The 113523-nt window shown below is 70.1% G+C and carries 105 protein-coding genes and 1 pseudogene (2 of these 106 only partly in view); 64 read left to right on the top strand and 42 right to left on the bottom strand.

The features are described from left to right. Positions 1 to 131 carry the 5' end (the start) of a hypothetical protein gene (locus ABD999_RS08245; RefSeq protein ID WP_271275486.1) on the bottom strand. It extends 610 nt beyond the left edge of the window, so 131 of the gene's 741 nt are visible here — the first part of the coding sequence; it begins with the start codon at positions 129 to 131; its stop codon lies beyond the left edge, outside the window. Between the two features lie 185 nt (positions 132 to 316). Here ABD999_RS08245 and ABD999_RS08240 point away from each other — a divergent pair, with 185 nt between their 5' ends. Further along, a complete protein-coding gene (locus ABD999_RS08240) occupies positions 317 to 1189 on the top strand; it encodes a sugar kinase (RefSeq protein WP_271275485.1) in 873 nt (290 codons plus the stop codon). Here ABD999_RS08240 and ABD999_RS08235 read toward each other — a convergent pair whose 3' ends face one another. Further along, positions 1190 to 4132 carry a discoidin domain-containing protein gene (locus tag ABD999_RS08235; RefSeq protein WP_271275484.1) on the bottom strand — a complete coding sequence of 981 codons (2943 nt, stop codon included), beginning with the start codon at positions 4130 to 4132 and terminating at the stop codon, positions 1190 to 1192. 157 nt (positions 4133 to 4289) lie between these two features. On the opposite strand from ABD999_RS08235, the gene ABD999_RS08230 reads away from it, so the two are divergent. From ABD999_RS08230 to ABD999_RS08205, 6 genes are all read left to right on the top strand, one after another. Then, positions 4290 to 5279 carry a LacI family DNA-binding transcriptional regulator gene (locus tag ABD999_RS08230; RefSeq protein ID WP_219545634.1) on the top strand — a complete coding sequence of 330 codons (990 nt, stop codon included), beginning with the start codon at positions 4290 to 4292 and terminating at the stop codon, positions 5277 to 5279. A gap of 93 nt (positions 5280 to 5372) precedes the next feature. Further along, on the top strand, positions 5373 to 6713 hold the full coding sequence (locus ABD999_RS08225; protein ID WP_271275483.1) for an ABC transporter substrate-binding protein: 1341 nt from the start codon (positions 5373 to 5375) through the stop codon (positions 6711 to 6713). Between the two features lie 3 nt (positions 6714 to 6716). After that, a complete protein-coding gene (locus ABD999_RS08220) occupies positions 6717 to 7583 on the top strand; it encodes a carbohydrate ABC transporter permease (RefSeq protein ID WP_219545636.1) in 867 nt (288 codons plus the stop codon). Next, entirely contained in the window at positions 7580 to 8512 is a 933-nt protein-coding gene (locus tag ABD999_RS08215) for a carbohydrate ABC transporter permease (RefSeq protein WP_148033984.1), read from the top strand. Before ABD999_RS08220 ends, ABD999_RS08215 begins: the two co-directional genes overlap by 4 nt. Positions 8513 to 8514: 2 nt before the next feature. Continuing rightward, on the top strand, positions 8515 to 10026 hold the full coding sequence (locus ABD999_RS08210) for a glycoside hydrolase family 13 protein (RefSeq protein ID WP_271275482.1): 1512 nt from the start codon (positions 8515 to 8517) through the stop codon (positions 10024 to 10026). A gap of 24 nt (positions 10027 to 10050) precedes the next feature. Then, on the top strand, positions 10051 to 10578 hold the full coding sequence (locus tag ABD999_RS08205) for a carboxymuconolactone decarboxylase family protein (protein WP_271275481.1): 528 nt from the start codon (positions 10051 to 10053) through the stop codon (positions 10576 to 10578). Here ABD999_RS08205 and ABD999_RS08200 read toward each other — a convergent pair. Beyond that, positions 10575 to 10724: a hypothetical protein gene (locus ABD999_RS08200; RefSeq protein WP_271275480.1), complete on the bottom strand. Its 150-nt coding sequence runs from the start codon at positions 10722 to 10724 to the stop codon at positions 10575 to 10577. The genes ABD999_RS08205 and ABD999_RS08200 overlap by 4 nt on opposite strands. Positions 10725 to 10798: 74 nt before the next feature. Between ABD999_RS08200 and ABD999_RS08195 the strand changes: the two genes are divergently transcribed. Together ABD999_RS08195 and ABD999_RS08190 are read left to right on the top strand one after the other, a co-directional pair. Continuing rightward, complete coding sequence (locus ABD999_RS08195; protein WP_271275479.1) at positions 10799 to 11122, top strand: type II toxin-antitoxin system RelE/ParE family toxin; 324 nt, start codon at positions 10799 to 10801, stop codon at positions 11120 to 11122. A gap of 28 nt (positions 11123 to 11150) precedes the next feature. Beyond that, the gene (locus tag ABD999_RS08190) at positions 11151 to 12245 is read left to right on the top strand and encodes a HigA family addiction module antitoxin (RefSeq protein ID WP_271275478.1); all 1095 of its coding nucleotides are present in this window, start codon (positions 11151 to 11153) and stop codon (positions 12243 to 12245) included. Positions 12246 to 12358: 113 nt separating this feature from the next. On the opposite strand, the gene ABD999_RS08185 is transcribed toward ABD999_RS08190, so the two are convergent. Next, entirely contained in the window at positions 12359 to 12883 is a 525-nt protein-coding gene (locus ABD999_RS08185; RefSeq protein ID WP_148033981.1) for an NUDIX hydrolase, read from the bottom strand. A 119-nt stretch (positions 12884 to 13002) separates the two neighbouring features. Beyond that, positions 13003 to 14214, bottom strand: coding sequence for a hypothetical protein (locus ABD999_RS08180; RefSeq protein ID WP_271275477.1), 1212 nt, complete (start codon positions 14212 to 14214; stop codon positions 13003 to 13005). 124 nt (positions 14215 to 14338) lie between these two features. On the opposite strand from ABD999_RS08180, the gene ABD999_RS08175 reads away from it, so the two are divergent. Further along, on the top strand, positions 14339 to 14821 hold the full coding sequence (locus tag ABD999_RS08175; protein WP_148033979.1) for an FBP domain-containing protein: 483 nt from the start codon (positions 14339 to 14341) through the stop codon (positions 14819 to 14821). On the opposite strand, the gene ABD999_RS08170 is transcribed toward ABD999_RS08175, so the two are convergent. The 6 genes from ABD999_RS08170 to ABD999_RS08145 all read right to left on the bottom strand — a co-directional run bounded on the left by ABD999_RS08170 (position 14822) and on the right by ABD999_RS08145 (position 21599). After that, complete coding sequence (locus ABD999_RS08170) at positions 14822 to 16069, bottom strand: phospholipase D-like domain-containing protein (RefSeq protein WP_271275476.1); 1248 nt, start codon at positions 16067 to 16069, stop codon at positions 14822 to 14824. Between the two features lie 76 nt (positions 16070 to 16145). Continuing rightward, positions 16146 to 17141 (bottom strand): LacI family DNA-binding transcriptional regulator, encoded by a 996-nt coding sequence (locus tag ABD999_RS08165; RefSeq protein ID WP_271275475.1) that lies wholly within the window; start codon positions 17139 to 17141, stop codon positions 16146 to 16148. A 33-nt stretch (positions 17142 to 17174) separates the two neighbouring features. After that, on the bottom strand, positions 17175 to 18545 hold the full coding sequence (locus ABD999_RS08160) for a GH1 family beta-glucosidase (protein WP_271275474.1): 1371 nt from the start codon (positions 18543 to 18545) through the stop codon (positions 17175 to 17177). Further along, positions 18542 to 19345 (bottom strand): carbohydrate ABC transporter permease, encoded by an 804-nt coding sequence (locus ABD999_RS08155; RefSeq protein WP_148033975.1) that lies wholly within the window; start codon positions 19343 to 19345, stop codon positions 18542 to 18544. Before ABD999_RS08155 ends, ABD999_RS08160 begins: the two co-directional genes overlap by 4 nt. Beyond that, on the bottom strand, positions 19342 to 20298 hold the full coding sequence (locus ABD999_RS08150; protein WP_148033974.1) for a carbohydrate ABC transporter permease: 957 nt from the start codon (positions 20296 to 20298) through the stop codon (positions 19342 to 19344). Before ABD999_RS08150 ends, ABD999_RS08155 begins: the two co-directional genes overlap by 4 nt. Then, the gene (locus ABD999_RS08145) at positions 20295 to 21599 is read right to left on the bottom strand and encodes an ABC transporter substrate-binding protein (RefSeq protein ID WP_148033973.1); all 1305 of its coding nucleotides are present in this window, start codon (positions 21597 to 21599) and stop codon (positions 20295 to 20297) included. The genes ABD999_RS08150 and ABD999_RS08145 overlap by 4 nt, the downstream gene beginning before the upstream one ends. 184 nt (positions 21600 to 21783) lie before the next feature. On the opposite strand from ABD999_RS08145, the gene ABD999_RS08140 reads away from it, so the two are divergent. Continuing rightward, positions 21784 to 21930 carry a hypothetical protein gene (locus ABD999_RS08140; protein ID WP_271275473.1) on the top strand — a complete coding sequence of 49 codons (147 nt, stop codon included), beginning with the start codon at positions 21784 to 21786 and terminating at the stop codon, positions 21928 to 21930. On the opposite strand, the gene ABD999_RS08135 is transcribed toward ABD999_RS08140, so the two are convergent. Continuing rightward, a complete protein-coding gene (locus ABD999_RS08135; RefSeq protein WP_148033972.1) occupies positions 21923 to 22810 on the bottom strand; it encodes a serine/threonine-protein kinase in 888 nt (295 codons plus the stop codon). The two genes, ABD999_RS08140 and ABD999_RS08135, sit on opposite strands and share 8 nt — an antisense overlap. 40 nt (positions 22811 to 22850) lie before the next feature. Then, on the bottom strand, positions 22851 to 24614 hold the full coding sequence (locus tag ABD999_RS08130) for an HsdM family class I SAM-dependent methyltransferase (protein ID WP_271275472.1): 1764 nt from the start codon (positions 24612 to 24614) through the stop codon (positions 22851 to 22853). Positions 24615 to 24689: 75 nt separating this feature from the next. On the opposite strand from ABD999_RS08130, the gene ABD999_RS08125 reads away from it, so the two are divergent. Together ABD999_RS08125 and ABD999_RS08120 are read left to right on the top strand one after the other, a co-directional pair. After that, positions 24690 to 25460 (top strand): PP2C family protein-serine/threonine phosphatase, encoded by a 771-nt coding sequence (locus tag ABD999_RS08125; RefSeq protein WP_148033970.1) that lies wholly within the window; start codon positions 24690 to 24692, stop codon positions 25458 to 25460. A 135-nt stretch (positions 25461 to 25595) separates the two neighbouring features. Further along, positions 25596 to 26414: a CHAP domain-containing protein gene (locus ABD999_RS08120; RefSeq protein WP_333485690.1), complete on the top strand. Its 819-nt coding sequence runs from the start codon at positions 25596 to 25598 to the stop codon at positions 26412 to 26414. A 2-nt stretch (positions 26415 to 26416) separates the two neighbouring features. On the opposite strand, the gene ABD999_RS08115 is transcribed toward ABD999_RS08120, so the two are convergent. Next, positions 26417 to 27460 carry a glucose 1-dehydrogenase gene (locus ABD999_RS08115; protein WP_271275471.1) on the bottom strand — a complete coding sequence of 348 codons (1044 nt, stop codon included), beginning with the start codon at positions 27458 to 27460 and terminating at the stop codon, positions 26417 to 26419. A gap of 87 nt (positions 27461 to 27547) precedes the next feature. Here ABD999_RS08115 and icmF point away from each other — a divergent pair, with 87 nt between their 5' ends. Next, entirely contained in the window at positions 27548 to 30745 is a 3198-nt protein-coding gene (icmF, locus tag ABD999_RS08110) for a fused isobutyryl-CoA mutase/GTPase IcmF (protein WP_271275470.1), read from the top strand. Here icmF and ABD999_RS08105 read toward each other — a convergent pair. Then, positions 30742 to 31515, bottom strand: a complete 774-nt coding sequence (locus ABD999_RS08105; protein WP_271275469.1) for an SAM-dependent methyltransferase — start codon at positions 31513 to 31515, stop codon at positions 30742 to 30744. The genes icmF and ABD999_RS08105 overlap by 4 nt on opposite strands. A gap of 100 nt (positions 31516 to 31615) precedes the next feature. Between ABD999_RS08105 and ABD999_RS08100 the strand changes: the two genes are divergently transcribed. After that, the gene (locus ABD999_RS08100) at positions 31616 to 32386 is read left to right on the top strand and encodes a helical backbone metal receptor (protein ID WP_378525229.1); all 771 of its coding nucleotides are present in this window, start codon (positions 31616 to 31618) and stop codon (positions 32384 to 32386) included. Here ABD999_RS08100 and ABD999_RS08095 read toward each other — a convergent pair. From ABD999_RS08095 to ABD999_RS08080, 4 genes are read right to left on the bottom strand one after another with little or no spacing between them, the layout of a single operon-like run. Beyond that, positions 32379 to 33536, bottom strand: coding sequence for an ROK family transcriptional regulator (locus ABD999_RS08095; protein ID WP_271275468.1), 1158 nt, complete (start codon positions 33534 to 33536; stop codon positions 32379 to 32381). The two genes, ABD999_RS08100 and ABD999_RS08095, sit on opposite strands and share 8 nt — an antisense overlap. A 4-nt stretch (positions 33537 to 33540) precedes the next feature. Then, positions 33541 to 34386, bottom strand: a complete 846-nt coding sequence (locus ABD999_RS08090) for a carbohydrate ABC transporter permease (protein WP_271275467.1) — start codon at positions 34384 to 34386, stop codon at positions 33541 to 33543. After that, the gene (locus ABD999_RS08085; protein WP_219545671.1) at positions 34373 to 35290 is read right to left on the bottom strand and encodes a carbohydrate ABC transporter permease; all 918 of its coding nucleotides are present in this window, start codon (positions 35288 to 35290) and stop codon (positions 34373 to 34375) included. Before ABD999_RS08085 ends, ABD999_RS08090 begins: the two co-directional genes overlap by 14 nt. After that, positions 35287 to 36654: an ABC transporter substrate-binding protein gene (locus ABD999_RS08080; protein ID WP_271275466.1), complete on the bottom strand. Its 1368-nt coding sequence runs from the start codon at positions 36652 to 36654 to the stop codon at positions 35287 to 35289. The genes ABD999_RS08085 and ABD999_RS08080 overlap by 4 nt, the downstream gene beginning before the upstream one ends. A 476-nt stretch (positions 36655 to 37130) precedes the next feature. On the opposite strand from ABD999_RS08080, the gene ABD999_RS08075 reads away from it, so the two are divergent. The 3 genes and pseudogenes from ABD999_RS08075 to ABD999_RS43870 all read left to right on the top strand — a co-directional run. Continuing rightward, a complete protein-coding gene (locus tag ABD999_RS08075) occupies positions 37131 to 38165 on the top strand; it encodes a zinc-binding dehydrogenase (protein ID WP_148033962.1) in 1035 nt (344 codons plus the stop codon). Beyond that, complete coding sequence (locus tag ABD999_RS08070) at positions 38162 to 38947, top strand: sugar phosphate isomerase/epimerase family protein (protein WP_148033961.1); 786 nt, start codon at positions 38162 to 38164, stop codon at positions 38945 to 38947. The genes ABD999_RS08075 and ABD999_RS08070 overlap by 4 nt, the downstream gene beginning before the upstream one ends. Then, positions 38878 to 40122, top strand: a pseudogene (locus ABD999_RS43870) (MGH1-like glycoside hydrolase domain-containing protein); the annotation flags it as partial. The gene ABD999_RS08070 and the pseudogene ABD999_RS43870, both read left to right, overlap by 70 nt. Positions 40123 to 40131: 9 nt before the next feature. Here ABD999_RS43870 and ABD999_RS08065 read toward each other — a convergent pair. After that, entirely contained in the window at positions 40132 to 41244 is a 1113-nt protein-coding gene (locus ABD999_RS08065; RefSeq protein WP_271275465.1) for a zinc-binding dehydrogenase, read from the bottom strand. Then, positions 41237 to 42187 carry a Gfo/Idh/MocA family protein gene (locus tag ABD999_RS08060; RefSeq protein WP_271275464.1) on the bottom strand — a complete coding sequence of 317 codons (951 nt, stop codon included), beginning with the start codon at positions 42185 to 42187 and terminating at the stop codon, positions 41237 to 41239. Before ABD999_RS08060 ends, ABD999_RS08065 begins: the two co-directional genes overlap by 8 nt. A 105-nt stretch (positions 42188 to 42292) precedes the next feature. On the opposite strand from ABD999_RS08060, the gene ABD999_RS08055 reads away from it, so the two are divergent. Further along, positions 42293 to 43267, top strand: a complete 975-nt coding sequence (locus tag ABD999_RS08055) for a glucosyl-3-phosphoglycerate synthase (protein ID WP_271275463.1) — start codon at positions 42293 to 42295, stop codon at positions 43265 to 43267. After that, positions 43264 to 44397 carry a glycosyltransferase gene (locus ABD999_RS08050; RefSeq protein WP_148033957.1) on the top strand — a complete coding sequence of 378 codons (1134 nt, stop codon included), beginning with the start codon at positions 43264 to 43266 and terminating at the stop codon, positions 44395 to 44397. Before ABD999_RS08055 ends, ABD999_RS08050 begins: the two co-directional genes overlap by 4 nt. Here ABD999_RS08050 and ABD999_RS08045 read toward each other — a convergent pair. After that, a complete protein-coding gene (locus ABD999_RS08045; RefSeq protein WP_261808810.1) occupies positions 44369 to 45163 on the bottom strand; it encodes a universal stress protein in 795 nt (264 codons plus the stop codon). The genes ABD999_RS08050 and ABD999_RS08045 overlap by 29 nt on opposite strands. A 77-nt stretch (positions 45164 to 45240) precedes the next feature. Here ABD999_RS08045 and ABD999_RS08040 point away from each other — a divergent pair, with 77 nt between their 5' ends. The 3 genes from ABD999_RS08040 to ABD999_RS08030 all read left to right on the top strand — a co-directional run bounded on the left by ABD999_RS08040 (position 45241) and on the right by ABD999_RS08030 (position 47116). After that, entirely contained in the window at positions 45241 to 45549 is a 309-nt protein-coding gene (locus ABD999_RS08040; protein ID WP_271275462.1) for a hypothetical protein, read from the top strand. Between the two features lie 66 nt (positions 45550 to 45615). Continuing rightward, on the top strand, positions 45616 to 46182 hold the full coding sequence (locus tag ABD999_RS08035; RefSeq protein ID WP_271275461.1) for a phosphatase PAP2 family protein: 567 nt from the start codon (positions 45616 to 45618) through the stop codon (positions 46180 to 46182). Between the two features lie 4 nt (positions 46183 to 46186). Further along, positions 46187 to 47116, top strand: coding sequence for a threonine ammonia-lyase (locus ABD999_RS08030; protein ID WP_271275460.1), 930 nt, complete (start codon positions 46187 to 46189; stop codon positions 47114 to 47116). Here ABD999_RS08030 and ABD999_RS08025 read toward each other — a convergent pair. From ABD999_RS08025 to ABD999_RS08010, 4 genes are all read right to left on the bottom strand, one after another. Beyond that, on the bottom strand, positions 47095 to 47673 hold the full coding sequence (locus ABD999_RS08025) for a hypothetical protein (protein WP_261808809.1): 579 nt from the start codon (positions 47671 to 47673) through the stop codon (positions 47095 to 47097). The two genes, ABD999_RS08030 and ABD999_RS08025, sit on opposite strands and share 22 nt — an antisense overlap. Positions 47674 to 47769: 96 nt before the next feature. Next, on the bottom strand, positions 47770 to 48198 hold the full coding sequence (gene mscL / locus ABD999_RS08020; protein WP_148033954.1) for a large conductance mechanosensitive channel protein MscL: 429 nt from the start codon (positions 48196 to 48198) through the stop codon (positions 47770 to 47772). Positions 48199 to 48245: 47 nt separating this feature from the next. Continuing rightward, the gene (locus ABD999_RS08015) at positions 48246 to 48443 is read right to left on the bottom strand and encodes a DUF397 domain-containing protein (protein WP_271275459.1); all 198 of its coding nucleotides are present in this window, start codon (positions 48441 to 48443) and stop codon (positions 48246 to 48248) included. Positions 48444 to 48506: 63 nt separating this feature from the next. Beyond that, positions 48507 to 48725 (bottom strand): DUF397 domain-containing protein, encoded by a 219-nt coding sequence (locus tag ABD999_RS08010; RefSeq protein WP_271275458.1) that lies wholly within the window; start codon positions 48723 to 48725, stop codon positions 48507 to 48509. A 629-nt stretch (positions 48726 to 49354) separates the two neighbouring features. On the opposite strand from ABD999_RS08010, the gene ABD999_RS08005 reads away from it, so the two are divergent. Continuing rightward, a complete protein-coding gene (locus ABD999_RS08005; protein WP_271275457.1) occupies positions 49355 to 50203 on the top strand; it encodes a helix-turn-helix domain-containing protein in 849 nt (282 codons plus the stop codon). Between the two features lie 908 nt (positions 50204 to 51111). Here ABD999_RS08005 and ABD999_RS08000 read toward each other — a convergent pair. Next, positions 51112 to 52494 carry an IS1380 family transposase gene (locus tag ABD999_RS08000; protein WP_271275456.1) on the bottom strand — a complete coding sequence of 461 codons (1383 nt, stop codon included), beginning with the start codon at positions 52492 to 52494 and terminating at the stop codon, positions 51112 to 51114. 356 nt (positions 52495 to 52850) lie between these two features. On the opposite strand from ABD999_RS08000, the gene glgX reads away from it, so the two are divergent. The 5 genes from glgX (at position 52851) to ABD999_RS07975 (ending at position 60882) form a co-directional block, all read left to right on the top strand. Beyond that, positions 52851 to 54944: a glycogen debranching protein GlgX gene (gene glgX / locus ABD999_RS07995; protein ID WP_148033950.1), complete on the top strand. Its 2094-nt coding sequence runs from the start codon at positions 52851 to 52853 to the stop codon at positions 54942 to 54944. Continuing rightward, positions 54937 to 57105 carry a malto-oligosyltrehalose synthase gene (treY, locus tag ABD999_RS07990; protein ID WP_271275455.1) on the top strand — a complete coding sequence of 723 codons (2169 nt, stop codon included), beginning with the start codon at positions 54937 to 54939 and terminating at the stop codon, positions 57103 to 57105. The genes glgX and treY overlap by 8 nt, the downstream gene beginning before the upstream one ends. After that, complete coding sequence (gene treZ, locus ABD999_RS07985) at positions 57095 to 58807, top strand: malto-oligosyltrehalose trehalohydrolase (protein WP_271275454.1); 1713 nt, start codon at positions 57095 to 57097, stop codon at positions 58805 to 58807. Before treY ends, treZ begins: the two co-directional genes overlap by 11 nt. A 191-nt stretch (positions 58808 to 58998) precedes the next feature. After that, complete coding sequence (locus ABD999_RS07980) at positions 58999 to 59895, top strand: hypothetical protein (RefSeq protein WP_271275453.1); 897 nt, start codon at positions 58999 to 59001, stop codon at positions 59893 to 59895. Positions 59896 to 59943: 48 nt separating this feature from the next. Beyond that, positions 59944 to 60882, top strand: a complete 939-nt coding sequence (locus tag ABD999_RS07975; RefSeq protein ID WP_271275452.1) for a hypothetical protein — start codon at positions 59944 to 59946, stop codon at positions 60880 to 60882. 43 nt (positions 60883 to 60925) lie between these two features. Here ABD999_RS07975 and ABD999_RS07970 read toward each other — a convergent pair whose 3' ends face one another. The 8 genes from ABD999_RS07970 to ABD999_RS07935 form a co-directional block, all read right to left on the bottom strand. Beyond that, positions 60926 to 62527, bottom strand: a complete 1602-nt coding sequence (locus tag ABD999_RS07970) for an FAD-dependent monooxygenase (protein ID WP_271275451.1) — start codon at positions 62525 to 62527, stop codon at positions 60926 to 60928. Positions 62528 to 62607: 80 nt separating this feature from the next. Beyond that, positions 62608 to 62898, bottom strand: coding sequence for an MTH1187 family thiamine-binding protein (locus tag ABD999_RS07965; RefSeq protein WP_271275450.1), 291 nt, complete (start codon positions 62896 to 62898; stop codon positions 62608 to 62610). A 63-nt stretch (positions 62899 to 62961) separates the two neighbouring features. Next, the gene (locus tag ABD999_RS07960; protein WP_148033944.1) at positions 62962 to 63291 is read right to left on the bottom strand and encodes a hypothetical protein; all 330 of its coding nucleotides are present in this window, start codon (positions 63289 to 63291) and stop codon (positions 62962 to 62964) included. A gap of 9 nt (positions 63292 to 63300) precedes the next feature. Continuing rightward, the gene (locus ABD999_RS07955) at positions 63301 to 63978 is read right to left on the bottom strand and encodes a uracil-DNA glycosylase (protein ID WP_271275449.1); all 678 of its coding nucleotides are present in this window, start codon (positions 63976 to 63978) and stop codon (positions 63301 to 63303) included. Positions 63979 to 64086: 108 nt separating this feature from the next. Then, positions 64087 to 64986, bottom strand: coding sequence for a carbohydrate ABC transporter permease (locus ABD999_RS07950; RefSeq protein ID WP_148033942.1), 900 nt, complete (start codon positions 64984 to 64986; stop codon positions 64087 to 64089). Then, positions 64983 to 66368, bottom strand: coding sequence for an ABC transporter permease (locus ABD999_RS07945; RefSeq protein ID WP_148033941.1), 1386 nt, complete (start codon positions 66366 to 66368; stop codon positions 64983 to 64985). The genes ABD999_RS07950 and ABD999_RS07945 overlap by 4 nt, the downstream gene beginning before the upstream one ends. Before the next feature lie 6 nt (positions 66369 to 66374). Beyond that, positions 66375 to 67703: an ABC transporter substrate-binding protein gene (locus ABD999_RS07940; protein WP_148033940.1), complete on the bottom strand. Its 1329-nt coding sequence runs from the start codon at positions 67701 to 67703 to the stop codon at positions 66375 to 66377. 8 nt (positions 67704 to 67711) lie between these two features. Beyond that, positions 67712 to 68962 carry an ABC transporter substrate-binding protein gene (locus ABD999_RS07935; protein ID WP_271275448.1) on the bottom strand — a complete coding sequence of 417 codons (1251 nt, stop codon included), beginning with the start codon at positions 68960 to 68962 and terminating at the stop codon, positions 67712 to 67714. Positions 68963 to 69092: 130 nt separating this feature from the next. Between ABD999_RS07935 and ABD999_RS07930 the strand changes: the two genes are divergently transcribed. From ABD999_RS07930 to ABD999_RS07920, 3 genes are read left to right on the top strand one after another with little or no spacing between them, the layout of a single operon-like run. Beyond that, the gene (locus ABD999_RS07930) at positions 69093 to 69599 is read left to right on the top strand and encodes a PadR family transcriptional regulator (RefSeq protein ID WP_148033938.1); all 507 of its coding nucleotides are present in this window, start codon (positions 69093 to 69095) and stop codon (positions 69597 to 69599) included. Then, entirely contained in the window at positions 69596 to 70330 is a 735-nt protein-coding gene (locus ABD999_RS07925; protein ID WP_148033937.1) for an ABC transporter ATP-binding protein, read from the top strand. Before ABD999_RS07930 ends, ABD999_RS07925 begins: the two co-directional genes overlap by 4 nt. Beyond that, positions 70327 to 72603 (top strand): ABC transporter permease, encoded by a 2277-nt coding sequence (locus ABD999_RS07920; protein WP_271275447.1) that lies wholly within the window; start codon positions 70327 to 70329, stop codon positions 72601 to 72603. Before ABD999_RS07925 ends, ABD999_RS07920 begins: the two co-directional genes overlap by 4 nt. A 56-nt stretch (positions 72604 to 72659) precedes the next feature. On the opposite strand, the gene treS is transcribed toward ABD999_RS07920, so the two are convergent. After that, positions 72660 to 74360, bottom strand: coding sequence for a maltose alpha-D-glucosyltransferase (treS, locus tag ABD999_RS07915; RefSeq protein WP_271275446.1), 1701 nt, complete (start codon positions 74358 to 74360; stop codon positions 72660 to 72662). A 271-nt stretch (positions 74361 to 74631) separates the two neighbouring features. Next, positions 74632 to 76281 (bottom strand): asparagine synthetase B family protein, encoded by a 1650-nt coding sequence (locus ABD999_RS07910; protein WP_271275445.1) that lies wholly within the window; start codon positions 76279 to 76281, stop codon positions 74632 to 74634. Between the two features lie 70 nt (positions 76282 to 76351). Between ABD999_RS07910 and ABD999_RS07905 the strand changes: the two genes are divergently transcribed. The 6 genes from ABD999_RS07905 to ABD999_RS07880 all read left to right on the top strand — a co-directional run bounded on the left by ABD999_RS07905 (position 76352) and on the right by ABD999_RS07880 (position 84559). Beyond that, positions 76352 to 78193, top strand: coding sequence for a hypothetical protein (locus ABD999_RS07905; protein ID WP_271275444.1), 1842 nt, complete (start codon positions 76352 to 76354; stop codon positions 78191 to 78193). 22 nt (positions 78194 to 78215) lie between these two features. Then, entirely contained in the window at positions 78216 to 78836 is a 621-nt protein-coding gene (locus ABD999_RS07900; protein WP_271275443.1) for a DALR anticodon-binding domain-containing protein, read from the top strand. Between the two features lie 117 nt (positions 78837 to 78953). Then, positions 78954 to 80336 carry a diaminopimelate decarboxylase gene (gene lysA, locus ABD999_RS07895; protein WP_148033932.1) on the top strand — a complete coding sequence of 461 codons (1383 nt, stop codon included), beginning with the start codon at positions 78954 to 78956 and terminating at the stop codon, positions 80334 to 80336. Then, entirely contained in the window at positions 80333 to 81622 is a 1290-nt protein-coding gene (locus tag ABD999_RS07890) for a homoserine dehydrogenase (protein ID WP_271275442.1), read from the top strand. Before lysA ends, ABD999_RS07890 begins: the two co-directional genes overlap by 4 nt. 229 nt (positions 81623 to 81851) lie before the next feature. Next, positions 81852 to 82934: a glycosyltransferase family 2 protein gene (locus ABD999_RS07885; protein WP_271275441.1), complete on the top strand. Its 1083-nt coding sequence runs from the start codon at positions 81852 to 81854 to the stop codon at positions 82932 to 82934. After that, the gene (locus tag ABD999_RS07880) at positions 82931 to 84559 is read left to right on the top strand and encodes a glycosyltransferase family 2 protein (protein WP_271275440.1); all 1629 of its coding nucleotides are present in this window, start codon (positions 82931 to 82933) and stop codon (positions 84557 to 84559) included. Before ABD999_RS07885 ends, ABD999_RS07880 begins: the two co-directional genes overlap by 4 nt. Before the next feature lie 16 nt (positions 84560 to 84575). On the opposite strand, the gene ABD999_RS07875 is transcribed toward ABD999_RS07880, so the two are convergent. Continuing rightward, on the bottom strand, positions 84576 to 85958 hold the full coding sequence (locus tag ABD999_RS07875; RefSeq protein ID WP_271275439.1) for a glycosyltransferase family 2 protein: 1383 nt from the start codon (positions 85956 to 85958) through the stop codon (positions 84576 to 84578). Positions 85959 to 86209: 251 nt separating this feature from the next. On the opposite strand from ABD999_RS07875, the gene thrC reads away from it, so the two are divergent. From thrC to rho, 3 genes are all read left to right on the top strand, one after another. Then, positions 86210 to 87268, top strand: a complete 1059-nt coding sequence (gene thrC, locus ABD999_RS07870; protein WP_148033928.1) for a threonine synthase — start codon at positions 86210 to 86212, stop codon at positions 87266 to 87268. 138 nt (positions 87269 to 87406) lie between these two features. Beyond that, on the top strand, positions 87407 to 88312 hold the full coding sequence (thrB, locus tag ABD999_RS07865) for a homoserine kinase (RefSeq protein WP_219551283.1): 906 nt from the start codon (positions 87407 to 87409) through the stop codon (positions 88310 to 88312). A 457-nt stretch (positions 88313 to 88769) separates the two neighbouring features. Next, positions 88770 to 90761, top strand: coding sequence for a transcription termination factor Rho (gene rho / locus ABD999_RS07860; protein ID WP_271275438.1), 1992 nt, complete (start codon positions 88770 to 88772; stop codon positions 90759 to 90761). Between the two features lie 50 nt (positions 90762 to 90811). Here rho and ABD999_RS07855 read toward each other — a convergent pair whose 3' ends face one another. Next, positions 90812 to 91846, bottom strand: coding sequence for a hypothetical protein (locus tag ABD999_RS07855; RefSeq protein ID WP_271275437.1), 1035 nt, complete (start codon positions 91844 to 91846; stop codon positions 90812 to 90814). A 215-nt stretch (positions 91847 to 92061) separates the two neighbouring features. Between ABD999_RS07855 and rpmE the strand changes: the two genes are divergently transcribed. From rpmE to ABD999_RS07760, 19 genes are all read left to right on the top strand, one after another. Next, on the top strand, positions 92062 to 92280 hold the full coding sequence (gene rpmE / locus ABD999_RS07850; protein WP_148033924.1) for a 50S ribosomal protein L31: 219 nt from the start codon (positions 92062 to 92064) through the stop codon (positions 92278 to 92280). Positions 92281 to 92365: 85 nt separating this feature from the next. Continuing rightward, entirely contained in the window at positions 92366 to 93418 is a 1053-nt protein-coding gene (gene prfA, locus ABD999_RS07845) for a peptide chain release factor 1 (protein WP_148033923.1), read from the top strand. Continuing rightward, the gene (gene prmC / locus ABD999_RS07840) at positions 93415 to 94269 is read left to right on the top strand and encodes a peptide chain release factor N(5)-glutamine methyltransferase (RefSeq protein ID WP_219551045.1); all 855 of its coding nucleotides are present in this window, start codon (positions 93415 to 93417) and stop codon (positions 94267 to 94269) included. Before prfA ends, prmC begins: the two co-directional genes overlap by 4 nt. A 103-nt stretch (positions 94270 to 94372) precedes the next feature. Further along, entirely contained in the window at positions 94373 to 95020 is a 648-nt protein-coding gene (locus ABD999_RS07835; RefSeq protein WP_148033921.1) for an L-threonylcarbamoyladenylate synthase, read from the top strand. A gap of 87 nt (positions 95021 to 95107) precedes the next feature. Further along, entirely contained in the window at positions 95108 to 97195 is a 2088-nt protein-coding gene (locus ABD999_RS07830) for a hypothetical protein (protein WP_345482638.1), read from the top strand. Then, positions 97195 to 97569, top strand: a complete 375-nt coding sequence (locus tag ABD999_RS07825) for a hypothetical protein (RefSeq protein WP_148033919.1) — start codon at positions 97195 to 97197, stop codon at positions 97567 to 97569. Before ABD999_RS07830 ends, ABD999_RS07825 begins: the two co-directional genes overlap by 1 nt. A gap of 51 nt (positions 97570 to 97620) precedes the next feature. After that, a complete protein-coding gene (locus ABD999_RS07820; RefSeq protein WP_271280217.1) occupies positions 97621 to 98883 on the top strand; it encodes a serine hydroxymethyltransferase in 1263 nt (420 codons plus the stop codon). 60 nt (positions 98884 to 98943) lie between these two features. Beyond that, positions 98944 to 100230 (top strand): glycosyltransferase family 4 protein, encoded by a 1287-nt coding sequence (locus tag ABD999_RS07815; RefSeq protein ID WP_219551051.1) that lies wholly within the window; start codon positions 98944 to 98946, stop codon positions 100228 to 100230. 129 nt (positions 100231 to 100359) lie between these two features. Next, positions 100360 to 100779, top strand: coding sequence for a Cg1360 family ATP-synthase-associated protein (locus tag ABD999_RS07810; protein WP_148033917.1), 420 nt, complete (start codon positions 100360 to 100362; stop codon positions 100777 to 100779). Between the two features lie 67 nt (positions 100780 to 100846). Further along, positions 100847 to 101062 (top strand): AtpZ/AtpI family protein, encoded by a 216-nt coding sequence (locus tag ABD999_RS07805; protein WP_187281350.1) that lies wholly within the window; start codon positions 100847 to 100849, stop codon positions 101060 to 101062. A 67-nt stretch (positions 101063 to 101129) separates the two neighbouring features. Beyond that, entirely contained in the window at positions 101130 to 101927 is a 798-nt protein-coding gene (gene atpB, locus ABD999_RS07800; protein WP_271280216.1) for a F0F1 ATP synthase subunit A, read from the top strand. A gap of 70 nt (positions 101928 to 101997) precedes the next feature. Then, positions 101998 to 102228 (top strand): ATP synthase F0 subunit C, encoded by a 231-nt coding sequence (gene atpE / locus ABD999_RS07795; protein WP_148033915.1) that lies wholly within the window; start codon positions 101998 to 102000, stop codon positions 102226 to 102228. A gap of 35 nt (positions 102229 to 102263) precedes the next feature. After that, positions 102264 to 102821 (top strand): F0F1 ATP synthase subunit B, encoded by a 558-nt coding sequence (locus ABD999_RS07790; protein ID WP_148033914.1) that lies wholly within the window; start codon positions 102264 to 102266, stop codon positions 102819 to 102821. Beyond that, positions 102821 to 103630: a F0F1 ATP synthase subunit delta gene (locus ABD999_RS07785; RefSeq protein ID WP_271280215.1), complete on the top strand. Its 810-nt coding sequence runs from the start codon at positions 102821 to 102823 to the stop codon at positions 103628 to 103630. Before ABD999_RS07790 ends, ABD999_RS07785 begins: the two co-directional genes overlap by 1 nt. A gap of 23 nt (positions 103631 to 103653) precedes the next feature. Next, entirely contained in the window at positions 103654 to 105303 is a 1650-nt protein-coding gene (gene atpA, locus ABD999_RS07780; protein ID WP_271280214.1) for a F0F1 ATP synthase subunit alpha, read from the top strand. Between the two features lie 3 nt (positions 105304 to 105306). After that, positions 105307 to 106209 (top strand): F0F1 ATP synthase subunit gamma, encoded by a 903-nt coding sequence (locus ABD999_RS07775; protein WP_148033911.1) that lies wholly within the window; start codon positions 105307 to 105309, stop codon positions 106207 to 106209. A gap of 1 nt (position 106210) precedes the next feature. Then, positions 106211 to 107659, top strand: a complete 1449-nt coding sequence (gene atpD, locus ABD999_RS07770; protein WP_271279427.1) for a F0F1 ATP synthase subunit beta — start codon at positions 106211 to 106213, stop codon at positions 107657 to 107659. A 69-nt stretch (positions 107660 to 107728) separates the two neighbouring features. After that, positions 107729 to 108130: a F0F1 ATP synthase subunit epsilon gene (locus ABD999_RS07765; protein WP_148033909.1), complete on the top strand. Its 402-nt coding sequence runs from the start codon at positions 107729 to 107731 to the stop codon at positions 108128 to 108130. Positions 108131 to 108155: 25 nt separating this feature from the next. Continuing rightward, positions 108156 to 108533, top strand: a complete 378-nt coding sequence (locus ABD999_RS07760) for a DUF2550 domain-containing protein (RefSeq protein ID WP_148033908.1) — start codon at positions 108156 to 108158, stop codon at positions 108531 to 108533. A 4-nt stretch (positions 108534 to 108537) separates the two neighbouring features. Here ABD999_RS07760 and ABD999_RS07755 read toward each other — a convergent pair whose 3' ends face one another. Further along, positions 108538 to 109128: a cob(I)yrinic acid a,c-diamide adenosyltransferase gene (locus tag ABD999_RS07755; protein WP_271279426.1), complete on the bottom strand. Its 591-nt coding sequence runs from the start codon at positions 109126 to 109128 to the stop codon at positions 108538 to 108540. 126 nt (positions 109129 to 109254) lie between these two features. On the opposite strand from ABD999_RS07755, the gene ABD999_RS07750 reads away from it, so the two are divergent. Genes ABD999_RS07750 through ABD999_RS07735 form a run of 4 tightly spaced genes read left to right on the top strand, consistent with a single transcriptional unit; the run spans position 109255 to position 112776 of the window. Continuing rightward, a complete protein-coding gene (locus ABD999_RS07750) occupies positions 109255 to 110151 on the top strand; it encodes an ABC transporter ATP-binding protein (protein ID WP_271279425.1) in 897 nt (298 codons plus the stop codon). A gap of 5 nt (positions 110152 to 110156) precedes the next feature. Further along, positions 110157 to 111257 (top strand): ABC transporter permease, encoded by a 1101-nt coding sequence (locus tag ABD999_RS07745; protein ID WP_246641218.1) that lies wholly within the window; start codon positions 110157 to 110159, stop codon positions 111255 to 111257. Next, entirely contained in the window at positions 111257 to 112429 is a 1173-nt protein-coding gene (locus ABD999_RS07740; protein WP_271279424.1) for a sensor histidine kinase, read from the top strand. Before ABD999_RS07745 ends, ABD999_RS07740 begins: the two co-directional genes overlap by 1 nt. A 29-nt stretch (positions 112430 to 112458) precedes the next feature. Further along, positions 112459 to 112776, top strand: a complete 318-nt coding sequence (locus ABD999_RS07735; protein ID WP_148033903.1) for an STAS domain-containing protein — start codon at positions 112459 to 112461, stop codon at positions 112774 to 112776. Between the two features lie 63 nt (positions 112777 to 112839). Here the strand turns inward: ABD999_RS07735 and ABD999_RS07730 are convergent, their stop codons facing one another. Continuing rightward, on the bottom strand, positions 112840 to 113379 hold the full coding sequence (locus ABD999_RS07730; protein WP_271279423.1) for a TetR/AcrR family transcriptional regulator: 540 nt from the start codon (positions 113377 to 113379) through the stop codon (positions 112840 to 112842). Between the two features lie 143 nt (positions 113380 to 113522). After that, position 113523, bottom strand: partial view of an aldehyde dehydrogenase family protein gene (locus ABD999_RS07725; protein ID WP_271279422.1) — a 1-nt sliver only. It continues 1472 nt past the right edge of the window; just 1 of its 1473 coding nucleotides falls inside the window; its start codon lies off the right edge, out of view; only part of the stop codon is in view: it crosses the right edge, with 1 base visible at position 113523.

The raw sequence follows: 113523 nt of genomic DNA, 5'->3' as shown, positions 1-113523 counted from the left end.
GGGTTCGGCGAGACATCGAGGATCTCGACCTTAGGCGCCTTGGTAGTGGTGGCGGCGACGGCGCTGCCACCAGACATCAGCATGGTCCCGCCCGCGAGAGCGGCGACCAGGCCTACGGCGATCTTTCGCATGAGGGTGCTTCTCCCCGTAAATCTTGTGGCACCGGCCCGGGATGACCGGTTCCCTTTACTGCTTAGAGCCACACTAAGGGGCAAAGGTTCGCTAAAGTTACGGAAAAATTTTGATCACGGTGGTCACCTGCACTGATGGAAAAAAATCCGTTTTGAGGCCACCTGACCGACTAGGCTCGGAGCTCATGACCGACGTCTACACCCTCGGAGAGGCGCTCGGGGTGGTCTCCAGCGGCCGGGTCCGCCACGAGACCGAGGCCAGGCTGGACATCTGCGGCCCCGAGTTCACCCTGGCCGTGGCCTTGGCGCGGCTCGGTCACCGGTGCGCCTTCGCCGGCAAGGTCGGCTCCGACGAGCTGGGCGCCCGGGTGCTGACGGTGCTGCGCGGCGAGGGCGTCGACGTCACCGACACGCGCGTCACCGAAGGGGTGCCGACCGGGCTGCTGCTGCGCGACGCGCGGGTGGGCCGCGAGCCGCTCGTCACCCACTACCGCGCCGGCTCGGCGGGCTCGACGCTGTCACCCGGCAACGTGCCGATCGACCGGGTCGGCGCCGCGCGGATGCTGCACGTCACCGGCGTCACCGCGGCTCTGGGCAGGGATCCGCACGACGCCGTGCTGGCCGCCGTGAGCGCGGCCAAGAGCGCGGAGGTGCCGATCTCGTTCGCCGTCGAGTACCGCCCCGAGCTGTGGGCGTCGGTGCGCGAGGCGGAGGAGGTGCTCACCGAGCTGGCCTGCCAGTCGCACCTGCTCTTCGTCCGCCAGGACGAGCTGGACCTCATCAAGCCCGCGCTCACCCCCGAACGCGAGGTCGTGGTCGCCCGCGGCGCCAAGGGCGCGAGCGTGCGGGCCGACCGGATGCGCTACGACGCCCCCGGCCCGCAGACGCCGGTGGTCGACTATGGCGGGGCCGGGGACGCGTTCGTGGCCGGTTACCTCAGCGCGGCCCTGGACGGGCTGACCCCGCCGGAGCGCCTGCGGCGCGCGACGCAGCTGAGCGCCGCCGCCGCGTCCACCGCCAGCGACTGGCAGGGCCTGCCGGCCAGGGGCGAGCTGTAGCTACTCGATGTTCAGGGTGAACGTCGAGGTGGTGTTCTTGATGTTCTGCGCGTTGTCGGCGAAGCGCAGGCCGCGGAACGTGGCCGAGCCGACGGCCGGGCCCTGGCCCTGCTCCGGCAGCTCGTTGACCCAGATGCCGAAGCCCGACTTGGCGTCGTAGGCGTCGCCGCTCCTGCGCGCCCCGGTGATCGACACGTCCGTGAAGACGGTGTCGGTGACCGGGTTCACCGGCCGCGCGCCGTCGTACATGGTCTGGAACATGATCCCGCTGTACGTGGGATCGACGATGTCCAGATTGCTGACCCGGATGCCCTGGAACGTCTTCGACGCCGAGAACAGCCACATCGCCGGGAAGGTCTGCGCGCCCCAGAAGTGGCCGCCGGCCCGAACGAGCGAGATGTTCTCGAACCGGGTGGGCGGGTTCGCCCCGAAGCCGTGCATCGGGTAGCCGAAGTCGAGCGAGCTGATCGTGACGCCCGAGTAGACCAGCGTGTCGGCCACGTAGATGTCGCGGAAGGTGTTGCCGTACCCGCCGTAGACGGCCACGCCCGCGGCCCGCCAGGTGAGCAGCGAGGTCAGGTTCTCGTAGACGTTGCCGTGCTGTTCGCCCGCGTTGTTGTCGGTGGCGGAGAACAGGGCGAAGCTGTCGTCGCCGGTGGACCGGGTCTCCACGTGGGTGACGTGGTTGCCGGTGCTGCCGTTGGTCATGTTGAGCCCGTCGGCGAACACGTTCCTGATCCGCGAGTTCCTGATCGTCATGTCGTCCGTGTTCGAGCCCCAGTACATGCAGACCTGGTGCTCCACCCACAGGTTCTCGATCGTCATGTTCGCCACGTTCGTGAAGTCGAACACCTTGCCCGGCCCGTCGATGCGCGAGGTGTAGTTGCCGAAGTAGGCGAAGCCCGCGAACGTCGAGCCGTTGGCCGTCGCGTCCGCGCGGAAGCCGACGTCGGTGTTCGACTGCCCGGCCGGCGCGTGGAAGCGGGTGTACCAGGGCCCGGCGCCGACGATCCTGACGGCCTTCCCGTACACCTGGAACTTGCCCGTCGTCTGGTAGCTGCCCGGCGGCAGGTAGACGCCGGTGAGCGCGCTGTCCATGCGGGCCCGGTCGAGCGCGTTCTGCACGTCCTGGTGCCCGAACCCGGCCGGTACGGCGTACTTCGCCGGGTCGGGGTTGCCGATGGGGGAGACCTGCTCGAAGTCGACGAAGTCGATCGTGTAGGTGGAGGTGTTGGCCGCGTCCTTCTGCAGCCTGATCTTGCGGCCCGCCGGGACCGTGGTGTCCAGCATCAGGTTGGCCTCGTCGTAGACGTGCCGCGGCGGGCCGGAGCCGGGGTTGTTGTCCGGGCTCGCCTCGGGGCCGTACAGCCAGGCGAAGCGCGAGGTCAGGTTGATCGCCTTGTGGAAGGCGCCGTCGACGTACACGTTCAGCGTCGCGTCGAGGCCGCCGCCGCCCGGCGCGTCCGGGATCGAGAAGCGGGTGACGAGCGTGTTCGTGGCCGCCTTGGTGGTGAACTCGACGTAGGAGCCGGTGGCGGCGAGCGTCACCGCGCGGCGGCCGGACGCCTCCCCGGCCAGGTCGCCGATCGTCCTGTTCGGGCCGATCCGGGTGGCGCCGCCGCCGACGACCGCCTCCTCGGCCTCGTACGTGTCGTACGGCATGTTCGCGCCCCTGCCGATGGACAGCGGGTGCGTGCTGGTGTTGTTGTCCCGCTTGTCAGGCAGTTCCCTGGGGTCGTCGGCGAGCACCACGCGGACCGTGTGCCGGCCGTCGGCCGCGGTCCAGGTGCCGAGCGTGACAGGGGCGGTGGTGGCTCCCGGCGCGATGACGCCGCTGGCGGAGCCGGTCAGCGTGCGGACGGTCGCGCCCGAGCCGTCGAGCACGGCGAGCGTGATGCCGTGCGAGCCGGCGCCGGAGGCGATGGTGCCCTGGTTCCTGATGGCGACGGTGAAGGTGACGGTGTCGCCGGGATCCGGGTTGCCCGGGGTCCAGCCGACGTCGGCGACCAGGTCGGCGGTGTCAGGAAGCGGGACGGCCGTGCCGAACACCTGGAACTCGGCCACCTGCCCGCCGGGCGCGCCGGAGTTGGCGGTGATCCGCAGCCGCACGTCGGCGGCCCGCGCGGTGACCGGGATCGTCACGCTGTTGCCGGTGGCGGGGTCGAAGACGTACGCGGCGGGCGCGACGAGGCGGGAGAAGCCGGCGGCGCCCTGCGCGCGGCCGAGCACCTCGACGGTGCGGGTGCGCCTGGCCCAGACCGCGTCCGGGTTCAGCTTGAGCACCACCGAGGTGAGGTCGGCGTCGCCGCCGAGCGCGACGGTCAGCGTGTTCGGGTAGGTCTGGCCCTCCCAGTACGTCCTGACGTCACCGTCGTTGGCGTTGCCGGCCACGTACGTGTGGGTGTGCGAGGAGGCGGCGATCCCCTTGCCGACGGCCAGGTTCGTGCCCGGCTCCGGGTCGGGGCCGGGGCCGCCGCTCTCCCCGTACACCTCGAACTCGGCGAGCTGGGCGGCGGGCCAGCCGGTGTTCGCGGTGAACAGCAGCCGGACGTACCGGGCGCTGCCGCTCAGCGTGATCGTGGCGGACGGCGCGAAGCCGTACGTGGCCGACGGCTTGAGCGTGGTGAAGCCGGAGCCGTCCGCGCTGCCCTGGACGGTGAGCGTCTGGGTGCGGCTCGGCCAGCCGGCGGGCAGCTTGAGGGTGAGTCCGGTGAGCGTGGCGGCGGCGCCGAGGTCCACCTGGACCCACTGCGGGAACTGGCCGTTGGCCGACTCCCAGTAGGTGGCCTGGTCGCCGTCGGTGACGTTGGCGGCCCGGTAGACGTCGGTGAAGCCGCTCGCGGTGGCGGCCTTCCCGGCGGCCAGATTGGTGGCGGCGGCGGCCGGGGGCGGGGCGATGAGGAGTCCTAGGACGAGGGTCAGGGCGGCTAAGAGTGCGCGCATGGGGGGTGGCCCTTCGCAGGAGTACAGTTGGCCGCACCATAGGCTTTCCAGCAGATGTGAGCAATATCTCGACTGGATTGCGCAAGAAATGAATGCTGCTGTGATGCTCACGTAAGTACTTGCAATGGTTTGCGCTGACAGTCGTATAGTTTGCGTCATGACGCGACGACTCGCAGAGGTGGCCAAGAAGGTCGGGGTGAGCGAGGCGACCGTGAGCCGCGTGCTCAACGGCAAGCCGGGGGTGTCCGACGCGACCCGGGAGGCGGTGCTCACCGCCCTCGACGTGCTCGGCTACGAGCGCCCCACCCAGTTGCGCGGCGACCGTGCCCGGCTGGTCGGCCTGGTCCTCCCCGAGCTGCAGAACCCGATCTTCCCCGCGTTCGCCGAGGTCGTCGGCGGCGCCCTGGCCCAGCAGGGGTTCACCTCCGTGCTCTGCACCCGCACGGTCGGCGGCGTCTCCGAGGCCGACTACGTCGATCTGCTGCTCCAGCAGCAGGTCAGCGGCGTGGTGTTCGCCGGCGGCCTGTACGCGCAGGCCGACGCCGCGCACGGCCACTACGAGCTGCTGCACGAGCGCAAGCTGCCCACGGTCCTGGTCAACGCCGCCGTCGGCCACCTGGACTTCCCGCAGGTGTCGTGCGACGACGTGGTGGCGGCCGAGATCGCGCTGGGCCACCTGCGGGCCCTCGGCCACGAGCGGATCGGCATGGTGCTCGGCCCCAGGGACCACGTGCCCTCGCGGCGCAAGCTGGAGGCGTTCCAGGCCGGGGGCGGCGACGCGGACCTGGTCGAGCACACCATGTTCTCCCTGGAGGGCGGGCACGCGGCGGCCGCCCGGCTGGTCAGGCGCGGGGTCACCGCCGTCGTGTGCGCCAGCGACCTGCTCGCGCTCGGCACGATCAGGGCCGCCCGCCGCGCCGGGCTGAGCGTGCCGCGCGAGGTGTCGGTGGTCGGCTTCGACGACTCGGCGCTGATGAACTGCACCGAGCCGCCGCTCACGACGGTCCGCCAGCCGATCGACGCGATGGGCCGGGCCGTCGTCGACCTGCTGGTGGCCCAGATCGACAAGGCCGTCGTGCCTGCGGACGAGCTGCTGTTCGAGCCGGAGCTGGTGGTGCGCGCCTCCACGGCGCGAGTCCGTACGTGATGTAGTCGTTATCTTGCAATCTTCAGTCTGAATATTGCATAGATAAGTCGCTGATCCTATGGTGTGGGCAATTCGCATCAGAAGGGTCAGATCATGAAGAGATCCGCTGGGCTCTTAGTCGCATCCGCGCTGGGACTCGCCGCCTGCGGCTCCGGGCAGCAGGCTCCCCCGGCGGGCGGGGCCGACCAGGTCACCATCACCGTCGCCTGCCAGCCCGCCAAGTCCGCGCCCAAGGAGCGCCAGGCGTGGGACGACGACGTGGCCGCGTTCATGAAGGCGAACCCCGGCGTCACCGTCAAGAGCACCGACCAGCAACCCTGCTTCGACCCCAAGACGTTCGGCCCCAAGCTCGCCGGCGGCCAGATGGAGACCGTCTTCGTGGTCCCCGTCACCAACTACGACGACGTGATCAGGCAGGGCCAGGCCCTCGACATCACCGCGTACACCGGCGAGATCAAGAACTGGGACGACCTGCGCCAGGACGTGCGCGACCTGGTGACCAAGGACGGCAAGGTCTACGGCGTGCCCAACGTGCACTACGGCGTCGGCCTGGTCTACAACCGCAAGCTGTTCGCCGAGGCCGGCCTCGACCCCAACACGCCGCCTGCGACCTGGGCCGAGATCCGCGAGGCCGCCAAGAAGATCGCCGCGCTCGGCCCCGGCCACGTCGGCTACGGCGAGTATTCCGGCGGCAACACCGGCGGCTGGCACTTCACCCAGGCCATCTACGGCCGCGGCGGCAGCATCCTGACAGACGACGGCAAGAAGGCCGCCTTCAACTCGCCCGAGGGCAGGGCCGTCCTGCAGACGCTGCACGACATGCGCTGGGTCGACGACAGCATGGGCACCAAGCTCCTGGTCGGCTGGGAGTCGCTCATGGTGGCGATGGGCAGCGGCAAGGTCGGCATGATGCTCGGCGCCCCCGACGTGGTCACCGACGTGGTCGGCAAGTTCAAGGGCAGCGTCGCCGACTACGGCATCACCGGCTTCCCCGAGGCCAAGGCGTCGCTGAGCGGCGGCGAAGCGTTCATGGTCAACCCCAAGGCCACGCCCGAGGAGGCGAAGGCGGGCATGCGGTGGCTCGACTTCCGCTTCAACACCGTCGGCAAGGGCCGCTTCGACTTCGCCCGCGGCAAGGCCATCGGCAACCCGGTCGGCGTCCCCGACAACGCGGTCTACGGCGACTCGCCCACCGGCCAGGCCATCCAGGCCGACCGGGTGAAGAACGCCTCCCTGCCGGTCGAGAACTACGACCCGTACGTCAAGGCCTCCGCCGCCATCCCGCCGAAGGCCGAGCCGGTCCACGCCCAGGAGATCTACGCGATCCTCGACGTGGCCATGTCCGGCGTGCTGTCCGACAAGGACGCCGACATCGACAAGCTGCTCGCCGACGCCGAGACCAAGGTGAACGCCGTGCTGGCGGCCAAGGGCTGACCCATGGCTGTTCTGAGGCGCAACCTGACGGCCTACGGGTTCCTGTGCGCGGCGCTGTTCTGCTTCGCGGTGTTCGCCTGGTATCCGATGATCAGAGAGTTCATCCTGAGCTTCCAGGAGACGAACCTGATCGATCCGCCCACCTGGGTCGGGCTGGACAACTTCGAGTACGCCGTGGGATACCCGGGCTTCACCGAGGCCTGGATCGCCACCCTGCAGTTCACGTTCCTCGCGCTGGTGTGCGGCTTCGCCGTGCCGTTCGTCGTCGCGCTCGTGCTCAACGAGCTGCGCCACGCCCGGGCCTATCTCAGGTTCGTGGTCTACCTGCCGGTCATGCTGCCGCCGATCGTCGCGGTGCTGCTGTTCAGGTGGTTCTTCGATCCCGGGCCCGGGCTGTTCAACCAGCTGCTCGGGCTGGTCAACCTGCCCGGCCTGGCCTGGCTCGACTCCCCGGCCACCGCGCTGATCTCCCTGGTCATCGTCTCGACCTGGATGAACATGGGCAGCGCGACCCTGATCTACCTGGCGGCGCTGCAGAACATCCCGCCGGAGCTGTACGAGGCGGCCGAGCTGGACGGGGCCGGGATCCTCAAGCGGATCAGGCACGTCACGATCCCGCAGACCAGGCTGATCCTGCTGCTCATGCTGATGCTGCAGATCGTGGCCACCATGCAGGTCTTCATCGAGCCGTACATGCTCACCGGCGGCGGGCCCGCGGGCTCGACCGTCACCGTCGCCTACATGATGTTCCAGTTCGCCTTCACGAACCAGAACTACGGCGTGGCCGGCGCGCTCGGCATGATGCTCATGATCGTGCTGCTCGTCTTCGCCGCGTTCCAGCTCCGGCTCACCCGGGAGGACAAGGCATGATCTCCGTCGGCGCCCGGGCCGCCGCCGGCCGCAGGCGGGCGGCCCGCCGCCCGAAACCCATCCACACCGGGCAGTTCCGTACGATCATCTCCCCGCTCCAGCTCAACAGCCGATGGGGACGGCGCGTCTACTGGGCCGTGCTCGTCACGGTCGTGGTGACCTTCACGCTGGCCTTCGTCTTCCCGCTCTACTGGATGATCACCGGCGCCATGAAGACGGGCGAGGAGATCGCCCAGATGCCGCCGACGCTCTTCCCCGCCGACCCCACCCTCGACGCCTACGCCGAGGCGTGGAACCTGTTCGACCTCGGCACGCTGCTGTGGAACACCGCCTACTACTCGCTGGGCGGCTGGGTCTTCTGCATGCTCGTGGACGTGTCGGCGGCGTACGCGCTGTCGAGGCTGCGGCCGATGTTCGGCGGGGTGATCCTGGGCGCGATGCTGGCCACGCTGATGATCCCGGCCATGGTCGTGCTGATCCCGCTCTACGTCACTGTCGTCGACCTCGGATTGTTGAACAATCCCTGGGGGTTGTGGTTCCCCGCGGCCGCCAACGGGTTCAACATCTTCCTGCTCAAACGGTTCTTCGACTCGATCCCGCGCGAACTGATCGAGGCCGCGCGGATCGACGGCGCCGGCGCCTTCCGGGTGCTCTGGTCGGTGGTGCTGCCCGTGTCGCGGCCGATCCTCGGCGTGGTGTCGATCTTCACCATCGTCACCTCGTTCAAGGACTTCGTCTGGCCGCTGCTCGTCATGACCGACAGCGACAAGATGACGCTCAGCGTCGGCCTGTCGCAGACCGCCGGCATGGTCACGCAGAACGCCGTCATGGGCGGCCTGGTCGTCGCGAGCATCCCGACGATCATCGTCTTCTTCGTCTTCCAACGTCACATCATGGCGGGTCTCACCGCCGGATCTATCAAAGGGTGATCATGTCGAAAACGTGGTGGCGGGGGGCCGCGATCTACCAGGTCTACCTGCGCAGCTTCGCCGACGGCAACGGCGACGGCGTCGGCGACCTGGCCGGGCTCCGGTCCCGCCTGCCCTACCTGAAGGACCTCGGCGCCGACGCCATCTGGCTCAACCCGTGGTACCCGTCGCCGATGGCCGACGGCGGCTACGACGTGGCCGACTACCGCGGCATCGAGCCGGTGTTCGGCACACTCGCCGAGGCCGAGACGCTGATCGCCGAGGCGCACGAGCTGGACCTGAAGATCATCATCGACGTGGTGCCGAACCACAGCTCCACGGCCAGCGACTGGTTCCAGCAGGCCCTGGCCGACCCGGCCGCCCGCGACCGGTTCTGGTTCCGCGACGAGCCGGGCGACTGGCAGTCGATCTTCGGGGGTCCCGCCTGGACGCAGGTGCCTGACGGCCAGTGGTACCTCCACCTGTTCGCCCCGGAACAGCCCGACTTCAACTGGGACAACCCGGAGGTGCACCGGGAGTTCGAGGACGTGCTGCGGTTCTGGTTCGACCGCGGCGTGGACGGCGTCCGCATCGACTCGGCCGCCCTGCTCCACAAGTCCGACACCGCGTGGGAGGACCTCGACCCCGTCCACGACGTCTACCGCCGCTGGCGGACCATCGCGGACTCGTACGAGGACCGCGTGCTGATCGGCGAGCTGTGGCTGCCCGACCAGGAACGCTTCGCCCGCTACCTGCGGCCCGACGAGCTGCACACCGCCTTCAACTTCGACTTCCTGTCATGCCCCTGGGACCCGGAGGAGCTGCGCCGCGTCATCGACCTCACCCTCACCACGCACGCCACCGTCGGCGCCCCGCCCACCTGGGTCCTGTCCAACCACGACGTGACCCGCCCCGTCACCCGTTACGGCCGCGCCGACACCAGCTTCGCCCACGGCGGCGCCCTCCACGGCACCCCCTCCGACCCCGAACTGGGCTACCGCCGCGCCCGCGCCGCCGCCCTCCTGGCCATGGCCCTGCCCGGCGGCCTCTACGTCTACCAAGGAGAGGAGCTCGGCCTGCCCGAGGTCGAGGACCTGCCCGACGAGCTGCGCCAGGACCCCATGTACGCCCGGTCCGGCGGCACGAACCCCGGCCGCGACGGCTGCCGCGTCCCCCTGCCCTGGTCCGGCGACGAGCCGCCGTTCGGCTTCGGCGGGCCGTCGCCGTGGCTGCCGCAGCCGGAGAGCTGGCGCAAGCTCACGGCCGAGGCCCAGCTCGCCGACCTGGACTCCATGCTCAACCTGTACCGCACGGGGCTGCGCCTGCGCCGGGAGTGCTTCGGGGACGGGACCCTCGCCTGGCTCCCGTACGGGGACCGGGTCCTGGCCTTCACCCGCGACTCGGGCGTCACCTGCGTCGCCAACCTCGGCCCGGACCCCGTCCCGCTGCCGGACGGGGCGGTGCTCCTGGCGAGCGGCCGGCTGGAGGACCGCCTCCTGCCTCCGGACACCACCGCCTGGCTGCGCACCCCATGATCGGGGCGGGCTAGCATCGGTGCGGTGAAGCGCCTTCGCCCGATGCCGCCCGCCCAGCTCGACGCCGACGCCCGCGCCCTCTACGACCGCATCAACGCCGGCCCCCGCGGCGCCTCGATGCTCGACGACCAGGGCGCGCTGGTCGGCCCCTTCAACGCCATGCTCCTCAGCCCCGCCCTGGGGGACCCCCTCCAGGAGCTGGGCGCCGCCATCCGCTACCGCTCGTCCATGACGGACCGGTGCCGCGAGCTGGCCATCCTGATCGTCGCCGCCCACTGGTCCAGCACCTTCGAGCTCCAGGTCCACGAGAAGATCGCCACCGGCCTGGGCTTCACCGACGCCCAGCTCGCCGCTGTCCGTACGGGAGAGCCGCTTGCTCTGGAGGACCCGGAGGAGGCCGCCGTCCTCCGCGTCACCCGTGCCCTCGTGACGAACGGGGACCTGGGCGACGAGGAGTACACCCTCCTACCGGCGCCGGCCCTCTTCGAGCTGACCACGCTGACCGGCTACTACGCCACGCTGGCCCTCCAACTCCGCGTCTTCCGCGTCTAGCCGGCAAGCTGGCAGACCTCGACCACCCGCAGGCGCCCGCCCAGCTCCTTGGCCGTGGCGTTCCACCGTGCGGCGTCCACGGTCAGCACCGCTCGACCTGGCTTCACCCGCTTGGAACTCCAGCTGACGATCTCTCTGATGATCACGGAAAGTGATGTTAACGTGCCTCTCCGTGGAGGGTCTCGTTTACCAAGTTGGTTAATAATGGGGGTCGGCGCAGATGGAGGTGTTCTATGCGAGCAGTCGCTTGGAGCTCCTGTGCCTGTCCGCCCGGGACCTGGTCAGGGCCTATGGTCGTGAGGGGGCTCGCAAGGTGGGGCAACGTCTGCAGGCCCTGCGGGCTGCCGAGACCCTCGACGAACTCTTCACCATGCCAGGGCGGTGCCACCCCCTGCGAGGAACGTACGCCGACTGCTACGCCATGGATCTCCATCAGGGATGGCGGATGGTGTTCAGGCTCATGACGTCGGAGGAGAAGAAGGAACGGGGGATAGAGGAAGGGGCGGCAGCTCTGGTCATAGAGATCGTCGACTACCACGGCTGATCAACGCAGTTCGAGAGGAGCGTGAGGGATGGCGGCCATCGATTTTCACACGTCCGGCGTTCCCGATTACGCCGTGCCTCCAGGGGAGACGATCCGCGAGTTCCTTGACGATCTCGGTATGAGCCAGCGTGAGCTTGCGGCACGGCTCGGCCTGAGCCCGAAACACGTCAACCGACTCATTCAAGGGTTGGTGCCGCTGAGCAGCGATGTCGCTCAGCGGCTTGAATTGGTAACCGGCATGCCTGCTCGGTTGTGGAACCGTCTTGAGGCGGACTACCAGTCTGCGCAGCAGAGGCTGCGGCTTGAAGGCGAATTGGCGGCGGCGGTTCCTTGGGCGAGAAGCATGCCCGTTCGTGAGCTGGTCAGGCGAGGGATCCTTCCTGAGGAGCCCAAGGATGATATTTCCCGCGTGCAGCAATTGCTGGCCCTGTTCGGCGTTGCTCACCTGTCCACGTGGCAGGACCTCTACGAAAGCCCCGTCGCGTCCTTCCGCCGGACCAGATCGTTCGAGGCCATCCCGAGCGCGGTGGCCGTGTGGCTCCGTCTCGGAGAACTCGCTGCCCGTGATGTCGAGTGCCGGGAGTTCGACGCCGCAGGGCTTCGCGCTGCTCTGCCGCGGCTACGTCAGCTGACCACTCAGCCGCCCGACATCATTGCCCCGATCATGCGTGACATCTGTGCCCAGCATGGTGTGGCCGTTGTCTTCGTACGCGAAATCACCGGCGCGCGGGCCAGTGGAGCCACCTGCTGGCTTTCCCCGGGCAAGGCCATGCTCCTGCTCAGCCTCCGGTATCGGACGGACGACCATTTCTGGTTCACCTTCTTCCACGAGATGGGCCATATCGTCCTGCACGGGAAGAACGACATCTGGATCGAGGACAGCGTGTCGGCCGATGACCCGAAGGAAGCGGAAGCGGATCGATTCGCCTCTGATCTCTTGATCCCGCGAAAGCTTCTGTCCGAGCTGTCTTCTCTCAAGTCCCTTGGCTCGGTTGAGGCGTTCGCGCATGAACTGGGCATCGCGCCGGGGATCGTGGTCGGGCGCCTTCAGCACGACGGTTTCTGGCCTGCTAGCCAAGGCAACAGGCTGAAGAGAAGAGTGGATCTAGAGAGCGACTTTTAGGAGCATCGGCGCACCTTCGTGCCGGCGAAGGTGGGCTCGTCGACGACGGTGCTCGCCGAGTTCGATTACCCCGCGACAGCCGAAGATGATCCCGGACGACGATGCGGCAGCGCCTACAACTCGGTGAGCAGGTAGAGCAGTGCGTTCATGCTCGTCCCGCTCACGATGTCGCGCTTGTCGATCAGCCGCCGGATCTCGGAGAGCGGCACCCACTCGATGCGCTCGGCCTCCCACGGCTCGGTGGGCGGGCCGATGTGCCGGGCGGTGTCGGCACGGAAGATGTGGTGCTCGGAGTCGGAGATGCCGCTCGTCGGCTGGGTGTAGAGCAGCGGACGCAGCGGGCCGGGACGCCAGCCGGTCTCTTCCTCGACCTCGCGGGCGGCGGCCGCGATCGGCTCCTCGCCCTCGTCGACCTTGCCGATCGGGATCTCCCAGCCCCACGTGTCGGTGATGAACCGGTGCCGCCAGATCAGCAGCACCCGGCCCCGCCCGTCGGTGACGACCGCACCGGCCCCGGGCGCCGTACGGATGAGCCGGTGATCGAGGTGTCTGCCGTCCGGCAACTCCACATCGGCCACCCGGACGTCGATCCAGCGGTCAGAGTAGAGCGGTTCTTCCGAGTGGACCTGCCAGCGCATGCGGCTGCTCCCAGCGTGGACGGCTGCGTCGGCACCACGTTACAAGGACCGTCTCCCTGCGGAACTCGCCTCACGCCGGGGTCCGGGGAGCCCGGCTCCCCGCTGACCGTACGAAGGCCCTACCTGAGGGGATGGGCCCGGCGGCGGAGGAGCAGGCCGCCCGCGCCGGCGGCCAGGACGAGAGCGGACCCGGCCAGGACGAACATCCGCCCGTCGGGGCCCGCGTCGCCGCCGGCCCCGGTGGCGACCCCTTCACGGGGGGTGATCGACCTCCGGGGTTCCTCGGAGTCGTCCTCGGTGGGGGTCACGGTGACGACGGCCGTCTTGGTCGGGGTGGCGGAGGCGGAGGGCGAGGCGGACCCGTCGCCGACGGTCAGGGTGTAGGTCTTGAGCGAACCAGGGCTGGTCGGCTCGCACTCGATGAGGGGCTCCGTCGGCCGCGGCCCGAAGTTGACGGAGGCGGGTTTCACGGTCGCGGTGCCCGCCCGCCCCGAGGTCGTCTTCATGTCCACCGAGGCTGGCAGCGCGATCGGCTGACCGACGGCGACGCCGCTCAGCTCGCCGACGCCGGTGGCCGAGGTGAGCCCGGTCAGGCCGGAGATCGACGCGTACGCGTACATCTTGAGACCCGTCGTCGGCAGCCCGTTGGGCGCTTCCAGCTCGGCGCCGCTCTCGTACGTGCCCTTCCAGCCGATCGTGAACTGCTCGCCGACCTTGGGGTTGGCGGCCGGCAGCGTCAGGGCGGTCCTGATGCGGACGGTCTGGGGCGCGCCGGAGGTGGGGGTGCAGGTGTAGTCGACCACGTCACCGGTGCCGCCGCCTCCGTCCTGGCCGACCGTGACGGTCACGCTCTCGGTGCCGGTGGTGGTGCACGTCGTCACGTCGGTGGGGGTGACGGCCAGGGCGAGCTTGAGGCTGCCGGTCTCGGTGGAGGGCTTGATCGTCACCTGGCCGCCGGTGGTGGCGGTGATCTGTACGGTGCTCGTCACCTGGCCGGTGGGCACCGCGGTGGTGCCGGGCGTGACGCTCGCGCCGGTCTTCGCCAGGTCGGCGTGGGTGCCGCCGGTGACCGCGAGCTTGCCGTTGACCTGGACCTGGGTGGTGGCGGTCGGCGCGGTGCGCAGGGTCAGCGCGGGGATGGCCCACTTCGCCTCGAACGAGCCGCTCGCGGTGTCCGGCACGACGATCGGCACGCTCAGCGTGGTGTTGCTGAAGGGGCCTCCGGAGCAGGTGTACGCCACCGTCAACGTCTTGTCGGCCGCCTGCGCGGGTGCGGCGGCGGACAGGAGCACCAGGCCGATGGCCGATGCCACCACGGCGAGCTTCGGCACGATCCGTCTCCCTGTCGATGGGATGAAAGGACCGCACCACGATGGCATCCTTTGGTCACATCTGTATCGAGATCAGCATCCTTCGGCAAATAATCGCTTGCCTGGGCCTCCTAGCCTGGAATTCATGAGACCTCTCACCGAACCCCAGATTCGCACCTCGTTCGTCAACTGCACCAAGGGTGAGGCGTCCCGTCTGCACGTGCCGCGTGACCTGCCCGGCCAGCCCTGGGACGACCTGGACTTCCTCGGCTGGCGCGACCCGAAGGCCCCCGACCGCGCCTACCTGGTGGCCGAGCGCGACGGCGGCCCGGTCGGCGTCGCGCTCCGCCTCGTCACCGCCCGCCACGGCCACCAGCGCCGCAGCATGTGCTCGCTCTGCCTCACCACCCACACCGGCAGCGGCGTCGCCCTCGTCTCGGCCCGCAGGCGCCGCGGCGAGGCCGACTCGGTGGGCGCCTACGTGTGCGCCGACCTCGCGTGCCCGCTGTACGTGCGAGGCAGGCGCAAGCCGGAGTTCGGCGAGCGCCTGGAGGAGTCGCTGACCCTGGACGAGCAGGTCGACCGCATGACGGCCAACCTGCATGCCTTCCTGGACCGCGTGGCCTGATCAGGTGCGGTTCTTGCAGGTGTCGCGCACCTTGTAGAAGTACGACAGGTACTCGGTGTGCACGTCCCGCCCGGAGATCCTGATCTGGGCGTCGTCCGCGTTCTCCAGGTGGGTGAAGTTGGCGCTGCCGGTGTAGACGCGGGGCGTGATGTCGTCGTCGTAGAAGCCGTCGGTCATCATCAGCTTCAGGTGCGGCACGACCGAGCGGCCGCCGGCGGTGAAGCGGCAGGGGGTCACCTGGATGCGGCGGCCGTTGACGGTCTTGGCCAGCTCGGCGCCGATGGTGGCGTCGGCGTTGCCGGTGCCGTCGGCGCTCTTGTAGTAGACCAGGTCCACCCAGCAGTTCTCGCCCCGCAGCCGGACCAGCTCCTGGGCGATGGCCAGCCGGTGCTGGTTGAAGTGGGTCAGCACGAGCCTGATGTCGGTCTGGCGGTAGACCCCGTCGGTGTCCTGGTAGCGGCACTCGACGAGCTTGAGGATGTTGGCGATGGGGTCGCCGCTCGACCTGGCGCGCGGGAAGAACGTGGCCCGGTACTTCGAGCCGGTCGGGGTGGTCCAGTAGTAGGCGGGGTTGGGCGCCTGCCGCCGGCCTAGGCGCAGGTCGTCGAAGTACTTGTAGTAACCGTTGTAGACGGCGGCGTCGGTCAGGGTGAACGCGTCGTTGTAGGAGTTGTACAGATACCAGTCGGACAGGTTGGACGAGGTCTGGAAGACGACGTTCCCGTGCGTGGTCCCGTCCACCTCGATGCCGGAGAACAGCGCGAACTTGCTGTGCAGGTAGTCGCGGCCGATGCAGCCGCGGTCGACCGCCGACGGGTTGGGATACTCGCAGCCGATCACGTACGAGCCGGCGCTCTCGTTCGCGCCGAGCACGGCCTTGAGGCGGGCGGTGATCTCGTCGTTGGCCCCGTTCTCCATGTCGTCGAGGATGACCTTGACGCGGACGCCGCGCTGGTGCGCCTGGATGAGCGCGTCGGCCACCTCGGTGGAGCGCTGGCCGGGGGAGAACTGGTGGTTGACGAACCTGATCTCGCTGGCCGTCCTGGCGGCCCTGATCAGCCGGATGAGCTGGTCCATCACGGCCGACTGCTGGGCGCTGGGCGTGCCGGGCACGCCGGAGTCGGCGACCGGGTCGTTGAACACGGGCGCGTTCAGCACCGGCGGGCCGGTGACGTCGGCGGACGCGCTGCCGGCGGGTAACAGGGCCGCGGCCAGGCATAAGGCCACGAGCGTGGCGATTTTCTTCATGAAGAGCGCCTTTCTGCGTGACAGTTTTCGCTGCTCGACTGTCATACGCGGAAAGATCGCCTGTCAAGGGCCCCTGTCAGGTGGACTCGCGGATCACCAGCTCCGTCGGGAGGACGACCGGCTCGGCCGGGAGGCCCTCGAACAGGTCCAGCAGCAGCCGCACCATCGCCGCCGTCTGCTCGATGACCGGGTGGCGGATCGTGGTCAGCGGCGGCTCGGTGTACTTGGCCGCCTCGATGTCGTCGAAGCCCACCAGCGCCACGTCGTCGGGCACCCGCCGGCCCGCCTGCCGCAGCGACTGCAGGGCGCCCACCGCCATCAGGTCGTTGGCCACGAACACCGCGTCGAGCTGCGGGTCGTCGCCGAGGAGCTGCCGCATGGCGACCGCGCCGGATTCGCGGGTGAAGTCGCCCACGGCGACGATCGAGCGGCGGTCGGAGTCGCGCAGCACGTTGCGGTAGCCGGTGAGCCTGTCCTGCCCGCCGATCATGTCCTGCGGCCCCGCGATGGTGGCGATGCGCCTGCGCCCCTGCTCCACCAGATGGCGCACCGCGGCCTCGGCCCCGCCCACGTTGTCGTTGTCGGCGTACGGGATGTCGACCGGGACGGCGGGCCGGCCGTACGAGACGACCGGGACGCGCAGCCGGGACAGCGCGCTCGGCAGCGGGTCGGCGCCGTGCATGGAGATGAGCATGACCCCGTCGACGTGCCCGCCCGCGATGTAACGCTCCACCCGGGCGTGGCTCTTGGCCGACGAGGCCAGCATGAGCACGACCTGCTTGTTGACCGTCTCCAGCTCCAGGCTGGCCGAGCGGATCACCGTGGAGAACAGCGGGTCCTCCGAGAACACCCTGGTCGGCGGCTCGGAGACGACCAGGGCGATCGAGTCGGTGCGCTGGGTGACCAGGCTGCGCGCCGCCGAGTTGGGCACGTAGCCCAGCTCGTCGATGGCGCGCAGCACGGCGTCGCGGATCTGCGGGGCCACCGTCGTCTGGCCGTTGACGACACGGGACGCGGTGGCCCGCGAGACGCCCGCGCGGGCCGCGACCGCTTCCAGGGTGGGACGTCTCATGGCAACACCAAAAGGGAGGGCACGGAAGGAAATCTACAGGCGGTTCGCGGCGATCACATCGCGATACCACAGCGCGCTGTCCTTGAGGACCCTGACCTGCGTCGCGTAGTCCACGTGCACGATGCCGAACCTGCGCCGGTAGCCCTCCGCCCACTCGAAGTTGTCGAGCAGCGACCAGACGAGATACCCCCGGAGGTCGGCCCCCGCCTCGATGGCCCGGCCCACCTCGCGCAGGTGGCCGCGGAGGAAGGACACCCGGTCCGCGTCGTGGACCCTGCCGTCCTCCACCACGTCGTCGAAGGCCGCGCCGTTCTCGGTGACCATGAGGCCCACGTCCGGATAGTCCTTCGACAGCCGCACCAGCAGCCGCGACAGGCCGTCGGGCACGATCGGCCAGCCCATCGCGGTGACCGGCGCGTCGGCGGGGGCGAAGCGGATGTCCTCCGAACCCGGCCAGGCCGCGTCCGCCGGCAGCCCGGGCCCCGCCTCGACGACGCACGGGTTGTAGTAGTTGATCCCGATCAGGTCGATCGGCGCGTTGATCGCCTCCAGGTCGCCGTCCAGGATGTGGCCGGTGCCGCCGTTGCGCCCGGCGGCGGCCAGCACCTCCTTTGGGTAGCGGCCGTGGAGCGCGGGGTCCAGGAACTGCCGGGTCAGCAGCGCGTGGACCCGGTCGACGGCCGCCGCGTCGGCCTCGTCCGGCACCGCCTCGTGGTCGTTCACCTGGGCCGGGGTGAGCACGGGGGAGGAGTTGACGACCAGCATGATGCCGGCCGCGCCCGCCTCCCGCAGCCGGGCCGCCGCCAGGCCATGGCCCAGCAGCAGGTGGTGGGCCGAGCGCATGGCGGAGGCCGGGTCCTTGCGGCCGGGCGCGTGCACGCCGTTGCCGTAGCCGAGGAAGGCCGCCACCCACGGCTCGTTCAGCGTCGCCCAGTTCTGGACGCGGTCGCCCAGCCGGTCGTGCACGACGGCCGCGTACTCGGCGAAGCGGTAGGCGGTGTCGCGGTCCGCCCAGCCGCCCCGGTCCTCCAGCGCCTGCGGGAGGTCCCAGTGGTAGAGCGTGAGGTACGGGGAGATCCCGGCCTCCAGCAGCTCGTCCACGAGCCTGTCGTAGAAGGCCAGCCCGCGCGGGTTCGCCGGCCCGCGCCCGTCGGGCTGGATGCGCGGCCAGGCCACCGAGAACCGGTAAGCGGCCAGGCCCAGCTCGCGCATGAGGGCGACGTCGTCGCGGTATCGGTGGTAGTGGTCGCAGGCGACGTCGCCGGTGTCGCCGTCGGCCACGTTGCCGGGGGCGTGGGAGAAGGTGTCCCAGATCGACTGGCCTCGCCCGTCCTCCTTGACCGCCCCCTCGATCTGATAGGAAGCCGTAGCGGCACCCCAGACGAAGTTTTCCGGGAAAATCATCCCTTGACCGCTCCTTGCATGATTCCGCCGATGATTTGCTTGCCGAACAGGGCGAAGACGATGACGAGCGGCAGGGTCCCCACCGCCGTGCCCGCCAGGCCCAGTACGTAGTCGTTGACGTATCCGCTGGCCAGCGTCGACAGCGCCACCTGGACCGTCGGGTTGTCCGGGGTGAGCACGACGAGCGGCCAGAAGTAGTCGTTCCAGGCCGACATGAACGTCAGCATGCCCAGCACGGCCGCCGCGGGCCGGGCGGCGGGCAGCACGACGTGCCAGAACAGCCCCCAGGTCGTGCAGCCGTCGACCCGCCCCGCCTCCAGCAGCTCCGTCGGCAGCGCCCTGCTCAGGTACTGCGTCATGAAGAACACGCCGAAGGCGTTGACCAGTGCCGGCACGATCAGCGCGTAGTTGGTGCCGGTCCACTCCAGCTTGATCATGAGCATGTAGAGCGGGATGATGCCCAGCTGGGCCGGCACCATCATGGTCGCGACCGTGATCACGAGCATGATGTTCTTGCCCCTGAAGCGCAGCTTGGCGAAGGCGAACCCGGCCAGCGTCGAGAAGAACATCACCGCGATCGAGATCGACCCGGCCACGATGAACGAGTTGAGCAGCGCCAGCCCGAACGGCACCGTGTCGAAGACGCGGGCCACGTTGGCGAAGAAGTTGCCGCCGGGCAGCAGCGGCGGCGGCACCTGGGCCAGCGCCGAGTTGTGCCGGGAGGCCACCACCACGCTGTAGTAGAGCGGGAAAGCGGAGAAGAACGCCACCGCCGTCAGCGTCAGATAGCGCAGCTTCATATCACTCCGCCCTTCACGCGCCTGGTCACCAGGTAGTTGATGCCGGCGACGACCACGACGAACAGGAACATCACCCACGAGGCCGCCGAGGCGTAGCCGAAGTCGAACTTGGTGAACCCGTGCTCGTAGACGTAGAGCGCCAGCGTCTGGAACTGCCGGTCGGGCCCGCCCGTGACGAGGCCGCCCCCGCCGCCGCTGCTGGTGCCGAAGAGCAGCGGCTCGGCGATGACCTGCATGGCGCCGATGGTCGAGACGATGACCACGAAGATGATCGTCGGCCGGATCATCGGCACGGTGATCCTGACCAACTGCTTGAGGTTGCTCGCCCCGTCCAGGGTGGCGGCCTCGTACAGCTCGCGCGGCACGGCCTGCATGGCGGCCAGGAAGATGAGCGCGTTGTAGCCCGTCCACCGCCACATGATCATCACCGAGAGGGCGAGGTGCGAGGTCGCGGTGCCGGCGGCCCAGTCGATCTGGCCCACGCCGAACCACGACAGCACCCAGTTGATCAGGCCGAAGTCCCGCCCGAACAGCTGGCTGAAGATGACCACCACGGCCACGACGCTGGTGACGTTGGGCACCAGCAGCGAGACCCGGAAGAGGGTCTGGAAGCGCAGCCGCCTGTTCAGCAGGTGCGCCAGCCAGATGGCCAGCACGAGCTGCGGCGCGGTCGACAGGATGCCGATCGACAGGGTGTTGAAGGTGGCGTTCCAGAAGTAGTCGTCGGCCAGCAGCGTCCCGTAGTTCCGCATCCCGACGAAGGTCTGCTCCTCGTCCAGGAGCGTCCACTCGTGCAGGCTGACCCAGGCCGTGTAGGCGAGCGGGAACAGGCCGAACGCGGCGAACAGCAGGAAGAAGGGCGCCACGTAGGCGTACGGCGACACCCTCGTGTCGAGGGTGTGCCGCACACTTGTCCTACGCCTCCGCCCTACAGCGAGAGGGAGGGTGCTCATTTGATCTTCTTGACGTCCTCGAGAACCTGCGCCCACGCCTCGTCCGGGGTCTGCTTGCCCTGCTCGACCCGGCCCAGGCCGTTGCCGATGGCGACCCGTACGTCGGCCTCCTTCGGGCCGAGGTGCTGCGGCTTCAGCGCCTTGGCGGCCTCGGAGTAGATCTTGCCGATCGGGGCGTCACCGAAGAACGGCTTGGTGAACGACTGGATCGACGGGTCGTCGTACAGGGCGGGGATGGACGGGAAGGTGCCCTCCTCCTTGAAGACCTTGGCCTGGTTCTCCTTGGAGGTCAGGAAGTCGATCAGCTCGGCGGCCTCCTTCGGGTGCTTGCTCTGCGCGGGCACCATCAGGTGGGAGCCGCCGCTGTTGCCGGAGCCGCCGGGCACGGTGGCGATGTCCCACTTGCCGGAGGCGTCCTGGGCCTGCTCCTGGATGAACCCGGTCATCCAGGCCGGGCAGATGATGGTGGCGAACGAGCCCTTGGCGAAGCCGGTGTTCCACGGCGGCGAGAAGGCCGCGAGCTTGGCGGTCAGGCCCTCGGTGGTGATCTGGTTGGACAGGTCCCAGGCCTTCTTCACGTCCGGGTTGGAGTCCACGATGATCGTGTCCTGCGCGTCGTAGAGCCCGACGGGCGCCTGGTTCACCATGGCGCGGAAGATCTCACCGGGGGAGTCGACGAACTTGGCGCCCTCCACGTTCGCGGCGGCGAACTTCTTGCCGGTGGCGATGTAGTCGTCCCACGTCGGCCAGAGCTGCCCGACCTCCTCCCGGTCCTCGGGCAGCCCGGCCTTCTTGAACAGGTCCTTGCGGTAGCACATGGCCAGGCCGCCGACGTCGGTGCCGAGGCCGAGCAGCTGCCCGCCGTCCTTGCTGAGGCCCTGCTGCCACTTCCAGTCGAGGTACTCCGGCTGCCGCTTGTCGAGCCCGAACTGCTTGAGGTCGGTGAACTTCTGCGGCTGCGCGGTGAAGGTGCTGATGTAGCCCACCTCGACGCCCTCGATGTCGGCGGCGCCGGCGTTCGTGGCCAGCCGCTTGACGAGGTTGTTGTGGTGGTCGTTGAACTGGGTGACGTTCTCGACGATCTCGACGTTCGGGTGGGTCTTCTTGTACTCCTCGTAGAGCGGCTTGAAGCCGAAGTCGCCGAAGAGGTTGACGGTCAGCTTGATCTTCTCCGCGGGCGCGGCGTCGGCGCCTGCGGTGTCGCCGCCGCCACCCCCGCCGCCGCCACCGCACGCGGTGGCGAGGCCGAGCAGGGACGCGGTGATCAAGGGTACGGCGATGCGCCGGAAACGAGGAGCCATGGAGCCCTCCGGGACTGGGAGCCTTGGGGGGAAGTTGCAAGAGAGCGCTCTCCGAAAACTTTCGGCCAGATCACCGCGGGCTGTCAACGGCTGTTGGGTAACGATCCCTGTTATGAAGAGAGCGATCTCAGGACGGGGAAAGCCTTGCCGTGCGGGTGGTGGCGGGTCCTTCCAGCCCTGCTCGGTGACCAGGCTGAGGCCGGACCTCCTCGAACACCGCGATGCCCGGCGCGCGCCGGAGCCGCAGCCCGTACTCGCCCAGGGAGCGCTCTCTCAGCAGGTCGAGGGCGCGCAGGCGCACCGACTCGGCGCGGCCGCGGTCGTCAGCTGAGCACCCGGCCGACCATCCGCGCGTACATCCGCCCCGGGCTGGGAGAGGACGTGAGGAAGCCCGGCAGCATCGGCAGCGCCACCGCGAACGGTTCCAGCAACCGGTAGAGCTCGTCGGCGTCGGCGGGCCGGTCGCCCGGCTGCTTCTCCAGCAGCCGGGCCAGGAGGGCGCCCAGCCCGGCGGGAAGCCCGGGGATGGCCGGTGGCCGCTCCTTCACCTGCTTCTCGAACACCACGTAGTCGGTCGGCCCGGTGAACAGCTGCCTGCCCGTCAGCATCTCGTGCAGGACGCAGCCCAGGGAGTAGAGGTCGCTGCGGGGCTCGGCGACGCCGTGCTGGATCTGCTCCGGGGCCATGTAGGCGGGCGTGCCCAGGATCTGCCCGATCCGGGTGAAGGTCGTCACGTCGGCGTCCCGGAGCATCGCCAGGCCGAAGTCGAGCACCTTGACGCTGCCGTCGGGGCAGAGCATGAGGTTGGTCGGCTTGAGGTCGCGGTGACAGATCGACAGCGCGTGCGCGGCCGTCAGGACGGCGCAGGCCTGCGCGGCGATGGCGGCGGCCCACGGCACCGGCAGCGGCCCGTGCTCGCTCACCACGTCGGCCACCGTGACGCCCTCGATGAACTGCATCACCTGGTAGAGCCGCTGCTCGTGGGTGCCGAAGTCATAGAGGACGGGAGCGCCCGGGTGTTCGAGCCGGGCCAGGATGCGCGCCTCGCGGGTGAAGCGGAGCTCCAGCTCCTGATCGGGGCCGCTGGGCAGGCGCAGCAGCTTGACCGCGACCTTGCGATCGAGGTGGCGGTCGTGGCCCGCGTAGACGGCGCCCATGCCGCCCTGGCCGAGAGGAAGATCGTCGAGCACATAGCGGTCGCCGATGACCATATGCCCCCCTCCCGCGCCCTTCCGGGGAAAAACTACACCGTCAGGACTGTGGGTGCAGGTGGCCGTCGGTGAGCCCGTCGAGACCCAGCCGGATCAGCGTCTGGCCCAGCTCCGACGTCTCCCGCAGCGCGTCTTCGAGCACCGCGAGCTGCCGGAACGCCTCCCCGTACGGGCGCTGCTCCTTGAGCGAGAGCCGCGGCAGGCGGGTGCGCCGCACGTCGAACCTGCTGGAGCCGGTGGACGCGCGGCTCCCGGCCGCGCGCAGGAAGCCCGCCAGGAAGTCGGGGTCGAGCCTGCGGGCGTCGACGCGGTAGAGCGTCAGCTGCGGGCCGAGCACGCCGCCGCCGTCGGAGATCACCCGTACGGAGGAGTAGGAGGCGACCACGTCACCCGGCTGGATCGGGACCAGGCCCCGCTGGCTGATGGTGCGGCCGGACGGGGGAGCCCCGGCGGACAGGTCGTCGGCGGTCAGCACCGGGAGGTCGCCGTCGCCGACGGCCATCCTGGGCGGGGCCTGCGAGACCGCCACCAGGCCCTCCTTGATCAGGTCGCCGACCGTGGTGGCGGGCTGGTCGAGCGGCTGCTCCAGCACCTTGAGGTCGGGCGGCGTGGTCGCGGCCGCCAGGAACCGGTCGCGGGTCTCGGCGAACGCCCGGCCCACGTTCTCCCGCCGCTGGTGGCGGGCCGGGGTCATGTCGACCTCGTCGGCCAGCAGGTCGATGATGCGTACGGTCTGGCCGGAGCCGTCGCGCAGGTAGGCGCGCCAGGCCGGCTCCACGACGGACGGGTCGGCGGCGGCGTCGAGGATCAGCACGTCGGACGGCGGCCGCTCGCCCGCGGCCGGGCGGCGCAGCAGCCACAGGTCGCAGCCGGGCAGGGCCACCACGGCACGCAGCGCACCGGCGCGCAGCAGGTTGGCGCGGATGCGCCGGCCTGCTTTGCGGCTCGCGGCGGCGGGCGGCATGAGGATCGCGACCAGGCCGCCCGGCTTGACGTGGGTCAGGCAGTGTTGCACCCAGGCCAGCTCGGGCTCGCCGCGCGGCGGCAGGCCGTACTCCCACCGGGGGTCGCCGACCAGATCCTCGTAACCCCAGGCGCGCTCGTTGAACGGCGGGTCGCAGACGACCGCGTCGGCCTTCTCGCCGGCGAACGCGTCGTGCCGCATGGCGTCGCCGGACGTGATCGTGGCGTCGGCGTCGCGCAGGCGCAGCCGCGAGGCCGCGATCGCGGCGGAGCTCTCGCTCAGCTCCTGCCCGAGCAGCCGCCGCGTCACCGCCCCGCCCCCGCCGGCGGCGTGGAGCAGGAGGGTGCCGACGCCGCAGGCGGGGTCGAGGACGGTGGGGGCATCGCCGACGAGGGCGACCATCAGGCCGGCGATGTCGTCGCGGGTGACGGAGAGCTGCCGGGAGTGGGCCTCCAGATAGCGCTCGACGAGGAACTCGTAGGCCGTCAGCGCCCCGTGGCGCTCGGCCAGCTCCGACACCGGCTCCTCCTGCTCGGGCTCGAGTTCGCTGTCGCCCGAGGTCAGCAGGGCGCCGGCCTGGGCCACCACCTCGCCGAGTCGCAAATCTCCCGCGGTTTTCAGGCGTTGCCACGCACGGTCCGCCACCGACAACTGGTAGGACTTCCCGTAGCGGCGCAGCCACGCCTCCACTTGCGGCAGCGAGAAGAGGGGTTGACTGGCCGTGCCGCCTATGGGCAAGGGGAAGTCGTCGTGGCGGCGGCGCCAGTTGCTGACGGCGGCACGCCCGACACCGGCGAGCCGGGCGATGTCCCCGGCGTTCAGGGTCGGGTCGTGGCTCATGGGGCCACCATAGTTCAATGGAGTCTTCAGCGCATCTGCTTGTGAAGTCTTTCAACCAGTGATTTACTGCGGGGTATGAAGCACAACATCCGCTATGCCGCCGGATCAGATGTGGGCCGCCGCCGGGAGCAGAATGAGGATTCCGGATACGCGAGTGGCCGGTTGCTCGTGGTGGCTGACGGGATGGGCGGACACGCGGCCGGCGAGCTGGCGAGCGCGGCGGCGATCGCCGTCATGCGCGAGCTCGACGCCACGCTTCCCGAGACGGGGTGCGACCTGGAGTCGGCGCTCGACGGCGCGGTCCGCGAGGCCGGGCGCAGGCTTGTCGAGCTGGCCGAGATCGACCCCGCGCGCAGGGGCATGGGCACGACGGTGACCGCGATGTTGTTCGACGGCTTCCGGTTCTCGCTGGCCCACTTGGGTGATTCTCGCGGATACCTGCTTCGCGACGGCGCTCTTTACCAGATGACCAAGGACCACACGCTCGTCCAGTCGATGGTCGACGAGGGGCGTATCACCGAGGACCAGGCCGCGGTCCACCCGCGCCGCTCGATGGTGCTGCGCGTGCTGGGCAGCGAGGGCAGGGCTGACGCCGACCTGGCGCTGCGTGAGGCCGACCCCGACGATCGCTACCTCCTCTGCTCCGACGGGCTCACGACGGTGCTCGGGCCCGAGGTCCTGCACGAGGTGCTGACCACGGTGGCAGACCCGGCGGCGGCCGTCCAGCGGTTGATCGATCTGGCCAACGAGGGGGGCTCGCCCGACAACGTGACCGTCATCGTGGCCGACGTGGTCGCCCCCGGCGCGGGAGACGACCAGATCTACCGCGTGGGCGCGGGCGCGTAACACCACCGGTCCCACCTGCCTCTGGTCTCACTTGCGCACCACAACCGAAATATCGGCTCATAGCTTGACACTTTCCGGGTGTCACGCGCACATCCGAGATGCCGCGATTACAGTCCATCGTGATCTGCCACGCCTCTGGGGGGAGTCGAGCTGGACCCGATCGCGGATAAGTTACTCAAAACGGTCCGAAAGGAACTCGGGTACCGGGAGAAGGACGGCCAGCACACCAAGTTCGGCCACTGGTACGCCGAGCGCGTCCAGGACCCCCAGTACAAGGACGCGCCGTGGTGTGACATGTTCATCGCCTGGGCCGCCGACAAGGCCGGCATCGGTGAGTACGTCGGCCAGTTCGCCTGGACACCGTCCCATGCCGTCTGGTTCATCGAGCAGGGCGCCTGGACGAAGAAGCCCGAACCCGGGGCGCTGGTCTTCTTCGACTGGCGGGGCGGCAAGAGCTACAAGGGCGTCGACCACGTCGGCATCGTCGAACGGGTCGAAGGCGGCAAGATCCACACCATCGAGGCGAACGTCGACCGCGTGTGGCTCAAGCGCAAGGTCCGCGACACCGACAAGGTCGTGGGCTACGGCCTGCCGCGGGTCGTCCAGGCCAACGCCGAGCGGACGGAGATCCGGGAGACCGAGCACCCGTTCCCGTTACGCGAGCGGGCCGACAAGCCCGGGAGCAACCCGCTCGACCTGATCGGCACGCCGGTGGCCCTGCTGCTCCTCATCGTGGTCACCACCGTGGTGATCGCCTTCCGCCTCGCGGGCCGTCGCCGCGGCCATCATCGTCACGGTCCGTGGAACGAGCCATCGGCCCAGCCGGAGATCGAGCGGATCGGACCCCAGTACGTCATGCGGAGCCCGGTGCCCACCCAGCCCGGGCCGCCGCCGCGGGAGTCGGTGGGCGCGGGCGCGCCCCGTCGCCGTCGTCCCTACGACCCCCAGCCCTGACCTCAGGACTCCAGGGAGATGACGACCTTGACGTGGTCGCCCTTCTCGAAGGCCGCCTCGTACTCCTTCAGCGGGAGGCGGCGGGTGATGAGGGCGTCCAGCCAGGAACGGTCCGCTTCCTGAAGGGCCTTCGCGGCGTCCCGGTAGTGGCGCAGGTTGGCGTTGACGGTGCCGAAGACGACGTCGTTCTCCAGCACGATGTCGCGGTTGATCTGTCCCGCGTCCGCCCGCAGGTGCCGTCCGCCGCTGGAGACGCCGGTCAAGCAGACGATGCCGGCCGCCGCCGTGTTGAGCATGGACTCGAAGACGAGTGACCCGGAACCGGTCGCCTCGATGATGATGTCGGGCCGGTAGCCGCCGACCGCGTCCAGGCTGCTGCCCGAGTGGTAGGTGGCGCCCAGGCCGGTGACCAGCTCGGGCTTGAGCCCGCTCTCCGCCCGGTCCAGGACGTGCACCTCCAGGCCGCGCTGTTTGCTGAGCAGCGCCGCCAGCAGCCCGATGGGCCCGGCCCCGGTGACGAGCACCCTCTCCGGCTGGAACCAGGCCCGCGAGCCGATCCGCTCGATGTGCTCCCACGCCTTGGCCAGCACGGACGTGGGCTCGACCAGCACGCCGAGCACTCCCAGCGCCGGGTCCACCTTGACCGCGTAACCGGCCTCGACCGTCCACTGCTCGCTGCCGTAGCCGTCGCGTTCCTTGATGCCGCGCTCGGTGTACTCGCCGTTGCGGCACATGTCGAACTCGCCCCTGGCGCAGGCTCCGCAGGGCACCGGGTCGGGCCGGCGCACCACCCCCACCACCAGGTCGCCGGGGGAGAACGCGGACCCCTCCGGCGCCTCCAGCACCCGCCCCAGCGACTCGTGCCCGAGGATCATCGGCTCGTCTCCCGGGAAGCCGTACTCGCCCGAGACGAGCTCCCTGTCGGTCCCGCAGATGCCCAGCGCCAGGCCCTGGACAAGCAGCTCGCCCGGCTTCGGCCGGGGATCGGGAACCTCCGTGACGCCGAGCGTGCCCTGCTTGCCCGGCACCAAAGTCATCGCACGCATGAGGCACCCCTACCCAGGGAAGCCTGGGAAATAGTAGGACGTCCTAGTATCTTCATGACAGGGCCACTGACGAAGGAGTGAGCAGGCGTGCATGTACCCGTGCATCCCGTACGTTTCGTGACGGCGGCGGCGTTGTTCGACGGTCACGACGCGGCGATCAACATCATGCGGCGCATCCTCCAGACCCAGGGGGCCGAGGTCATCCATCTCGGGCACAACCGCTCGGTGGAGGAGATCGTCGACGCCGCGATCCAGGAGGACGTCCAGGGCGTGGCGATCAGCTCCTACCAGGGCGGCCACGTGGAGTTCTTCACCTACCTGGTGGACCTGCTGCGCGAGCGCGGCGCGGGCCACATCAGGGTGTACGGGGGCGGCGGCGGGGTGATCGTGCCCGAGGAGATCGAGCTGCTCCACTCCCGGGGCGTCGCGCGGGTCTTCTCGCCCGAGGACGGCCAGCGGCTGGGCCTGCCCGGGATGATCAACAAGTTGGTCGAGGAGTGCGACGTCGAGCTGGAGGGCGCGCCCTCGGTGGAGGCCGTGGTCTCCGGCGACCAGGCGGCGCTGGCCCGCGCGATCACCCTCATCGAGTCGGGACGGGCCCCGGCGGAGCTGGTCGAAGGACTGCGCGCGGCCCGCAGGAACGCCCCGGTGCTGGGCATCACGGGCACCGGCGGGTCGGGCAAGTCCTCGCTCACCGACGAGCTGGTCCGCCGGTTCCGGGTGGACAACGACGACAAGCTGCGCATCGCGGTCATCGCCATCGACCCGACGCGCAGGCGGGGCGGCGGCGCGCTGCTCGGCGACCGGATCAGGATGAACAGCCTGAGCCCGCAGACCTACTTCCGCTCGCTCGCCACCAGGGGCGCGCCCAGCGAGGTGCCGGCCTGCCTGGACGACGTGATCATCGCCTGCCGGGCCGCCGGGCACGACCTGGTCGTGGTCGAGACGCCCGGCATCGGGCAGGGCGACGCCGGCATCGTGCCGCACGTGGACGTGCCGATCTACGTGATGACGCCGGAGTTCGGCGCCGCCTCCCAGCTGGAGAAGATCGACATGCTCGACTTCGCCGAGGCCGTGGTGATCAACAAGTTCGAGCGGCGCGGGGCCGAGGACGCGCTGCGCGACGTGCGCCGCCAGATGGTGCGCAACCGGGAGGCGTTCGGCGTCAGGCCCGAGGACATGCCGGTGTTCGGCACGATCGCGGCCCGCTACAACGACGCCGGCGTCACCGCCCTCTACCACCACCTCAAGGACCTGCTGGCGGAGAAGGGCCTGCAGGCGGGCCCCGGCCTGCTGGCGCCCGTCCAGGGCCGTACCTCGCAAGCGTCCGCGGCCATCGTGCCGCCGTCGCGGGTGCGCTACCTGGCCGAGATCGCCGAGAGCGTGCGCGCGTACCACGAGGAGACCCGCGCGCAGGCCGAGGTGGCGCGCCGCCGCCAGCAGCTGGAGGCGGTGCGGGCGCTGCTCGGCGAGGAGGACGAGCGGCTGGCGAGGCTGAGCGAGCAGGCTGAGCGCGAGCTGACCGAGGAGAGCCGGGCGCTGCTGGCCGACTGGCCCGGCACCAGAGCCCGCTACAGCGCGGACGAGCTGGTGGTACGGGTGCGCGACCGGGAGATCCACACCCCGCTCTGGCGCGAGACCCTGTCCGGCAACCGCGTCCCCCGGGTCGCGCTGCCCCGCTTCGAGGACCACGGCGAGCTGCTGCGCTGGCTGCGCGCCGAGAACCTGCCGGGCCGGTTCCCGTTCACCGCGGGCGTGTTCCCGTTCAAGCGGGACGACGAGGACCCGACGCGGATGTTCGCCGGCGAGGGCGACCCGTTCCGCACCAACCGGCGCTTCAAGCTGCTGTCGGAGGGCCAGCCGGCGACCCGGCTGTCGACCGCGTTCGACTCGGTGACGCTGTACGGGAACGACCCGGACCTCCGGCCCGACATTTACGGAAAAGTCGGGACGTCGGGGGTGTCGATCGCGACGCTCGACGACATGAAGGTCCTGTACGACGGCTTCGACCTGTCGTCACCCAGCACGTCCGTGTCGATGACCATCAACGGCCCCGCGCCGACGATCCTGGCCTTCTACCTCAACACCGCCGTCGACCAGGCGCTCGACCGCTTCCGCGAGGAGCACGGCCGCGAGCCGTCGGCGGAGGAGGCGGGCGAGCTCCGCGCCCGCACGCTGGCCACCGTGCGCGGCACCGTGCAGGCCGACATCCTCAAGGAGGACCAGGGCCAGAACACCTGCATCTTCTCCACCGAGTTCAGCCTGCGGATGATGGCCGACATCCAGGAATGGTTCATCCGCAACCGGGTCCGCAACTTCTACTCGGTGTCGATCTCCGGCTACCACATCGCCGAGGCCGGCGCCAACCCGATCAGCCAGCTCGCCTTCACCCTGGCCAACGGCTTCACCTACGTGGAGGCGTACCTGGCGCGGGGCATGGACGTGGACGACTTCGCGCCCAACCTGTCGTTCTTCTTCTCCAACGGCATGGACCCCGAGTACAGTGTGCTCGGCCGGGTGGCCCGGCGCATCTGGGCGGTCGCCATGCGGGAGAGGTACGGCGCGGGGGAGCGGTCGCAGAAGCTCAAGTACCACATCCAGACCTCCGGCCGGTCGCTGCACGCGCAGGAGATGAACTTCAACGACATCCGCACCACCCTGCAGGCCCTGATCGCCGTCTACGACCACTGCAACAGCCTGCACACCAACGCCTTCGACGAGGCCGTCACCACCCCGTCGGCCGACTCGGTGCGCCGGGCGATGGCGATCCAGCTCATCATCAACCGCGAGTGGGGCCTGGCGCGCAACGAGAACCCGCTGCAGGGCTCGTTCGTCATCGACGAGCTGACCGACCTGGTGGAGGAGGCGGTGCTGAGCGAGTTCGAGCGGCTGTCCGACCGGGGCGGCGTGCTCGGCGCGATGGAGACCGGCTACCAGCGCGGCAAGATCCAGGACGAGTCGATGCTGTACGAGACGCGTAAGCACGACGGGTCACTGCCGATCATCGGGGTCAACACGTTCCGCAACGGCGACGACCACGTCCCGCACAAGCTGGAGCTGGCCCGGGGGACCGAGGAGGAGAAGCGCTCGCAGCTGGATCGGCTGACCGCCTTCCAGGAGCGGCACCGCGACGAGGCCCCGGCGGCGCTGGCCCGGCTGCGCGAGGTGGCGATGTCCGACGGCAACGCCTTCGAGGTGCTCATGGACGCGGCCCGCGTGTGCACGCTGGGCCAGATCACCGAGGCGCTCTTCGAGGCGGGCGGGCAGTACCGCCGCAACGTCTAGTTCCTGCGGGCGACGCCGCACAGGCCCAGCGAGGAGGAGGGGTCGTCGACGAAGTCGATGGTGTCCTCCTCGGTGGGCCGCCACTCCGGCAGCCACACCAGCCCGGGTTCCAGCAGCTCGAAACCCTCGAACAGGGCCGCGATGCCGGCGCGGTCGCGCAGGACGAGCGGCGAGGTGGCCCTGCTGTAGACCTCGGTGCCCTCCTCGACGGCGTCCGGCCGGGAGTCGCTGGCGCCGTGGCTCAGGACCAGGTAGCTGCCCGGGGCCATCGCGTCGCGCAGCGTCCGGATGATTTCGCGCGGGTTCTCGGACTCCTGGACGAAGTGCATGATCGCGACCAGCAGGACGGCGACGGGCTCCCGGAAGTCGATGATCCTCCGTACCTCCGGGTGGTCGAGGATCTCCTTGGGATTGCGCACGTCGCCCTGGACGGCGGCGTTGTCCTGGCCGTCGAGCATCATCCTGGCGTGCACCAGGACCACCGGGTCCAGATCGACGTAGACCACCCTGGAGCCGTCGGCCACCTCGTGCACGGCGCCCTGGCTGGGCAGGCCGGTGCCGATGTCGAGGAACTGGCGGATGCCCAGACCGGTCAGGTGGCGTACGGCCCTGCCGAGGAACGCCCGGTTGGCCCGTGCGGCCAGCTTCGCTTCGGGCACGATGCGGAGGATCTGCTCGGCCGCCTCCCGGTCAGCCGGGAAATGGTCTTTTCCGCCCAGGTAGTAGTCGTACATCCGGGCGACGTTGGGCGTGTTCGGATCGAACTCCATGGAAGCTGACTCCAACCGGCTGCCCCCCAGGTCCGGAGATGAGAATATCTTTCCAAGATTCTATGCGCCAGTAATGTGATTTGTGGGGAAGATGTCTGGTTTGAAAAGCGAGAATTCCGCCCTGCGAGACGACACCGGAGTTCCCGTCCAGATACCGGAGACGGTTTCCGGCATCGTCTCCCTCGTGCCGTCGCTGACCGAGTCGGTCGCCGCCACCCTGCCCGGCGCCCTGACCGGCGCGACCGACTGGTGCACGCACCCGGCGGACCTGGACGTGACCAGGGTCGGGGGCACCAAGAACCCGGACCTGGAGGCCATCCGGCGGCTGCGCCCCGACGTCGTGCTGGCCAACGCCGAGGAGAACCGCGCCCCCGACATCGAGGCGCTCCGCGCGGCCGGCGTGCCCGTCTGGGTGACCAGGATCGAGACCCTCGACCAGGCCTTCACCTCGCTGGCCCGCATGTTCACCGGCGCCTGCCGGACGACCGTCCCCGCCTGGCTGGCCGAGGCCGGGGAGGTCTGGCGCGAGCCGTACCGCGGCCCGCGGCGCACGGCGGTCATCCCGATCTGGCGCCGCCCCTGGATGGTCGTCGGCCGTGACACCTTCACCGGCGACGTGCTGGCCAGGCTCGGGGTGCGCAACCTGTACGCGGACCACCCCGAGCGCTATCCCAGGATCCCGCTCCCCGAGCTCGCCGGGGCCGGCCCCGACCTGGTGGTGCTGCCGGACGAGCCGTACGCCTTCAGCGACACCGACGGCCCCGAGTCGTTCCCCGGCCTGCGCTGCGTGCCGGTCAGCGGCCGGCTGCTCACCTGGTACGGGCCCTCCCTCACGGAGGCCAGGGCGGAGCTGGAGCGGGCGCTCAGGTGACGGCGCCGGACCGCGCGGCCAGCGCGGCGTCCACGGCCCGCGGCGACAGCACGTGCTCCATGACGATCACCGCGGTGCCCACGATGCCCGCCCGGTCGCCCAGCGAGCTGGTGACGATGTCCAGGTTGCGGGTCGTGTACGGCAGGCTCCTGCGGTAGACGCTCTCCCTGATGCCCGTCAGGTAGTGTTCGCCGGTCTCGGCCATGTCGCCGGCCAGCACCAGCACGCCGGGGTTCAGCAGGCTGACCGCGGTGGCCAGCACGACGCCCAGCGTCCGCCCGCCCTCCTGGACGCGCGCGATGGCCGCAGGGTCACCGCTGTGGACCAGCCGCACCACGTCACGGCTGGTGTCGCGGCCCAGGTCGGTGGCGATGGCGTGGCCGCTGGCCAGCGAGGCCACGCAGCCGCGCGAGCCGCACGTGCACACCCGGTCGTCGGACTCCGACAGCCGGACGTGGCCCAGGTTGCCGGCCGCCTCCTCGACGCCCCGGTAGACCCGGCCGTCCAGCACGATGCCGGTGCCGATCCCGGTGGACACCTTGACCAGGACGAGCGACGCGCAGCCGCGCCAGGACGACCACCACTCGCCCAGCGCCATCGCGTTGGCGTCGTTCTCCACCAGGACAGGCACCTCGAACTCCGCCCGCAGCGCCTCGCTGATCGGATGGTCGTCCCAGCCGGGCATCAGGAACGACCTGATCATCCGCCCCGAGGCGTGGTCGACCGAGCCGGGCAGGTTGAGCCCGATGCCGCAGACCTGGCCGGCGGGGCGGCCGGTGCGGTCGAGCAGCCGCCGGAACGCCTGCCGCACCCACGTGAGCACCGCCTCCGGACCCCGCGCGATGCGCATCTCGATGTGCTCCTCGGCCATCGGCCGGGCCGCGAGGTCGGTCAGCGCGACCCGGGCGTGACTGGCGCCGAGGTCGGCCACCAGCGCCAGCCGGCTGGTGGCGTCGATGTCGAGCACCGAGGGCGGCCGCCCGCCCCTGGAGGTCGCGACGCCGGACTCGTGGATGTATCCGGCCTCGATCAGCCGGTCGACCCGGTCGGTGACGGTCGACCGGGACAGGCCGGTGACCTCGATCAGTTCCTTGCGGGTGCGGCAGGTGCGGTCGCGGATGAGCTGGAGGACCTGCCCCGCCGTCAGCATGGGTCTATCCTTTCTCCGCTCCCGCCGTGAGCCCTTCCGTGAGGAGCCTCTCACTGGCGAAGAAAATGATCACGATGGGCAGTGTCAGAACCACCGATCCTGCCATGAGCACCGTCGTCGGGATCTCGATACTGCCCGCAAGCTGTGAGAGCCCGAGCGAGACGGTCCAGCTGTCCCGCTTCTCCACCAGGAAGAGCAGGGCGAACAGGAACTCGTTCCAGGCGATCATGAACACGTAGAGGCCGGTCGCCATGAGCGCGGGCTTGGACAGCGGCAGCACCACCCGCCAGATGGTCGACAGGCGGCCGCAGCCGTCGATCGCGGCCGCCTCCTCCACGCTCTGCGGCACGGTCTCGAAGTAGTTGCGCAGCATGTATACCGTGACGGGCACGGTCTGTGCGATATAAACCAGGATCAGGCCGACGAGCGACCCCCGCAGCCCGAGCATGGTGAACAGCACGAACAGCGGAATGGCCAGCACGATCGCCGGGAAAAGATAGACCGCCAGAAACAGGAAATGCACCTGGCGGCGCCCGAAGAACTCCAGCCGGGCCACCGCGTACGCGCCGGGGATCGAGATCAGCAGGGTCACCGCCACCGACGCGACGGCGACGATCGCGCTGTTGCGTATGAAGGTCAGGAACCCCTGCCGGTCCAGGACGTCCGCGTACGTGTCGAAGGTGAAGCTCCGCGGCCAGAGCGAGCCGGGCTCCAGGATCAGCTCCTGGATGTCCCGGAACGACAGCATGACCATGTAGTAGAAGGGGAACGCGGTGGCCAGGAAGAGCACCGCGATGACCACGGGCCGCAGCACCCTGAACAGCGCCCGCTCGAACCTATCCCTGCTCACCGCGTTCACCTCCGCCGAAGAACCTGAGATAGACGACGAGGAACACGACCAGCACGACCGCGAGCACGATCGCCTGGGCGGCCGAGGCGCCGATGTCGTCGCGGGCGGTCAGGAAGTTGTAGACCCGCACGCTGACCACCTCGGTGCCGGCGCCGCCCCCGGTCAGCAGGTAGACGTCGTCGAACTTGGTGAACGTGAACACGAACCGCAGCACCGACAGCAGCGCGATGATCCGCCACAGCTGCGGCAGGATCACGTAGCGGAAGCGCTGGGTCGGCGTGGCCCCGTCGACCACCGCCGCCTCCTCCAGCTCCGACGGCAGCGCCTGGATCCTCGCCAGGATGAACAGGAAGGCGAACGGGAAGTAGCGCCACGCCTCGAAGGCGATCACCGTGAGCAGCGCCACCGGCACCTCGACGCCCAGGAAGGTGCCCCGGGCCTGGGTGAGGAAGGCGATCGGCTCCTCCAGCCAGGTGTTGACGATCCCGTACTGCGGGTTGAGCATCGTCTCCCACAGGAACGCCACCGCCACGACCGGCGCCACGTACGGGATCAGGATCGAGGCCCGCACCACCGTGCGGCCCCTGAACCGGCCGCGCAGCGCCAGCGCCGCGACCAGCCCGATCACGATCGACAGCGCCGTGCCCGCCACCGTGTAGACGAGCGTGTTGACCAGGGCCGACCAGAACCCCGGCTCGGCGAGCACGTACGCGAAGTTGTCCAGCGTGTAGTCGCCGAAGAGCCCGGACTGGCGGATGTTGATCAGCCGGACGTCCTGGAACGCCAGCATGATCGCCCACAGCAGCGGCACGACCACCACGACCAGCGTGATGACCAGGGTGGGCGAGATGAGCGCCAGCCCGGCCCTGCCCTCCTGCTCCGGCAGGGTCCGCCCGCGCCTCACTCGCGGATCCCGCGCTTGATGGTCTCGACCTCCCGTGCGGCCTGGGCGGCGGCCTGCTGAGGAGTGATCGATCCGGCCACGACCGCGCTCAGCGCGGTGGGCACGGGCAGCTCGCCCATCACGGCGCCGACCAGCTTGCCCTGGCCCTGCGGGATGCCCCACCGGTCGAACGTCTCGGGGCTGGTGCGCAGCGCTTCGAGCACCTCGGGCGGGTAGATGTCGCCCAGCGGCTTCTTGGTGTCGACGCCGGCCTCCAGCGCCTCCCACTTCTCCGCGTAGCCCTGACGGGTGGGGAACTTGCCCTCCGGCGCCATCCCGAGCCACCGCTCGTAGCCCTCGTTCATCATGTACGAGACGAACCTGCTCGACGGGTCCGTCTTGGCGTCCCGCATGATCGCCCACGATACGATCTCGCCGTACTGCGCGGGCGCGCTCCCGTCGGGCCCCTTCAGCGCGGTCACGACGCCGGTGTTCTCGGCCAGCCACTCGGGGTTCTCCCGGCACTGCTCGCAGCTCGGCAGCGCGTCCTTGCGCAGCCCCGCCAGCTCGTCGAGGATGAACGACGACCAGATGGTCATGGCCGCCTTGCCGGAGAAGTAGGTGGCCCTGGTGGAGTCGACGTCCTGATTGCCCTTGACCGAGTAGTTCTTCGCCAGGTTCGTGTAGAACTCGAAGGCCTTCACGCACTGCGGCGAGCCGAGCGTGACCTTCCCCGCGTCGTCCACCAGCTCGCAGCCGTTGGCCAGCGCCACGTGCTCGAAGCTCTGCGCGGTGAAGGAGTCCTTCGGCGCCACGGCGAGCGTGATGCCCGCGACGCCGCCGGTGTTCAGCTTGGCCGCGGCCGCCTCCAGCGCCTCGTAGGTGTCGGGCGGTCGCAGGCCGGCCTTCTCGAACAGGTCCTTGCGGTAGAGGATGAGCTGGGCCCAGCCGTCGCTGGGCACCGCGAGCAGCTTGCCGTCGCCGGTGTCGAGCTCCAGCGCCCGGGCCGAGAACGTGTCGCGGCCGAGCTGGTCGACGATCTTGCCAGGGGTCTCGGTGTCCAGGAGGTCGTTGGCCTCCAGCTCGCGGACGGACGCCAGGGGCAGCGCCCCGATCACGTCGGGCAGGTCGCCCGCCGCCGCGGCCGAGGTGACGACCTGGCTGAACTGGTCCTCGGCGATGCCCACGAGCTCGACCTGGATGCCGGTCCGCTGGGTGAACTCCTTGACGATCTGCTGTTGCACGGCCATCCGGTCCTCGAGGTTCTCCTCGGTCCAGACCGTGATCCGGTTGCCGGCTTCCTGTTCGTTGCCGCCGCCGCAGGCCGCCAGGCAGGTCGCCGACAGCAACGCGACGGAGAGGACGGCGGTTACCTTCTTCGGCATGACGCGCTCCTCCGGATGGGGATATGCGGCCACTTACCCTCTGATCAGGTCGCGCAACGCAGCGGAGGCGTTTCCGCACCTCCCTCCGCACCGGGCGCTGACCACGACCGTCCCTTCCGCCGCCCGCGGTTGGTACTCACGGCCCGGCGAACCGTAAAGGGAGGGTCTGCGCAGGGCGAAATTCTCGTATCCGTCAGACGCGGCAGACGACTCCGAAAGGATCAATCTGATCGGATTTCGGTCATCGAGGCGAAGTGGTTCCGGCTGGTACCAGCGGCCGGGACCCTCTCTGGAGCTGCTCTGCCGCAAATAGCGGGTAAGGTCGCTTTCCAGAACTCGATGTCTGAAACCCCTTTTTGCTGAAGTTTCTCGTACGGAAGTCGTAGACTTTAGAGTGATCCGCCCCCGACTACGGTGTGCGGAGCAGTACTAATCCCGTGACTTTTGATTGATCAATAAGCGTAAGTTGTTGGGGAATGCGCGTCATCACCTTCGAAGAACCGGGCCAGGTCTCCGTCAGCCTGGAACCGCCCGCCGAGCTCGTCCCGGGCAGCGTGCGCGTCCGTACGATGTACTCAGGTGTCTCCGCGGGCACCGAGCTCACCGCCTACCGCGGCACCAACCCCTATCTGAACCGCAGGTGGGATGTCGAGCGACGCCTCTTCCTCGATGGGCGGACGCACGCCTACCCGCTGACCGGCTGGGGCTACCAGGAGGTCGGCGAGGTGGTGGAGGCGGCGCCCGACGTCGCGGAGCCCGCCGTCGGCAGCGTCGTCTGGGGCATCTGGGGCCACCGCGCCGAGGCCGTCGTGCCGGCCGCCCGGCTGGCCGGCCACGTCCTGCCGCCCGGCGCGACCCCGCTGCACGCGGTCTTCGCCCGGGTGGGCGCGATCGCGCTCAACGCCGTGCACGCCGCCGACATCCACCTCGGCGACCAGGTCGCCGTCTTCGGACAGGGCGTCATCGGCCTGCTCGCCACCCGGCTGGCCGTGCTCAGCGGCGCCCGCGTGGTGGCGGCCGACGCCATCCCGGCCCGCCTGGAGCTGGCCAGGCAGTTCGGCGCGGCCGAGACCTTCGACGTGAACGCCGGCTCGGTCGCCGAGTTCATCCGCAAGCGGATCGAGGGCGCCGACACCGCGATCGAGCTCAGCGGCAGCCACCTCGGCCTCCAGGAGGCCATCCGCACCGTGCGCCGGGGCGGCCGGGTCGTCGCCGCCGGCTTCTACCAGGGCGACGGGCTCGGGCTCCGGCTGGGCGAGGAGTTCCACCACAACCAGGTGCAGCTGATCTCCTCCCAGATCGGCGGCGTCGCCTCCTGGCTGTCCCACCGCTGGGACGTCGAAAGGCTCCAGCGGACGTTCATGGAGGTCGTGCACCGGGGCGAGCTCGACGTCAGCGGCCTGGTCACCCATCTGGTGCCCGTGGACGAGGCGCCCGCGGCCTTCGACCTGATCGACAAGCACCAGTCCGAGGTGCTCCAGCTCGTCTTCACCTTCGAGGAGTCACAGTGAAGCTCGCCGCCCAGGAGCAGCTCCTGCCGGGCCGGTCCCTGCAGGAGAAGTTCGCGTTCGCCGTCGAATCCGGGTTCGACGCCATCGAGCTCCGGGGCAAGGGCGACTTCCACTTCGCGGGCCGGCTCACCGAGCTGAAGCGCGCGCTCGCCGACGGCGTGGTCATGCCGACCGTGTGCGTCGACATGCCGCACTTCATCGGCGACTTCGACCCGGCCAAGCGCAAGGACGCCATCCAGCAGCTGCGCTCCCAGCTGACGGTCATCGGCGAGCTGGGCGGCGTCGGCGTCATGACCCCCGCCTCCTGGGGCCAGTTCTCGCTCCGGCTGCCCCCGTTCACGCCCCCGCGCAGCGCGGCCGACGACCGCGAGGTGCTCGCCGAGGCGCTGGGCATCCTGGGCGAGCACGCCCAGCGCAACGGCGTGCTGATCATGCTGGAGCCCCTCAACCGGTACGAGAACCACATGGTCAACACCCTGGCCGAGGCCGTCTCGTACTGCGCCATGGACTCGATCAGGGTCGTCGGCGACACGTACCACATGAACATCGAGGAGGACGACCCCTGCCGCTCCCTGGTGGAGGCCGCCCCCTACCTCGCGCACATGCAGATCAGCGAGTCCAACCGCAACCAGCCGGGCACCGGTCACCTCGACTGGGGCGCCCAGCTGGCCGCCCTCGACGCTGTCGGCTACGACGGCTACCTCGCGCTCGAATGCCGCCTGCGCGGCGAGCCCGAGATCGTCCTCCCCCAGACAGCGGCCTTCATCAGGAAGTTCCTATGATCCTCCGCGACGCGCTGCGCGTCCTGATCGACAACTGGGACGGCAGCCACACCGTCCCCTCCCGCACGCTCTACCCCCACCAGTGGAGCTGGGACTCCGCCTTCATCGCCATCGGCCACGCCCGCTGGTCGCCCCGGCGGGCCAGGACCGAGCTGCTCAGCCTGTTCGGCGCCCAGTGGCACGACGGCAGGGTGCCGCACATCGTGTTCAACCCGGCGGTGCCCGAAGGCGCCTACTTCCCCGGTCCCGGGTTCTGGGAGGCGCGCTCCCCGTCCGGCTGGACCACCTCCGGCATCGTGCAGCCGCCCGTGCACGCGCTGGCCGCCTGGCGGGTCCACCTGGCCGAGCCCGACCCCGCCTTCCTCGCCAGGATCTACCCCAGGCTGGTGGCGCAGCAGGAGTTCCTGCGCGCGCAGCGGCGCGGGCCCGACGGGCTCGTCTCGATCGTGCACCCCTGGGAGTCGGGCATGGACAACAGCCCGTCCTGGGACCTGCCGCTGACCGCGGTGGAGCCGGTGCCCAACGGGGTGGAGCGCCGCGACCTGTGCCACATCGACCCGGCCGAGCGGCCCACGGACCGCGACTACGAGCGCTACATCGCGCTCGCCCGCGCCTACCGCGACACCGGCTACAGCCGCGCGTGCGCCTTCCAGGTCGAGGACCCGCTGTTCAACGCCGCGTACGGGATCGCCGAGTCGACCCTGGCCGAGATCGCGCGGGTGATCGGCCGTGATCCCGCGCCGCACCACGCCGAGGCCGAGACGGTCACCGCCGCCATGGTCGAGCACCTCTACCAGGACGGCCTGTTCCACTCCCGTGACGCCATCACCGGCTGCCTGATCCGCTCCGGCAGCGCCGCCGGTCTGGTGCCGCTCATCCTGCCGGGCCTGCCCCGCGACGTCGCGAACGCGCTGATCGGCACCGGGCTGGACCTGTTCGGTCTCAAGGACGGCGTGCTGCCGAGCTACTCCCCGGCCGCCCCCGGGTTCGACCCGGTGCGCTACTGGCGCGGCCCGAGCTGGATCAACGTGTCGTGGCTGGTCTGGCAAGGGCTCAAGGCCCGCCGCCCCGACCTGGCCGGCGCGCTGGCCGACGGCATGATCGGCGCGGTGGGCCGGTCCGGCTTCCGCGAGTACTTCCACCCCTTCACGCTGGAGGGGCACGGGTCCGGCGACTTCAGCTGGTCAGCCGCTCTGATCGTCGACGTGATCGCTGAGCACGGCCTGGAGGGCGTGCCGCTCACGGCTCGCGAGCTGGGCCATCAGGCGGGGGCCTTCGTCGAAGCCGACCACGTCGGTGATCAGGTGCCGGCGTAGCAGCTCGCCGCGGCCCGCGAGCAGGACGACGCTCTCGTACGAGAGCCGCTCCCGGTCCCAGGCGTGCGCCAGGCCGCGCGGCACCCGCCCGATCTGCGCGCAGCGCAGCGACAACCCGTTGTGGTGGAACTCCTCGCCGAGCCGCACCTCCTGGGCGCCGTCGGTGTAGAAGGCCAGGTCGACGGCCACCCCCTGGGGCCGCAGCAGCTTCAGCGCCAGGGCCAGCGCCCTGGCCCGGCCGCGGCACTGGAAGACCACGTCGGCGCCCCGGTCGTCGGGACCGTGGCGCCAGCGCCGCTTCAGCTCGACCGCCGGATCGGCGTCGGCGGCCAGCGTGTCGGCGCCCAGCGCGGCGGCGACCGCCAGCCGGTCAGGCGTCTCGTCCACGACCACCACTTCCGCGGCCCCGTACGAGATCGCGAACGACGCGGTCAGCAGCCCGACCACGCCCGCGCCCACCACCGCGACCCGCCGCCCGCGCACCCCGTCGCCGAGATGGTGGACGTCCTGGCCGTACAGGTCGGCGGCGGCGTGCAGCAGCCCGTTGGCGCAGATGGGGCCCATGTGGGCGACGTAGATGCCGAGCATCGGGTCGAGCTCGCCGGGCAGCGGCACGAACCGGTCGCGCATCGGGTCGGCGACGTAAGCGCTGCGGTGCCCGTACGCCATGGCCACCAGCGCGCCCTCGGCCACCGCCCGGGTGCGGGTCTCGACCACCCGGCCGACCTGCATGTAGCCGATGCCGCGCACCGGGTAGGCGATCGACGGCGTGCCGTCCAGGAACAGGCCGAGGCCGCGGTCCCAGGTCGAGGTCAGGTAGGGGTTGTCGCCCTTGACGTAGGTGAGCTCGGTGCCGGCCGACACGCCGCTGTGGACGGTCTCCACCAGGAACCCGCCGTCGGGCACGTCGCCGAGCTTCTCCTCGACCAGCGTCACTTCGCCGGGCGCCTCGATGCTGAGGACGGTCGCGACGTCATGCATCGAGCATCACCGGCTTCCGTTCGCGTGCGGACCGCGCCAGCGCCAGAGCCAGCCGGTGGGTCTTGAGCGCCTCCCGGTACGGGACGCGCACGTCGGCCTCCTTACCCTGGACGGCGTCGACGAACGCGCGATCCACCGCCACTTTGGCCTCGCCGCCGTCCCGCAGCCGCTGCTCGCCGTCGACGACCAGCTCGGTCTCGCTCAGCTCCAGCGCGATGCCCTCGGCGTGCACCTCCAGGCCCGCCCGGTGCTTGCGGTCCAGCAGGCAGCAGGTGGCCAGCAGCCCCGTGGCGCCGGCCGCGAAGCTCATGACGGCGGCGGTGGCCCGGTCCACCTCGCCGTCCACGGCGTTCCCGGCGGGCACCGCGTGCACCATCGTCACCTCGCCCACGAGCAGCCGCGCCAGGTCCAGCACGTGGACGGCCTGCTCGACGGTCTGACCGCCGGACCTGCCCGGATCGAGCCACCAGGCGACCGGCGGCACCTTGTCCAGCCAGTGGCCCAGCGCGAGCCGCACCGGCCGGTCGGCCAGCAGGTCCCGGGCGCGGTCGAGGATGTCCAGGTAGCGCCAGTGGTGGCCGACGGCGGAGGGCAGCCCGCGCCGGTCGATCTCGTCCGCGATCGACTCCGCGGTGGCCAGGTCGAGCGAGAGCGGCTTCTCCACGAAGATCGGGAGATCGCAGGCCAGGATGTCACGCTCGGGGTCACCGTGCGCGAAGGGAGGCACGCACACGTACACGGCATCCAGCCCGCCCGCGCTCAGCAGGTCCGCATGGTCGCCATAGGCGGGGGAGCCGTGCTTGGAGGCCAGCGCCTCGGCTCTGCGAGGATCTGTATCGGCGATCCCGGCGATCGTCACGTCGGGGAAACCTGATAGGACGTCGGCATGACGGGCGGCGACATTGCCGGCCCCTACGATGCCCACACGGATGGCGGGAGACATAACCCGGCATATCCCACGCCCTCCAGAAAACAAACAAATACGTTCGAAGAGTCATCAAGGGGGCAGTTGTCGCCGACCTGACCTCCAAAGATCGGGGTTGACTGCATGAAATCAGATCTGGAGGCCTTGACGAGGGTCCGGGAATGGTACGGACTCCACTCCAGCACGGCCGCCGAATGGCCGGTCGACTCTCTCCTGCTGGCCAAGGGAGCCACCACGGTGAGCGTGGTGCTGCCGGCCCACAACGAGGAGTCGACGGTGGGCGACATCGTCACCGCGATCCGCCGCGACCTGGTGGAACGGGCTCCGCTCGTGGACGAGATCGTCGTGGTCGACTCCCTGTCCACCGACGCGACCGCCTCCAGGGCGGCCGCGGCGGGCGCCCGGGTCGTCGCCCAGGAAGCGGTGCTCTCCCACCTTCCGCCGCTGACCGGGAAGGGCGAGGCGCTGTGGAAGGGGCTGGCCGCCACGACCGGGGACATCGTCGTGTTCGTGGACGCGGATCTGCGCGACTTCGGCTCGCACTTCGTCTCCGGCCTGCTCGGGCCGCTGCTGCTGGACCGTGACATCCAGTTCGTCAAGGGCTCGTACGAACGCCCGTACACGGGCGCGGACGGGGTGGCCCACCGCGGCGGCGGCGGGCGCGTGACCGAACTCGTGGCCCGCCCGCTGCTCAACATGTTCTGGCCGGAGCTGTCCGGCTTCGCCCAGCCGCTCGGCGGCGAGTACGCGGCCCGCCGCGAGGTGCTGGAGCAGGTCCCCTTCGTCACCGAGTACGGCGTCGAGTTCGGGCTGCTGGTGGACCTCCTGCAGCTCGTCGGCCTGGACGCGATGGCCCAGGTGGACCTGGGCGTACGGGTCCACACCCACCAGTCGGTGGCCGCGCTCGGCCGGATGGCCGGGCAGATCATGCTGACCGCCTGGTCCCGTCTGGAACGCCAGGGCCGCCTCGTCTCCCCGGAGTCGCCCGCCCACACGCTGTTGCAGTTCGGCCTGGATGGGCAGGCGGACCTGGTGGACGTGGGCGTGGCCGAGCGGCCGCCCCTGGCCACTCTCGTCTTAGAGGAGGACGTGGCTTGAACATCCTGCTGAACGCCGGGCCCTGGCTCCCCGTACCGCCTCCTGGATACGGCGGCATCGAGAACGTCGTCGCCACCCTGATCCCCGAACTGCGCGCTCGGGGGGTGCGGGTGGTGCTGGCCTCGGTGGGGACGAGCGCCATCGAGGTGGACGAGCTGATCAGCGTCTACGCCGACGGCCAGTTCCCCCACCTGCAGAAGCCGTACAACCAGGTCATGGGCATCGCCCACGCCCACCAGGCGCGCGTGGCCGAGGAACTGCGCCGCCGCGACGACATCGACCTCGTCCACGACCACCTCGAAGTGGTCGGCCCCGGCGTGCTGGCGGCGCTGGACGGCCCGCCCGTCCTGCACACCCTGCACTGGGACCTGCACAAGCACGCCGCCTTCTACGACTCCTTCCCTCACAAGATCGCCGTCAACGGCGTCTCCCACTCCCAGCTCGCCCGCGCCCCCGAGGCGCTGCGCCGGGCCGCGCTGGGGGCCGTGCACCTGGCCACCCCGCTCGCGGGCACCGGCCTGCGGGTCGAGCGGGGCGAGCACCTGGTGGTCATGGGCCGCGTGTGCGGGCTCAAGGGCCAGCACGTGGCCGCCCGCATCTGCCAGAAGCTCGACCTGCCGCTGACGCTGGCCGGCCCGGTGAGCGGCCTCGACACGCCCGCCGAGCTGGAGGCCGTCGCCCAGGACCCGTCCCACCCGCTCTACGGCCACCCCGACGTGCGCTACCTCGTCGACCACGTCTCCACCTACCTCGACGGCGACCGCGCCACCTGGATCGGCTCGGTCGGCGGCGAGGACCGCGACCGGCTCTACGCCTCCGCCCGCGCCTCGTTGTTCCCCATCCAGTGGGACGAGCCGGGCGGCACCGCCGTCGTCGAGGCGCTGGCCCTGGGCGTGCCGCCGGTCGGCCTGCGCCGCGGCTGCCTGCCGGAGATCATCGACCACGGCCGCACCGGCTTCCTCGCCGACACCGAGGAGGAGCTGGCGGAGTGGATACTCCGGGTGGACGAGATCGACCCGGAGGAGTGCCGCCGCGAGGCCGCCCGCCGCTTCTCACCGGCCGTCATGGCGGAGCGCTACCTGGAGCTGTACGAGCGGGCGATCAGGAGAAGCCCCGTGGCAGCACGGTGACCGGGACCGGGGCGGCGCGCAGCATCTTCATCGCCAGCTCGCCCAGGAACACCCGGTGCGGCTGGGCGTCCTCGCTCGCCGCGCAGATCAGCAGCTCGCCCGGGAGCCACGTGGCGGTCTCCATCGCGGCCGCCACGTCGTGGCCCTCGGCGACGTCGGCCTCCGCCTCGATCCCCGCGGTCTCCCAGGCCAGGCGCACGGCCAGCGCCAGGTCGTCGCGGATGCGCTCGGGATCGTCGGTGCGCAGGTCGAAGGTGATCAGCCGCAGCGGCACGCCCAGCCGCAGCGCCGCCTGCGACATCCGCGCCACCGCCTCGTCACACTGCGGCCGGTGCACGTACGCGAGCGTGAGCCTGGACAGCTCGCCGGTCGGCGCGAAGCCGGACGGCGCCACCATCACCGCCTCCGGCGACAGGTGGAGCAGGTGGTCGCCGGTGCTGCCGAGGGCGATGCGGCCGTGCTGCCCGCCGGCCGCCGACCCGACCACGATCAGGTCGGCCTTGATCCGGCTGGCCAGCACCCCCAGCCCGCGGCCGGCGCCCCGGCTCTCGAACGCCATGTACTCCGACGGGACGTCCTCCAGCGCCACGCCCGCCTCCGCCAGGTTGGCCTGGGCCTCCACCGCCCGCCCCGGGCTGCCGGGCGGGTAGATCGAGGCCACCGTGAGCTCGCCGCCGGTGACCCGCGTGATGGCCGCGCCGAGGGCCAGCGCCTCCCGCCCGCCCGCGTCGTGGGTGTAGCCGACGATCACGTGCTCTCCGATCACGAAAGCGTCTTTACCCGCTTCGAGCAGGGAATACGCCGTCATTGCAAAGCGTTGCATAACAACGGAGGCGAAAGGAATTGAAGATCACTCTTGACACCAAGTTCATGGGTTCGTCCGGCATGATCACCCTGCGTGACGCCGTCGGGCAGCTGAGGGCCCAGGACCTCGCCTGTACGGTCGCGGGTGACAAGGTAGGGGCGAAGGCGCGGATGTTCGCCGAATGCGTCGAGCGCGGTTTCACGCCGCTCCGCAGCGAGATCATGGCCGCCTGCTACATGGCCGAGCGCGACGCCGTCACCGAGTCCTTCGAACGCGGCCTCATCACCCGGGGCGAGCTGGAGCAGACCCAGCTGGCGCTGTCGAGGCGCTTCCTCGGCTCCACCTGATCTTCCTCCTTTCTGACGGCACATCGCGGTGCCATCTCCTCGTAAAGTCGTGTCCATCACCTGTTAATGGATTGGACACGTGTGTACCGCGACATCGTCGACTTCGCACTCACCACGCCGGCCTGGCTGCACACCCTGGCCGAGGTCGGCACCGACGCCGGCCTGTTCATCTTCGCGGCGTTGTTCCTCGTGTGCTGGTGGCGCGCCCGCCACGCTCCCGCGCGGGACCTGGCGATCGCCATCGCCGGACCGGCCGGGATCGTGGGCGCGTACGTGATCAGCGAGGTGCTGAAGCTCCTCGTCAGGGAGGACCGGCCGTGCCGGGGCGGCGTCGTGACGATCGCCGCCTGCCCTCCGGCGGCGGACTGGTCGTTCCCCAGCAACCACTCGGTGATCGCCGCCGGGGCCGCCGGAACCCTCATGCTGGCCTGGCGCGCGCTCGGCTGGGTGGTGGTGCCCCTGGCCGTCGTGATGGCGTTCTCCCGGGTGTTCGTCGGCGTGCACTACCCGCACGACGTGATCGCCGGGTTCGTGCTCGGCCTGACCCTCGCGCCGCTGCTGGCCCTGCTGATGGTCGGCGCCGTCACCCCGGTGGTCCGCCTGGCCCGCGCACGCCTGTCCGCCGTAGGTTGAGCGCATGGAACTGGTGACGGTCGAGGACATCCGGGCGGCCGCCGGGCGGATCGAGCCGGTCGTCGTCCGCACCCCGCTGGTGCCGGTCGGAGACCTCCTGGTCAAGCCCGAGAGCCTGCAACGGGTCGGCTCGTTCAAGATCCGCGGCGCCTACCACGCGGTGGCCCGGCTGCGCCCCGCCGGGGTCGTCACCCACTCCTCGGGCAACCACGGCCAGGCCCTCGCCTACGCGGCGGCGACCTTCGGCGTGCCCTGCGTGGTCGTGGTGCCCGAGGGCACGCCCCGGGTCAAGACCGACGCCATCCGCCGCCACGGCGCCGAGCTCGTCGTGGTGCCGCCCGACCGGCGCCTGGCCGCCGCCGCCGAGGTGGCCGCCGGGCGCGGCCTCACGCTGGTGCCGCCGTACGACCATCCGGATGTGATCGCCGGGCAGGGCACGATCGGGCTGGAGATCCTGGCCGACCTGCCCGACGTCGAGGTGGTCGCGGTGCCGGTCAGCGGAGGAGGGCTCGTCTCCGGCATCGCCGCCGCCGTCAAGGCGCTGCGCCCCCGCGCCGCCGTGATCGGCGTCGAGCCCGAACTGGCCGCCGACGCCGCCGAGAGCCTGGCCGCCGGCCGGCTCATCACCTGGGAGCCCGCCCGCACGTTCCGCACCAGCGCCGACGGCCTGCGCGCCGAGCTGTCGGAGCTGACCTTCGCCCACCTGCGCGCGCACGTCGACGCCGTCGTCACCGTCACCGAGGACGAGATCCGCGCCGCCATGCGCCACCTGGCCACCGCCGGACGCCTGGTGGCCGAGCCGAGCGGCGCCGTCGCCACGGCCGCCCGCCTGTCGGGCAAGCTGCCGCGCGGGCTGACGGTGGCGGTGCTGTCGGGCGGCAACGTCGACCCCGCCCTGCTGCGCGAGGTGCTTCAGACCGCCGACCAGGAGTGACGGCTGAGGAACCCCCGCTCGCCCGTCGCGTACTCGTGGAAGGCGCGCCGCACCTCCTCCAGCTCCGCCACCTCGGCGCGCACCATCGCGCCCTCCTTGTACTCCAGCTCGTAGCCGGGGGAGACCTGGATGAAGTGGTGGCCGAACGTCACCAGCGCCACGAACGGGTTCTGCGGCGACATGGTGCCGAGCACGTCGTGCACCAGCCCCAGATCGGGATCGTGCACGATGAGCCCGTCGCCGGTGTGGAGCTGCATACCCTGGTAGACCCCGAGCGGTGCCACGTTGTGGACGAGGTCGCGCTGCGGGTCGTAACACACCAGCCCGTACGCGCGCGCGACCTCGAACACCTGGGCCGACATCTCGTCCATGGTCTCCAGGTCCATCGTCACCAGCACGTGGTCCCCGTAGACGGTGACGGTGCCCGGCAGCTCCTTGGCGACCTCCGGCAGCTCCCTCTGAACGGGCTCGCCCTTGCGGACCTCCAGATAGGCGGCCCGTGCCTGGTCCCTGGAGACGGGCACGGGCGCGTCCCACACCATCAACTCAACGCTCACCCGTCCATCTTGTCGGACCAAGGCCGCACTTGATGGGGTACCAGCTGGAACCGAGCCGAAACCGCGCCCTGACGCAGCCCGCCCGGCGTGGCGTCGCTACGTGGTGGCGGCCGGCTTCTCCGTCTCGGGCACCAGCTGGATCGTGCAGTGCATGCACCGGCGGGCCTCGATCGGGATCTCGCCCAGGCACTCCGGGCACTCCTTCGTGGTGGCCGCCTTGTCGCGGTCGAACAGGGTGACGAGCCGCGTCATCGGCAGCACGACCAGCCAGTAGACCACCGCCGCGATGATCAGGAAGGTGATCAGGTGGTTGAGGAAGTCGCCGTACTTGAACTCGCTGCCGTTGACGGTGAACGAGTACTGCGCGAAGTCCGGCTGGCGCCCCCCGGTGACGGCGCCGATCAGCGGCGTGATCAGGTCGCGGACGAGGGCCTGCACGAGCCCGCTGAAGGTCGCGCCGACGATGACGGCCACCGCCAGCTCGACGATGTTGCCGCGCAGCAGGAATTTTCTGAAACCAGCCATAGCAGGCAACCGTATGTAGGCGGCCAAGCACAGGTCAACACAGGGTTTCAGACGGCGTCGAAGCGTCCGGCTTTGACCGCGTCCCGGAACTCTTCCCACTCCTCGCGATCGAACGAGAGCGTCGCGCCTTCAGCATCCTTGCTGTCGCGAATGAGGATTTTGTCATCATATTGCGCCACTTGTACGCAATTTCCGTTGTTGCATGAGAGCCAATGCGGCTTATGGGGAGCCTGCGGAGAGCTCATGCGGAACCTCTCAGAGTGTCTCTATGGCTGTGAAAGAGCCATCGTAGTCTCATCAGCAAGCTATCAAGCTGATGTTACGCCAGGTGTGGATGGGCCACTCTTCTTGAGCTTCTCGATGAAATCCTCCCAAGCCTCGGCGGAGAAGTTCAGCACGGGGCCGTCGCGATGTTTGGTGTCGCGGACGGCGATGCGGCCGTCGGGCAACATCGCCACGGCGATGCAGCTACCGTTGTTGCAGGAGGGAGTCTTCCAGCAGAGTTCCGGTTGGGGATTCGACATCATGTGCCCCTCCTGACTTGCTGACGGTAGGCGTCTACGATGAGTTGCCTCGCGCGCGTGCCGATGCTGGAGGTGGAGTTCCCCGATCCAGCTTCAGATACGTTCTGATGCAATCACCATCGGCAATTGCATCAGCTCTTGCCTTAATACTCAAGCGGCGCGTTTCGGGATCCTGGTTGTCAATCGGGGAGCTGGAAAGGTTGCTGTATCAGCTCCACGTGATCGGCGATGGCTGAGGCAGCCAGCAGTTCAGTTTGATCCACACGCCCGAACCGAGGGCCGACGCTGAATGATGGCCTGCATGAGCCCGATAGGCGCGATTCGATCAAGGTGATCGGCTCGAGGCGCGGATGAAATGTCAGGGCCGGATCACGGTCACCGGTTCACCGCACCTGGTCGCGCTGACGACGAATTCCTGCTGCACCGTCCCGTTGCCGGCTATATACGCTTCGACCGTGCTTCCCGGCTAAGGAGTTCGAGACTGAGACCATCCCGAGGGCCACTTCTTCCTTGGGCCAGGACAAGCAGTTTCATCGCTTCCGCGAGATAATCGACTACCTGACCTCGATGGCCCAGCCTGCGGAGGGGAGCACCGACATGATCGTAAGCCGGGTGGCGACGATGGACCGGGCATGATGACCGGCGCCAACCCCACACTCCGCCAGCGCCAGCTCGCCAACCGGCTGCGCGATCTGCGGCACGACTCGAACATGAGCATCGCCGAGGTCGCCGAGGCGCTCCTCTGCTCCGCCGCCAAGATCAGCCGTATCGAGACCGCCCAGCGCCGGGCGAGCCTCCGCGACGTCCGCGACCTGTGCAGGCTGTACGGGGTCGAGGACCCCTCCGAACTGATGGCCCTGGCCAAGGACGCCCGCGAGCAGGGCTGGTGGCAGGACGGCGAGGACGTGGACTTCCGGCCCGTCCCCGGGCTGGAGAACGACGCGATCGCGATCTCCGAGTTCGAGACCACCACGATCCCCGGCCTGCTCCAGACCGAGGACTACGCGCGGGCGGTGATCCAGGGCTTCCTCCCCCAGATCGATCCGTCTGTGCGGGAGGATCGGGTCGCCTACCGGATGAAGCGCCAGAACGTGCTGCGCAAGACGAAGCCGCCACGCTACTGGGTCCTGCTGGACGAGTCCGCGCTGCACCGCCACATCGGGGGCGAGCAGACGATGGCCGACCAACTGGACCAGGTCGCCGAGATGGCCGCGGCGCCGCGCATCACCGTGCAGGTGGTGCCGTACACGGTGGGCGCGCACATGGCGCTCGACAGCGCATTCATGTTGCTGGAGTTCGACCCGAGCGCGGGTGTGGCCGACACCGTCTACATGGACACGCTGGCCGGTCAGATCTTCCAGGAAAAGCCGGCCCAGCTCGCGCGCTTTCGTGAAGTGCTCAATCAACTCCGTGCGGTGGCCCTCAGCCCGAAGGACTCGATCGCCCTCGTGCGTCAGCGGAGTACTGCCTTCAAAGGTTGATCAGCAAGCAAGGTCTTATAGAGCCGCTTCCAAAACCCGGTTGCATGCCAGTACTGCCGGGCGCATTCGTTAGGGTGAGGGTTTCGTTACTCGTAAGGCTAAGGCGCTGAAACGGGGAATCTCTACCTTGCTCCCTTCGGGGTCGTTCTCCCACTTGTGTTCGCTCTTCGGCTGTACCTAGGTCCGCCGAGGGCCGTTCACTAGGGGAGGAGGTGACCTTGATGCCGTCGCAGGGTGGCGACCGAGGTGGCGCGGACGAGCCGTTATGGCCCGTTCTCGTTATCGCGGTTGCGGAAACGATGAAGGCTCTAGCCGATATCGTGCAGGCGCTGGGGAGCATGCACAGCGGCCGACCTTGATGGTCTCGTACCAAAGATGACCACCGAGGCCGACCGAAAGAGGGGCTTCGCGTCTGTCACTTGGCCGAGGGCTGACGCGGAGCCTCTCGCTGTTGGGCCTAGTCAACGCTTTGGTGGAGCGCCTCCGAATGCCTTCGCGTTGTAGATGGTACCCCGTTCTGATGCGGGAAACCCTGGCAATTGCCTTTGGCAGCACGCGATCGCGCTTTAATCGCTGGTCATAGGCTAGGCGTAGGAATGGAAATTGCCAAGAGGTCGCCTTGGGGACATTGATCGATCTTTCATGCTCGGAAAGCGAGCTCGTGCGGTGAACGACAGCCCGGATCCGGCTTCAGCACGCTGGGAATTCGCGGGCTGCCTCTGAGGGCCTGCTGTGTGCAGGGCTTCTAGCCTCGATCTTTCTCGACCTTGAGTTGGTCGGCTGAGGTCTTCGGCTGGAGATCGATTTCCTCGCTGTGGTCAGCGTGGCTGCCCGGCTGTCGCGCCGGGTGGGCGGGGTTCCAGGGCCCGAGGGTTCCTTCCTGGTTCGTGGGGATGGTTTCGTGCTGGTCAGGTCGGCGCTGGCAGGGCTTGGAGCCGGGCCAGGGCGGTCAGGAGTGTGCCGGCCCAGGGCCATCGCGTGGCGATGCGCAGGCGCAGGCGCAGGCGACGGCCACCGCGCACCAGGCGTCCGGCGGCGGCGAACAGACGTAACCGCAGGCGTTTGGGCTCATAACGGCGGGCGTCGGTGCCGTGTAGGGCCAGCATCTGCATCCAGGCGAGCAGTTCGCAGGCCAGGGCGACGATCTCGAGCCAGATCTGGTTCTGGGCGAAGTCGTGCAGGGGCAGGTTGCGCAGGCCGGTGTCCTTGGCGGCGCGGATGCGGTCTTCGGCGCGGGCGCGGCGGCGGTGGCGTAGTTCCAGGTCGGCGGGCTGGCCGCCTTGGGTGCCGGTGACGAAGCAGGTGAAGCGGTGTCCGTCTAGATCGGTGAAGCGCAGCTGGGCGCCGGGGTGCGGGCGTTCTTTGCGGACGATGACGCGCATGCCTTTGGGCCAGCCGGTCAGCTCCAGCAGGCCGGTGAGCTCGGCGACCCACGCGCCCGGGCGCGGCCGGCGGTCGGCGTTGTAGGCGGGGGTCCAGGCGGTGGCGGGCAGTTTGAGGATGGCGGTGGCGATGTCGTCGGTGATGGTGAAGCCGATGGAGTACTTCAGCCATCGTCCGGGGCGGGTGAGCCAGTTCAGGAACTCGTGGGTGCCGCCGCCGGAGTCGGTGCGGATGAGCACGTTGCGCCGCTGGGCGCGGGGCAGCTGGGCCAGGGCCAGGCGGGTGGTTGCGATGTGGTCGGCGGCGGTGTTGGAGCCGGCGTTGCCGGGCCGCAGCAGCAGGGCCAGCGGTTCTCCACCGCCGCCGGGGCCGTGGTCGGCGAAGGCGGTCATCGGGTGGAAGCCGTAGCTTTTCTTCCAGGTCGGGGCGGCGTGCTGCTTGTCGGAGTGGGAGATGACGATGGTGGCGTCGAGGTCGACGATCACGGGCTGGGCGTCGGTTCCGGGGGCATGAGCGCCGGCCAGGTGCCAGGCGCGCTGGCGGGTGGTGGCGCGGGCGGTGCGGATGGCCTTCAGCGCGTGGGTCTCATCGGCGGCGAGCCGGTCGATCAGGCGTGAGACGGTCGGGTCGGAGGCGATGGGGCCGAACAGCTCGGGCTGGGAGCGCAGCAGGGCGATGTCGGCCAGGCAGTCTCCGCCCAGGGCGAGAGTGAGGGCGAGATCAGCGATGACTTTGCCTGGGTCGTGCACGGCGCGTGAGGGGCGCCACCGCTCCAGTTCGTGTGACAGCGCCCGGTTCAGGCCGGTGGTGGCCAGCGTCCGGGTGAGGAGGAGGCCGCCTGCGTGGGACAGGAGACCGTTTGCGTCAGCGGACAGGCTGATCTTGCGGTTGGACGCGATAGTCTGCATGTGAAAAGTGCCTCTTGCTCTGGCGCGGACAGGACCTTCGACAAGCCCTATCCTCCCAGCTCAAAGGCACTTTTCTCATGTAAACGATCAGTTCGGCTCAAATTCCCCGTGAAAGCCCGAGGCTAGAGGGTGATCGGGGTCCAGTCGTAGCGGGGTTTCCGTCCCAGATGCTCAGTGCGGTAGCTGTCTTACGTCCCGGCCTCGACCAGATCGAGATCTCGAAGTGCGGCTGGAGCACTACGAGGTGATCGGAGCGGAACGAGGGGAAGGTACTGGTCGCGTCAGAGGGAAACGAGGCCGGGCTTGTCCGGTAGGGCGGGGGAACGGAACATGGGAGGGACCGGGAGGAAGCCTCGATGATCGAAATCTGGCCGGGAGATCCTTACCCGCTCGGGGCGACCTATGACGGCGCCGGCACCAACTTCTCGCTCTACACCGAGGTCGCGGATGCGGTGGAGCTGTGCCTGTTCGACGAGGACAACCGCGAGGAGCGGGTGAAGCTCACCGAGGTCGACGGCTTCATCTGGCACGGCTACCTGCCGGGCATCGGGCCCGGCCAGCGCTACGGCTACCGGGTGCACGGTCCGTACGACCCGGCGCACGGGCTGCGCTGCAATCCGAACAAGCTGCTGCTCGACCCGTACGCGATGGCGATCGAGGGCGGGGTGACCTGGCACGAGGCGGCGTACGGTTACCGGTTCGGGCATCCCGACACCCGCAACGACCTCGACTCGGCCCCGTACGTGCCGCGCTCGATCGTCGTCAACCCGTTCTTCGGCTGGGGTCACGACCGGCCGCCGGCGACCCCGTACCACGACACGGTGATCTACGAGGCGCACGTGCGGGGGCTGACCATCAGCCATCCGAAGATCCCCGCGCGGGTGCGCGGCACCTACGCCGCGCTCGGCCATCCGGTGATCACCGACCATCTGACGAAGCTGGGCGTCACGGCGCTGGAGCTGATGCCGGTCCACCAGTTCGTCACCGACCACGTCCTGGAGCAGCGCGGGCTGTCGAACTACTGGGGCTACAACTCGATCGGCTTCTTCGCGCCGCACAACCGCTACTCCAGTACCGGGCAGCGAGGCCAGCAGGTGCTGGAGTTCAAGGCCATGGTGAAGGCGCTGCACGAAGCCGGCATCGAGGTCATCCTGGACGTCGTCTACAACCACACGGCCGAGGGCAACCACCTGGGGCCGACGCTGGGCTTCCGCGGCATCGACAACCCCAACTACTACCGGCTGGTCGACAACGACAAGCGCTACTACATGGACACCACCGGCACCGGCAACAGCCTGCTCATGCGCTCGCCGCACGTGCTGCAGATGATCATGGATTCGCTGCGTTACTGGGTCATCGAGATGCACGTCGACGGGTTCCGGTTCGACCTGGCCTCGACGCTGGCCCGGGAGCTGCACGAGGTCGACCGGCTGAGCGCGTTCTTCGACCTGGTGCAGCAGGACCCGGTGCTGTCGCAGGTCAAGCTCATCGCCGAGCCGTGGGACGTCGGGCCCGGCGGCTACCAGGTGGGCAACTTCCCGTCGCGGTGGACCGAGTGGAACGGCCGCTACCGCGACACCATCCGCGACCTGTGGCGCGGCCAGCCGGCCACGATGCCGGAGTTCGCCTCCCGCTTCACCGGGTCGAGCGACCTCTACCAGGCCGACACCCGCCGCCCCGCCGCCTCGATCAACTTCGTCACCTGCCACGACGGCTTCACGCTGCGGGACCTCGTCTCGTACGACCACAAGCACAACGAGGCCAACAAGGAGGGCAACCGCGACGGCACCGACGACAACCGGTCCTGGAACTGCGGCGCGGAGGGCCCGGCGGGCTGGGCCATCGAGTCCCTGCGCGAGCAGCAGAAGCGCAACTTCCTGACCACGCTGTTCCTGTCGCAGGGCGTGCCGATGCTGTCGCACGGCGACGAGCTGGGCCGCACCCAGCAGGGCAACAACAACGGCTACTGCCAGGACAACGAGCTGACCTGGGTCGACTGGTCGGACGTGCGGGAGAACTGGCTGCTGCTGGAGTTCACCCAGAGCCTGGCGGCGCTCCGCAAGAAGCATCCGGTCTTCCGCCGCAGGCGGTTCTTCTACGGCAAGCCCGTACGGGGACTCAGCGACATCGCCTGGCTCACCCCGTCGGGCGAGGAGATGACCGACAGCGACTGGAACGTCGGCTACGCCAAGTCGCTGGCCGTCTTCCTCAACGGCGAGGCCATCACCGAGCCCGACCGGCGCGGCCGGCCCATCAGGGACGACTCGTTCCTGCTGCTGTTCAACGCGCACCACGACACCATCCGCTTCACGATCCCCAAGGACTACGGCGAGATGTGGCAGACCGAGATAGACACCGCGATGCCGATCAGATTGGACGTGCGCATGTGCCGCGCCGGGGAGGGCGTGGCGGTGCCGGGGCGGAGTGTGCGGGTGCTGCGCCGTGTCTGATTCCCTGACCAGGCCCGTCTCGACCTACCGGCTGCAGCTGACCCCCGACTTCGGCTTCGCCCAGGTGGCGGAGATCGCCGGCTACCTGCGCGACCTCGGGGTCAGCCACGTCTACCTGTCGCCGATCCTCCAGGCGACGCCCGGCTCCCTGCACGGCTACGACGTCACCGACCACTCCAGGATCCGCGAGGAGTTCGGCGGCGCGAAGGGCTTCCGCGAGATGGCCGAGCAGCTCGCGGCGCACGATCTCGGCGTCGTGCTCGACCTGGTGCCCAACCACATGAACACCAAAAACGCCGCGTTCTGGTCGGTGCTGAAGGACGGCCCGGAGTCCCCGTACGCGCGCTGGTTCGACATCGAGTGGGAGGACGGCAAGGTCGCGCTGCCCGTGCTCGGCGACGACACCGAGCCGGTCGTCGACGGCGACGTGCTGCGCTACCACGAGCACGAGTTCCCCTATCCGGGCCACTACCGGCTGGTCGACTGGCGGGAGGGGCCCGGCTACCGGCGCTTCTTCGACGTGTCCACCCTGATCGGGCTGCGGGCCGAGGACCCGGAGGTGTTCTTCGCCACCCACGAGGTGATCTTCTGGCTGCTCGACGAAGGGCTGGCCGACGGGCTGCGGGTCGATCACCCCGACGGCCTCGCCGACCCCCGAGGCTATCTGGAACGGCTGCGCGCCAGGTCCGGCGGCACCTGGACGGTCGTGGAGAAGATCCTCATCGGGGAGGAGCGGCTGCCCGCCGACTGGGCGTGCGACGGCACCACCGGCTACGAGACGCTCAACCGGGTCACCGGCCTGTTCGTCGACCCCGGTGGCAAGCGGCCGCTGGTCGAGCTGTTCACCCGGCTGACCGGCGAGCCCGCCGACTACCGGCAGGTCATGACCCTGGCCAAGCAGGAGGTCGTCGACCTGTTCTTCGGCGCCGAGGTGAGCCGGCTGGCCCGCGCCGCCTCCTGCGACCCGGCGGCGGTCGCCGAGCTGCTCGCCGCCATGCCGGTCTACCGGGCGTACGTGGTGCCGGGCGAGCCGCCGCCCGCCGTGTCGGTCGAGATCGTCGAGGGGGCGGCAGCGGTCTGCTCCTCCGCCGTCCACCCGCTCGTCGAGCAGGTCCTGCACGGGCCGCCCGAGGTGATCACCCGGTTCCAGCAGGCCTGCGGTCCCGTCATGGCCAAGGGGGTCGAGGACACCGCGCTCTACCGGTGGTTCCCGCTGTCGTGCCTGAACGAGGTCGGGTGGGAGCCGGACCACTTCGGCGTGCCGGTCGAGGAGTTCCACGACTACTGCGCGGCCATGCCGCCGCACACCATGACCACGCTGTCCACCCACGACACCAAGCGCTCGGAGGACGTGCGGGCCCGGCTCTCGGTGCTGTCGGAGCTGCCCGAGGAGTGGGAGAAGGCGGTGTCGGAGTGGTCGGCGCAGGTCGCCTTCGACCGCCGGCTCGACTACCTGGCCTGGCAGAACCTCATGGCCGCCTGGCCGATCTCGGCCGGCCGGTTCACCGACTACCTGCTGAAGGCGGCGCGCGAGGCCAAGACCGCGATCTCGTGGGTGCGCCCCGACCCGGACTACGAGCGGGGGCTGCGCGCGTTCGCCGAGGCGGCCGTGCGGCTGCCGGTCGGCGAGTTCACCGAGCGGATCGACCGCTACGCGATGGCGAACTCGCTCGGGGCCAAGCTCGTGCAGCTCATGATGCCCGGCGTGCCCGACGTCTACCAGGGCAACGAGACGACCGACTTCTCCCTGGTCGACCCCGACAACCGGCGGCCCGTCACATATCCGCGCACCCCCGCCTCCGCCTGGGACGCCGCCAAGCTCCGGGTCACCACGCAGGCGCTGCGCCTGCGCCGGCGCGTCGGCCCCGCCGCACCGTACACGCCGCTGCGCGCGGACGGCGCGGCGGCGGAGCACGTGATCGCGTTCGCCCGAGGCGGCGACGACCCCACCGGGACCGGTGTCGGCGCGCGGGCCGTCGCCGTCGCCACCCGGCTGCCCGTCGGCCTGGAGCGGCGCGGCGGCTGGGGCGGCACCACGCTGTCGCTGCCGCCGGGCAGCTGGCGCGACCTGTTCGGCGGCGGCGTGCACACCGGCCGGGTCCCCCTGGCCCACCTGCTCGGTTCCCTTCCCGTCGCACTCCTGGAGCGAAATGATCTTTGACGTGTGGGCCCCCAACGCCACGGCCGTCGAGGTCCTGGTCCTGGGCGAGCGGCGCGGGATGTCCGCCGGGACGGACGGCTGGTGGTCGCTCGACGTGCCGGACGCCGTGCACGGCACCAGCTACGCGTACGTGATCGACGGCGACGGCCCCTACCCCGACCCCCGCTCCCGCCGGCAGCCCGAGGGCGTCTTCGGGCCCAGCGCCGTGTACGACCACGCCCGCTACACCTGGTCCGACCACGACTGGAAGGGCCGCGACCTGCGCGGCGGGGTGATCTACGAGCTGCACATCGGCACGTTCACCCCCGAGGGCACGTTCCAGGCCGCCGCCGGCAGGCTGGACCATCTCGTCGAGCTGTGCGTCGACTTCGTGGAGATCATGCCGGTCGCGCCGGTGCCCGGCACCCGCAACTGGGGCTACGACGGGGTCGACCTGTACGCGGTGAACGAGACCTACGGCGGGCCCGACGGGCTCAAGACCTTCGTCGACGCCTGCCACCGGGCCGGCATCGGCGTCATCCTCGACGTGGTCTACAACCACCTGGGGCCGTCGGGCAACTTCCTGCACCCGTTCGGCCCGTACTTCGGCGGGTTCGAGGGGAGCTACTGGGGCGAGGCGGTCAACCTGGACGGGCCCGGCTCCGACGTGGTGCGCCGCTACTTCATCGAGAACGCGTTGCAGTGGCTGCGCGACTACCACGTCGACGGCCTGCGGCTGGACGCCGTGCACGCGCTGCACGACAAGCGCGCCACCCACCTGCTGGCCGAGCTCGCCGAGGAGGTGGACGCGCTGTCGTGCGCGACCGGCCGGCCGCTGACGCTGATCGCCGAGTCCGACCTGAACGACCCGCGCATGGTGCGTTCCCTGGACGCGGGCGGCCTGGGCATGACCGCCCAGTGGAACGACGACGTGCACCACGCGCTGCACACCGCGGTGAGCGGCGAGACCCACGGCTACTACGCGGACTTCGCCGGGCTGTCCGCCCTGGCGAAGGTGTTCACCGACGGCGTCCTGCACGACGGCGGCTACTCCAGCTTCCGCCGCCGCTCCCACGGCCGGCCCTACACCGGCGTCCCCGGCCACCGGCTGGTCGCCTGCCTGCAGAACCACGACCAGATCGGCAACCGGCCGATGGGCGACCGGCTGCCGATGCCCGCGCTCAAGCTCGGCGCGGGCCTGCTGCTGACCTCGCCGTTCACGCCGATGCTGTTCATGGGGGAGGAGTGGGGGGCGGGGACGCCTTTCCTGTTCTTCTCCGACCACGCCGAGCCCCACCTGCGCGAGAGCGAGGGCGGGCGCAGGGAGAAGGAGTTCGAGGGCTTCGGCTACACATGGGAGGCGCCCGACCCGTCGGCGGAGGAGACGTTCCTGAGCTGCAAGCTCGACTGGCAGGAGCTGAAGGACGAGGCGCACTGGTCGCTGCTGTGCTGGTACCGCGACCTGATCGCGCTGCGCAAGGCGCTGCCCGAACTGACCGACCCGCGCCTCGACCGGGTCAGGGTGGAGACCGATCCGGCGGGGAAGTGGCTGGTCGTGTGGCGGGGCGAGGTGTGCGTGAGCGTGAACTTCAGCACGGACACGGTCACGGTGCCGGTGCCGCTGGGCGGGCTGCTGCTGTCGTCGGACGAGCCGGTGGCGGAGGACGGGCAGGGGGTACGGCTCCCGGGCCAGTCCCTGGTGGTCCACCGCCCTTCCGGCTGAAGGCCCGATCCGTTCCTGTGTCGACCAGCTCTGCGGTCGGTGACCCGGTCCGTTCTTCGGGGGTCCGACTGGCGGCCGGCGGTCGTCCACAGGGGGTGTCGCTCCGCGCTCGTCATCCCCAGAACCTGGTTCGTGCCCGCGTGCCCGGCGCGCTCTCGCCGATCCTGGGGTCCCGACCACCGGAGGCCCTCGTGAAGATCGTCCTGCCCCTGCCCGTCACCCTGACGTCCCTGTTCGTCGTCACGCTCATCGGCGGCGCCTTCGAGCCCTGGCAGCTGACCGGCCCCCACAGGAAGGCCGCCATGGCCGCGCTCGGCTCCCGCCGCCTGCGGCTCACCCACCACCCCACCCCGTGGAAACCCGCCGCCGTCGCCCTCACCCCCGGCGAGCGCCGCCTGCTGCGCCGCTCCAGACAGCACCTCACCGTCTCCTCCGCCGCGCCGCCCCACGACCAACCGGCCGCCGTCCAGGCCGCCAGGGCCGTCGCCCGCGCCCTCGCCCAGGCGTACGGCGGCCTCCTGGCCGACCCGCTGACCGGCGCAGTCCTGCCCGCCCGCGACCCGGAGCCCACCGCCTTCCACCTGGCCGACGGCTGGCTCGGCTGGGACGTCCAGGTCCACGACGACGCCACCTGCTCGCCGTGGGACCCGGCGGGCGCCGGCGCCTGCGACGGCCTCATGGTCACCTCCCGCGGGCTGCGCAGGTTCGCCCTCCCGGAGATCACCCTCGACGGCGCGGCCTGCGCCCACACCCTGTGCGCCACCAACCTCCTGCGTACGGTGGCCGCCCGCCTGGTCGCCGGCCACCTCGCCTTCGCCGCCGCCCACCCCGGGGCCCGCCGCCGCGCCATCGACGACCACCTCCCCCTCCCGCCCGCCCCCCTCGGCGTCCGCCTCACCCCCTGCGCGCCGGCCCCCTCACCCGGAGGCGGCAGCATCAGACGCCTGAAGGTCGGCCCGGCGGGCGACGCCGGCCCCGTCACCTACCTCAAGGTCGGCCCCCCGGCCGGCTTCACCGGCTCACTGAACGACTGGCTCTGTGCCACCCAGGCCCCCGCCCGAGCCGCCGTCACCTCCATCGCGGCCTGACGCCCTCCGGCGGGGAACGACCGGGGCCGGTCGTTCGTAGGACCTGATGTGGACCCATTCGAAGACCTCGACCGCAGGTTGAGGGAGGCACACGACCGAGTCCGCTGGTTCGACCACCTGGCGGCGCGGCGCTCCTCGCTCGGGCGGCAGATCCGGGAGGTCGCCGACCTGGTGACCGAGCTGGAGCAGCAGCTGGCCAAGGAGCGGCGAGACGTCGAACGCCTGGAGGGCGGCCTGTCCGCGTTCATGGCCAGGCTGACCGGCTCCAGGGAGGAGCGCCTCACGCGGGAGCGGGCCGAGGCGGCGCTCGCGGGGGAGCGCCTCGACGGCCAGCGCGCGAGACTGGAAGCCCTCACCGGCGACCTCGGCGAGACGGAGCGCGACCTCGCCGCCACCGCGGGGGCCGCCGACGACTACCAGCGGCTGCTGTCCGAGAAGGAGCGCCTCCTCGTCGAGCGGGGCGACCAGCGCGGGCGGCGCCTCATGGAGCTGTCGGGCCTGATGGCCGACACACAGGCCGACCTGCGCGAGCACGACGAGGCCCTGCAGGCGGGCAAGGCGGCGGGGCAGTGGGTCGGCCACGTGCTGACGCAGCTGGAGCACGCCCGCGGCGCCTCGACCTGGGACATGTTCGGCGGCGGCGTCTTCGCCGACGCCGTCGAGCGAGAGCACCTCGTCACCGCCGACCAGGCCACGTGGCAGGCTCAGCAGGCGCTCGACACGTTCGCGAGGGAGCTGGCCGACCTCGGCTGGGCCGTCCGGCCGAAGATGCCGGAGGTGGACACCCGCTGGTTCGCCGACGTCTTCTTCGACAACATCATCACCGACGCGCTCAAGCACCAGCGCATCAACAGGACCCGCACCGCCGTGGCCGAGATGTCCGCCTGGATCGACGACTCGCTCCGGACGCTCGCCCAGGGCCAGGCTGACCTGACCCGGCGCCTCGGCGACCTCACCGGCGAGCGCGAACACCTGCTCGCCACCTGACCGTCAAGGGACGGCCGCCCAACTATGCCGGGCAGGTCGCATCTCAGCGGCTGAGGACGCGGCGCAAGGCGGACTCCAGCGCGGTGGCCGGTTCGGGGGCGGGGCCGGTGGCGCGCCAGGCGACGTAGCCGTCCGGGCGGACCAGGACCGCCCCGCCCGCGCCGACGCCGTACCGCGACCGCCACTCGCCCTTGACGTCCACCGCGTCGTGGCCGAGCACGACCCTCGACAGCGCGACCCCGAGACGCCTGGACACCAGGCGGCCCGCGTCCGACCAGGACTGCCCGCCCTCGCCGTCGGCCAGGAGCACGAACCCGCCGCCGAACAGGTCGATCGTGGACATCGGGCGGCCCTCCCAGGTCAGCGGCACGTGCGGGGCCCGGCTGCCGGGCCGGCCGGTGGGGTGGCGCGGGTCCTCCAGCAGGGAGCCGTCGTCGTCCGGATCCTCGATGACGGCCGTGGAGTGGTAGCGGGCGCCGAGGACGGCGCCCTGCGGGTCGCCGAGCGGCTCGGGATAGCCGACGCGGGCGGCCGGCGGCATCCGCATGCCGAGGTTGGCCAGCTGGGCGTCGGCGGTCATGACCCCGATCGGGCGGCGTTCGGCGTCGTAGGAGTCCAGGAAGTCCGGCCCCGCCTGACCGGTGATCACCAGCCAGAGGCGCCAGGCCAGGTCGGCGCCGTCCTGCAGCGCGAGGCTGCCGCCCTGGCCGCCGGTGGGCGGCATGGTGTGGGCCGCGTCCCCGGCCAGGAACACCCGGCCCTCGCGGTAGCGCCCGGCCAGCACGTGCGCCATGGCGAAGCTGGTCCGGTCGAGCAGCTTCACCGCCAGGTCGGGCACGCCGGTGGCGACGCGGGCCAGCTCGACGCAGCGTTCGGGGGTGAAGTCGGCCTCGCTCCGGCCCGCGCCGGTGTCGTAGTTGACCGCGAGGACGTGGGCGCCGACCCCGGTGCCGGTGAGGATCACGCCGGTCATCGCGTCGTTCCGCAGGTACCAGAGCGTCACCTCGCGCTCCCGTACGAGCCCTGACAGGTCGGCGTCGAACATGATCGAGCACATCCGCCCGAGCTCGCCCTTGCCCGTCACGGGGATGCCGAGGCTCCGGCGCAGCGGGCTGCGGTAGCCGTCGGCGGCCACCACGTAGTCGGCGCGCATCGTGACCGGCCCGTCGCCGGAGCGGACGGTGGCGGTGACGCCCGCGCCGTCCTGGTGGAGCGCGACCAGCTCGGTGGAGAACCGCAGGTCGGCGCCGAGATCCTCGGCGCGCTCCCGCAGGATGCGCTCCACCTCGGCCTGCGGGGCGCCCACGAGCGCGGCGGGGGTGGCCTCGGCCATGAAGGCGAACTCCTCCCGCTCGTCCGAGACGATCATCTGAGGGTCGGGGTCGTCGAGGGCCGAGGCGATGGCGATGCGCAGGTTGTCGCCGATGCCCGCCCAGATGTCGCACAGCTCCTGCTCGACACCGGGGACGGAGCGAAGCAACTCGACGGCCCGGTGGTTCACGCCGAACGCCTTGGGCTGGAGCGAGGTGCCGGGCCGCCGCTCGACCAGCATGACGGGGATGTCACGCCAGGCCAGGAGCAGGGCCGCGCTCAGACCGGCGTAGCCGCCGCCGACGATCAGAACAGAAACACGGTGGTACGTCATGACGACCTCCCGAGGCACGAGTAATATCGCGATGGTCACGATATGTCGCGTCTCGGGAGCGGTCAAGACATATCTCGAACTCAGTCCAGGTGCTTCTCCAGCGACTCCACCTTGCCGGTCATGGCGTCCGTCACGCCGGGGCGCAGGTCGGCCTTGAGCACCAGCCCCACCCGGGGAGCGACCTCCGCCACCGCGTCGACGGCCCGCTTGACGACGTCCATCACCTCGTCCCACTCACCCTCGACGGTGGTGAACATGGCATCCGTGTGGTTCGGCAGCCCGCTCTCCCGCACGACCTTGACGGCCCTGGCGACGGGCTCGGCGACCCCCTCGCCGACGCCGAGCGGGGTGATGGAGAATGCGACGATCACGGCGTGACCTCCTGAGCTCCTGGCGCGGCAGGTCCGCGCCGACGAACGTGGCAGGCCGGACGGTCAGAGGTGGAGGTGCTCGTCCTCCGCCTCCTCCTCGTCCTCGGCCGGGCCCTCGGAGGGCTCGACGCCGAGCATCGCCTCACGCGGCTCGATCTCGTCGATGTGGTCGACGAGCTGCAGCACGTGCTCGGGCTCGATCAGCCACTGGAGGGCGGAGGCGCCGGTCTCGTCGGACTTGACCAGCTCGGCCTGCTCGCTGCGCTCTTCGTCGGTCAGCTCGGCCTCGGGGTGGCGGATCTCCGCCAGGGCCGCCGCCTGCAGGGCGTCCACGTCGAGCACTTCGACCGTCAGCTCGACCGTGAGTCGTAGGAACTTCTGTGCGTCACTCATGCGACGAGCCTAGGGCAGCTTCCACTCCACGGGGGCCGCGCCTTGCTGGGCGAGCAGTTCGTTCGCGCGGCTGAACGGCCGGGAGCCGAAGAACCCGCTGCGCGCCGACAGCGGCGACGGATGGGCGGACTCGACGCGCGGCACGGAGCCCAGCATGGGCGCGAGATTGCGGGCGTCGCGGCCCCACAGGATGGCCACCATCGGCTTCTCACGCGCGACCAGGGCGCGGATGGCCTGCTCGGTGACCTCTTCCCAGCCCTTGCCCCGGTGGGAGGCGGGCTTGCCCGGCATCACCGTCAGCACCCTGTTGAGCAGCAGCACGCCCTGGTCGGCCCAGGGAGTGAGGTCGCCGTTGGCCGGCCTGGGCAGCCCCAGGTCGGACTCCATCTCCTTGTAGATGTTGACCAGGCTGCCCGGCAGCGGCCGCACGTCGGGGGCGACGGAGAACGACAGCCCGACGGGGTGACCCGGGGTGGGGTACGGATCCTGACCCACGATCAGGACCCTGACATCGTCGAAGGGCTGGTTGAAGGCACGCAGCACGTTGGCTCCCGAAGGGAGGTACTGCCTGCCTTCGGCGATCTCGTTGCGGAGGAACCCGCCCATGTGGGCGATGCGCTCGGCCACGGGCTCCAGCGCGCGGGCCCATCCGGCTTCGACGACTTCGTTCAGTGGACGTCCGGCCATGGGCGTTGAGCTTAGCCAGGTCTGGCGGGCGATGCGTACGGAACCCGGAGAAATGATCACCAAGGGCGGGCGCCCGCGCCCCCGCGGGAAGACGGGCGCCCGCTTGGGTCACTTCACCGAGCCGGCCATCATGCCCTGGACGAAGTAACGCTGGAACGCGAAGAACAGCACCAGCGGGATGATCAGCGACAGGAAGGCGCCGGACGAGAGGATGTCCATGTTGGTGCCGAACTGCCGCATCTGGGACTGGAGGTACTTGGTCATCGGCTGGTTCGCCGGGTTGGCGTAGACCAGCGCGATCAGCATGTCGTTCCACACCCAGAGGAACTGGAAGATGCCCAGCGAGGCGATGGCGGGCTTGCCCAGCGGGAACACCACCGACACGAAGATCCGCCACTCCGGCGCCCCGTCCATCCGCGCCGCCTCCAGCAGGGAGGCCGGGATGCCGATGAAGAAGTTACGGAGCAGGAAGATCGCGAACGGCAGCCCGAACGCCACGTGGAAGAGCACGACGCCGGGGATCGAGCCGAAGATCCCGACCTGGCCGTAGAGCGCGGCCACGGGGATCAGCGCGATCTGGATCGGCACGATCAGCAGCCCGACCACGACCAGGAACAGCAGGTCCCGGCCGGGGAACTCCATCCAGGCGAACGCGTACGCCGCCATGGCCGCGATGCCGATGACCAGGATCGTGGTCGGCACCGTGATGGCCACGGTGTTCCAGAAGGACGCCCCGAAGCCGCCGGCCAGCAGGTCGGCGTAGTTGGCGATGGTGATCTCGGCGGGCTTGGTGAAGATCGTCCACCAGCCCTCGGCGTTGTTGACCTCGGTCGTGCGCAGCGAGACCACCAGCAGGCCCAGGGTGGGCACCAGCCAGAACAGGCCGAGCAGGATCATCACGACCTGGACGACGCCGCTGCCGAGGCGGTCGACGATGCGTCCGGCCAGGTTTCGCCGTGGCGCGCCGGCGTGGCTCTGCGCCGGGGCCGTGGCCGTGGCCGTGGTCATGACTCACCCCTCTTGAACCTGCGGATGTTCATGATCATGAAGGGCAGGACCAGGATCAGCAGGAAGACGGCCAGCGCGCTGCCGAGCCCCTGGTTGTTCCCGCCGCCGAACGCGACCCGCCACATCTCCAGCGCGATCACGTTCGCCTCCGGCTGGACCGACGGCGGTGCGATGATGAACACCAGGTCGAACACCTTCAACGTATTGATGATCATCGTCACGAAGACGACGAGCAGCACCGGCGACAGCAACGGCACCGTGATCCTGCGGAACACCTGCCATTCGGTGGCGCCGTCGATGCGGGCCGCCTCCAGCGCGTCACGCGGGATGGCCGCCAGGCCGGCCGCGATCAGCACCATGGCGAACCCGGCCCACACCCAGACGAAAGCCCCGATGATCGCCGGTGTGATGAGCGTCGGGCCGAGCCAGGTCAGGCCGTTGTACGCGGCCGTGAAGTTCTCCTGCGGCAGCCGTACCTCGTAGGAGCCCGAGGGCAGGCCGTCGAACCGGAACGATCCGTCAGCGGCCGTCGTGGCGGTCGCCGCCACCTCGCCGTCGCTCACGGCCTCCACGGTCATCCCGGGCAGGCCCTTCTCCGTGGGGTCCGGCTGGCCGTTCACGCCGCCGCCGCCCGGGGTGAAGTCGAACCACACCGTGCCCGACAGCCCGTCGCCGCCGGTCGCCGCGACCGCCGGCTGGGCGTCCGCGGGCATCACCTCCGGCTTGACGCCCACGATCGGGATCAGCACGGTCTGGCCGGACTCCACCGGCTGCTTGGTGACGACCGAGCCGTCCTCCTGGGCGGCCACCGGTGACTGGTCGCCCTCGCGGGCGCGCGCCTCCGGATAGCCCTGGGAGGAGGAGAACGTGTCGTGCACCACGGTCATGATGGCGTTGGCCACGCCCTTGTCCGGGTCCTCGTCGTACACGAGGCGGAAGATGACGCCGGCGGCCATCAGCGAGACGGCCATCGGCATGAAGACGATCAGCTTGAACGCGGTCGCCCACTTGATGCGCTCGGTCAGCACCGCGAAGATCAGGCCGATCGTGGTGACCACGATCGGGGCGACGATCACCCAGATCAGGTTGTTGCGGATGGTCTTCAGCGTCCCGGCGTCACTGAAGATCGTCCCGTAGTTCTCCAGCCCGACGAACACCTGGTTGGTGGAGTCGTACATGCTGCGGACGATCGAGTATCCGATCGGGTAGACCACCCAGATGCCGAGGAGCAGGGCCGCCGGCAGCAGGAAGACGATGGCGATCGTGGGTGACGGGCCGAGGCGTCGTCGTGTGCGGGGGGTATCAGCCGGTCCCGAGGTAGGCCCGCCCGTGTCGTCCACGGGCGGGTCCTGGGGGCCGTCCAACCTTTCGGTCACGGCCATGCCTCTTTACTTCCAGGCCTTCTTGGCCTCTGCTTCGAGCGCCTCCTGGGCGCCCTTGACGTCACTCGGGTCGCGCAGGAAGTCCTGCAGGACCTTCCACTCGCCCTTGCCGTCGGTGCCGCCGAAGGCGCTCGGCGCGAGGTCGGACATGTCGTAGCGGACCGACTCACCGGCCGTGACGATCGTCTGGCCGAGCTGCTTGGTCATCTCGTTCGGGTAGTTGTCGGGGGAGACGTTCCTGTTGGGGGACAGGTAGCCGGGCAGCTTGGCCCAGACCTCGCCGCCCTCCTTGGAGGCCAGGAACTGCAGCAGCGCCATGGCGCCGGGGGAGTCCTTCATGGCCACCGCGACGTCACCGCCGAGCACGACCGGAGCGGTGTCGCCCACCTTCGGGAACGGGAAGTACTTGGCCTCCTCGCCGACCTTGGCGCCGGACTCCTCGGCCGTGACGGCGACGAAGTCGGCCTCGATCACCATCGCGGCTTCCTTCTCGCCGTAGACCTTGGTGACGCAGGTCGGGAAGTCGGTCTGCAGCGCGCCGGAGGTGCCGCCCGCGACGAACTCCTTCTTGCCGGCGATCTGCGCGATCTTCTCCAGGGCCGTGGCGACGCTGGGGTCGGTCCAGGGGATCTCGTGCTTGGAGAGCTGGTCGTACTTCTCCGGGCCGGCCGAGGACAGGTAGACGTTCTCGAACAGGTCGGTCAGCGTCCAGCCGGAGGCGCCGCAGAACGAGAACGGCGCGGTGCCGGAGTCGGCGATCGTCTGCGAGGCGGTCACCAGCTCGTCCCACGTGGTCGGCGGCTGCACGCCGGCGTCCTCGAAGGCCTTCGACTGGTACCAGACCAGCGACTTGTGCGCCGCCTTGATCAGCACGCCGTACACCTGGCCGTCGGCGGAGCCGAGCTCCTTCCAGTATTCGGTGTAGTTGGCGTCGATCTCCTTGGTGACGTCCTCGGTGAGCGGCTTGAGCGCCTTCTGCTCGGCGTACTGCTGGACCAGGCCCGGCTGCGGCAGGATCGCCACGTCGGGCGGGCTGCCGCCCTGGATGCGCGGGCCGAGGTAGGCGCCGGTGTCCTCACCGGTGGAGGCATAGGTGACCTTGGCGCCGGTCTTGTCGGAGAAGGCCTTGAGCACCTGCTCGAAGTTCTTCTGCTCCTCGCCGGTCCACTTGGCGGCGACTTCGAGCGTGACGCCTTCGAGCGTCTTGGCGCCGCCGCTCTCGCTGGCGGCGGGAGCGGACTCGGTCGGCTGGGAGGTCGTCGGGGCGTTGCCGCCGCAGGCGGTCACCGCCAGCGCCAGTCCGGCCAGAATCGCTGTTGCTCTGCCTTTACGCATGGCTTGCCTCACTGGGTTCTGATGATCTCTTCGAGTTCAGCTTTCAGCGAGGCCGCCACGTCGTTCGCGGACTCGCTGATCGGGGGGGTGAGCGCTTTGGCGACCGTGCTCGCGATCACCAGGCTGAGCTGGTTGTAGTGCGGGCTCGCCGCGCGCGGCTCGGCGGCGAGGATGCTCTCCTTGAGTACGGGCAGGTACGGAAAGCGCTCGATGAGCTCTGGGTCGTCGTAGAGCTCGGTCCACACCGGCGGGAACGACCCCTCGGTGAGGACCCGGCGCTCGTTCTCCAGGCTCGTGAAGTAACGGATGAACTCCGTCGCGGTCTGCTGGTGCTGCGAGTAGGCGCTGATGGCCAGGTTGATGCCGCCCAGCGAGCTGCTCCCCGGCCCGTCGGGGCCCGGCAGCGTGGTGACCGCGACCTTGTCGCCGAGCCTGTTCCTGGCCGGCCCGTAGGCGTGCGGCCAGTTGCGGGCGAAGGCGAGCCGGCCTTCCTGGAAGGCCAGGCGGGACTCCTCCTCCTTGTAGTTGAGCGACTCCTCGGGGATCCAGCCTTCGCGCAGGCCCTGCTGGAGGAACTCCAGCGCGGTCGTCGCGGCGGCGGGTTCGAGGGTCACCCTGGTGCCGTCGGCGCTGAGGATCTGGCCTCCCGCCGACTGCACGGCCTCGGAGAAGTTGACGGTCAGTCCCTCGTACGCGAGGAACTGTCCGGCATAACCCTCTATATCGTGCTTTTTCGTGATCTTTTGGGTCTGTTCGCGAAGTTCCGCCCACGTGCGCGGCGGCTTCTTCACCAGGTCGGTGCGGTAGTAGAGCAGCCCCGCGTTGCTCGTGTACGGGACCGCCCACAGCTTGTCCTTGTAGATCGCGGTCTTCACGACAGGCGGCAGGAACTTGTCGAGCGGGAAGGACCCGCGCTCCAAGGGGATGATCCAGCCGTTCTCCGCGAACTCCGCGGTCCACACCACGTCCAGCCCGAGCACGTCGTAACGGGTGCTGCGGGCCTGCAAGTTGGCCACCATCTGGGCGCGCTGCTCGTCGGCCGCCTCGGGCAGCTCGATGAGCGTCACCTTTTCGGCCGGGTGGGCCTGGTTCCAGCGATCCAGCAAGGGTTGAAGGTACGCCGTGGTGTCGCGCCCGGTGGCGAACGTGATCGGGCCGGTGCTTCCCGCCCGGGACTCGCCGCCACCGTCATCGCCCGTCGCCGCGCACCCTCCGGACGCCGCGAGGACGGCCAGGACGATCGCCAGACGACGGAGCACCGGTTTTTCCCTCCTTGTGCACGGGGGTTACATACGTGTTAGGTAGATGCATTCATGTTATGCACACCGGTAATCTGGTGGTCAACGGCAAGCCATGTAACGCATCCGTAACACACGGGGAGGTGAGGCGGTGCGGCTTCACCTGCTGGCGCTTCTGGCCAAGGAGCCTGCCCACGGCTACGAACTGAAACAGGACCTTGAACAGACCTTCGGAAGCGCCTACCCGTCGCCCAACATCGGGCAGATCTATGTGACGTTGGGCCGGCTGGAGAAGGACGGCCTGGTGAGAGCCGTCGACGTCGAGCAGTCCAACCGGCCGAACAAGAAGGTCTACTACCTCACGGCCAAGGGCCGCGACGTGCTCCACCTGTGGGTCGACGAGCCGACCGAGGGTCCGCGGGTGCGCGACGAGTTCTTCATGAAGCTGGTGCTGGCCCCGATGACCGGCATCGCCGACCGGATGGTGCTGATCAACCGGCAGCGCCGCCACTACCTGTCGCTGATGAAGGACCTCAACGAACTGCTCGACCGCACCTCTCCGGATGACAAGATCGCCATACTGCTCATCGAAGGTGCGATGCTCCACCTTCAGGCCGATCTCGACTGGCTCGAACGTTGTCAGGAGGACCTCGCATGAGTGACGAGGCCGTGCTCAAGGCGATCAACCTGGTGAAGATCTACTCCGGCGGCGCGGTGCCGGTGCCCGCCGTGCGCGGCGTGGACCTCCAGGTCGACGCGGGGGAGTTCGTGGCCGTGATGGGCCCTTCGGGGTCCGGGAAGTCGACGCTCGTCCACATGCTCGGCGGCCTCGACTCCCGCACCAGTGGCGAGATCTGGCTCGACGGCAAGCGGGCCGACACCCTCTCCGAGAGCGCCTGGGCGCTGCTGCGCCGCAAGAAGATCGGCTTCGTCTTCCAGTTCTTCAACCTGGTCGCCAACATGACCGTGGCCGACAACGTCGAGTTGCCCGCGCTGCTGGCCGGGGCCTCGCCCAGGGAGGCCCGCGAGCGCCGCGAGGACCTCCTGGGCGCGCTCAACCTCGGCGACCGGGCCGACGCCTCGCCCGCCCAGCTCTCCGGCGGCGAGCAGCAGCGGGTCGCGCTCGCCCGCGCGCTCGCCAACCAGCCCAGCGTGCTGCTGGCCGACGAGCCCACCGGCAACCTCGACAGCCGCAACACCCGCGACGTGCTCCGCCTGCTCGGCCGGGTCCACAAGGACGGCCAGACGATCGTCATGGTCACCCACGACGCCCGCGTGGCCGCGCTCGCCGACCGGGTGGTCAGCCTGCTCGACGGCGAGATCGTGGACGACGGCCGCATCGCCAGGCCCCGCCGGCGCACCGTCGGAGAAGTGATCGACCTGCGATGAGCACCGCACGCGCGGGCAGCCGCTGGATCAGGGCGGACCTGCGGGCCAGGAAGGGCCAGGCGACGCTGACCGTGCTCGCCGTGGCCGGCATCGTGGCCGCCCTGATCACCGCGGTGACCCTCCTGGAGGACTCCACCAACCCGTGGCGCGGCCTGTTCGCCCAGACCGAAGGCGCCCACGTCTGGCTCTACACCCGCGACAACACCGCCCAGCTGGCCGGCGTGCAGGCGCTCGACGGGGTGACGGCCACCGCCGGCCCGTACCGGTCGGCCCCCGTCACCGCGCTGCAGGACGGCAAGCGCGAGCCAGCCTCGCTGCGCGCGATGCCCGCCACGCCGCCCCGCGTGGCGCATCCCGCGGTCGTCGAGGGCGGCTGGCTCGACCCCGCGCAGCCCGACGGCGTGGTCGTCGAGCGCTCCTTCGCCCGCGAACTGCGGCTGCGGATCGGCGCCCCGTTCACCGTCGTCGCGCTCAGCGGCCAGCGCCACACCCTGTACGTGCGCGGCATCGCCGACTCCGCCGACCAGGGCTTCTACCCGGAGTGGACCCCCGGCCTGGGCTGGGTGCTGCCCGAGGCGCTCGACCGGATCGAGCCGATGCTTGGCCGCAGCGAGTGGGTGACCGGGCTGCGGCTGACCGACGCCGACGCCGCCCAGGTGGTCTCCCAGCGGGTCGTCGTCATGCTCGACGACCAGCTCCAGCGGCTCTACACCTGGCGCGAGATCCGGGCCGCCATGGAGCTCGACAACCGGCTGCTCGGCACCATGCTCGCGCTGTTCGGCGTGGGCGGCCTGGTGGCGGCGGCGCTCGCGCTGGCCAACGCGGCCGGCGGGCGCGTGCTGGGCCAGCTCCGCGACCTGGCGACGCTCAAGTCCATGGGCTTCACCCGCGGCCAGGTCGCGCTGCTGCTGCTGGTCGAGCACGGCGCGCTCGGCCTGATCGGCGTCGCGCTCGGCACGGTCGCCGGCTGGGCGGTCACTGCTCTGGCCGTCGGCGCCAGCTCCGTCGCGCCGATACCCGTGCTCACCATCGTCGCCGGCACCGCCCTGGCCGTGCTGGCCGCGGTCGGCGTGCCGGCCTGGCGCGGCGGGCGCACCCCGCCCATTCCGGCCGCGCCCTCCCAGCCGCCCGGCGGCCGCCTGTCCAGGCTGGCCAGGCTCGCGCTGCTGGTACGGCTGCCGCCCGCGCTGGTGCTGGGCACGAGAGACGCCTTCACCCGCCGGGTGCCCGCGTTCCTGACCGTGTTCGGGCTGGCCGTGCCGATGATGATGATCACGATCGGGCTGGGCGTGTGGGCCACGCTCGACAACTTCGCCCGCAATCCCGAGCAGGTCGGCCAGCACGCCTCGCTCTACGTGCGCCCCGGCAAGCTGGAGGCGGCCCAGGCCGCGCGGCTGGCCGGCGCCGACCGCGACGTGGCCGCCGTCTATCCCGGCACCGACGTGAACGCGCTGGCGCCCGGAGAGGGCCGGTCCGTCCGGGTGCGGGCGGTCGGCGGCTCCGCCTCCGACCGCTACCCGTTCCCGGTCGTCGAGGGCCGCATGTACGCCGAGCCCGGCGAGGCCGTGGCCGGGCAGGGGCTGCTCGACCTGCTCGGCGTGAAGATCGGCGACCGGGTGCGGCTGACCGTGGGCGGCTCGCCGCTGATCGTGCGCGTCGTCGGCCGCACCGTCGAGCCCGACCAGGACGGCGAGGTGCTGTCGGTCGGCCTCGACAGCCTGGCGGCCAAGGACTCCGTGCCGCCCGAGTACTACGCGCTCGCCCTGCATCCGGGGGCGAGCCGCGACGAGGTGGCGGCCCGGCTGCTGGCGGAGTCAGGGGAGAACCTGGAGGTGCAGGCCGCGGTCAACCCCGCCGACCGGCTGGCGATGATCCGGGTGGTGATCGTGGCGCTGACCGCCGTGCTCACCCTGATCGGGCTGGCCAACCTGCTCACCGCCAGCGCGCTCGGGCTGCGCGACCACGCGGCGGACCTGGCCGTGCTGAAGGCGATGGGGCTGACACCCCGCCAGGTGATGGCCACCCTCGTGACCGGCACCGGCCTGCTGGTGATCCTGGGCGTCGTGGCGGGAGCCGCGGCCGGGGCCTCGGTGGCGACCGGGCTGATCGACCTGCAGGGTCACACCAGCGGGGTGGGCGCCGGGATCGGCCGCCCGCCCTCGCCGGTGACGCTGGCCCTGGCGGTGCTGCTGGCCGTGGGCACGGCCCTCGCGGTGGCGCTCATCCCGGCCCGCCGCGCCGCCCGCGCCCAGGTGCCGATCACCGCCCGCTGACCTGCGGAAACGCCACCGCCCGGTGACCAGTCACCTGGTCACCGGGCGGTGATCGGTCAGCGCGTCGCCTCTCGCCGCAGCGCGAACCAGTAGAAGCCGTGACCCGGCAGGGTCAGCAGGTAGGGCAGGGCGCCGATCACCGGGAAGTGCACGCCGCCGCGCGCCTCCACCGGCGTCATGCCCTCGAACCGGCGCAGGTCCAGCTCCACCGGCTGCGGGAACTTCGACAGGTTGTTCACGCAGAGCATCACGTCGTCGCCCTCCTCACGCACGTACGTGAGGACCGACGGGTTGGACGACCACATCTCCGTGTACGAGCCGGTGCCGAACACCGGGTGGTCGCGCCGGATCTGCAGCATCTTGCGGGTGAAGTGGAGCAGCGACCCCTCGCTGCGCTGCTGGGCCTCCACGTTGATGGCCTGGTAGCCGTAGATCGGGTCCATGACCACCGGCAGGTAGAGCCGGCCCGGATCGCCGGTGGAGAAGCCCGCGTTGCGGTCGGGGCTCCACTGCATCGGCGTGCGCACCGAGTCGCGGTCCTCCAGCCAGATGTTGTCGCCCATGCCGATCTCGTCGCCGTAGTACATGACGGGCGAGCCGGGCAGCGACAGCAGCAGGGCGGTGAACAGCTCGATCCGGTCGCGGTCGTTGTCGAGCAACGGCGCCAGCCGGCGGCGGATGCCGAGGTAGGCCCGCATCCGCGGGTCCTTGGCGTACTCGCTGTGCATGTAGTCGCGCTCTTCCTCGGTCACCGTCTCGAGCGTCAGCTCGTCGTGGTTGCGGAGGAAGATGCCCCACTGCGCGGTGTCCGGCAGCTTCGGCGTACGGGACATGATCTCGGAGATCGGCTCCCGGGTCTCCTTCTTCACCGCCATGTAGATGCGCGGCATCAGCGGGAAGTGGAAGGCCATGTGGCACTCGTCGCCGCCGACCGTCGGGTCGCCGAAGTACTCGACGACGTCCTCCGGCCAGCCGTTGGCCTCGGCCAGCAGCACCCGGTCAGGGTAGAGGCGGTCGACCTCGGCCCGGACCTTCTTCAGGTAGGCGTGCGTCTCCGGCAGGCCGGCGCACGCGGTGCCCTCCCGCTCGAACAGGTACGGCACCGCGTCCAGCCGGAACCCGTCGATGCCCAGGTCGAGCCAGAAGCGCAGCACCTCCAGCATGGCCTCCTGCACCGCCGGGTTGTCATAGTTGAGATCCGGCTGGTGATGGAAGAACCGGTGCCAGTAGTACTGCTTGCGCACAGGGTCCCAGGTCCAGTTGGACTCCTCGGCGCCGACGAAGATGATCGGCGCGTCGGGGTAGCCCGTCGGCTCGTCCGACCAGACGTAGAAGTCGCCGTACGGGCCCTCAGGGTCGTGACGGGACGCCTGGAACCAGGGATGCCGATCAGAGGTGTGGTTCATCACCAGGTCGGTGATGATCCGCAGGCCGCGTTCGTGGGCGGCCTCCACCAGTTGGATGAAATCGGCGAGATCCCCGAAGTCCGGCAGGATCTTCATGTAGTCGGAGATGTCGTAGCCGCCGTCGCGCAGCGGCGATTCGTAGAGCGGCAACAACCAGAGGCAGTCGACGCCCAGCCACTCGAGATAGTCGAGCTTCTCGACGAGGCCGCGAAGATCTCCGGTGCCGTCGCCGTTGGAGTCCTTGAACCCCCGGACGAGAACCTCGTAGAACACCGCCCGCTTGTACCAAGCCGGATCTTCCGAGATGAAGTTCTCGGCCACCGGCTCCGGTGATGGGGATGCGTTGATCATGTGTCGCTCACAGAAGGAGATGTGGGCAGGACGAAGTCACCGGGTACCCCGGCGTTCATATCTGGTGACCGCGCCGCGTGGAGTCGTCATCCCTGCGAATCCATGCCCTTGACAGGCCCGGATTTGTGATCCGGTGCCCGCTTGTGCGGCGCTTACGGGCCGAACACTACCAGCCCGTTGGCTTTCCGGAACCCGCTTGTGGTGTGCCAGCTGTAATACCCCGGAGATCCCTGCGTAACCGTGATGTTACTGGCTGTTCTTCTCGGTGTAACTAGAACGGGGCAGAGAGGTCATCCAGGTCGTTTTCGAAGTCACTCAGCCAGAGACCGAAAAGCACCAGCCCGCGCACCCAGAACCGGTCGTTCCATCCGTTGAACCGGGTCAGCGCGTCGGGCCCGTCGGCGACCAGCGCGTGCAGCTCATCCGACAGCAGGCCGGGCACCCGCGTGGCGACCACCCGCAGCATCCGGTGGGAGTAGTCGCGCGCGGGGGCGGCCGTGGAGCGCAGCGCCACCCGCCGCAGCGGCTGCTTGATCACGTTGGTCGAGGGCAGCGCCGCCACCCGCGGGTCGGCGGCGTGCAGCACCTCGCGGTAGAAGCGGCCCTTGTCCTTGCGGGCCACGCCCACCGACAGGGCCGCGTCGAAGAAGTCCGGGTGGATGAACGGCGCCGCGAACGACGCCTCAGGCCCCACCAGGTTGACCGCCGAGCGGGCGATGCCGCGCACCGTGCGGGTGTGGAGCACCGACAGCGGCAGCTCGGCCCGGTGGCCGTGGAGCATCGAGGTGGCCGCCGCGAACTGCTCGCGCACCGTCTCGTCGATCCACGCCCCGGCCGCCTCCGACAGGAACGGCTGCGAAGGCGCCCCGAGGCTGAGCGAGCCCAGCACGGCCGCCGACCGTTCGGCCTGGCTGGTGGCCTCCAGGGCGGCGCCGCTGACCATGAAGTTCTTCAGCAGTGGCCCGCCCGCCAGCCCGTCGACCAGGATGCGGCCCGACGTGTGGACCTCCTTGGCGAACGGGGCGTACCACGCGTGGTGCGGCGTCAGGTATTCGAGCCTGCGCGCCACCTCCGCGGCGTCGTCCGGGTACGAGGCCGCGTCCTGGGTGATCACCCGGTGCGGGATGCCCAGCTCGCCGGTGATCGCCCTGGCGAAGGCGATGTCGGTGTCGGTGCCGTCGTCGGGGCTCGTGGTCCACGACTCCACGTCGAACCCCCGGGACTTCGCCACGCTGCCCAGCAGCCGGGAGTCGTAGCCGCCGCTGATCGGCACCAGCAGCTTGCGGCCGTCGTAGTCCTTGTAGACGTCGTGCAGCAGCTCCACGATCTCGCCCGCGCCGACCCACGTCTCGTACGGCTCGCTGCGCAGCCAGCGCGGCAGCCTGCGCTCGGTCGACAGCCGCTCGCCGTCCCAGACCAGCGCGCTGGAGCCCGGCAGCCGCTTGATCTCCCGGTAAGGAGTCGCCTCGCCCAGCGGGAACGTCACCCGCAGGATCGACGCCCAGGCAGACCAGTCGATCTCCAGCGGCACCAGCGCCATCAAGGGCTGGATCAGGGACGAGAAGTAGACCGCCTCGCCGATCCGTACGTAATAGACGTCGACCAGCCCGAGCGCGCCGGTGTGCAGCGTGGTGCGCGGGCCGTCGCCGATCAGGCCGGGCGTCTCGTACGTCTCCGCGACCGCCATCCAGTCGGCGGCCCGTTCCGCGCGGGCGGCGGGCGGCCTGCGCTCTCCCCAGGAGAACGCGAACGCCTCGCCGGAACGCTGGTAGGGAGGCAGCGGGGCGGAGCTGAACAGCGCCGCCTCGGCCGTCTGGAGCGCGGGGCGCACGCGAGGGCCGGCGGAGGACAGTTTGCCGACGAGGGCGCTGTCGATCCGTCCGAGACCGCCGCAGACATAGGGCCGCACGATGAACTGCACCGGATCTCTTCCCTTCGAGCCGCTTCCCGCAAAAGAGTATCCTTTGCCGGGCTGAGAGACGGAGGTCCAGTTGTCCACCGAGCTGGAGAGCACGCGCAAGGCGCTGCGGGAAGCGGTCGCGCAGGCCGAGCACGCGGCCGAGCTGGCGAGGCTGCTGGACGCGGCGCAGAGCAGGCTGGCCGAGGCCGAGCGGCACGCGGAGGAGGTCAAGGCGCTCGCCGAACGGCTGGCGGGGGCCGAGGAAGACCTGGAGCGCGAGCGCGCCGCCGCCGACAAGCTCCGCAAGGAGCTGGCCGAGCAGCGCTACCAGGCCGAGGTGGCCAACTGGAAGCTCAAGTCGATCAAGGTCGCGCGCTGGAGCAGGCTCGGCGACGCGATCAAGACCGGCAAGAGCAACCCCGTCCGGCTGGCCAAGGAGCTCAAGGGCGCCACCAAGCCGGTGAAGCGGCCCATCGCCCCCAAGCGCAAGCCCGTCGTCGTCCAGCGCAAGGACGACCGGCCTGGCGCCGCCTTCCAGGCCACCACCACGACCCGCACGCTCGCCGGCGAGTCGTTCAAGCTGAGGCCGTTCCGGGTGCCGACCGGCCCCAACACCCGCCCCCACATCACCGCCGCGGTGATCGCCGAGCCGCACGCCGAGGCGCTGCTGCGCTACGAGTGGCGGCAGACCACCGGGTTCACGCCGCGCGACTTCGCCAGGGTGCTGCCGCTGGAGGTGCCCCACCTGCTCGTGGTCGAGTCCGTCGCGACCGGGCCGTGGGCCGAGGAGCTGCGCGGCGAGCCGGGCGACGGGCTCAAGGCGCTGCTGGCCTGGTGCGCCGAGCGCGGCATCCGCACCGTGTTCTGGCACACCCACGGCGACGTGTCGGCCTACGCCGCCTCCGCCGAGCTGTTCGAGCACCGCTTCACCACCGACCTGACCGTCGGCTGGCCGCGCCTGCAGTTCGGCGTCCAGCCCCGGGTGCACAACCCGCTGCCGCTGTCCGGCGGACGCATCGACCGGGTGCTCACCCTCGACCAGCTGCTGCCGGGTCACCTGGCCTATCCCGACGTGCTGACCTCCTACCGCTGGCCGGCCGGCGTCGACTGCCCGCCCGGCACGCCCATGTGGCGCCTGGCCGAGATCGCCGCCTGCGGCACCCCGATCGGCCCGGACCCCGACACCCGACGCGCGCACGTCGCGCTGCGGCGCGCCTACGACAGCGGCACCATGACCGAGCGGATCGACGAGCTGCTCGACAAGGTCGGGCTGCCCAGCGCCCGCGCCACCCTCGACACCTCCGTCCTGCTCGTCATCCCCGAGCCAGGGCGGACGGAGCACGCGCTGGCCCAGGTCGCCAGGCAGAGCGGGGTCGCCCAGCTCGTCGTCTTCGGCCCGCCCGAGGCGGGGGAGCGCGCCCGCGACGTGCTGCCCGACGCCGACGTGATCCACCGGCCGCTCCGTCCCGAGCTCACCGTCGGCGCGATGCTCGGGCGCGGGCTCGACCTGTGCGAGGCCGACCTGGTCGCGGTCATGGACCCGCGCGACGTCTACGGCTCCCACTACCTGTCCGACCTGCGGCGCGCCTTCCTGTTCACGACGGCCGACATCGTCGGCAAGGCCGCCTTCTACGCCCACCTGCGCAAGCCGCAGGCCACGCTGCTCAAGCAGCCGGAGGCCGAATACTCCTACCTGCCGGAGATCGCCGGCGCGACCCTGCTCGCCCGCCGCAACCCGCTGCGCGAGCTGGGCTTCGCCGACCTCACCGACGGCTGGGACGAGGTGCTCATGCGCCAGTGCCGCCAGGACGGCGTCAAGGTGTTCGCCGCCGACCGGTTCGGCTACGTCCGGGTGCGCGACGAGGACCGCTGGCTCCTCGGCGCCGCCCACCTCGTGGAGTACGGCTCCGCCGAGCCGCACGCCCTCATCTGACCATGCGCCGGCGGGGGTCCCGGTGATCGCGCGGCTGGCGGAGGTGCTCGGGGAGCCGCCGGTCCCTGACGGCACGTGGGAGCGGGAGGCGGCCTACGTCTCGCCCGCCGCGTTGCGGAGCGGGGTGCCGGCGAAGGATCTGGCCGCGCGGCTGCGGGCGCTGCCGGGCGTGACCGGGGCCGAGGCGCTGCCCGGCGGGTTCGTGCGGGTCGTGGTGGCCGTGCCGGGGGCGCTCCTGGACGACTTCGAACCTCCCGCGCTGCCGGAGCCCGCCTGGCCGGACTTCCCCCGTACGTGGGAGAACCCCGGGTTCGTGGTCCGGTACGGGCACGCGCGGGCGGCGGGCGTGCGGCGGTGGGCGCGCGACCTGGGCGTCCCGGAGACCGGCTTCCGGCCCGGCCTGCTGGAGTCCCCGTACGACAGGAAAGTCCTGCGGGTGCTGGCCGAGCTGCCGGGACGGGCGGCGAGCAGGGATCCGGGCTGGGACGCCTACCAGGTGCGGCTGGCGCTGGCGTACCACGACGCGCACGAGCGCGCCCCCGCGGTGCCGATGGGAGACGCGCCGCCGCGGCCGGTGCACACCGCGCGGGTGCGGCTGGCGGCGGCGGTGGAGAGCGTGCTGGCGGGACCGGATCGCATCTAAGATATATCCGGCGAAACAGTAAAAAGACGTAAAATCTTCGCCCGTCGGCCCATGATCGTGTCTCGATAGGTGAGCACCGGGCACGGGCAGACGGGCCGTTCCGATAGCCTCGATCGGGTGAGTCGATTCGCCCACCCAGCCGGGGACCGGCACGCCGAGCCGCCGCCCCACGAGCGCCCTCCGCTGGCGCCCGCCGACCTCAACCGGATCAACCCCGCGATCTGGCCGCGAACGGCCGGCCGGGCCGACGGCGCGCTCACGATCGGCGGGCTGGACATACGCGATCTGGCCCGCGAGTACGGCACCCCGCTGTACGTCCTCGACGAGGACGACGTGCGCTCGCGCATGCGCGACTACGTCACCGCCTTCGCCGGCTCCGACGTCCACTACGCGGGCAAGGCCTTCCTGTGCAAGGAGATGGTCCGCTGGCTGCAGGACGAGGGGCTCGGCCTCGACGTGGCCAGCGGGGGCGAGCTGGCCGTGGCGCTGAGCGTCGGCTTCCCCGCCGAGCGCATCACCCTCCACGGCAACAACAAGTCGTCGGCCGAGCTGAGGCGGGCCCTGGAGGTCGGCGTCGGCCACGTCGTGGTCGACTCCTACGAGGAGATCGCCCGGCTCGGCTACTTCGCCGCCGAGCTCGGCAAGCGGCCCAAGGTCATGATCCGGGTGACCACCGGCGTCGAGGCGCACACCCACGAGTTCATCGCCACCGCCCACGACGACCAGAAGTTCGGCCTGTCGCTGAGCTCCGGCGCCGCCGCCGAGGCCGTGCGCCGCGTCCTGGAGCTGCCGTCGCTGGAGCTGGTCGGCCTCCACTCCCACATCGGGTCCCAGATCGTCGACACGGCGGGGTTCGAGGTGGCCGCCCGCCGCCTCACCGCGCTGCTCGTGCAGATCAAGGAGGAGCACGGCGTCGTGCTGCCCGAGCTCGACCTCGGCGGCGGCTACGGCATCGCCTACGTCGAGGGCGACGAGGCGCTCGACGTCAAGACCATCGCCGACAGCCTGCGCGAGATCGTGCGCAAGGTCTGCACCGACGCCGGGCTGCCCGTGCCCCGCCTCACCGTCGAGCCCGGCCGCGCCATCGTCGGCACCGGCGGCATCACCCTGTACGAGGTCGGCACGGTCAAGGACGTCGAGGGGCTGCGCACGTACGTGAGCATCGACGGCGGCATGAGCGACAACGTCCGCACCGCACTCTACGGCGCCGAATACACCGTCGTGCTGGCCAGCCGTGAGAGCGACGCCGCGCCCATGCTGAGCCGCGTCGTCGGCAAGCACTGCGAGAGCGGCGACATGATCGTGCGCGACTGCTACCTGCCGGCCGACCTGGTGCCCGGCGACCTGGTGGCGGTCGCCGCAACCGGCGCCTACTGCCGTTCCCTGGCCAACAACTACAACTACCTGCCCAAACCTGCCGTGGTCGCCGTCTCCGACGGCCGGTCCCGGGTGATCGTGCGGGGCGAGACCGAGGACGACCTGTTGAGGGGGCAGCTGTGAAACCGTTGAAGGTGGCCCTGCTGGGCTGTGGAGTGGTCGGCTCCCAGGTCATCCGGCTCATGCACGAGCAGCACGACGACCTCGCCGCCCGCGTCGGCGCCCCGTTCGAGATCGCCGGCGTCGCCGTGCGCCGCCTGGGCCGCAAACGCGACGTGGAGGTCGACCCCGGCCTGTTCACCACCGACGCCGAGTCGCTCGTCACCCGCGACGACGTCGACATCGTCATCGAGGTCATCGGCGGCATCGAGCCCGCCCGCTCGCTCATCACCGCCGCGCTGACCCGCGGCAAGTCCGTCGTCACCGCCAACAAGGCGCTGCTGGCCGAAGACGGCGCGAGCCTGTACGAAGCGGCCAGGGCCGGCGGCGGCGACCTCTACTTCGAGGCGAGCGTGGCCGGGGCGATTCCGCTGCTGCGGCCGCTGCGCGAGTCGCTGGCCGGTGACCGCGTCAACCGCGTGCTCGGCATCGTCAACGGCACCACCAACTACATCCTCGACAAGATGGACTCGACCGGCGCGTCCTTCACCGACGCCCTGGAGGAGGCCCAGACCCTCGGCTACGCGGAGGCCGACCCCACCGCCGACGTCGAGGGCTTCGACGCCGCGGCCAAGGCCGCCATCCTGGCGAGCCTCGCCTTCCACAGCCGGGTCACCGCCGAGCAGGTCCACCGCGAGGGCATCACCGAGATCACCGCCACCGACGTGGCCTCCGCCAAGGACATGGGCTACGTCATCAAGCTGCTGGCCATCTGCGCCCGCTCCGACGACGGCCGCTCCATCGGCGTCCGCGTCCACCCCGCCATGATCCCCAGGTCCCACCCGCTGGCCGGGGTGCGCGAGGCCTACAACGCGGTCTTCGTCGAGGCCGAGTCGGCGGGCCAGCTCATGTTCTACGGCAAGGGCGCGGGCGGCGCCCCCACGGCCTCGGCCGTGCTCGGCGACCTGGTGGCCGTCGGCCGCAACCGGCTGGCCGGCGCCCGCGGGCCGCAGGAGTCGACCTACGCGTCGCTGCGCGTGCATCCCATGGGCGAGACCGTCACCCGCTGCCACGTCGCGCTGGACGTCGCCGACAAGCCGGGCGTCCTGGCCAGGGTGGCGGAGCTGTTCGCCAAGCACGACGTGTCCATCCAGACGGTGCGCCAGGAGGGCCACGGTGACGACGCCCAGCTCGTCATCGTCACCCATCGGGCCACCGACGCGGCGCTCTCGGCGACGATGGAAGGGCTGCGCGAGCTCGACATCGTCCGGGCCGTCGCCAGCGTGATGCGCGTCGAGGGCGACGAGTAACCGGCGAATCACCGTTTTCATCCCGTGATCGTGAAGAGCTGATCACGGGATGATTTCGTACACTATCCGTGATCTTCTGCGGGAAATGTAACTACGCGTAGAAGATGCTGAATGAGTGCTGTGACCAGCCTTCGGGGTTTCCGGGAAAGAACACCGGATGAGTCCGCTTGTGTAAGAAGCGGCGTAAGGTAGGCGCCGGTCGAGTTTCCGGTCCTCAGGAGCAGCATCGATGTCCCTCACCCCATGCGGTTTCGCGCGCACGCCGGAGAAAGGGCTCGCCCGCCTGCTCTGGCGTGACGGCGAATGGGTCGTGGACGGGCAGGAGGAGCCCGGGGAGGCGGCGCTGCGGGCGCTGCGCGGGCTCGAAGTCGACTGGCCCGAGCAGCGGGTGCCGCTCGACGGCGTCATGCGCATGGCCGCCGCCGGGGTGCCGCTGACGTCGTCCGGGGCGCCCTCGTGGGTGCCGGAGGAACTGCGTGAGCCGCTCACCGACCACTCCTGGCTGGCGCACGAGCCCGACGGCACCGCGCGGTGCCTGGCCGACCTGCGGCGCGAGGAGCACAGCATCCGTCTGCGCCGCCTGGCCGCGCCTCGCCGGCCCGCGCAGCCGCTGGTCAGCGTGGTGATGGCGACCAAACGGCCGGAGTACGTCGCCTCCGCGCTGGGCCAGATGGCGCGCCAGCGCGGGGTGCGGGCCGAGGTGGTGCTCGGGCTGCACGGGGTCGCGTTCGAGCGGGTGCGGGAGGCCGTCGAGGGCTGCCCGCTGCCGGTGAGCTGGGTGGAGGCGGACGCCGGGGTCCCGTTCGGCGAGGTGCTGAACCGGGCCGCCGCCCGGGCCGGCGGCGACTACGTCACCAAGTGGGACGACGACGACTGGTACGGTCCCGGCCACCTTTCCGATCTGCTCATGGCCGCTGCCTATTCGGGGGCCGACGTGGTCGGTATGACGGGCGAGTTCTTCTATCTGGAGCCGCTCAATCTGACGATCAGGCGCACGACCTTCGCGAGCGGGGCCTCGTACCCGAGCGAGGTGTGGGCGGATCACATAGCGGGCGGGACGATCTTGCTGTCCCGGGAGAAATTTCAGGAAATAGGGGGGTTTCCTGCCTTGCATTCGGCAGTGGATCGGGAGTTTCTCAAGGCGGCGACCGGCCTCGGCGCGCGGGTGTACCGCACCCACGGGCTCGGGTACGTGCTGCGCCGCGGGCTGAGCGAGCAGCACACCTGGCAGCTGCCGCTGGCCCATTTCGTCAAGGTCGCGGCCAACCAGTGGCACGGCTTCCGTCCCAGCCTGCTGATGGAAGCGGCATGAGGGTACGCAACAACGACTACCGCCCGATCCGGCCCGCCGCGGACTTCGAGCCGGAGCTGCGGGTGAGCGTGGTCATCCCCGCCTACGGCGCCCAGGACAAGCTCGACCTGGTGCTCGCCGGGCTCGCCAGGCAGACCTACCCGGCCGGTCTGACCGAGGTCATCGTCGTGGACAACGGCAGCGACCCGCCCCTGCGGCTGCCCGCCGACTGCCCGCCGGACACCCGGCTGATCCGCTGCGAGACCCCCGGCCGCGGCAGCGCGCGCAACGCCGGGCTGGCCGAGGCCACGGGCGACGTCATCCACTGGCTCGACTCCGACGTGGTGCCGACCGCCGGCGCGATCACGGCGCACATGCGCTGGCACCACGCGGCCCCGTACCTCGCCGTCACCGGCTACATCCGCTTCTCCGAGTCCCCGCTGCCCGAGAAGCTGCCCGACGACCTCGAGGCGTACTTCGAGCCGGCCGAGCCGCACGCCTGGATCGTCCGCCTGGTCGAGCGGACCGACGGGCTGACCGACAACGGCGAGCGCCCCTTCAGCCTGCACGTCGGCGGCGCCACCTCCGTCAGCGCCCGGCTGATCGAGGCCGCCGGGCCCATGGACGGCGACCTCGTCCTCGGCCAGGACACCGAGATGGGCTACCGGCTCATGCAGGCGGGGGCCGTGTTCGTGCCCGAACCGGAAGCCCGCGCCTACCATCTCGGACCCACCATGCGGATGCGCCACAAGGAGCGCATCGACCGGGTCAGCTACGCGTTCATCGGCGACCGCATCCCCGCCTACCGCTGGCTGCGCCGCCATCCGGGCCGCACGTGGAAGATCCCGTACCTGGAGGTCCTGGTCGACGGGACCGCCGGGTACGACACCGTGCGCGCCACCGTGGACGCCCTGCTGGCGGGCACGGCGCACGACCTGCGCGTGGTGCTCGTCGGGCCCTGGGACACGCTCGAACGCGACCGCCGCGCCCCGCTCCGGGACCCGAACCTGGAGCTGGAGCTGGTCCGCGGGCACTACGCGTACGAGAGCCGGGTGCGGCTGGCCGCCGACGACCGCGTCGACCCGGCCGTGCCGTACGTGCTGCGGCTGCCGCCCGGCTGGGCGCCCGGCGAGGACTCCGTGGCCGCGCTGCTCGAACGGGCGCGCACCGAAGGGCTCGGGCTGATCAACATCCTGCTCGACGAGACGCCGGACGGGGTGGTGTCCGCCCGGCTCGAACGCGCGGCGTCCTTCGCCAGGGCACGCCTGCTCGCCGGTCCCGGCGAGGACCTCGACGACGTGGTGGACGAGGTGTCCGGCATCGTCTGGGTGTCCGGTGAGAGCTGCGGTTTCGCCGGCGAACAGCCGGCGCCGCAGGGCCGCCGCAGCGCCTACCGGGCCCGGGTCGCGGCCCAGGCGGAGGCGGAGCGGCTGGCCAAGGAGACCGAGCGGCTGCGGGGCGAGGTGGCCAGGTGGCGCGACGAGGCGGGCAAGTGGCGCAAGAGCGCCGTCGAGTACCGCCGGGAGATCGCCACGCTCCGCAAGGAGGCGGCGGGCCTGCGCCGCGACCTGTCCGCCGCCGACCGCAGCCGGCAGACTCTCCGCACGGCCTTCTCCGCCCGCGTCAAACGCGCCCTCCGCAAGTAGGCGCCTCCCTCGTACGTCAGTCGGGACGCAGGGCGGATCTGAGGCGGCCCAGGAGGGTGCGGTCGGGGCCGGGGGCCGCCGGGGCCGGGATGGTGACTGGAGCCGGCGGCTGTTCCTTCGGCTGCGGCCAGTAACGGTCGGGGGAGACGCGGCGTACCCCATGGGTGGTGCCGACGACCGCGTCCGGGTCCTCGCACGGACCCGACAGGAGCAGGGCGCGGCCCAGCGCGGAGGTGCGCTCCAGCCGGGCCTCGCGGCCGTCCGGCAGGTCCACGACCAGCACGCCCGTCAGGTCCTTCTGCACCGTCTCGATCATGCGCTCCAGCGTGACCCGGTGCAGCGGCACCTCCACCGGCCCCCGGTAACGGAAGGGGATCGGCGCGGGTGTCGGCGCGGCCTCGTCGATGAGCCTGATCCGGTCGTCGTGGCCGAACAGGTCGCGCATCAGCCGCAGGTCGAAGTGCGGGTCCGCCAGCACTGACCGCCGTCCCTCGCGCAGCCGGGACCACGGCCCGACCAGCGTCACCACCACGTCGTGCAGCTTGCCGTCGAGCGCCGCCGAGACCGCGCGCCGCACGTCCTCCTCCGCGGCGCCCGTGACGTCCAGCACCACCTCCACGTACGGCACCAGCCACCGCCGCCCGCGGTCCTTGCGCAGGTCACGCCGGAGCGGGACGCGGTGCGCCAGGTACGGCTCGACGGCCCGCACGGCGCGCTCCCTGTCGCGGTGCTGCGCGGGCAGTCCCAGGTGGACGGCCCGCGCTCGCATCTCCGGCACGAAGACCACGCCGTGCATCGCCAGCCGGTAGGCGAACTCGGTGTCCTCGCCCCGCAGCACGTTCGGGTCCAGTCCGCCGACGGCGTGGAACACCTCGCGCGGGATGGCGACCGTCGGCCCCGTGCACACGTGGTACGGATTGCGGCTCTTGCGCAGCCCGTCGGTCTTGGCGATCGTCGCCTCGGTCGAGCTGGCCACCGCCGCGTCCAGGTCGAACAGCTCGTCCAGGCGCCGGGCGCCGAACACTTCGCGGGCGGTGAGCGGCGGCGCCTCGACGAACTTCTTCATGCCGATCGTGACCAGGTAGTCGGTCACGTGGTGCCAGCGGGCCATCGCCTCGATGTGCTCGCGGCAGGGCACCATGTCCGCGTCGAGCCGCTGGATGATCTCGCCGTCGGCGGCCTTGACGCCGGTGTTGACGGCGTTGGAGATGCCCCAGCCGCACTCCGGCCGCACGATCCTGGTGTTGGCCGGGCGGATCTCCGGCAGCACGATGGGCGGCTCGCTGCCGTCGTCGACGACCAGGACCTCCATGAGGTGGCCCGGGTACGTCTGCGCCGCCAGTGCGGCGAGCGTCAGCTCCAGGTGCGGCCCCCCGTGCGCGGGTATCACCACGCTCACGGACAGTGCCGGAGACCAGCAACCCAGCTCGGGTGGCAGCAAGGCCGAATAGTCGTTCTGCGGCAAAGCAGGACGCGCGTTCATGTGGATGACCCCCTGGCGAGACCCTATCGGGAGATGCTGGGAATTTGCTGAATAATGACGTTGCGCGACCCCACTTGTCAGGGTCTTGACAGCTCGCCCCCGCTCAGCACGCACACCCCGCCCACCCCGTACACTCGGTGCGGAACATCGCAGGTAGGGAGTCAAGCATGAGCAGGTCCTGGCGTGGCCTCATCGAGGAGTACCGCGAGCGTCTTCCGGTCACCCCCAAGACGCCCGTCATCACGCTGCTCGAAGGCGGCACGCCGCTGGTGCCCGCGCACCGCGTCTCCGCCCTGACGGGATGCGACGTCTACCTCAAGGTCGAGGGCGCCAACCCGACCGGCAGCTTCAAGGACCGCGGCATGACCATGGCCATCAGCAAGGCCGTGGAAGAGGGCGCCAAGGCCGTCATCTGCGCCTCCACCGGCAACACCTCCGCCTCGGCCGCCGCCTACGCCGTGCGCGCCGGTCTCACCTGCGCCGTCCTGGTGCCGCGCGGCAAGATCGCGATGGGCAAGCTCGCCCAGGCGCTCGTCCACGGCGCGACGCTGCTGCAGGTCGAGGGGTCGTTCGACGACTGCCTGGAGATGACGCGCAAGCTGTCGTCCAACTACCCGATCGCGCTGGTCAACTCCGTCAACCCGTTCCGCCTCCAGGGACAGAAGACGGCCGCCTTCGAGATCGTCGACGCGCTCGGCGACGCCCCCGACATCCACTGCATCCCGGTGGGCAACGCGGGCAACATCTCCGCCTACTGGATGGGCTACCAGGAGTACGCCGCGGACGGCCTGGCCGCCAGGCGGCCGCGCATGTTCGGCTTCCAGGCCAGCGGCGCCGCGCCCATCGTCGACGGCGCGCCCGTGTCCCACCCGCACACCATCGCCACCGCCATCCGCATCGGCAACCCCGCCTCCTGGCAGCTCGCCACGGCCGCCAGAGACGAGTCCGGCGGCCTGATCCACAAGGTGACCGACCGGCAGATCGCGGCCGCCTACAAGCTGCTGGCCCAGGAAGAGGGCGTCTTCGTCGAGCTGGCCTCGGCGGCCAGCGTGGCGGGCCTGCTCCAGGCGCACGCCGAAGGCCTCGTCGACCCGGGGCAGCGGATCGTCTGCACCGTCACGGGCAACGGGCTGAAGGACCCCGACTGGGCCATCTCCGGCGCGCCCGCCCCGATCACCATCCCCATCGACGTCCACGCCGCCGCCTCGGCGCTCAGCCTGGCCTGACCCTCGCGCGGCACGGTGCTCCCGCGTCCGGGTGGCGGTCGCGGGAGAAGAGGGATGGCATGACGGGGATGTGCGTGCGAGAGGCATGAAGAGCCTTCGCGTTCCGGGGGCCGCGTGGTCCGCGGGGAAAGGTGAGAAATGAGCACCGTCGAGGTACGCGTGCCCGCCACGTCCGCCAATCTCGGGCCGGGGTTCGACACGCTCGGGCTGGCGCTGACGCTGTACGACCACGTCGAGGCCACGCTCACCGACGAGCCCGGCGTGACGGTGGCCGTCGAGGGCGAGGGCGCGGGGACGGTCGACACCGGCGAGGGCAACCTGATCGTCAGGGTGATGCGCAGGACGTTCGACCGGATGGGCGTCCCCCAGCCGGCCGGGATCCGGCTGCGGTGCCGTAACCGGATCCCGCACGCGCGCGGGCTCGGCAGCTCGTCCGGCGCCATCTGCGCGGGCATCCTGGCCGCGCGGGCGCTGGGCGGCGGCGGGCTGAGCGACGACGCGGTGTACGCGCTCGCCACCGAGATCGAAGGCCACCCCGACAACGTCGCTCCGTGCCTGGCCGGCGGCCTGACGATCGCATGGAGCGAGCATGACGGAGCACCACGTATGGTGAAGCTGACGCCCGACGCGGGCATCCGCCCCGTCGCGATCGTTCCACCGGTACGACTGGACACGGAGACCGCTCGGGGGTTGCTGCCGAAGGACGTGCCCCACAAGGACGCCTCCTTCAACACCGGCCGGGCCGCGTTGCTGATCGCGGCGCTGACCCGACGTCCGGATCGGGAGCTGCTGCTCGCCGCCACCGAGGATCGTCTGCACCAGCCCTACCGCGCGCCTGCCATGCTGGAGAGCGCGGATCTGGTAGAACGGCTCCGTGCAGTGGGCGTGCCCGCCGTCGTTTCGGGAGCGGGTCCCACGGTCCTTGCGTTTTCGACATCGGATTCGCAGGATTTGATCGCGCCAGAAGTGGGTAGTGACTGGCACATCCAGCTAATGGACGTCGACCCAGTTGGTGCGAACGTTCAGTTCCCCGAGACACGCTGATGCCTCTCTAGACCTTCAGGGAATAGCCGTGTGCGCTGGTGATGTTAGGCTGATAGCCGCACCAGGTGCCCCCTTGTTGGGTGCGTGCTTGTCAGCCACACATCGTTGCATCATGCTTCACGTCGCGAGGCGTGAGCAGCGCGGCTGTCTCCCCGGAATCCGTCGCCTCCGGTTGGCCCACACCCGGTTGGCCCGACGTGAGGTGGCGACGACGGGGACTCGCGCGTTCGATCACCTCGACATCTGGTTGTCGGCAGCAATCTGGGGGGTGTCATCCACGCGCCACCGTCCTGTGGCGGCCTGGACGAGCCCCTCGCCAAGAGTGGCGACCGTCCCCAGCGGCGGCCGAAGATCGCAAACGTGCACCCCGACCCGGTCTGTCCCGCCGGATCGCAAGCACCTCCGGGACGCCCGGTCGAACGAAGCCGGGGCCCGACCCCTGGGAAGGACCTTTTAGTTGAGCGACACCACCGAACTCCTCTCCGACGCAACAGGCACATCTGCGGCGTCCGGCGACACCCCCACTCGCGCCGCGGCCAAGCCCCGCGCGCGTCGCTCCGGCACGGGCCTGTCGGCCAAGGTGCTGCCCGAGCTGCAGAAGATGGCTGCTGAGCTGGGCATCAGCGGGACCGGGCGGATGCGGAAGAGCCAGCTCATCGCGGCCATCCAGGAGAAGCAGGGTGGCGGTTCCGGAGAAGGCGCGGCGGCTCCCGCCGCCGAGGCGCCCGCCGCGGCCGACGCGGCGCCCGCCACGGAGCGACCCACCCGGACGCGCAGGGAACGCTCCCGCGCCAAGACCGCCGAAGAGCCCGCTCCGCAGGCCGCCGAGCCGGTGGCCGCCGCGGCCACCGTGACCGCGCCCGCCGAGCCCGTCGCGGCTCCGGCCGAGCCCGTCGTCGAGCAGCCCGCGCAGCCCGCTGCGGACGCCCATCAGGGCGACTCCCGTGGCGAGCGCGGTGAGAGCCGGCGCGAGCGCCGCAGCCGTGGCGAGCGCCGCGAACGCGGCAACGATCGCGGCGACCGTGGCAGTGACCGTGGCAGCGACCGCGGCAGCGACCGTGGCGGCGACCAGCGCGTCGCCGACTCGGGCAGCCGAGGCGACCAGCGCGGCGGCGACCAGCGGGGTAGTGACCAGCGCGGTAGCGACCAGCGTGGTAGTGACCAGCGCGGGGGCGACCAGCGCGGGGGCGACCAGCGGGGCGACGGCGACGACGACCGCGGTGGCCGTGGCCGCCGGGGCCGGTTCAGGGAGCGCAACCGCGGTCGCGGCCGTGACCGCTTCGACAGCAGCGAGCCCGTGATCGGCGAGGACGACGTCCTCATCCCGATCGCCGGCATACTCGACATCCTCGACAACTACGCCTTCGTGCGCACCAGCGGCTACCTGCCGGGCAGCAACGACGTGTACGTCTCGCTCGCCCAGATCCGCCGCAACGGCCTGCGCAAGGGCGACGTCGTCACCGGAGCCGTGCGCCAGCCGCGCGATGGCGAGCGACGCGAGAAGTTCAACGCCCTGGTCCGCCTCGACACCGTCAACGGCATGGACCCGGAGCAGGCCCGCAACCGGCCCGACTTCAACAAGCTGACCCCGCTCTACCCGCAGGAGCGCCTGCGCCTGGAGACCGAGCCGAACATCCTCACCACGCGGATCATCGACCTCGTCTCCCCGATCGGCAAGGGCCAGCGCGGTCTCATCGTCTCACCGCCGAAGGCCGGCAAGACGATGGTGCTGCAGGCGATCGCCAACGCGATCACCCACAACAACCCCGAGTGCCACCTCATGGTCGTCCTCGTCGACGAGCGGCCTGAAGAGGTCACCGACATGCAGCGTTCGGTCAAGGGCGAGGTCATCCACTCGACCTTCGACCGTCCCGCCGAAGATCACACCACGGTCGCGGAGCTGGCGATCGAGCGCGCGAAGCGCCTGGTGGAACTCGGCCATGACGTGGTCGTCCTGCTCGACTCGATCACCCGCCTCGGCCGTGCCTACAACCTGGCGGCCCCGGCGTCCGGGCGCATCCTGTCGGGTGGTGTCGACTCCACCGCCCTCTACCCGCCCAAGCGCTTCTTCGGCGCGGCCCGCAACATCGAGAACGGCGGCTCGCTGACGATCCTCGCCACGGCCCTGGTCGAGACCGGGTCCAAGATGGACGAGGTCATCTTCGAGGAGTTCAAGGGCACCGGCAACATGGAGCTCAAGCTCAACCGGTCCCTGGCCGACAAGCGCATCTTCCCCGCGGTGGACGTCGACGCGTCCGGCACCCGTAAGGAAGAGATCCTCATGGCGAGGGAAGAGCTCCAGATCGTCTGGAAGCTGCGCCGGGTGCTGCACGCGCTCGACATGCAGCAGGCGCTGGAACTGCTCCTTGACCGCATGAAGGAGACCAAGTCCAACGCGGAGTTCCTGCTCCAGGTGCAGAAGACCACGGTCAACAACGACCGCGACTAGCGGCTGACGCGCGACGGGCGGCGGGGGCGACCCCGCCGCCCGTTCCGTTTCTAGCGGACGTCCACGAGCCGCTGCGGCGACAGCGCGGCGCTGGTCCTGCTCGTGCCGGCCGACTTCACCTGGTAGTAGCCGTCCCTGCCGGCCTTGAAGGACCTGGTGTAGCGGCCGGTGGAGTTGGTGGTCGCGTATCCGGCGAGGCGATACTTCGCGGCGCCCACGGCCTTGAAAGAGATGCGGACCTTCTTGCGCTTGTACGGCCTGCCGTCGCGGTACACCTTGCCGTGCACGCGGAACCACCGGCCCTTGCCGACTCTCTTCGGCACGCCGACGGTGACCCTGGCGCCGGCCTTGGCCGGGGTGCCGGCGGCGGGTTTCGTGACGGTGAAGGAGAGCAGGCTCCTCAGCGTCTCGCCGCCGCGGGTGGCGTGCACCTGCAGCGTCCACTCGCCGGGCGGGCTGTGGTCGCCGAAGTACGTGACGCCGCGGTGGACGCCGTTCGACTCCCTGGCGAGGGTGCCGAGGTCGTAGTAGGCGGTGGAGCTCTCGGCGACCAGCTTGGCCGTGACCGTCTCCGAGCCCTTGACCTTGACCTCGACGCTCACCTTGACGTCCTTGCCCCTGACCAGCTTGACGGGGGAGGGGCTGACCGTCGCCCCGGTGATGGCCTGCCTGGCGGCGACCTGCACGGTGAGGTCGTTGGCCCGCGGGGCGCCGCCGCGCGTGACCTCGGCGGTCAGCCGCCACGCGCCCGCCGGGTCGCCGGGGGCGACGGTCCACTTCCCGGTGACGGTGGCCGAGCCGGGCCTGAGGTCGAACGTGACCCGGCGCCGCTGCTTGCCCGGCGGCAGGATCCAGCCGGTGACGCGCTCGACCGTGTCCGGGTCCTTCAGTTTGAGCGTCGCCCTGGCCTCCGCGTCGGCGTGGGCGGGCACGTACGCGACCGCCTGGACCTCCCCCGTGAAGTCCGGCACCGTGGAGACCCGCTCGTACCGCGTGCCGGCCTGCGCGGACGGCACCCCCGTGCCCGTGAGGAGCAGCGCCGCCCCCGTGGCGGCCGCGAGCAGCGACCGTGCCCTGCCTGTCATCTGATGACGTCCCCCGTCCGGTCGATGATGTGCGGGAGCCTAGTGTGACCGGCGGCGCGGGTCGTCATCAAGATCGGGTGGAATGCCTGGCGGCGCTGGACGGTTGAAGGATCTGGCACACTGGTAGCTGACCGATTTTCGCGGTACCGGCTCCCGCCCCTGCGCTCCGTCGCACCTTGTCTGGCGACCCGGCGACCGCACCCGAAAGGACAGCCATGAAGCGCGACATCCACCCTGACTATCACGTGACGCAGGTGACCTGCTCCTGCGGCAACACGTTCACCACCCGCAGCACCGCCAAGAACGGCGTGATCCACGCCGACGTCTGCTCTGCCTGCCACCCCTTCTACACCGGCAAGCAGAAGATCCTCGACACCGGCGGCCGGGTGGCGCGTTTCGAGAAGCGCTTCGGCAAGAAGGCCTCGGGCAAGTAGCTTCACCGACGCCGGCCCGACGCACGACCGTGCGGCGGGCCGGCGTTCTTGGTTCGAACACAGCCCACACACGAAGGACCCGACGGTGAACCTCGACGAGTTGCTCAAGGAATACTCCGAGCTGGAGCTGCAGCTCGCCGACCCCGCCGTGCACGCCGACCAGAGCAGGGCCCGCACGCTCGGCAGGCGCTACTCCCAGCTCACCCCCATCGTCGCCACCTACCGCGAGCTGGAGACGGCCCGCGACGACCTGACCGCGGCCAGGGAGCTGGCGGGCGAGGACGAGGGGTTCGCGGCCGAGGCGGCGGAGATCGAGGAGCGCATCCCCAAGCTCGAAGAACGGCTCAAACACCTGCTGATCCCGCGCGATCCCAACGATGACAAGGACATCATCATGGAGATCAAGGCGGGCGAGGGCGGTGAGGAGTCCGCGCTGTTCGCCGGCGACCTGCTGCGCATGTACCTCCGCTACGCCGAGCGGATCGGCTGGAAGACCGAGATCATCGACAGCCAGCCGTCCGACCTGGGCGGCTACAAGGACGTCACGGTCGCGATCAAGGCCAAGGGCGACGAGGGCGTGTGGTCCAGGCTCAAGTTCGAAGGCGGCGTCCACCGCGTGCAGCGGGTGCCCGTCACCGAGTCGCAGGGCCGCATCCACACCAGCGCCGCCGGCGTGCTCGTCTACCCGGAGGCCGAGGAGGTCGAGGTCCAGATCGACCCCAACGACCTGCGCATCGACGTCTACCGCTCCAGCGGCCCCGGCGGGCAGAGCGTCAACACCACCGACTCGGCTGTCCGCATCACCCACCTGCCGACCGGGGTGGTCGTCTCCTGCCAGAACGAGAAGAGCCAGCTGCAGAACAAGGAGTCGGCGCTGCGCATCCTGCGCGCCCGGCTGCTGGCCGTGGCGCAGGAGCAGGCCGACGCCGCCGCGCAGGCCGAACGCAAGTCGCAGGTGCGCACCGTCGACCGCTCCGAGCGGGTCCGCACGTACAACTTCCCGGAAAACCGCATCTCCGACCACCGCGTCGGCTTCAAGGCGTATAACCTCGACCAGGTTCTCGACGGTGAGCTCAACGCCGTCACCCAGTCCCTCATCGACGCCGAGATGGCGGAGAAGCTCGCACAACACTCATGACATTTCTGCTGGACGAGATCGCCCTCGCCACCGCCCGGCTGGCGGAGGCGGGTGTGCCGTCACCGCGCACCGACGCCGAGGAGATCGCGGCGTTCGTCCACGGCGTGCGCAGGAGCCAACTGCACGCCGTGAAGGACGCCGACTTCGACGCGCTGTTCTGGGAGGGCGTCGCGCGGCGTGAGGCCCGCGAGCCGCTCCAGCACATCACCGGCCGCGCCTACTTCCGCTACCTCGACCTTGAGGTCGGGCCGGGGGTCTTCGTGCCGCGCCCCGAGACCGAGGTGATGACCGGCTGGGCGATCGAGACGCTGCGCGAGATGGACGTGACCGCGCCGCTCGTCGTCGACCTCGGCACCGGCTCGGGCGCGATCGCCCTGTCGATCGCCCAGGAGGTGGCGCTGTCCGAGGTGCACGCCGTGGAGGTCGACCCCGACGCCTACACCTGGGCCAAGCGCAACATCTCCGAGCACGGCCAGGGCCGCACCCACCTGCACCCCGAGGACCTCGCCGCCGCCCTGCCCGAGCTGAACGGCAGGGTCGACCTGGTCATCTCCAACCCGCCGTACATCCCGCCCGGCGCGGTGCCGCGCGACCCCGAGGTGCGCGACTACGACCCGGTACGCGCCCTCTACGGCACCGGCGACGACGGGCTCGGCGAGGTGCGGGCGGTCGAGCTCACCGCGCGGCGCCTGCTGCGCCCCGGCGGCTGGGTCGCCGTCGAGCACGCCGACGAGCAGGGCAGGGATGTCTACCTGCAGTTCTCGGAAGACAACGGCTGGCGTGACGTACGGCTACGGCAGGATCTCACCCGCAGAGACCGATTCGTCACCGCCAGGCTGGGCCAGGACTAGGATGCACGCGAAGCGGCGCGGCCTTCTCCGGACGACGCCGAACATGACGGAAGGAGGAGGCCTCGTAGAGCGCCGCTCGCGAGCGGAGTGAGGCAATGAGACCGTGACAAAGCGCTTTGACTGCAGCGATCTCGAACAGCGGGCCGAGGGCCTGCGAGAGGCGGCCGCCGCCGTCCGGCGCGGCGAGCTCGTCGTGCTGCCCACCGACACGGTGTACGGGATCGGCGCCGACGCCTTCACCCCCGCCGCCGTCACCGCGCTGCTGGACGCCAAGGGCCGCGGCCGCGACATGCCGCCGCCCGTCCTCGTCGGCACCGTACGGGCGGCCAACGCGCTCGTCGAGGACCTCGGACCGTACGGGCAGGACCTGATCGACGCGTTCTGGCCGGGGCCGCTGACCATCGTCTGCAAGGCGAACCGCGCCCTGTCGTGGGACCTCGGCGACACCAAGGGCACGGTCGCGCTGCGCATGCCGCTCCACCCGGTGGCGCTCGACCTGCTCAAGGAGACCGGCCCGATGGCCGTCTCCAGCGCCAACCGCTCGGGCATGGCGGCCGCCGCCACCGCGGCGGAGGCGGAGGAGCAGCTCGGCGACTCGGTCGCGGTCTACCTCGACGGCGGCAAGACCACCGACAACACCCCGTCGTCGATCCTCGACCTGACCACCGCCGTGCCCCGGCTCCTGCGCCGCGGCGCCATCCCGGTCGAGAAGCTGCGCGGCATCATCGGGTACGTCGCGACCGACGGCTGACCGATACCGTCTGCTTATCCCGCCTGCGCGGTGGGTGGTGGCGAGAATACGGTGGGCCCGGGAGCTAGCGACGTCCGGGAGTGGCCCATGGGCAAGTTCGACGGCATGGATCCCCAGCTGGTCCGCGAGCTGCTGGCGGAGACGAAACAGGCGGCCGTCGAGCTGCGCGAGGTGGAGGGGCGCGTCTCGCAGATCATGTCCAGGGCGGGCCTCGCGACCCAGACCACCCATCGGCCCGTCCAGGTGGCGGACTCCGCGGACCGGATGGTCAAGGACGTCTCCGCCCGGCTGGACCTCCTTGAGAAGCGCGCCGCCGGCGAGTCCCCTTCTGGCGACTCCCGCCGCACGGATCCTCCCACCGACAAACCAGGCACTGACCAGAAGCCCGACAAATCCAACCCAGACACGGACGCCCGCGACGGGAAGCCGGACGGGAACGTGCGGGACGGGAAACCCGATGGGGGCAAGCCGGACGCGGACGCGCGGGGCGACAAGCCCGATGGGGGCAAGCCGGACGCTGACAGCCGCGGCGAGAAGCCGGACGCGGATGCGCGGGGCGAGAAGCCGGATGGGGGCAAGCCTGACGCGGGTACGCCTGAGGAGAAGCCGGACGCCGACGCTCGTGGTGAGAAACCGGATGTGGATCGGCCCGAGGCCAAGCCCGGTGAGGACGGGAAGTGTGACGACGGCGCCACGGCCCGAGAGGACAAGCCCGTTACCGGTACCCCCGAGGAGAAGCCAGACGCCGACGCTCGCGGTGAGAAGCCCGATGTCGGTACTCCTGAGGAGAAGCCGGACGCCGATGCCCGCGGTGAGAAGCCGGATGCGGATCGGCCTGAGGCCAAGCCCGGTGAGGACGGGAAGTGTGACGACGGCGTCCCGGGACGAGAGGACAAGCCCGACGTCGGTACTCCTGAGGAGAAGCCGGATGCCGACGCTCGTGGTGAGAAGCCCGACGCGGATACAGGCGAGAAGCCGGACGCGATAGGCCAGGAGAAGCCGGACGCGGACCGGTCCGAGACGAAGCCCGGGGAGGATGGCCGACGGGACGGGGCGTGCGATGGTGAGCCCGGGACCCAGAAGCCTGATGCCGGTGGACAGCGGGACGGAAACACCCAGGGCATCGCCGACACCCCCCGTAAGGATCACCCGGACGACATCGAGACCGGCAGGCCAAAGGTCGTCGAGATCGACGGGGTCAAGGTGGTCCAGGTGCCCATCGACCCGCCCACCGCGAAGGAGCTGGAGAGTCTCCTGGAGAACCTCGACCAGGTCCAGCCGGCCGACACGCCCTCCGTCGGCGGCCCCTGCGACGACGGCACCTCCCAGGACACCCGCCCACCGGATCAGGGACGCGCGACGCCCGACGAGGGACGGACGACGCCAGATCAGGGACGCGCCACGCCCGACGAGGGACGCGCCACGCCCGATCAAGAACGTACGACGCCTGACGAGGGGCGCACGACGCCCGACCAGGGACGCGCGACGCCCGACACGCCTGGGACCGGCCAGGATGCCCCCTCAAGGGGTGGCGACGCCGGGCTGGTCGTTCCACCCACCCCACCCCCCGATGACGCCGCCACGGCCGCTGTGAGCGCCAGCGCTCCGCCGCCTGACGGCGCCGTCTCGTCCGGCGACGGTTCGCGTACCGAGGGCGCGGTCTCGTACGACGCAGGCTCCCGTCGTGACGATGCGGTCTCGCACGGCCAGGGCTCGCGTCCGGACGGTGGTGTCTCGTATGGAGAGGGTTCACGTACCGAGGGCGCGGTCTCGTACGGGCAAGGCTTGAGCCGTGACGACGTTGTCTCGTACGGCGAGGGCTCGCGACCCGAGAGCGCGGTCTCGTACGGCGAGGGTTCACGTACCGGCGGCAGCGTCTCGTACGGCGAGGGGTTAGCCCGTGACGGCGTTGTCTCGTACGGAGAGGGCTCACGTACCGAGGGCGCGGGCTCGTACGGCGAGGGTTTGCGGCCGGGTGTGGTGGCGGGGGAGGGTGCGGCGCCGAGTGAGGAGGAGTTGCGGGAGCTCATCGCGCGGGCCGCGGGCGTTCCGCCCATGGAGATGCCGTCCGTCGGGGTGGCGGAGGGGGAGTGGGGCCCGGGGGCCGACGGTCCGCCGGGGCAGATCGAGCCCGGTGGTCCGCGGCGAGGCGATGACGATGGGAGGAGTGCCTGATGTACGTGGATCCGCCCGCGCCGCGGCCCCGTGAGCTGGGGGAGATGCCGCCCGCCACCGCGACCGGTCCGCTCGACGAGCAGCCGCGGGTGTGGGAGTTCAACCCTGAGTACCAGCGGCTGGTCACCGCATGGCAGGAGGCCCTGCCCCTGCTCGACAAGCTGTCCAAGGCCCTGGACAAGCCCTACGCCAAGGCCAGGAGCCCGCAGACCTGGGACGCCCCGGTGGGCTCGCGCTACGTCGAGGACATCGGCCAGTGGCGCACCAGGCTCGGCCTCTACCGTCAGGCCGTGCTCACGGCCATCAGCGACGAGGCCGCCGACACGCCCCGGTGGATCCCGGCTCCGGCGGGGGCGCCGCACGCCTTCTCCTGAGAAGGAATGCCAAACTAGGGCAAAGGGGTACGCCGCCGTACAGTGGGGGTCATGGGCGCAGGACCCTTCTACGGTCCGGGCTTCGGGCTCCTGGAGGAGCGGGACCCGGAGGTGGCCGCGCTGCTGCTCGACGAGGTCGAGCGGGTGCGCGGCGGCCTCCAGCTCATCGCCAGCGAGAACTTCGCCTCACCCGCCGTGCTGGCCGCCCTCGGCTCCACGCTGAGCAACAAGTACGCGGAGGGCTACCCGGGCGGCCGCTACTACGGCGGGTGCGAGGTCGTCGACCGGGCCGAGCGGCTGGCCGTCAAGCGGGCGCGCGAGCTGTTCGGCGCCGAGCACGCCAACGTGCAGCCGCATTCGGGCGCGTCCGCCAACCTGGCCGCCTACGCTGCGCTGCTGCAGCCGGGTGACCGGATGCTGGCCATGGCGTTGCCGCACGGCGGCCATCTCACGCACGGCTCGCGGGCCAACTTCTCCGGCCGGTGGTTCGACGTGGCCTCGTACGGGGTGCGGCGCGACACGGAGCTGATCGACTACGACGAGGTCAGGGACCTGGCGCTGCGGCACCAGCCCAAGCTCATCGTGTGCGGGGCGACCGCCTATCCGCGGCTGATCGACTTCGGGGTGTTCCGGGGGATCGCCGACGAGGTGGGGGCGTGGCTGATGGCGGACGTGGCGCACCCGATGGGGCTGATCGCGGCCCGCGCCATCCCGTCCCCGGTCCCGGAGGCGGACGTCGTCACCTTCACCACCCACAAGACGCTGCGCGGACCGCGCGGCGGCGGCATCCTGTGCACCGCCGAGCTGGCCGCGCGGATCGACCGGGCGGTGTTCCCGTTCACGCAGGGCGGGCCGATGATGCACGCGGTGGCGGCCAAGGCGGTGGCGTTCGGGGAGGCGCTGCGGCCGGAGTTCGCCGGCTACGCCCGGCAGGTGATCGCCAACGCGCGGGCGCTGAGCGAGGCGCTGGCGGAGGCGGGCATGCGGCCGGTCACCGGCGGCACGGACACCCACCTGGCGCTGATCGACGTGCGCGGGCTGGGCGTCACCGGCGCCGAGGCCGAGCTCAGGTGCGCCGCGGCCGGCATCACCCTCAACCGGAACGCGATACCGTACGACCCCGAACCGCCGCGCGTGACCTCGGGCGTCCGGGTCGGCACGCCGTGCGTCACCACCCAGGGCCTGGAGCCCCGGGATCTGCGGGAGGTCGGGGCGCTGGTGGCCCGCGCGGTGCGCGACCAGGAGTCGGCCGCGGACGTCAGGGACAAGGTGACGGCGCTGCTGGGCATACATCAGCCTTATATGGACCAATAATAAGCTGGTCTGTGTCGTTTTCCGGTCACAGCCGGCCGGAGCATCCGGGAAACTAGGTCCGTGCGCGAATACCTGTTCATGGCGCTCATCGCGGCAGCGGTGACCTATCTGCTGGTCCCTCTGGTGCGCCGCTTCGCCATCCGCATCGGCGCGGCCCCCGAGATCCGTGATCGTGACGTGCACACCACGCCCACGCCCCGGCTGGGCGGCCTGGCGATGTACGGGGGTCTGGTCGTCGGGCTGCTGGTGGCCGCCCAGCTGACCAACACCGGCAAGGCGCTGGCCGGCACCGCCGCCGAGCCGGTCGTGGCCCTGATCCTGGCGGGCGGCCTGATCACGGTGACCGGCTTCCTGGACGACTGGTGGGGGATGGACCCCTTCATCAAGCTGGCCGGGCAGATCGCCGCCGCCGGGGTGCTGGTCCACTTCGAGCTGAGACTGACCTACATCCCGCTGCCGAAGGACTGGGGCGGCTCCACCAGCCTCGACTACACGCTGAGCGCGATCATCACGATCCTCGTGGTGGTGGTGGCGATCAACGCGGTCAACTTCGTCGACGGGCTCGACGGGCTCGCGGCCGGCATCGTGTGCATCGCCGCCATGGCGACCTGGGCCTACTCCATCTACCTCGGGCAGAACATCAGCGGTGACCGCATCACCACCACCGCCGCCATCTCCGCCGTGCTCATCGGGGCCTGCATCGGCTTCCTGCCGCACAACTTCCACCCGGCCAAGATCTTCATGGGCGACACCGGCGCGATGCTGATCGGGCTGGTGCTGGCCTCGTCGCTCGTCACCGTGATGCCGGTGGACCCGTCGGTCATCGAGGGCATCAACCGGTTCGGCGTGCTGCTGCCCCTGCTGGTGCCGGCCGCGGTCCTGGTGCTCCCGCTCATCGATCTGATAACGGCCGTGGTGCGCCGCACCTCCTACGGGATGTCGCCGTTCGCGCCCGACCGCGGTCACCTGCACCACCGGCTGATGGACATCGGCCACTCCCACCGGCAGTCCGTGATGATCATGTACGCGTGGACGTTCCTGTTCGCGTTCGGCATCTTCGCGATGTCCGTGGTCACGGTGCCGGTGCTGGCGTTCCCGGTGGTCATCCTGCTGGCCCTGGGCGTGCTGGTGCTGATGGCGCTGCCGCGCTGGCGGGGCAGAGGCGGCGCGCACACCTCGCGGGGCAAGCCGTCGAGCGACGACGACGACGGCCCGCCCACCGGCCCGATGCCGCCGGTCCGGCCCGACGCCGAGTTCCGGCGGCCGGTGCCGCCGCCCGGCCCGCCGCGGGAGCGGCCGAGCACCGATCCGAACTCGGTCATTCCCATCTATCCGGGCCGATCGTGATCGCGAACTAGAAACGGCAGGTAAAAGCAGCCTTCCGTGAGCTTGTGATATCTTTCACGAGCAGGGCCTCCAGATTTTCGTGTTCTGGAGGTAGCAAACGCTCGCTTGATAACTCGCGATGGAGCACCGATGCAGGCCAACGACGTGCGCGTACTGAAAAGCGCCGCGCTTCCCACCCTCGGGGTCGGAGTCGTCGCGCTGGCCGCGGCCACCATCCTGGCCGGTGGCAAAGGAGCGCTCGGCGCGGCCATCGGCGTGCTCCTGGTGATGGTCTTCTTCAGCGTCAGCGTGGTGGCCGTGTCGTACGCGGCCCGCGTCTCGCCCCAGCTGATGGCCATCGCCGCGATGGGCAGCTACCTCGTGAAGGTCATCGTCATCATGCTGATGCTGGCCACCTTCGGCGACACCACGCTGTGGAACTCGCAGGCTTTCGCCTGGACCGTGGTGGTCGGCACGATCGTGTGGACGGCCTTCGAGGTCCGCGCCTTCCTCAAGACCAAGATGCTGTACGTCGACCCCGACGCCAAGGTCCCCGGGCACGGCGACTGATGAGCCTGGTAAAACACGGGGTCCGATATGACTAGTCCTCTGCCCGCCTGCTATCGTCAGGGCCGCGATGAGCGAACAGGAACGCCGACCGGAGACAGACGGTCGCGACTTCGCCGACGCCATGTGGTCAGTCCCCAGCTATCTTCTCGCCGGGATGGCGGTCTACGGCGGCATCGGCTGGTTGCTGGACCGTTGGCTCGACCTGTCCGCGTTCTTCCCCATAGGCATCGTCCTGGGGCTGGTGCTGGCCGGCTACGCGGTCTACCGACGGCACGGTCGCTAGCCCCACGCCGCGACCGCTTCGCCGAGGAAATTCCTGTGATCCACTACGACGTTGAAGGGAACGCCGCGTGAGTGCGCTGACGGTCCTAGCGGCACCACCGGGTGAGTTCGGTGCGCCGACGCCTGGCGAGCTGTTCGACCTGCCCCCCATCATTCCCGGGGTCGCCTGGTTCACCAAGCCGGTCCTGCTCGCCATTCTCAGCTCGATCATCGTGATCGGCGTGTGCTGGGCGGCCTTCGCCAAGCCGAAACTCGTCCCCCGGGGCATCCAGAACGTCACCGAATATGGCTACATGTTCGTTCGTGACCAGGTCGCCCGGCCCTTCCTGGGCAAGGACACCGACCGGTGGATGGGCCTGCTCGTCAGCGTCTTCTTCCTGGTGCTGGTCTGGAATCTCATGGGCGTCATCCCCTTCCTCCAGTTCCCGGTCGCCTCGCACATCGCCTTCCCGTTCGTGCTGGCGCTCTCGATCTACGTCCTGAAGATCTACCTGGGCGTCAAGCACCAGGGTGGCATCGGCTACTTCAAGAACATGATGTTCCCGCCGGGGCTGCCGAAGCCGATCTATCTACTGCTGGCCCCGATCGAGTTCCTCTCGAACATGATCATCGCGCCGTTCACGCACGCCGTGCGACTGTTCGCGAACATGTTCGCGGGCCACATGCTGCTCGCCTTCTTCAGCATGGTGGGTTTCTGGTTCCTCTTCGAGAAGCTGACCCTGCCGGGCTCCACCATCGGTGTCCTCGGCGTGGTGATGACCATCATCCTCACCGGCTTCGAGATGTTCATCCAGTTCCTGCAGGCATTCCTCTTCGCGATGCTGGCCGCGATGTACATCGGTGGCTCGCTGCACGCGGAGCACTGAACCCCATACCGGAATATCCATGACCGGTGAGACTCCACTTCACCGGCCGTCCAGTAAAGGAATAAGAGCAATGGGTCTTCTCGCTGAGGTCTCCGGCAACGTCACCGCCATCGGTTACGGTCTCGCCGCCATCGGCCCCGGCATCGGCGTCGGCATCATCTTCGGTCAGGGCGTGCAGGCCATCGCCCGCCAGCCCGAGGCCTACGGCCTGATCCGCCAGAACATGCTCCTCGGCTTCGTCCTCACCGAGGCCCTCGCCCTGATCGGTCTGGTCGCGCCGTTCATCTTCCAGGCTCTCTGACGGCCAGAAGCATCCCCTGACGAAAGGCTGCACCCATGAACATGGCAGCTACGCTCCTCACAGTGGCGGCGGAGGAGGGTGCCAACCCCCTCATGCCGCACACTTACGAGCTCGTCGTCGGCATCTTCTCGTTCTTCGTCGTCGTTCTCGTCGTCGGCAAGATGCTCGTCCCGCGCATCCAGAAGACGCTGGCCGAGCGCACCGACGCCATCGAGGGCGGCATCAAGAGGGCGGAGGAGGCCCAGGCTCAGGCCCAGGCCCTGCAGCAGCAGTACGCCGAGCGGCTCGAAGAGGCGCGGCGCGAGGCGGCCAGGCTCCGCGAGGAAGCTCGCGAGCAGGCCGCGCTGATCAAGGCGGAGCTCCGCGAGGAGGCGCAGGCCGAGGCCCGTCGCCTCGTCGAGGCCGCACACGCCCAGATCGAGGCCGACCGCCAGGCGGCGTTCGCCCAGCTCCGCACCGAGATCGGCCGTCTGTCGACCGACCTGGCCGGCCGCATCGTCGGCGAGTCGCTGACGGACGAGGCCCGGCAGAGCCGCATCGTCGACCGGTTCCTCGACGAGCTGGAGAGCTCCAACGCGCAGGCGGTGCGCTAATGCGCGGCATGAGCAGAACCTCGCTGGCAGAGGTCGAGGAGCGCTTCAACGCGGTCGCGGGCAGCGCTGACCTCGGCACGCTCTCCGACGAGCTGTTCGCGGTCGCGGATCTGCTCGACCGCGAGCACGGCCTGCGCCGGGCGCTGTCCGACCCGGCGAGGCCCGCCGAGCAGAAGGCGCAGAGCGTGCGCGTGCTGCTGGAGGGCAAGGTCAGCGAGTCGGCGGTCGCCACCACCGAGGCCGCGGTCTCGGCCCGGTGGTCGCGCGTCGGCGACCTGGCCGACGTGATCGAGCGGCTCGGCGTGGTCGCGGCCGCCGCCGAGGCGGAGAGCCAGCGGCGGCTCGACGACGTGGAGGACGAGCTCTTCCGCTTCGGCCGCATCGTCGCCGCCAACCCGTCGCTGCGCCGCGCGCTCAGCGACGCCGGCGCCCCGGCGGAGGGCAAGCGCGAGCTGCTGCGGTCCTTGCTCGAAGGCAAGGTCGCGCCCAGCACGATGCGGCTCATCACGCAGGTTGTGGTACATCCACGAGGACGTAGCCTGGAGACAGGGCTGGAGGAGTTCGGCCGGCTGGTGGCTCAGCAGAGCCGGCGCCTGGTCGCCGTGGTCCGCAGCGCGGTCGAGCTGACCGAGGAGCAGAGGCAGCGTCTCATCACGTGGCTGCGCTCCTCCTACGGCCGTGACGTGCACCTGAACGTCGAGGTGGACAAGCGAGTGCTCGGTGGGTTCTCGGTCCGCATCGGCGACGAGATCATCGACACCACCATTGTGGGACGAATCGAAGAAGTCCGCCGCCGGTTGGCCGGCTAGGCGAATAGGGAGACAGAGTAGAGATGGCGGAGCTTACGATCCGGCCGGACGAGATCCGGGACGCGCTTGAGCGCTTCGTCCAGGCGTACGAACCGGAAGGCGCCGCGCGCGAGGAGATCGGGACCGTCGTCGACGCCGGCGACGGCATCGCCCATGTCTCCGGCCTTCCCTCGGCGATGGCGAACGAGCTGCTCGAGTTCGAGAACGGTACGCGCGGCCTGGCACTTAACCTCGACCCGCGCGAGATCGGTGTCGTTATCCTCGGCGAGTTCGCCGGCATCGAGGAGGGCCAGACGGTCCGCAGGACGGGCGAGGTCCTGTCCGTGCCCGTCGGCGACAACTTCCTCGGCCGCGTCGTCGACCCCCTGGGCAAGCCGCTCGACGGCAAGGGCGCGATCGAGCACGAGGAGCTGCGCGCCCTGGAGCTGCAGGCCCCGTCGGTCGTCCAGCGGCAGCCCGTGAAGGAGCCGCTGCAGACCGGCATCAAGGCGATCGACGCGATGACCCCGATCGGCCGCGGCCAGCGTCAGCTGATCATCGGCGACCGCGGCACCGGCAAGACCGCGATCGCCGTCGACACGATCCTCAACCAGCGCGAGGGCTGGCTGTCGGGCGACCCGGAGCGCCAGGTGCGCTGCGTCTACGTCGCCGTCGGTCAGAAGGGCTCGACGATCGCGCAGGTGCGTTCCCGCCTTGAGGAGGCGGGCGCGATGGACTACACGACCATCGTCGCCGCCCCGGCCTCCGACCCCGCGGGTTACAAGTACATCGCCCCCTACGCCGGTTCGGCCATCGGCCAGCACTGGATGTACCAGGGCAAGCACGTCCTCATCATCTTCGACGACCTCACCAAGCAGGCCGACGCCTACCGCGCGGTCTCGCTGCTGCTGCGCCGCCCGCCGGGCCGCGAGGCGTTCCCCGGTGACGTCTTCTACCTCCACTCCCGCCTGCTGGAGCGCTGCGCCAAGCTCTCCAACGACATGGGCGCGGGCTCGATGACCGGTCTGCCGATCATCGAGACCAAGGGCAACGACGTGTCGGCGTTCATCCCGACCAACGTCATCTCCATCACCGACGGCCAGTGCTTCCTGGAGACCGACCTGTTCAACGCGGGCGTCCGTCCCGCGATCAACGTCGGTATCTCCGTCTCCCGAGTCGGCGGTTCGGCCCAGGTCAAGGCCATGCGCAAGGTGGCCGGCACGCTCAAGCTCTCCCTGTCGCAGTACCGCGACCTGGAGGCCTTCGCGGCCTTCGCCTCCGACCTCGACGCCGCCTCCCGGGCCCAGCTCGACCGCGGTCAGCGTCTGGTCGAGCTGCTCAAGCAGCCGCAGTACTCACCGTTCCCGGTCGAGCGTCAGGTGGTGTCGGTGTGGGCCGGCACGACCGGTGAGCTCGACGAGGTGCCGGTCGAGGACGTCCGCCGCTTCGAGTCGGAGTTCCTCGACTACCTGGCCTCCTCGCACAAGGGCATCTTCGACGGCATCCGTGAGACCAAGGAGCTGCCGGACGACGCGGCGACCGCTCTCAAGGACGCCATCTCGGAGTTCAAGAAGGGCTTCACCACCTCTTCGGGCGAGCTGCTGGTGAAGGACGAGCCGGTGGCGCCGCTCGAGGCGGACGAGGTCGGCCAGGAGAAGATCAAGAAGGTCGTCCGTCCGGCGACGGGGAAGTAGCACATGGGTGCCCAGCTAAGGCTGCTGCGGCGGCGGATCAACTCGGTCAAGTCGACCGCGAAGATCACGCGCGCCCAGGAGCTCATCGCCTCCTCACGGATCGTGCGGGCGCAGCAACGGATGCAGGCGGCGCTGCCGTACGAGCGCGAGATCACTCGCGCCGTCACCGGCGTCGTCAGCAACGCGGCCAGCGTCGACCATCCGCTGACCGTGGCGAAGGAGAACCCCGCCAAGGCGGGCGTCCTCATCGTCACCAGCGACAGCGGCTTCTGCGGCGGCTTCAACGCCAACGTGCTGCGTGAGGCCGAAGCGCTGCGCGGGCTCATCGAGGGCCGCGGGATGCAGTACATCCCGTTCGTCAGCGGGACCAAGGGAGTCACCTGGCACACCTTCCGCCAGCGCGAGATGGGCGGTCAGTGGACCGGTTTCTCCAGGAACCCGTCGTACGCCGACGCCAAGGAGATCGCGACCACGCTGATCGACTCGTTCAAGGACGACAACGGGATCGACGAGATCCACATCGTCTCGACGCAGTTCGTCTCGATGCTCACGCAGAACGTCGTGGTCCGGCGGATCCTGCCGCTCGAGGTCGAGGTGACCGAGGCGACGGAAGCCACCGTGATCCCGCCGTACTTCGAGTTCGAGCCGACCGCCGGCGACGTGCTGGAGTCGCTGCTGCCGCGCTACGTGGAGTCCCGCATCTTCACCGCGCTGCTGCAGTCGGCGGCCTCCGAGGAGGCCGCGAGGCGGCGCGCGATGAAGTCCGCGACCGACAACGCCAACGAGCTGATGCGGATTCTCACCCAGCAGATGAACCAGGCTCGCCAGGCCGAGATCACCCAGGAAATCAGCGAGATCGTCGGTGGCGCCAACGCGCTCGCTGACGCCGCAGCGGGGAAAGAGTGAAATGACTGCAGAGGCTGTTGAAACTGTAGAAACCCCCGCGGCCGGCACTGGCCGCGTGGCACGTGTCACCGGCGCCGTCGTCGACGTGGAGTTCTCCGTCGAGACGATGCCGGAGATCTATAACGCGCTCAAGGTCGACGTGACCCTCGGCGGCGAGACCAGGACCCTGACCCTCGAGGTGGCCCAGCACCTGGGCGACAACCTCGTCCGGGCCATCTCCATGCAGCCGACCGACGGCCTGGTCCGTGGCCAGGCGGTGACCGACACCGGCGGCCCGATCTCGGTGCCCGTCGGCGACGTCGTCAAGGGCCACGTGTGGAACGCGCTGGGCGAGACGCTCGACGTGCCGACCTCGTCGCTCAAGATCGAGGAGCGGTGGGGCATCCACCGGCCGTCGCCGCCCTTCGACCAGCTCGAGTCCCGCACCGAGCTGCTGGTCACCGGCATCAAGGTCATCGACCTGCTCACCCCGTACGTGCAGGGTGGGAAGATCGGTCTGTTCGGCGGCGCGGGCGTCGGCAAGACCGTTCTGATCCAGGAGATGATCCGCCGCGTCGCCCGTAACTTCGGCGGCACCTCGTGCTTCGCCGGGGTCGGCGAGCGCACCCGTGAGGGCAACGACCTCTGGCTGGAGATGGAGGAGGCGGACGTCCTCAAGGACACCGCGCTCGTCTTCGGCCAGATGGACGAGCCGCCGGGCACCCGGCTGCGGGTGGCGCTGTCCGCGCTGACCATGGCGGAGTACTTCCGCGATGTGCAGAAGCAGGACGTGCTGCTGTTCATCGACAACATCTTCCGCTTCACGCAGGCCGGTTCCGAGGTCTCCACGCTGCTCGGCCGCATGCCGTCCGCGGTGGGTTACCAGCCGACGCTGGCCGACGAGATGGGTGTGCTCCAGGAGCGCATCACCTCGACGCGTGGTCACTCGATCACCTCCATGCAGGCGATCTACGTGCCCGCGGACGACATCACCGACCCGGCTCCGCACAACGCGTTCGCGCACCTCGACGCGCAGACCGTGCTCTCGCGGCCGATCTCGGAGAAGGGCATCTACCCGGCGGTGGACCCGCTCGACTCCTCCTCCCGGATCCTCGACCCGCAGATCGTGGGCGAGGAGCACTACCGGGTGGCCCAGGAGACCAAGCGGATCCTGCAGAAGTACCGCGAGCTCCAGGACATCATCGCCATCCTCGGCATCGACGAGCTCTCCGAGGAGGACAAGGTCACCGTCCAGCGGGCCCGCCGCATCGAGCGCTTCCTGTCGCACCCGATGTACGCGGCCGAGGCCTTCACCGGCCAGCCGGGCGAGACCGTGCCGCTGGACGAGACCATCGCCTCGTTCAAGGGGCTGTGCGCGGGCGAGTACGACCACCTGCCCGAGCAGGCGTTCTTCATGGTCGGTGGCATCGACCAGGCCGTGGCCAAGGCCAAGGAACTCGAGAGCCGCTAAACCGCCCTCTTATGGTGGTGGCGCGGCGGCCGGCCGTGCCACCACCTGATCGGAAAGGAACCTACACCAGTGGCTAAGCTACGCGTAGGGGTTGTCTCACCCGAGCGTGAGATCTGGTCGGGCGAGGCCGACATGGTGATTGCCAAGACCGTGGACGGCGAGATCGGTATCATGCCGCAACACGCACCCGTGCTCGGCGTCCTCGTCGAGGGCGGCGTGCTGCGCGTGAAGCGGGAGGGTGAGTCCGACCTGGTCGCCGCGGTTCACGGGGGCTTCATCTCCGTGGCCGACGACGAGGTCTCGGTGCTCGCGGAGGCGGCCGAGCTCGGTTCCGAGGTCGACGTCGCCGCGGCCCGTGACGCTCTCGACCGCGCGCAGGCCTCTGTCGAGGCCAACCAGGAAGACGCCGACGCGGCGCTCGAGGCCAAGCGGGCTCGGGCACGGCTGCGCGCGGCGGGCGAAGAGGTCTGACTTACACGAGCCTTTGGGGGGCGGCATGGTGGCAACGTTGGTGATCTGCGCGCTGCTGGCCGCCGCCCTGGTGGGCGCGCGGGTGTTCATGGTGGCCCGCCGCGGCAACGTACCGTGCCGCCTGAAGGCGGGCGACGGGGGGTGGCGTGCCGGAGTGGCACGCTATGCCGACGGAGAACTCCACTGGATCCCGCTCCTGGGTGTGCGACTGAGGCCGCGCCACGCGATCGCGAGGCGCGGCCTCGTCGTTTCCGGGCGCAGAGAGCTCGACAACGGGCTGTACGCCGTCGACTGCTCCGGCTCTACCCGTGACGTCTCGCTGGCGATGAGCGCCGACGCCCTGACCGGTTTCCTGGCCTGGCTGGAGTCGGCGCCGCCGAGCGCCTATCTCGACGTCGCCTGACCGGCTAGCGGGTGCCGCCGGGCTTCCAGAGGATCTCGTCGCCGTCGTGGGCGATCCTGCACAGGATGAAGAGCAGGTCCGACAGCCGGTTGAGGTAGGTGGCGGTCAGCGGGTTCATGTCCTCGTGCTCGTGCAGCGCCGCCCACGTGGTGCGCTCGGCGCGGCGGACGGTCACGCGCGCCAGGTGGAGCGCGGCGGTGGCGGGGTCGCCGCCCGGCAGGATGAAGCTGCGCAGCGGCTTGAGCCGCTCGTTGAAGAGGTCACACTGCTCCTCCAGCCAGTCGATGTACGACTGCTCGACCCGTAGCGGCGGGAACTCGGGATTCTCGGTGATCGGGCTGGACAGGTCGGCCCCGAGGTCGAACAGCTCGTTCTGGACGCGCCGCAGCACCGGTACGAGGTCGCCGGGCAGGGTGTCGTGCGCCAGGGCCAGCCCGAGATGGGCGTTGGCCTCCTCCACGTCCGCGTAGGCGGCCAGCCGCGGATCGGTCTTCGAAGTCCGGCTCATGTCGCCGAGCGTGGTGGTGCCGTCGTCCCCCGTGCGGGTGTAGATACGGGAGAGGACGACCGGTTTGTCCTTGTCTGCGCGCGTCATGTGCTCAGCGTAATGACAAATGTCATCCGGAACGGACGCGGATCACACCCCAGGCCGCTGATTTCCACGACTACCAGGCGAATGCCGCACGCGCCACGATCTATCCATGACGAAGGAGAGGACCTGATGCTCGAGATAAGCGGGCTGCGCAAGCGCTTCGCCGGAGGCCCCGGGGCGCCCGAGGGAAAGCAGGCCCTGGACGGGATCGGCTTCACCGTCCGGCCGGGTGAGATGTTCGGGTTCGTGGGCGCGAACGGCGCGGGCAAGTCGACGACCATGCGGATCGTCATGGGCGTGCTCAAGGCCGACGCCGGCACCGTGAGCTGGCGCGGCGAGCCCATGACGCACGCCGACCGCCAGCGCTTCGGCTACATGCCGGAGGAGCGCGGCCTCTACCAGAAGATGCGCGCGGGCGAGCAGATCGAGTACTTCGGCCGGCTGCACGGGATGAGCCAGGCCAACGCGAAGAAGGCCACCGAGGACCTGCTGGAGCGGCTCAGCCTGACGGACCGCAGGAACTCCAGCGTGGAGTCGTTGTCGCTGGGCAACCAGCAACGCGTCCAGCTCGCGGTGGCGCTCGTGCACGACCCCGAGCTGCTGATCCTGGACGAGCCGTTCTCCGGTCTCGACCCGATCGCGGTCGACGCGCTGGCCACGGTGCTGCAGGAGCGGTGCCGCGGCGGGGTGCCGGTGATCTTCTCCAGCCACCAGCTCGAACTGGTGGAGCGGCTGTGCGACTCCGTGGGCATCGTCTCCGCGGGCCGGATGGTGGCCAGCGGCACGGTCGACGAGCTGCGCGCCGCCGAGGGCGGCATGCTGCGGGTCGTGGTCCGCGACCCGGCCCCCGGGTGGGCCGACGGCCTGCCGGGTCAGGTCAACGTGCAGGGCAACCGGCACGTGCTGGTCACCGAGGACGGCGACGACCAGGACATCCTGCGCCGGGCCATCAAGGCGGGACACGTCGAGCACTTCGGGGTCGAGCAGCCGACCCTCACCGAGATCTTCAAGGAGGCCGTGGCGTGAACGGGATGATGCTGGTCGCGCGGCGGGAGATCACGACGCAGATACGGACCCGGTCGTTCGTCATCAGCCTGCTGGTCACCGTCGTGGTGGTGGGAGCGCTGGCGTTCGCGCCCAAGCTGTTCGACCGTCCTGACTCGTACACGATCGGCACCGTGAACTCGCAGCAGCTGCCGCTGGAAGCGGCGGCGCCGGACATCGAGTTCGAGTGGCGCAGCTTCCCCGACGAGGCCGCGGCCACGCGGGCCGTGCTCGACGGGGACGTGGACGCGGTCCTGGTCGACGGGGCCAAGGTGTTCACCGACGGGCAGATCGAGACCGAGCTGGGCGTCCTCCTGCAGAGCACGCACCGCGAGGCGAAGCTGGGCGCGGCCGGGGTGCAGATCGCGCCCCTGCAGATGGAGTCCGTCGGCGCGGACACCCGTTACCAGGCGGCCAGGACCGGCATCGCCGTGGTGCTGGTGCTGGTGCTGTTCATGCTCATCCTCGGACAGGTCATGATGGTCGCCATGGGCGTGGTGGAGGAGAAGGGCAGCCGGATCGTGGAGATCCTGCTCAGCTCGGTGCGCCCGTGGCAGCTCCTCGGCGGCAAGGTCATCGGTCTGGGCGTGCTCGGGCTGATCAACCTCGGCGCGATCCTGGTGGCCGGCATCGGCGCCTCGTTCGCCTCCGGGTTCGCCGCCGACTTCCCGCCGGGCATGACGGGCATCGTGGCCGGGGTCCTCGTCTGGTTCGTGCTCGGCTACGCGTTCTTCGCCACGCTGGGCGCCGCGCTGGCCTCTCTGGTGTCGCGCCAGGAGGAGGTCGGCAACGTGATGTCGCCGATGACCATGCTCATCATGGCGGCCTACTTCGTGGCCTTCTACGCGACCACCGACCCCACCGGCACCCTCGCCACGATCGTCTCGTTCGTCCCGCCGTTCTCCTCGATGGTGATGCCGGTGCGGATGGCGGCCACCGAGGTGCCCCTCTGGGAGGTCGCCGCGTCCGCCGGGCTCATGGTGCTGGCGGTGCTGGCCATCCTGGCCTTCGGGGCCAAGGTGTACGAGCGCGCTGTCCTGCGTACCGGGGCCAGGGTGAAACTCGGCGAAGTGCTGCGCGCGAAGTAATGAACGAGATCGACCGGGCGAGACGCAAGACCTGGTGGATGCTGGCGACTCTGGTGGGCTTCCTGTGGCTGTTCACCGGCACCCGCGTGGTCTTGTCGGCGCTCAACGGGGAGCCGCTTTCCTGGGCCCGCACCGTGCCTGCGATGATCTTGATTGCTGGTTTCACCTGGGTCTACCTGCGTATCTCCGCGGCCCTGACCGAGCGCCGCTACCCCGTCCGTGAGGTGGCGGTGGCCGGGGCGACGGCCGTCGTGACGGCGGCCGTCGGCGGCGCGGACCCGATGTCCTTCGGCTTCGTCCTGATCGCCTGGCTGGCGGTGGCCTCGCTGGAGGTGCCGTCCAGGGTGGCCATCCTGATGGCGGTGGGTACGTTCGTCACGGGCGTGGGACTGGCCTACGTCACCTACCTGAGCGATCCGGGCCACCTGCTGGGCGGTGACTGGAGCGCGGGCCGGAACCTGCTGTACCTGGCCCTCATGTACGGGGTGTTCTGCGCCGCCTTCCCTCCCACGAACCGGGTGTGGATGTGGTTGCTGACGCTGACCATCCAGGCGCACGAGGGCAGGGAGGCGCACACCCGCCTGGCCCTGGCCGAGGAGCGGCTGCGCTTCTCCAGGGACCTGCACGACCTCGTGGGGCACCGGCTGTCCGCGATCGCGGTCAAGGCGGGGCTCGCCGTGCGGCTCTCGGACCAGGACCCGGCGGCGGCCAGGTCGCAGATGGCCGAGGTCAACGAGCTCACCAGGACGGCGCTGCGCGAGCTGCGGCAGGCCGTGCGCGGCTACCGCGAGCTTGACTTGACCGCCGAGCTGAATAGCGTGAAAGACGTGCTCGAAGCGGCGGGCATCGCGTGCCATACCCGGCTGCCCTATCGTGACCTGCCGGGCGAGGTGGCGCCGGTGTTCGCCTACGTGGTGCGCGAGGCGGTGACCAACGTGCTCAAGCACAGCACCGCCACCCGCTGCGACATCCTCCTGCGGTTCACCGAGGACGAGGCGGAGCTGCGCGTGCACAACGACGGCGCCGGCACGCTGGACGGTGCGGGGACCGGTAGCGGGCTGCTGGGGCTGGAGGAGCGGGTGGCCGCCGTGGGCGGCGAGTTCACCGCCGGGCCCGACGGCGACGGGGGGTTTCTGCTCACCGCTGTCGTGTCCTTGCCCGTACGTGGGTAGGGGGCATATATCCCCATGGAGGAGGTGGCATGCGCGTCCGGGGCAATCCCAAGGGTCAGGTGGTGCGGCTCGGCGCCCGGCTCGACGCGGGCACGTCGGCGGGAGTGCGCGAACGCCTGCACGAGGCGGTCGAGTCCGGCGCCGGCGACCTGATCCTCGACCTTTCCGAACTGGAGATGATCGACGCCACCGGCCTCGGCGTGCTCGTGGGCACGCACAGGCTCGCGCTCGACATAGACCGCCGCGTGGTGCTGCGCGCGGTGCCGCCGCGGATCATGCGGATCCTGGCGGTGACCCGGCTGAACCGGGTCCTCCACGTCGAAGCGCACACCGCCGCGGTGGCGTGAATCCGTATTTCGCCGGATTCGGACGTTGAATAACGGGGGACCGCAAATTGCGGAGGGCGGCCGTTACGGCGTCAGCGCCCGGAGGAAGAGATGGACGGCCACGCCCACGAGTTCGTCGAGCTCCGGCGGCCGGTCGGCCAGCAGCCATTCGATGAGCAGCTCCTGAAGCCCGCCAATTACCCCCAGCGCCACCAGCCGCCGATTCACCCCCGGCGCCTGCGGGAAATCGGCCCAGGCTTCCTCCACGAGCCCGGCGAAGGAGTCGATGGCGCGCTGCCGCGACATCATCAGCACATCGCCGGATCTGCGCACCTCCACATGCATGATCCGGGCCCTGCGCCAGTCGGCGGTGGTGAACTCGATATAGGCCCGAATTCCCGCCCTGATCCGGCCGTCCAGCGTGTCGGGCGCGTCCTGCACGGCCTTCGACACCACGGCGAGGCTTTCTTCGACGCAGCGCTCGTGCAACGCCTGTAAGAGTTCCTCCCGGCCGCCGAAACATTCATAGAAGGCGCGGTTGGAGATCCGCGCCTCGGAGCACAGCCTTTCGATCGTCGTGGCCGCGAAACCAGGCTTCGCGTATAGCGTGTAGGCGGCTGTCATCAGCCGCTCGCGTCTGTCGGCCAGCCTTTGTTCCGCTGACATCCCCCGGTAAGACCGGTTCACATTCCACCCGTCCAACATGATCGTGGCCCCCGAGCACACAATTATGGATGGATGATCGGATTGTGGAAAGGGCGGGCAGTT

The organism is Nonomuraea ferruginea, assembly GCF_039540635.1.
GTDB lineage: Bacteria > Actinomycetota > Actinomycetes > Streptosporangiales > Streptosporangiaceae > Nonomuraea > Nonomuraea ferruginea.
The sequence above is the reverse complement of the archived record's forward strand: the minus strand, read 5'-3'. Positions and strand labels throughout refer to the sequence as shown.

Bases quoted from the DNA above. Each gene is read 5' to 3' on its own strand.
- ABD999_RS08235 (WP_271275484.1), bottom strand. From the start codon at position 4,132: ATGCGCGCACTCTTAGCCGCCCTGACCCTCGTCCTAGGACTCCTCATC.
- treZ (WP_271275454.1), top strand. From the start codon at position 57,095: ATGATCTTTGACGTGTGGGCCCCCAACGCCACGGCCGTCGAGGTCCTG.
- glgX (WP_148033950.1), top strand. From the start codon at position 52,851: ATGATCGAAATCTGGCCGGGAGATCCTTACCCGCTCGGGGCGACCTAT.
- ABD999_RS08000 (WP_271275456.1), bottom strand. From the start codon at position 52,494: ATGCAGACTATCGCGTCCAACCGCAAGATCAGCCTGTCCGCTGACGCA.
- ABD999_RS08065 (WP_271275465.1), bottom strand. From the start codon at position 41,244: ATGCATGACGTCGCGACCGTCCTCAGCATCGAGGCGCCCGGCGAAGTG.
- thrB (WP_219551283.1), top strand. From the start codon at position 87,407: ATGAGCACCGTCGAGGTACGCGTGCCCGCCACGTCCGCCAATCTCGGG.
- ABD999_RS07805 (WP_187281350.1), top strand. From the start codon at position 100,847: ATGAGCGAACAGGAACGCCGACCGGAGACAGACGGTCGCGACTTCGCC.
- ABD999_RS08005 (WP_271275457.1), top strand. From the start codon at position 49,355: ATGATGACCGGCGCCAACCCCACACTCCGCCAGCGCCAGCTCGCCAAC.
- ABD999_RS07750 (WP_271279425.1), top strand. From the start codon at position 109,255: ATGCTCGAGATAAGCGGGCTGCGCAAGCGCTTCGCCGGAGGCCCCGGG.
- ABD999_RS07790 (WP_148033914.1), top strand. From the start codon at position 102,264: ATGAACATGGCAGCTACGCTCCTCACAGTGGCGGCGGAGGAGGGTGCC.
- mscL (WP_148033954.1), bottom strand. From the start codon at position 48,198: ATGGCTGGTTTCAGAAAATTCCTGCTGCGCGGCAACATCGTCGAGCTG.
- ABD999_RS08195 (WP_271275479.1), top strand. From the start codon at position 10,799: ATGGAGGTGTTCTATGCGAGCAGTCGCTTGGAGCTCCTGTGCCTGTCC.
- atpA (WP_271280214.1), top strand. From the start codon at position 103,654: ATGGCGGAGCTTACGATCCGGCCGGACGAGATCCGGGACGCGCTTGAG.
- ABD999_RS08035 (WP_271275461.1), top strand. From the start codon at position 45,616: ATGGATTGGACACGTGTGTACCGCGACATCGTCGACTTCGCACTCACC.
- ABD999_RS08075 (WP_148033962.1), top strand. From the start codon at position 37,131: ATGCGCGTCATCACCTTCGAAGAACCGGGCCAGGTCTCCGTCAGCCTG.
- ABD999_RS07960 (WP_148033944.1), bottom strand. From the start codon at position 63,291: ATGAGTGACGCACAGAAGTTCCTACGACTCACGGTCGAGCTGACGGTC.
- ABD999_RS08155 (WP_148033975.1), bottom strand. From the start codon at position 19,345: ATGAAGCTGCGCTATCTGACGCTGACGGCGGTGGCGTTCTTCTCCGCT.
- ABD999_RS07920 (WP_271275447.1), top strand. From the start codon at position 70,327: ATGAGCACCGCACGCGCGGGCAGCCGCTGGATCAGGGCGGACCTGCGG.
- ABD999_RS07760 (WP_148033908.1), top strand. From the start codon at position 108,156: ATGGTGGCAACGTTGGTGATCTGCGCGCTGCTGGCCGCCGCCCTGGTG.
- ABD999_RS07950 (WP_148033942.1), bottom strand. From the start codon at position 64,986: ATGACCACGGCCACGGCCACGGCCCCGGCGCAGAGCCACGCCGGCGCG.
- ABD999_RS08060 (WP_271275464.1), bottom strand. From the start codon at position 42,187: ATGTCTCCCGCCATCCGTGTGGGCATCGTAGGGGCCGGCAATGTCGCC.
- ABD999_RS08215 (WP_148033984.1), top strand. From the start codon at position 7,580: ATGATCTCCGTCGGCGCCCGGGCCGCCGCCGGCCGCAGGCGGGCGGCC.
- ABD999_RS07785 (WP_271280215.1), top strand. From the start codon at position 102,821: ATGCGCGGCATGAGCAGAACCTCGCTGGCAGAGGTCGAGGAGCGCTTC.
- treS (WP_271275446.1), bottom strand. From the start codon at position 74,360: ATGATCAACGCATCCCCATCACCGGAGCCGGTGGCCGAGAACTTCATC.
- ABD999_RS08185 (WP_148033981.1), bottom strand. From the start codon at position 12,883: ATGCGCTGGCAGGTCCACTCGGAAGAACCGCTCTACTCTGACCGCTGG.
- ABD999_RS07745 (WP_246641218.1), top strand. From the start codon at position 110,157: ATGATGCTGGTCGCGCGGCGGGAGATCACGACGCAGATACGGACCCGG.
- prmC (WP_219551045.1), top strand. From the start codon at position 93,415: ATGACATTTCTGCTGGACGAGATCGCCCTCGCCACCGCCCGGCTGGCG.
- ABD999_RS08150 (WP_148033974.1), bottom strand. From the start codon at position 20,298: ATGAGCACCCTCCCTCTCGCTGTAGGGCGGAGGCGTAGGACAAGTGTG.
- ABD999_RS08080 (WP_271275466.1), bottom strand. From the start codon at position 36,654: ATGCCGAAGAAGGTAACCGCCGTCCTCTCCGTCGCGTTGCTGTCGGCG.
- ABD999_RS08230 (WP_219545634.1), top strand. From the start codon at position 4,290: ATGACGCGACGACTCGCAGAGGTGGCCAAGAAGGTCGGGGTGAGCGAG.
- ABD999_RS08125 (WP_148033970.1), top strand. From the start codon at position 24,690: ATGAAGCACAACATCCGCTATGCCGCCGGATCAGATGTGGGCCGCCGC.
- ABD999_RS08220 (WP_219545636.1), top strand. From the start codon at position 6,717: ATGGCTGTTCTGAGGCGCAACCTGACGGCCTACGGGTTCCTGTGCGCG.
- ABD999_RS08160 (WP_271275474.1), bottom strand. From the start codon at position 18,545: ATGATTTTCCCGGAAAACTTCGTCTGGGGTGCCGCTACGGCTTCCTAT.
- thrC (WP_148033928.1), top strand. From the start codon at position 86,210: ATGAGCAGGTCCTGGCGTGGCCTCATCGAGGAGTACCGCGAGCGTCTT.
- ABD999_RS08170 (WP_271275476.1), bottom strand. From the start codon at position 16,069: ATGAAGAAAATCGCCACGCTCGTGGCCTTATGCCTGGCCGCGGCCCTG.
- ABD999_RS07740 (WP_271279424.1), top strand. From the start codon at position 111,257: ATGAACGAGATCGACCGGGCGAGACGCAAGACCTGGTGGATGCTGGCG.
- ABD999_RS07880 (WP_271275440.1), top strand. From the start codon at position 82,931: ATGAGGGTACGCAACAACGACTACCGCCCGATCCGGCCCGCCGCGGAC.
- ABD999_RS08055 (WP_271275463.1), top strand. From the start codon at position 42,293: ATGAAATCAGATCTGGAGGCCTTGACGAGGGTCCGGGAATGGTACGGA.
- ABD999_RS07775 (WP_148033911.1), top strand. From the start codon at position 105,307: ATGGGTGCCCAGCTAAGGCTGCTGCGGCGGCGGATCAACTCGGTCAAG.
- ABD999_RS07810 (WP_148033917.1), top strand. From the start codon at position 100,360: ATGCAGGCCAACGACGTGCGCGTACTGAAAAGCGCCGCGCTTCCCACC.
- ABD999_RS07735 (WP_148033903.1), top strand. From the start codon at position 112,459: ATGCGCGTCCGGGGCAATCCCAAGGGTCAGGTGGTGCGGCTCGGCGCC.
- ABD999_RS08115 (WP_271275471.1), bottom strand. From the start codon at position 27,460: ATGCGTGCGATGACTTTGGTGCCGGGCAAGCAGGGCACGCTCGGCGTC.
- ABD999_RS08030 (WP_271275460.1), top strand. From the start codon at position 46,187: ATGGAACTGGTGACGGTCGAGGACATCCGGGCGGCCGCCGGGCGGATC.
- ABD999_RS07970 (WP_271275451.1), bottom strand. From the start codon at position 62,527: ATGACGTACCACCGTGTTTCTGTTCTGATCGTCGGCGGCGGCTACGCC.
- ABD999_RS07830 (WP_345482638.1), top strand. From the start codon at position 95,108: ATGGGCAAGTTCGACGGCATGGATCCCCAGCTGGTCCGCGAGCTGCTG.
- ABD999_RS07885 (WP_271275441.1), top strand. From the start codon at position 81,852: ATGTCCCTCACCCCATGCGGTTTCGCGCGCACGCCGGAGAAAGGGCTC.
- ABD999_RS08240 (WP_271275485.1), top strand. From the start codon at position 317: ATGACCGACGTCTACACCCTCGGAGAGGCGCTCGGGGTGGTCTCCAGC.
- ABD999_RS08015 (WP_271275459.1), bottom strand. From the start codon at position 48,443: ATGAGCTCTCCGCAGGCTCCCCATAAGCCGCATTGGCTCTCATGCAAC.
- ABD999_RS07925 (WP_148033937.1), top strand. From the start codon at position 69,596: ATGAGTGACGAGGCCGTGCTCAAGGCGATCAACCTGGTGAAGATCTAC.
- ABD999_RS07820 (WP_271280217.1), top strand. From the start codon at position 97,621: ATGGGCGCAGGACCCTTCTACGGTCCGGGCTTCGGGCTCCTGGAGGAG.
- ABD999_RS07940 (WP_148033940.1), bottom strand. From the start codon at position 67,703: ATGCGTAAAGGCAGAGCAACAGCGATTCTGGCCGGACTGGCGCTGGCG.
- ABD999_RS08225 (WP_271275483.1), top strand. From the start codon at position 5,373: ATGAAGAGATCCGCTGGGCTCTTAGTCGCATCCGCGCTGGGACTCGCC.
- atpD (WP_271279427.1), top strand. From the start codon at position 106,211: ATGACTGCAGAGGCTGTTGAAACTGTAGAAACCCCCGCGGCCGGCACT.
- ABD999_RS07955 (WP_271275449.1), bottom strand. From the start codon at position 63,978: ATGGCCGGACGTCCACTGAACGAAGTCGTCGAAGCCGGATGGGCCCGC.
- ABD999_RS07945 (WP_148033941.1), bottom strand. From the start codon at position 66,368: ATGGCCGTGACCGAAAGGTTGGACGGCCCCCAGGACCCGCCCGTGGAC.
- ABD999_RS08130 (WP_271275472.1), bottom strand. From the start codon at position 24,614: ATGAGCCACGACCCGACCCTGAACGCCGGGGACATCGCCCGGCTCGCC.
- ABD999_RS08105 (WP_271275469.1), bottom strand. From the start codon at position 31,515: ATGGAGTTCGATCCGAACACGCCCAACGTCGCCCGGATGTACGACTAC.
- rpmE (WP_148033924.1), top strand. From the start codon at position 92,062: ATGAAGCGCGACATCCACCCTGACTATCACGTGACGCAGGTGACCTGC.
- ABD999_RS07730 (WP_271279423.1), bottom strand. From the start codon at position 113,379: ATGACAGCCGCCTACACGCTATACGCGAAGCCTGGTTTCGCGGCCACG.
- ABD999_RS08145 (WP_148033973.1), bottom strand. From the start codon at position 21,599: ATGGCTCCTCGTTTCCGGCGCATCGCCGTACCCTTGATCACCGCGTCC.
- ABD999_RS08095 (WP_271275468.1), bottom strand. From the start codon at position 33,536: ATGCTGACGGCGGGGCAGGTCCTCCAGCTCATCCGCGACCGCACCTGC.
- ABD999_RS07825 (WP_148033919.1), top strand. From the start codon at position 97,195: ATGTACGTGGATCCGCCCGCGCCGCGGCCCCGTGAGCTGGGGGAGATG.
- ABD999_RS08135 (WP_148033972.1), bottom strand. From the start codon at position 22,810: ATGGTCATCGGCGACCGCTATGTGCTCGACGATCTTCCTCTCGGCCAG.
- ABD999_RS08210 (WP_271275482.1), top strand. From the start codon at position 8,515: ATGTCGAAAACGTGGTGGCGGGGGGCCGCGATCTACCAGGTCTACCTG.
- ABD999_RS08175 (WP_148033979.1), top strand. From the start codon at position 14,339: ATGAGACCTCTCACCGAACCCCAGATTCGCACCTCGTTCGTCAACTGC.
- ABD999_RS07755 (WP_271279426.1), bottom strand. From the start codon at position 109,128: ATGACGCGCGCAGACAAGGACAAACCGGTCGTCCTCTCCCGTATCTAC.
- ABD999_RS08010 (WP_271275458.1), bottom strand. From the start codon at position 48,725: ATGATGTCGAATCCCCAACCGGAACTCTGCTGGAAGACTCCCTCCTGC.
- ABD999_RS07855 (WP_271275437.1), bottom strand. From the start codon at position 91,846: ATGACAGGCAGGGCACGGTCGCTGCTCGCGGCCGCCACGGGGGCGGCG.
- atpE (WP_148033915.1), top strand. From the start codon at position 101,998: ATGGGTCTTCTCGCTGAGGTCTCCGGCAACGTCACCGCCATCGGTTAC.
- ABD999_RS08165 (WP_271275475.1), bottom strand. From the start codon at position 17,141: ATGAGACGTCCCACCCTGGAAGCGGTCGCGGCCCGCGCGGGCGTCTCG.
- ABD999_RS08190 (WP_271275478.1), top strand. From the start codon at position 11,151: ATGGCGGCCATCGATTTTCACACGTCCGGCGTTCCCGATTACGCCGTG.